Annotated in this window: 107 protein-coding genes, 1 tRNA gene and 4 pseudogenes (2 of these 112 running past the window's edge); 47 read left to right on the top strand and 65 right to left on the bottom strand. The window is 60.5% G+C overall.

Annotated elements, in window-relative coordinates:
• Window positions 1–74, bottom strand: partial view of a LysE family translocator gene (locus ACKLNA_RS13045; RefSeq protein WP_039766147.1) — the start only. The gene continues 589 nt to the left of window position 1, outside the view; 74 of the gene's 663 nt are visible here — the first part of the coding sequence; the start codon lies at window positions 72–74; its stop codon lies beyond the left edge, outside the window.
• Window positions 75–213: 139 nt separating this feature from the next.
• Here ACKLNA_RS13045 and alaC point away from each other — a divergent pair, with 139 nt between their 5' ends.
• Entirely contained in the window at window positions 214–1,422 is a 1,209-nt protein-coding gene (alaC, locus tag ACKLNA_RS13040) for an alanine transaminase (RefSeq protein ID WP_114885004.1), read from the top strand.
• A gap of 63 nt (window positions 1,423–1,485) precedes the next feature.
• On the opposite strand, the gene ACKLNA_RS13035 is transcribed toward alaC, so the two are convergent.
• Window positions 1,486–2,838, bottom strand: a complete 1,353-nt coding sequence (locus ACKLNA_RS13035) for a GntP family permease (RefSeq protein WP_119427898.1) — start codon at window positions 2,836–2,838, stop codon at window positions 1,486–1,488.
• A gap of 82 nt (window positions 2,839–2,920) precedes the next feature.
• Entirely contained in the window at window positions 2,921–3,454 is a 534-nt protein-coding gene (locus tag ACKLNA_RS13030; protein WP_085730316.1) for a gluconokinase, read from the bottom strand.
• 216 nt (window positions 3,455–3,670) lie between these two features.
• On the opposite strand from ACKLNA_RS13030, the gene ACKLNA_RS13025 reads away from it, so the two are divergent.
• Window positions 3,671–4,702 (top strand): LacI family DNA-binding transcriptional regulator, encoded by a 1,032-nt coding sequence (locus tag ACKLNA_RS13025; RefSeq protein WP_065259320.1) that lies wholly within the window; start codon window positions 3,671–3,673, stop codon window positions 4,700–4,702.
• 1 nt (window position 4,703) lies between these two features.
• On the opposite strand, the gene ACKLNA_RS13020 is transcribed toward ACKLNA_RS13025, so the two are convergent.
• Entirely contained in the window at window positions 4,704–5,576 is an 873-nt protein-coding gene (locus tag ACKLNA_RS13020) for a LysR family transcriptional regulator (protein WP_408986078.1), read from the bottom strand.
• A gap of 121 nt (window positions 5,577–5,697) precedes the next feature.
• Here ACKLNA_RS13020 and ACKLNA_RS13015 point away from each other — a divergent pair, with 121 nt between their 5' ends.
• The 3 genes from ACKLNA_RS13015 to ACKLNA_RS13005 all read left to right on the top strand — a co-directional run bounded on the left by ACKLNA_RS13015 (window position 5,698) and on the right by ACKLNA_RS13005 (window position 8,406).
• On the top strand, window positions 5,698–6,138 hold the full coding sequence (locus ACKLNA_RS13015; RefSeq protein ID WP_408986077.1) for a PACE efflux transporter: 441 nt from the start codon (window positions 5,698–5,700) through the stop codon (window positions 6,136–6,138).
• Between the two features lie 125 nt (window positions 6,139–6,263).
• Window positions 6,264–7,688 carry an MFS transporter gene (locus tag ACKLNA_RS13010; protein WP_408986076.1) on the top strand — a complete coding sequence of 475 codons (1,425 nt, stop codon included), beginning with the start codon at window positions 6,264–6,266 and terminating at the stop codon, window positions 7,686–7,688.
• Between the two features lie 151 nt (window positions 7,689–7,839).
• A complete protein-coding gene (locus ACKLNA_RS13005) occupies window positions 7,840–8,406 on the top strand; it encodes a hypothetical protein (protein ID WP_408986075.1) in 567 nt (188 codons plus the stop codon).
• Window positions 8,407–8,466: 60 nt separating this feature from the next.
• Here ACKLNA_RS13005 and ACKLNA_RS13000 read toward each other — a convergent pair.
• From ACKLNA_RS13000 to ACKLNA_RS12975, 6 genes and pseudogenes are all read right to left on the bottom strand, one after another.
• Window positions 8,467–8,895, bottom strand: a pseudogene (locus ACKLNA_RS13000) (methyl-accepting chemotaxis protein); the annotation flags it as partial.
• Window positions 8,896–9,015: 120 nt separating this feature from the next.
• Window positions 9,016–9,786: pseudogene (locus tag ACKLNA_RS12995) on the bottom strand (PAS domain-containing protein); the annotation flags it as partial.
• A gap of 518 nt (window positions 9,787–10,304) precedes the next feature.
• Window positions 10,305–11,318: an ABC transporter substrate-binding protein gene (locus ACKLNA_RS12990; RefSeq protein WP_408986074.1), complete on the bottom strand. Its 1,014-nt coding sequence runs from the start codon at window positions 11,316–11,318 to the stop codon at window positions 10,305–10,307.
• Window positions 11,315–11,860 (bottom strand): sigma-70 family RNA polymerase sigma factor, encoded by a 546-nt coding sequence (locus ACKLNA_RS12985; RefSeq protein ID WP_408986073.1) that lies wholly within the window; start codon window positions 11,858–11,860, stop codon window positions 11,315–11,317. Before ACKLNA_RS12985 ends, ACKLNA_RS12990 begins: the two co-directional genes overlap by 4 nt.
• Window positions 11,861–11,987: 127 nt before the next feature.
• Window positions 11,988–12,779 (bottom strand): phosphate/phosphite/phosphonate ABC transporter substrate-binding protein, encoded by a 792-nt coding sequence (locus ACKLNA_RS12980; protein ID WP_408986072.1) that lies wholly within the window; start codon window positions 12,777–12,779, stop codon window positions 11,988–11,990.
• Between the two features lie 7 nt (window positions 12,780–12,786).
• Window positions 12,787–13,728, bottom strand: coding sequence for a fatty acid desaturase (locus ACKLNA_RS12975; RefSeq protein ID WP_408986071.1), 942 nt, complete (start codon window positions 13,726–13,728; stop codon window positions 12,787–12,789).
• Window positions 13,729–14,054: 326 nt separating this feature from the next.
• Here ACKLNA_RS12975 and ACKLNA_RS12970 point away from each other — a divergent pair, with 326 nt between their 5' ends.
• The gene (locus ACKLNA_RS12970; protein WP_408986070.1) at window positions 14,055–14,474 is read left to right on the top strand and encodes a GNAT family N-acetyltransferase; all 420 of its coding nucleotides are present in this window, start codon (window positions 14,055–14,057) and stop codon (window positions 14,472–14,474) included.
• Here the strand turns inward: ACKLNA_RS12970 and def are convergent, their stop codons facing one another.
• The 3 genes from def to ACKLNA_RS12955 all read right to left on the bottom strand — a co-directional run bounded on the left by def (window position 14,475) and on the right by ACKLNA_RS12955 (window position 16,335).
• The gene (gene def, locus ACKLNA_RS12965; protein ID WP_408986069.1) at window positions 14,475–15,014 is read right to left on the bottom strand and encodes a peptide deformylase; all 540 of its coding nucleotides are present in this window, start codon (window positions 15,012–15,014) and stop codon (window positions 14,475–14,477) included.
• A gap of 2 nt (window positions 15,015–15,016) precedes the next feature.
• A complete protein-coding gene (locus ACKLNA_RS12960; RefSeq protein WP_085709666.1) occupies window positions 15,017–15,967 on the bottom strand; it encodes a YihY/virulence factor BrkB family protein in 951 nt (316 codons plus the stop codon).
• 176 nt (window positions 15,968–16,143) lie between these two features.
• The gene (locus ACKLNA_RS12955) at window positions 16,144–16,335 is read right to left on the bottom strand and encodes a CsbD family protein (protein ID WP_248742534.1); all 192 of its coding nucleotides are present in this window, start codon (window positions 16,333–16,335) and stop codon (window positions 16,144–16,146) included.
• Between the two features lie 198 nt (window positions 16,336–16,533).
• On the opposite strand from ACKLNA_RS12955, the gene ACKLNA_RS12950 reads away from it, so the two are divergent.
• Window positions 16,534–16,911: a hypothetical protein gene (locus ACKLNA_RS12950; protein ID WP_007951149.1), complete on the top strand. Its 378-nt coding sequence runs from the start codon at window positions 16,534–16,536 to the stop codon at window positions 16,909–16,911.
• A gap of 49 nt (window positions 16,912–16,960) precedes the next feature.
• Here ACKLNA_RS12950 and fadD1 read toward each other — a convergent pair whose 3' ends face one another.
• Entirely contained in the window at window positions 16,961–18,658 is a 1,698-nt protein-coding gene (gene fadD1, locus ACKLNA_RS12945) for a long-chain-fatty-acid--CoA ligase FadD1 (protein ID WP_114885024.1), read from the bottom strand.
• A 359-nt stretch (window positions 18,659–19,017) separates the two neighbouring features.
• The gene (fadD2, locus tag ACKLNA_RS12940) at window positions 19,018–20,706 is read right to left on the bottom strand and encodes a long-chain-fatty-acid--CoA ligase FadD2 (protein WP_085709664.1); all 1,689 of its coding nucleotides are present in this window, start codon (window positions 20,704–20,706) and stop codon (window positions 19,018–19,020) included.
• Between the two features lie 249 nt (window positions 20,707–20,955).
• Here fadD2 and ACKLNA_RS12935 point away from each other — a divergent pair, with 249 nt between their 5' ends.
• Window positions 20,956–21,900, top strand: coding sequence for a lysophospholipase (locus ACKLNA_RS12935; protein ID WP_408986068.1), 945 nt, complete (start codon window positions 20,956–20,958; stop codon window positions 21,898–21,900).
• Between the two features lie 42 nt (window positions 21,901–21,942).
• Window positions 21,943–22,413 (top strand): MaoC family dehydratase, encoded by a 471-nt coding sequence (locus ACKLNA_RS12930; protein ID WP_003227420.1) that lies wholly within the window; start codon window positions 21,943–21,945, stop codon window positions 22,411–22,413.
• A gap of 58 nt (window positions 22,414–22,471) precedes the next feature.
• Here the strand turns inward: ACKLNA_RS12930 and ACKLNA_RS12925 are convergent, their stop codons facing one another.
• Window positions 22,472–22,939 carry a PA2169 family four-helix-bundle protein gene (locus tag ACKLNA_RS12925; RefSeq protein ID WP_085709662.1) on the bottom strand — a complete coding sequence of 156 codons (468 nt, stop codon included), beginning with the start codon at window positions 22,937–22,939 and terminating at the stop codon, window positions 22,472–22,474.
• A gap of 205 nt (window positions 22,940–23,144) precedes the next feature.
• On the opposite strand from ACKLNA_RS12925, the gene ACKLNA_RS12920 reads away from it, so the two are divergent.
• Window positions 23,145–23,381 carry a DUF3820 family protein gene (locus tag ACKLNA_RS12920; RefSeq protein WP_003213031.1) on the top strand — a complete coding sequence of 79 codons (237 nt, stop codon included), beginning with the start codon at window positions 23,145–23,147 and terminating at the stop codon, window positions 23,379–23,381.
• 24 nt (window positions 23,382–23,405) lie between these two features.
• Window positions 23,406–24,587, top strand: coding sequence for an aminotransferase class V-fold PLP-dependent enzyme (locus tag ACKLNA_RS12915; protein WP_408986067.1), 1,182 nt, complete (start codon window positions 23,406–23,408; stop codon window positions 24,585–24,587).
• Here ACKLNA_RS12915 and ACKLNA_RS12910 read toward each other — a convergent pair.
• The 4 genes from ACKLNA_RS12910 to zwf form a co-directional block, all read right to left on the bottom strand.
• Entirely contained in the window at window positions 24,584–25,300 is a 717-nt protein-coding gene (locus ACKLNA_RS12910) for an intradiol ring-cleavage dioxygenase (protein ID WP_408986066.1), read from the bottom strand. The two genes, ACKLNA_RS12915 and ACKLNA_RS12910, sit on opposite strands and share 4 nt — an antisense overlap.
• 172 nt (window positions 25,301–25,472) lie before the next feature.
• Window positions 25,473–26,138 (bottom strand): bifunctional 4-hydroxy-2-oxoglutarate aldolase/2-dehydro-3-deoxy-phosphogluconate aldolase, encoded by a 666-nt coding sequence (locus ACKLNA_RS12905; RefSeq protein WP_011335602.1) that lies wholly within the window; start codon window positions 26,136–26,138, stop codon window positions 25,473–25,475.
• Window positions 26,139–26,155: 17 nt separating this feature from the next.
• Window positions 26,156–26,869, bottom strand: coding sequence for a 6-phosphogluconolactonase (gene pgl / locus ACKLNA_RS12900; protein WP_408986065.1), 714 nt, complete (start codon window positions 26,867–26,869; stop codon window positions 26,156–26,158).
• Window positions 26,856–28,322 carry a glucose-6-phosphate dehydrogenase gene (gene zwf / locus ACKLNA_RS12895; RefSeq protein ID WP_408986064.1) on the bottom strand — a complete coding sequence of 489 codons (1,467 nt, stop codon included), beginning with the start codon at window positions 28,320–28,322 and terminating at the stop codon, window positions 26,856–26,858. The genes pgl and zwf overlap by 14 nt, the downstream gene beginning before the upstream one ends.
• Window positions 28,323–28,549: 227 nt before the next feature.
• Here zwf and ACKLNA_RS12890 point away from each other — a divergent pair, with 227 nt between their 5' ends.
• Window positions 28,550–29,410, top strand: coding sequence for a MurR/RpiR family transcriptional regulator (locus ACKLNA_RS12890; RefSeq protein ID WP_169842436.1), 861 nt, complete (start codon window positions 28,550–28,552; stop codon window positions 29,408–29,410).
• A 41-nt stretch (window positions 29,411–29,451) separates the two neighbouring features.
• On the opposite strand, the gene ACKLNA_RS12885 is transcribed toward ACKLNA_RS12890, so the two are convergent.
• The 11 genes from ACKLNA_RS12885 to edd form a co-directional block, all read right to left on the bottom strand.
• The gene (locus tag ACKLNA_RS12885; protein ID WP_119427879.1) at window positions 29,452–30,306 is read right to left on the bottom strand and encodes a D-hexose-6-phosphate mutarotase; all 855 of its coding nucleotides are present in this window, start codon (window positions 30,304–30,306) and stop codon (window positions 29,452–29,454) included.
• Between the two features lie 116 nt (window positions 30,307–30,422).
• Window positions 30,423–31,772, bottom strand: coding sequence for a carbohydrate porin (locus tag ACKLNA_RS12880; RefSeq protein ID WP_085709656.1), 1,350 nt, complete (start codon window positions 31,770–31,772; stop codon window positions 30,423–30,425).
• A gap of 102 nt (window positions 31,773–31,874) precedes the next feature.
• A complete protein-coding gene (locus tag ACKLNA_RS12875) occupies window positions 31,875–33,035 on the bottom strand; it encodes an ABC transporter ATP-binding protein (protein ID WP_085709655.1) in 1,161 nt (386 codons plus the stop codon).
• 2 nt (window positions 33,036–33,037) lie between these two features.
• Window positions 33,038–33,883, bottom strand: a complete 846-nt coding sequence (locus tag ACKLNA_RS12870; protein WP_085709654.1) for a carbohydrate ABC transporter permease — start codon at window positions 33,881–33,883, stop codon at window positions 33,038–33,040.
• Window positions 33,876–34,784 (bottom strand): carbohydrate ABC transporter permease, encoded by a 909-nt coding sequence (locus tag ACKLNA_RS12865; protein WP_408986063.1) that lies wholly within the window; start codon window positions 34,782–34,784, stop codon window positions 33,876–33,878. Before ACKLNA_RS12865 ends, ACKLNA_RS12870 begins: the two co-directional genes overlap by 8 nt.
• Window positions 34,785–34,877: 93 nt before the next feature.
• A complete protein-coding gene (locus ACKLNA_RS12860) occupies window positions 34,878–36,179 on the bottom strand; it encodes an ABC transporter substrate-binding protein (RefSeq protein ID WP_085709652.1) in 1,302 nt (433 codons plus the stop codon).
• 118 nt (window positions 36,180–36,297) lie between these two features.
• Window positions 36,298–37,557: an AGE family epimerase/isomerase gene (locus tag ACKLNA_RS12855; protein ID WP_408986062.1), complete on the bottom strand. Its 1,260-nt coding sequence runs from the start codon at window positions 37,555–37,557 to the stop codon at window positions 36,298–36,300.
• Between the two features lie 309 nt (window positions 37,558–37,866).
• Window positions 37,867–39,294, bottom strand: a complete 1,428-nt coding sequence (locus ACKLNA_RS12850) for an ATP-binding protein (RefSeq protein WP_162803532.1) — start codon at window positions 39,292–39,294, stop codon at window positions 37,867–37,869.
• A 31-nt stretch (window positions 39,295–39,325) separates the two neighbouring features.
• Window positions 39,326–40,057 carry a response regulator gene (locus ACKLNA_RS12845; RefSeq protein ID WP_025112821.1) on the bottom strand — a complete coding sequence of 244 codons (732 nt, stop codon included), beginning with the start codon at window positions 40,055–40,057 and terminating at the stop codon, window positions 39,326–39,328.
• 79 nt (window positions 40,058–40,136) lie between these two features.
• Window positions 40,137–41,093 (bottom strand): glucokinase, encoded by a 957-nt coding sequence (locus tag ACKLNA_RS12840; RefSeq protein WP_408986061.1) that lies wholly within the window; start codon window positions 41,091–41,093, stop codon window positions 40,137–40,139.
• Window positions 41,090–42,916, bottom strand: coding sequence for a phosphogluconate dehydratase (edd, locus tag ACKLNA_RS12835; protein ID WP_011335614.1), 1,827 nt, complete (start codon window positions 42,914–42,916; stop codon window positions 41,090–41,092). Before edd ends, ACKLNA_RS12840 begins: the two co-directional genes overlap by 4 nt.
• Before the next feature lie 221 nt (window positions 42,917–43,137).
• Between edd and gap the strand changes: the two genes are divergently transcribed.
• The 9 genes and pseudogenes from gap (at window position 43,138) to ACKLNA_RS12790 (ending at window position 53,500) form a co-directional block, all read left to right on the top strand.
• Window positions 43,138–44,139: a type I glyceraldehyde-3-phosphate dehydrogenase gene (gap, locus tag ACKLNA_RS12830; RefSeq protein WP_085709648.1), complete on the top strand. Its 1,002-nt coding sequence runs from the start codon at window positions 43,138–43,140 to the stop codon at window positions 44,137–44,139.
• Between the two features lie 119 nt (window positions 44,140–44,258).
• Window positions 44,259–44,777: an RNA polymerase sigma factor gene (locus tag ACKLNA_RS12825; protein ID WP_408986060.1), complete on the top strand. Its 519-nt coding sequence runs from the start codon at window positions 44,259–44,261 to the stop codon at window positions 44,775–44,777.
• 124 nt (window positions 44,778–44,901) lie between these two features.
• Window positions 44,902–45,867 (top strand): FecR family protein, encoded by a 966-nt coding sequence (locus ACKLNA_RS12820; RefSeq protein ID WP_408986059.1) that lies wholly within the window; start codon window positions 44,902–44,904, stop codon window positions 45,865–45,867.
• Window positions 45,868–45,988: 121 nt separating this feature from the next.
• The gene (locus tag ACKLNA_RS12815; protein WP_408986058.1) at window positions 45,989–48,574 is read left to right on the top strand and encodes a TonB-dependent receptor; all 2,586 of its coding nucleotides are present in this window, start codon (window positions 45,989–45,991) and stop codon (window positions 48,572–48,574) included.
• 108 nt (window positions 48,575–48,682) lie between these two features.
• Window positions 48,683–49,279, top strand: a complete 597-nt coding sequence (locus ACKLNA_RS12810; protein WP_085709644.1) for a biliverdin-producing heme oxygenase — start codon at window positions 48,683–48,685, stop codon at window positions 49,277–49,279.
• 104 nt (window positions 49,280–49,383) lie between these two features.
• The gene (locus tag ACKLNA_RS12805) at window positions 49,384–49,779 is read left to right on the top strand and encodes a YbaN family protein (RefSeq protein WP_085709643.1); all 396 of its coding nucleotides are present in this window, start codon (window positions 49,384–49,386) and stop codon (window positions 49,777–49,779) included.
• A 102-nt stretch (window positions 49,780–49,881) separates the two neighbouring features.
• A pseudogene (locus tag ACKLNA_RS12800) lies at window positions 49,882–51,240 on the top strand (HAMP domain-containing protein); the annotation flags it as partial.
• A 102-nt stretch (window positions 51,241–51,342) separates the two neighbouring features.
• The gene (locus tag ACKLNA_RS12795; RefSeq protein ID WP_371320921.1) at window positions 51,343–52,098 is read left to right on the top strand and encodes a methyl-accepting chemotaxis protein; all 756 of its coding nucleotides are present in this window, start codon (window positions 51,343–51,345) and stop codon (window positions 52,096–52,098) included.
• Between the two features lie 55 nt (window positions 52,099–52,153).
• A complete protein-coding gene (locus ACKLNA_RS12790; protein WP_408986057.1) occupies window positions 52,154–53,500 on the top strand; it encodes a CoA transferase in 1,347 nt (448 codons plus the stop codon).
• A 133-nt stretch (window positions 53,501–53,633) separates the two neighbouring features.
• Here ACKLNA_RS12790 and ACKLNA_RS12785 read toward each other — a convergent pair whose 3' ends face one another.
• Both ACKLNA_RS12785 and arcD (ACKLNA_RS12780) read right to left on the bottom strand, forming a co-directional pair.
• The gene (locus ACKLNA_RS12785) at window positions 53,634–54,485 is read right to left on the bottom strand and encodes a DNA-3-methyladenine glycosylase family protein (RefSeq protein WP_408986056.1); all 852 of its coding nucleotides are present in this window, start codon (window positions 54,483–54,485) and stop codon (window positions 53,634–53,636) included.
• Window positions 54,482–55,909: an arginine-ornithine antiporter gene (arcD, locus tag ACKLNA_RS12780; RefSeq protein WP_408986055.1), complete on the bottom strand. Its 1,428-nt coding sequence runs from the start codon at window positions 55,907–55,909 to the stop codon at window positions 54,482–54,484. The genes ACKLNA_RS12785 and arcD (ACKLNA_RS12780) overlap by 4 nt, the downstream gene beginning before the upstream one ends.
• 437 nt (window positions 55,910–56,346) lie before the next feature.
• Between arcD (ACKLNA_RS12780) and arcD (ACKLNA_RS12775) the strand changes: the two genes are divergently transcribed.
• From arcD (ACKLNA_RS12775) to ACKLNA_RS12720, 12 genes are all read left to right on the top strand, one after another.
• Window positions 56,347–57,774, top strand: a complete 1,428-nt coding sequence (arcD, locus tag ACKLNA_RS12775) for an arginine-ornithine antiporter (RefSeq protein ID WP_408986054.1) — start codon at window positions 56,347–56,349, stop codon at window positions 57,772–57,774.
• Window positions 57,775–57,808: 34 nt separating this feature from the next.
• Window positions 57,809–59,065, top strand: a complete 1,257-nt coding sequence (arcA, locus tag ACKLNA_RS12770) for an arginine deiminase (protein ID WP_085709638.1) — start codon at window positions 57,809–57,811, stop codon at window positions 59,063–59,065.
• A 174-nt stretch (window positions 59,066–59,239) separates the two neighbouring features.
• Complete coding sequence (locus ACKLNA_RS12765; RefSeq protein ID WP_025126828.1) at window positions 59,240–60,250, top strand: ornithine carbamoyltransferase; 1,011 nt, start codon at window positions 59,240–59,242, stop codon at window positions 60,248–60,250.
• A 73-nt stretch (window positions 60,251–60,323) separates the two neighbouring features.
• Window positions 60,324–61,253, top strand: coding sequence for a carbamate kinase (gene arcC / locus ACKLNA_RS12760; protein ID WP_248739185.1), 930 nt, complete (start codon window positions 60,324–60,326; stop codon window positions 61,251–61,253).
• Window positions 61,254–61,317: 64 nt separating this feature from the next.
• On the top strand, window positions 61,318–61,680 hold the full coding sequence (locus ACKLNA_RS12755) for a DUF5064 family protein (RefSeq protein WP_408986053.1): 363 nt from the start codon (window positions 61,318–61,320) through the stop codon (window positions 61,678–61,680).
• 209 nt (window positions 61,681–61,889) lie between these two features.
• Window positions 61,890–63,398, top strand: coding sequence for a sigma-54-dependent transcriptional regulator (locus ACKLNA_RS12750; RefSeq protein ID WP_114885058.1), 1,509 nt, complete (start codon window positions 61,890–61,892; stop codon window positions 63,396–63,398).
• 304 nt (window positions 63,399–63,702) lie between these two features.
• Window positions 63,703–64,086, top strand: coding sequence for a glycine cleavage system protein GcvH (gcvH, locus tag ACKLNA_RS12745; protein ID WP_119427862.1), 384 nt, complete (start codon window positions 63,703–63,705; stop codon window positions 64,084–64,086).
• A gap of 10 nt (window positions 64,087–64,096) precedes the next feature.
• Window positions 64,097–66,949: an aminomethyl-transferring glycine dehydrogenase gene (gcvP, locus tag ACKLNA_RS12740; RefSeq protein WP_408986052.1), complete on the top strand. Its 2,853-nt coding sequence runs from the start codon at window positions 64,097–64,099 to the stop codon at window positions 66,947–66,949.
• A 75-nt stretch (window positions 66,950–67,024) separates the two neighbouring features.
• A complete protein-coding gene (locus ACKLNA_RS12735) occupies window positions 67,025–68,401 on the top strand; it encodes an L-serine ammonia-lyase (protein WP_085730271.1) in 1,377 nt (458 codons plus the stop codon).
• Window positions 68,402–68,452: 51 nt separating this feature from the next.
• A complete protein-coding gene (gene gcvT, locus ACKLNA_RS12730) occupies window positions 68,453–69,577 on the top strand; it encodes a glycine cleavage system aminomethyltransferase GcvT (RefSeq protein ID WP_248739187.1) in 1,125 nt (374 codons plus the stop codon).
• Window positions 69,578–69,981: 404 nt separating this feature from the next.
• The gene (locus ACKLNA_RS12725) at window positions 69,982–70,194 is read left to right on the top strand and encodes a cold-shock protein (protein WP_007951194.1); all 213 of its coding nucleotides are present in this window, start codon (window positions 69,982–69,984) and stop codon (window positions 70,192–70,194) included.
• Window positions 70,195–70,291: 97 nt separating this feature from the next.
• A complete protein-coding gene (locus tag ACKLNA_RS12720; RefSeq protein WP_085730269.1) occupies window positions 70,292–70,780 on the top strand; it encodes an RDD family protein in 489 nt (162 codons plus the stop codon).
• A gap of 58 nt (window positions 70,781–70,838) precedes the next feature.
• On the opposite strand, the gene nadA is transcribed toward ACKLNA_RS12720, so the two are convergent.
• From nadA to ACKLNA_RS12625, 19 genes are all read right to left on the bottom strand, one after another.
• On the bottom strand, window positions 70,839–71,897 hold the full coding sequence (gene nadA / locus ACKLNA_RS12715) for a quinolinate synthase NadA (RefSeq protein ID WP_039766022.1): 1,059 nt from the start codon (window positions 71,895–71,897) through the stop codon (window positions 70,839–70,841).
• 270 nt (window positions 71,898–72,167) lie between these two features.
• Window positions 72,168–72,243: transfer RNA gene (locus ACKLNA_RS12710), tRNA-Lys, on the bottom strand.
• 63 nt (window positions 72,244–72,306) lie between these two features.
• The gene (gene queC / locus ACKLNA_RS12705) at window positions 72,307–72,999 is read right to left on the bottom strand and encodes a 7-cyano-7-deazaguanine synthase QueC (RefSeq protein WP_265813433.1); all 693 of its coding nucleotides are present in this window, start codon (window positions 72,997–72,999) and stop codon (window positions 72,307–72,309) included.
• 1 nt (window position 73,000) lies between these two features.
• Window positions 73,001–73,648, bottom strand: coding sequence for a 7-carboxy-7-deazaguanine synthase QueE (queE, locus tag ACKLNA_RS12700; RefSeq protein ID WP_408986051.1), 648 nt, complete (start codon window positions 73,646–73,648; stop codon window positions 73,001–73,003).
• 165 nt (window positions 73,649–73,813) lie between these two features.
• Window positions 73,814–74,647 (bottom strand): tol-pal system protein YbgF, encoded by an 834-nt coding sequence (gene ybgF, locus ACKLNA_RS12695; protein ID WP_114885069.1) that lies wholly within the window; start codon window positions 74,645–74,647, stop codon window positions 73,814–73,816.
• A gap of 6 nt (window positions 74,648–74,653) precedes the next feature.
• Window positions 74,654–75,151, bottom strand: a complete 498-nt coding sequence (gene pal, locus ACKLNA_RS12690) for a peptidoglycan-associated lipoprotein Pal (RefSeq protein ID WP_003178634.1) — start codon at window positions 75,149–75,151, stop codon at window positions 74,654–74,656.
• 52 nt (window positions 75,152–75,203) lie between these two features.
• Window positions 75,204–76,484 carry a Tol-Pal system beta propeller repeat protein TolB gene (gene tolB / locus ACKLNA_RS12685; protein WP_408986127.1) on the bottom strand — a complete coding sequence of 427 codons (1,281 nt, stop codon included), beginning with the start codon at window positions 76,482–76,484 and terminating at the stop codon, window positions 75,204–75,206.
• A 17-nt stretch (window positions 76,485–76,501) separates the two neighbouring features.
• A complete protein-coding gene (gene tolA / locus ACKLNA_RS12680) occupies window positions 76,502–77,581 on the bottom strand; it encodes a cell envelope integrity protein TolA (RefSeq protein WP_085709625.1) in 1,080 nt (359 codons plus the stop codon).
• Window positions 77,581–78,033, bottom strand: a complete 453-nt coding sequence (gene tolR, locus ACKLNA_RS12675; RefSeq protein ID WP_162803534.1) for a protein TolR — start codon at window positions 78,031–78,033, stop codon at window positions 77,581–77,583. Before tolR ends, tolA begins: the two co-directional genes overlap by 1 nt.
• A gap of 23 nt (window positions 78,034–78,056) precedes the next feature.
• On the bottom strand, window positions 78,057–78,752 hold the full coding sequence (tolQ, locus tag ACKLNA_RS12670) for a protein TolQ (RefSeq protein WP_007912733.1): 696 nt from the start codon (window positions 78,750–78,752) through the stop codon (window positions 78,057–78,059).
• Entirely contained in the window at window positions 78,742–79,209 is a 468-nt protein-coding gene (gene ybgC / locus ACKLNA_RS12665; protein ID WP_085709624.1) for a tol-pal system-associated acyl-CoA thioesterase, read from the bottom strand. The genes tolQ and ybgC overlap by 11 nt, the downstream gene beginning before the upstream one ends.
• Before the next feature lie 127 nt (window positions 79,210–79,336).
• Entirely contained in the window at window positions 79,337–80,398 is a 1,062-nt protein-coding gene (gene ruvB, locus ACKLNA_RS12660; RefSeq protein ID WP_085709623.1) for a Holliday junction branch migration DNA helicase RuvB, read from the bottom strand.
• Complete coding sequence (gene ruvA, locus ACKLNA_RS12655) at window positions 80,399–81,007, bottom strand: Holliday junction branch migration protein RuvA (RefSeq protein WP_007951205.1); 609 nt, start codon at window positions 81,005–81,007, stop codon at window positions 80,399–80,401.
• 114 nt (window positions 81,008–81,121) lie between these two features.
• On the bottom strand, window positions 81,122–81,646 hold the full coding sequence (gene ruvC / locus ACKLNA_RS12650) for a crossover junction endodeoxyribonuclease RuvC (protein ID WP_408986050.1): 525 nt from the start codon (window positions 81,644–81,646) through the stop codon (window positions 81,122–81,124).
• Between the two features lie 101 nt (window positions 81,647–81,747).
• Window positions 81,748–82,494, bottom strand: a complete 747-nt coding sequence (locus tag ACKLNA_RS12645; RefSeq protein ID WP_085709622.1) for a YebC/PmpR family DNA-binding transcriptional regulator — start codon at window positions 82,492–82,494, stop codon at window positions 81,748–81,750.
• A 128-nt stretch (window positions 82,495–82,622) separates the two neighbouring features.
• A complete protein-coding gene (aspS, locus tag ACKLNA_RS12640; RefSeq protein ID WP_085709621.1) occupies window positions 82,623–84,398 on the bottom strand; it encodes an aspartate--tRNA ligase in 1,776 nt (591 codons plus the stop codon).
• A gap of 108 nt (window positions 84,399–84,506) precedes the next feature.
• A complete protein-coding gene (locus ACKLNA_RS12635) occupies window positions 84,507–84,728 on the bottom strand; it encodes an FmdB family zinc ribbon protein (protein ID WP_065258528.1) in 222 nt (73 codons plus the stop codon).
• Between the two features lie 113 nt (window positions 84,729–84,841).
• A complete protein-coding gene (locus ACKLNA_RS12630; protein ID WP_248742554.1) occupies window positions 84,842–85,186 on the bottom strand; it encodes a ribbon-helix-helix domain-containing protein in 345 nt (114 codons plus the stop codon).
• 241 nt (window positions 85,187–85,427) lie between these two features.
• Window positions 85,428–85,898 carry a Dps family protein gene (locus ACKLNA_RS12625; protein WP_039766007.1) on the bottom strand — a complete coding sequence of 157 codons (471 nt, stop codon included), beginning with the start codon at window positions 85,896–85,898 and terminating at the stop codon, window positions 85,428–85,430.
• A 308-nt stretch (window positions 85,899–86,206) separates the two neighbouring features.
• On the opposite strand from ACKLNA_RS12625, the gene ACKLNA_RS12620 reads away from it, so the two are divergent.
• Complete coding sequence (locus ACKLNA_RS12620) at window positions 86,207–86,809, top strand: cold-shock protein (RefSeq protein WP_114885073.1); 603 nt, start codon at window positions 86,207–86,209, stop codon at window positions 86,807–86,809.
• Between the two features lie 70 nt (window positions 86,810–86,879).
• Here the strand turns inward: ACKLNA_RS12620 and ACKLNA_RS12615 are convergent, their stop codons facing one another.
• Both ACKLNA_RS12615 and ACKLNA_RS12610 read right to left on the bottom strand, forming a co-directional pair.
• Window positions 86,880–87,086, bottom strand: coding sequence for a SlyX family protein (locus ACKLNA_RS12615; RefSeq protein WP_248742555.1), 207 nt, complete (start codon window positions 87,084–87,086; stop codon window positions 86,880–86,882).
• Window positions 87,087–87,088: 2 nt separating this feature from the next.
• Window positions 87,089–87,514: an HIT domain-containing protein gene (locus ACKLNA_RS12610; protein ID WP_085709617.1), complete on the bottom strand. Its 426-nt coding sequence runs from the start codon at window positions 87,512–87,514 to the stop codon at window positions 87,089–87,091.
• Between the two features lie 878 nt (window positions 87,515–88,392).
• Here ACKLNA_RS12610 and ACKLNA_RS12605 point away from each other — a divergent pair.
• On the top strand, window positions 88,393–89,739 hold the full coding sequence (locus tag ACKLNA_RS12605; RefSeq protein WP_408986049.1) for an OprD family porin: 1,347 nt from the start codon (window positions 88,393–88,395) through the stop codon (window positions 89,737–89,739).
• 121 nt (window positions 89,740–89,860) lie between these two features.
• Here ACKLNA_RS12605 and ACKLNA_RS12600 read toward each other — a convergent pair whose 3' ends face one another.
• Both ACKLNA_RS12600 and ACKLNA_RS12595 read right to left on the bottom strand, forming a co-directional pair.
• A complete protein-coding gene (locus ACKLNA_RS12600; RefSeq protein WP_007951217.1) occupies window positions 89,861–90,700 on the bottom strand; it encodes a mechanosensitive ion channel family protein in 840 nt (279 codons plus the stop codon).
• A gap of 138 nt (window positions 90,701–90,838) precedes the next feature.
• Window positions 90,839–91,324 (bottom strand): YajQ family cyclic di-GMP-binding protein, encoded by a 486-nt coding sequence (locus ACKLNA_RS12595; protein ID WP_011335651.1) that lies wholly within the window; start codon window positions 91,322–91,324, stop codon window positions 90,839–90,841.
• Between the two features lie 140 nt (window positions 91,325–91,464).
• On the opposite strand from ACKLNA_RS12595, the gene ACKLNA_RS12590 reads away from it, so the two are divergent.
• The 3 genes from ACKLNA_RS12590 to ACKLNA_RS12580 are packed head-to-tail and all read left to right on the top strand — an operon-like array spanning window position 91,465 to window position 95,052.
• Complete coding sequence (locus ACKLNA_RS12590; RefSeq protein WP_408986048.1) at window positions 91,465–92,382, top strand: putative 2-dehydropantoate 2-reductase; 918 nt, start codon at window positions 91,465–91,467, stop codon at window positions 92,380–92,382.
• A 45-nt stretch (window positions 92,383–92,427) separates the two neighbouring features.
• On the top strand, window positions 92,428–94,464 hold the full coding sequence (locus tag ACKLNA_RS12585) for an ATP-binding protein (RefSeq protein WP_114885079.1): 2,037 nt from the start codon (window positions 92,428–92,430) through the stop codon (window positions 94,462–94,464).
• A gap of 3 nt (window positions 94,465–94,467) precedes the next feature.
• Entirely contained in the window at window positions 94,468–95,052 is a 585-nt protein-coding gene (locus ACKLNA_RS12580; RefSeq protein WP_408986047.1) for a cob(I)yrinic acid a,c-diamide adenosyltransferase, read from the top strand.
• A 137-nt stretch (window positions 95,053–95,189) separates the two neighbouring features.
• Here the strand turns inward: ACKLNA_RS12580 and ACKLNA_RS12575 are convergent, their stop codons facing one another.
• From ACKLNA_RS12575 to secA, 4 genes are all read right to left on the bottom strand, one after another.
• Complete coding sequence (locus tag ACKLNA_RS12575; RefSeq protein ID WP_408986046.1) at window positions 95,190–96,134, bottom strand: Nudix family hydrolase; 945 nt, start codon at window positions 96,132–96,134, stop codon at window positions 95,190–95,192.
• Complete coding sequence (locus ACKLNA_RS12570) at window positions 96,131–96,763, bottom strand: glutathione S-transferase family protein (protein ID WP_408986045.1); 633 nt, start codon at window positions 96,761–96,763, stop codon at window positions 96,131–96,133. Before ACKLNA_RS12570 ends, ACKLNA_RS12575 begins: the two co-directional genes overlap by 4 nt.
• Window positions 96,764–96,825: 62 nt before the next feature.
• Window positions 96,826–98,043, bottom strand: a complete 1,218-nt coding sequence (gene argJ, locus ACKLNA_RS12565; protein WP_408986044.1) for a bifunctional glutamate N-acetyltransferase/amino-acid acetyltransferase ArgJ — start codon at window positions 98,041–98,043, stop codon at window positions 96,826–96,828.
• A gap of 122 nt (window positions 98,044–98,165) precedes the next feature.
• A complete protein-coding gene (gene secA, locus ACKLNA_RS12560; RefSeq protein WP_408986043.1) occupies window positions 98,166–100,904 on the bottom strand; it encodes a preprotein translocase subunit SecA in 2,739 nt (912 codons plus the stop codon).
• A 307-nt stretch (window positions 100,905–101,211) separates the two neighbouring features.
• Here secA and ACKLNA_RS12555 point away from each other — a divergent pair, with 307 nt between their 5' ends.
• Entirely contained in the window at window positions 101,212–101,667 is a 456-nt protein-coding gene (locus tag ACKLNA_RS12555) for a DUF721 domain-containing protein (protein WP_408986042.1), read from the top strand.
• Between the two features lie 22 nt (window positions 101,668–101,689).
• Here ACKLNA_RS12555 and ACKLNA_RS12550 read toward each other — a convergent pair whose 3' ends face one another.
• Window positions 101,690–103,177, bottom strand: a complete 1,488-nt coding sequence (locus ACKLNA_RS12550; protein ID WP_408986041.1) for a helicase HerA-like domain-containing protein — start codon at window positions 103,175–103,177, stop codon at window positions 101,690–101,692.
• A 188-nt stretch (window positions 103,178–103,365) separates the two neighbouring features.
• Between ACKLNA_RS12550 and ACKLNA_RS12545 the strand changes: the two are divergent.
• The 3 genes and pseudogenes from ACKLNA_RS12545 to ACKLNA_RS12535 all read left to right on the top strand — a co-directional run.
• Window positions 103,366–104,397, top strand: a pseudogene (locus tag ACKLNA_RS12545) (cache domain-containing protein); the annotation flags it as partial.
• 93 nt (window positions 104,398–104,490) lie between these two features.
• The gene (locus ACKLNA_RS12540; RefSeq protein WP_408986126.1) at window positions 104,491–105,255 is read left to right on the top strand and encodes a methyl-accepting chemotaxis protein; all 765 of its coding nucleotides are present in this window, start codon (window positions 104,491–104,493) and stop codon (window positions 105,253–105,255) included.
• 188 nt (window positions 105,256–105,443) lie between these two features.
• Window positions 105,444–106,439 carry a YbhN family protein gene (locus ACKLNA_RS12535; RefSeq protein ID WP_408986040.1) on the top strand — a complete coding sequence of 332 codons (996 nt, stop codon included), beginning with the start codon at window positions 105,444–105,446 and terminating at the stop codon, window positions 106,437–106,439.
• Here the strand turns inward: ACKLNA_RS12535 and ACKLNA_RS12530 are convergent.
• Window positions 106,408–106,602, bottom strand: a complete 195-nt coding sequence (locus tag ACKLNA_RS12530) for a hypothetical protein (protein WP_408986039.1) — start codon at window positions 106,600–106,602, stop codon at window positions 106,408–106,410. The two genes, ACKLNA_RS12535 and ACKLNA_RS12530, sit on opposite strands and share 32 nt — an antisense overlap.
• Window positions 106,603–106,686: 84 nt before the next feature.
• Window positions 106,687–107,535, bottom strand: a complete 849-nt coding sequence (purU, locus tag ACKLNA_RS12525; protein WP_007912774.1) for a formyltetrahydrofolate deformylase — start codon at window positions 107,533–107,535, stop codon at window positions 106,687–106,689.
• A 337-nt stretch (window positions 107,536–107,872) separates the two neighbouring features.
• On the opposite strand from purU, the gene mvaT reads away from it, so the two are divergent.
• Entirely contained in the window at window positions 107,873–108,250 is a 378-nt protein-coding gene (gene mvaT / locus ACKLNA_RS12520; protein WP_046054737.1) for a histone-like nucleoid-structuring protein MvaT, read from the top strand.
• 101 nt (window positions 108,251–108,351) lie between these two features.
• Here mvaT and sbcB read toward each other — a convergent pair whose 3' ends face one another.
• On the bottom strand, window positions 108,352–109,782 hold the full coding sequence (gene sbcB, locus ACKLNA_RS12515; RefSeq protein ID WP_408986038.1) for an exodeoxyribonuclease I: 1,431 nt from the start codon (window positions 109,780–109,782) through the stop codon (window positions 108,352–108,354).
• Entirely contained in the window at window positions 109,779–109,964 is a 186-nt protein-coding gene (locus ACKLNA_RS12510; protein WP_408986037.1) for a hypothetical protein, read from the bottom strand. Before ACKLNA_RS12510 ends, sbcB begins: the two co-directional genes overlap by 4 nt.
• On the opposite strand from ACKLNA_RS12510, the gene ACKLNA_RS12505 reads away from it, so the two are divergent.
• The 4 genes in view from ACKLNA_RS12505 to ACKLNA_RS12490 are tightly spaced (each overlapping or abutting the next) and all read left to right on the top strand, a layout consistent with a single transcriptional unit that may run on beyond the window.
• A complete protein-coding gene (locus ACKLNA_RS12505; protein WP_408986036.1) occupies window positions 109,963–110,688 on the top strand; it encodes an RDD family protein in 726 nt (241 codons plus the stop codon). The genes ACKLNA_RS12510 and ACKLNA_RS12505 overlap by 2 nt on opposite strands.
• Window positions 110,685–111,662, top strand: a complete 978-nt coding sequence (locus ACKLNA_RS12500; protein ID WP_408986035.1) for a stage II sporulation protein M — start codon at window positions 110,685–110,687, stop codon at window positions 111,660–111,662. Before ACKLNA_RS12505 ends, ACKLNA_RS12500 begins: the two co-directional genes overlap by 4 nt.
• A complete protein-coding gene (locus tag ACKLNA_RS12495) occupies window positions 111,649–113,193 on the top strand; it encodes a DUF4129 domain-containing protein (RefSeq protein WP_408986034.1) in 1,545 nt (514 codons plus the stop codon). The genes ACKLNA_RS12500 and ACKLNA_RS12495 overlap by 14 nt, the downstream gene beginning before the upstream one ends.
• Window positions 113,190–113,369, top strand: partial view of a DUF4350 domain-containing protein gene (locus ACKLNA_RS12490; protein WP_408986033.1) — the start only. 984 nt of this gene lie beyond the right edge of the window; 180 of the gene's 1,164 nt are visible here — the first part of the coding sequence; the start codon lies at window positions 113,190–113,192; its stop codon lies off the right edge, out of view. The genes ACKLNA_RS12495 and ACKLNA_RS12490 overlap by 4 nt, the downstream gene beginning before the upstream one ends.

The following is a 113,369-nucleotide window of genomic DNA, read 5'->3' as shown; positions in this document are numbered from 1 at the left end:
ATCATCGCGATGTTGGCCACGCCGATGTCCAGGCACAGCGAAAGGCTCAGCAAGAAGCCGCTGGTGAATTCCATTGACCGTTTTCCTTGGGAAAAAATTGTTGTCGTGCACGCTGGACAGTCTGCCATCGCTGCCCTTATCTTCCGCCACAGGTCACCGCAGTGACCAGCGTCGCTCGGACGGTTCCGGGCGCTTACGTTATCCGAGGCAACAATGGCTGAACAAGGTTCGCCGCGCCGCTTTGCGCGCATAGATCGACTCCCCCCTTACGTTTTCAACATCACTGCCGAGCTGAAGATGGCCGCCCGACGTCGTGGCGAAGACATCATCGACTTGAGCATGGGCAACCCCGACGGCGCCACGCCGCCGCACATCGTTGAAAAACTGGTGCAGGTTGCACAACGCGAAGACACCCACGGTTACTCCACGTCCAAGGGCATTCCGCGCCTGCGCCGGGCGATTTCCAACTGGTACAAGGACCGCTACGAGGTCGACATCGACCCGGAAAGCGAAGCCATCGTCACCATCGGTTCCAAGGAAGGCCTGGCGCACCTGATGCTGGCGACCCTGGATCAGGGCGATACCGTACTGGTGCCGAACCCGAGTTACCCGATTCACATCTACGGTGCCGTGATTGCCGGCGCCCAGGTGCGGTCGGTGCCGCTGGTGCCGGGCGTGGACTTCTTCGATGAGCTGGAACGGGCGATTCGCGGCTCGATCCCGAAACCGAAGATGATGATCCTCGGCTTCCCGTCCAACCCCACCGCGCAGTGCGTGGAGCTGGATTTCTTCGAACGGGTGATCGCCCTCGCCAAACAGTACGACGTGCTGGTGGTGCACGACCTGGCCTATGCCGACATCGTCTACGACGGCTGGAAAGCCCCGTCGATCATGCAGGTGCCGGGCGCCAAGGACATCGCGGTGGAGTTTTTCACCCTGTCCAAGAGCTACAACATGGCGGGCTGGCGCATCGGTTTCATGGTCGGCAACCCGGAGCTGGTCAGCGCCCTGGCGCGGATCAAGAGCTACCACGACTACGGCACTTTCACCCCGCTGCAGGTGGCCGCGATTGCTGCGCTGGAAGGCGATCAGCAATGCGTGCGCGACATCGCCGAGCAGTATCGTCAGCGCCGCAACGTGCTGGTCAAAGGCCTGCACGAACTGGGCTGGATGGTCGAAAACCCGAAAGCCTCGATGTACGTCTGGGCGAAGATTCCCGAAGCCTACGCGCACCTCGGTTCGCTGGAATTCGCCAAGAAGCTGCTGGCCGAGGCCAAGGTCTGCGTCTCGCCGGGTGTCGGCTTTGGTGAGTACGGCGACGATCACGTGCGCTTCGCGCTGATCGAAAACCAGGACCGGATTCGCCAGGCGGTCCGCGGGATTCGCGGGATGTTCCGGGCGGATGGCCTGGGCACCAAGTAACTCGCGAACTGCACCCACAAAAAAACCGCATCGCTGCGGTTTTTTTGTGTCTTGCGTTCGAGGTTAAACGAACAGCGACAGCAACAGAATGAAGCCCAGGCCAACCACCGACAGGATGGTTTCCATCGCGGTCCAGGTCTTGAAGGTCTCGGCCACGGTCATGTTGAAGTACTGCTTCACCAGCCAGAAACCGGCGTCGTTGACGTGGGACAGGATCAGGGAACCGGCACCGGTGGCCAGCACCAGCAGCTCACGGTTCACGCCCGGGATCATCCCGACTACCGGCACTACAATGCCTGCGCCAGTAATGGTCGCCACGGTGGCCGAACCGGTCGCGATGCGGATCACCGCCGCCACCAGCCATGCCAGCAGGATCGGCGAGATCTGCGCGCTGACCGCCATGTGGCCGATCACGTCGCCCACGCCGCTGGTCACCAGCATCTGCTTGAAGCCACCGCCGGCACCGATGATCAGGATGATCGCGGCGGTAGGCGCCAGGCTCGCATCCAGCCACTTGAGCATCTGCTGGGAACCGATGCCCTGCTTATGGCCGAAGGTGTAAAGCGACAGCAGCAACGCCAGCAGCAGTGCCGAGATCGGGTGACCGATCATGTCCATCCAGGTGCGGAAGAAATGACCGTCCGGCAGCGCCACGTCGGCGAAGGTTTTCAGCAGCATCAGGAACACCGGCAGCAGCACGGTGACCAGGGTGATGCCGAAGCTTGGCAGTTTGGTCGAATCGGTTTCACGGGCCAGTTGATCGACCAGTTCCTGATTCGGCGTGCCCGGAATGTGCTTGGCGATGAACGTACCGAAGATCGGACCGGCAATGATGGCGGTCGGCAGCGCGACGATCAGACCGTAGAGAATGGTCTTGCCGATATCGGCACCGAACACGCCGATGGCCAGCAGCGGGCCCGGGTGCGGTGGCACCAGACCGTGCACGGCGGACAGGCCGGCGAGCAGCGGGATACCGATCTTGATGATCGACACACCGGTGCGGCGAGCAACGATGAACACCAGCGGAATCAGCAATACAAAGCCGATTTCGAAGAACAGCGGAATGCCCACCAGGAACGCGGCGAACATCATGGCCCACTGGACTTTGTCCTTGCCGAAGGCGCGGATCAGGGTCTGGGCGATCTGATCGGCACCGCCGGATTCGGCCATCATCTTGCCGAGCATGGTGCCCAGCGCGAGGATGATGCCGACGAAACCGAGCACGCCACCGAAGCCGTCCTGGAACGCCTTGATGATGGTGCCGATCGGCATGCCGGACGTCAGGCCGAGGAACGCGGCGGCGATGGTCAGGGCAATGAAGGGGTGAATCTTGAACTTGGTGATCAGGACGATAAGCCCGATCACCGTGACTACTGCATCAAGCAGCAGGTAGGCGTCATGGGACATGCCAAACATTGGGGGTGTCTCCTGGTTTGTTGTTGTTATTAAAGCGGGTTAATCAGAAGTCGAAAGGACAGCGCTGTCTTCACAATCACACTCATACCGCCTGTTTCAGGCCATGGGCCTGCCACCAGACGTGGGCTTGCGACGCGAGTTCTTCAACGCTGTGGATCGAAGCGTTCAGGGCCAGGGTCAACGGCTCGCCTACCGGCGATTCGAGGGTGGCGAACTGGCTTTCGATCAGCGTCGCCGGCATGAAATGGCCCGGGCGATGGGACACGCGGTCGGCAGCAACTTCCGGCGTCAATTCGAGGAACACGAAGCCCAGGCCCGGCAAGGCGCTGCGCAGACGTTCGCGGTAAATGTGCTTGAGGGCCGAGCAGGTCAGCACCGGGCGTTCGCCCAGAGCGTCAACACGACGCAGCTCATCGCACAGGCTGTCGAGCCAGCCGGCACGGTCTTCGTCGTTCAGGGGGATCCCCGCGCTCATCTTTTCGATGTTCGCGGCCGGATGGAAAGTATCGCCTTCAATGGCAGTGGCGCCGCTCAATTGGCACAGGGCCTCGCTGACGCACGTCTTGCCGCAACCGGCAACGCCCATGATGACCAGGGCGGTGATGGGATGATTCATGTAACACCTCAGCGCGCAGACAGCGCTACCTTTGCTAGCTATGACTCTAGTGCACAGGCAGAAGTTGCCGACGCCTTCTTGTCGTTTTTTTGGGTTGCAGCAGGTTTTGTCCCAACGCCAAAAAGCGAGGATCAGGCAGGACCTCGCTCACGCATTTGCAGCTGCATAAGGACAGCGCTACCTTAGTGCCTTGATTTTTGTTTGGCAAGCCGCCCGATGACCACCCCTAAAAACGATAAAAACACCCGCACCACCGGCCGTCCCACCCTCAATGAAGTCGCCCGGCTGGCCGGCGTCAGTCCGATTACCGCCTCGCGCGCCTTGCGCGGGGTCAGCACCGTCGCCACCGAACTGGTGGAAAAAGTCCAGAAAGCCGCGCTGGAACTCAACTACGTGGTCAACCCCGCCGCCCGCGCCCTGGCCTCGGCCCAGAGCCATTCGGTGGTGGTGCTGGTGCCTTCGCTGGCCAACCTGTTGTTCATCGATACCCTGGAAGCCATTCATCGGGTGCTCACGCCCAAGGGCTTCGAAGTGCTGATCGGCAACTTCCACTATTCCCGCGATGAAGAAGAAAACCTGCTGCGCAACTACATGGCCTATCAGCCACGCGGCCTTCTGCTGACCGGCTTCGACCGCACCGAAACCTCACGGCGGATGATCGAGGCCAGCAACATTCCCTGTGTGTACATGATGGAACTGGACAGCGCCGCCGGGGTGAACTGCGTCGGATTCTCCCAGCTCAGCGCCGGGGAAACCGCCGCCGAGCATTTGCTGTCCCGTGGCCGCAAGCGCCTGGCGTACATCGGCGCGCAGCTCGATCAGCGCACCCTGCTGCGCGGTGAAGGCTTCCGTAAAGCACTGCAGAAGGCCGGCCGCTACGACCCGGATCTGGAAGTGCTGACCCCGCGTTCATCCTCCGTAGGCCTGGGCGGCGAGCTGTTCCTGCAACTGCTGGCGGCACATCCGGACGTCGATGCGATCTTCTTCGGCAACGACGACCTGGCTCAGGGCGCCCTGCTCGAAGCGCTGCGCAACGGGATCCGGATCCCCGAGCAAGTGGCGATCCTCGGCTTCAATGACCTGCCGATGTCGGAGCACATGGTGCCGCGCCTGAGCAGCATCAACACCCCGCGCGAGGCCATCGGCCGGCGTGCGGCGGAACAGATGCTGACCCTGATGGCCGGCAACAGCGTGGCGCGTCCGGTGGAGGACATGGGCTTCGAACTGAAAATCCGCGAAAGCACCTGACTCAACCGCCCAGCAACTCCACAAGAGCCAGCGCGCCCTTCTGCAACGGCTGGCTCTTGAGCCATACCGCGTGCACCGGCAGCACCAGGCCGTTTTCGATGTTGCGGAAATTCAGCCGTTTCAATCGTCCGCTATCGAGCCACGGCTGCACCACCGACAGCGGAAAATTGCCCCAGCCCAACCCCGCCTCGACCATTTCCAGCGCCATCTCCAGGCTGTCGGTGCGCCAGTGGGATTCGGCCACCAGCGGCCGGGTTTCGCTGATCGGCAAGTCGCGGCTGCCGACGACGATCTGCCGCACATGCACCAGATCCTCGAGAAACAGATCCTGCCCCTGCAACAGCGGACTGTCCGCTGCCAGCGTGGCGATCATCCGTTCACTGCCGACAAACTGAAAGCGCTCCAGCACGTTCACGCTCAACCCGGCGAACGCCAGGCACACGCTGACCCGGCCGCTGTGGAGCATCGCCAGCACATCGTCCTGCGGCGCGGTCAGCACTTCTATATCGAGCAGCGGATGACGCTCGCTGATCTCCTTGATCGCCGCCAGTAACCGTCGGCGATCGATATCCGTCGCCACGCCGATCGACAACTTGCTCTCCAGCCCCAACGACAGCTGCACCGCATGCACCTGCAATTGCTTGAGCTGATCGGCGATCAATCGCGCATGGGGCACCAGCGACAGCGCCATTGCCGTGGGTTGCGGTTCGCGGTGGCTCCGGTCGAACAACGGATAGCCGAGTTCGGCCTCCAGATTGCCGATGGCCATGCTCACCGCCGACGGGACTTTGCCCAACGCCCTGGCAGCAGCAGAAAACGAGCCGCGTTCGATTACGGCGAGAAACAGTTCGATGCTTTCGCTGTTGAAATTCACTTCATACACCTATCAATAAAACTGAAAGCTTCTGACTTTTTCTGTCATCACCATTGAAGCTATCTTTCGTCGCCTTCGCCAGCCCCGTTGGCCACAAGTCGCAAGAAAGAGGCAATTCCCCATGCAAGGCGTCAAACGCAAACTGGTCTATGTATCGCTCTATGAAGTGATCGGCATGACCTTCTCGGCCCTCGGCCTGGCCCTGTTGTCCGGCACTTCGCCCGGCAGCACCGGCCCGTTGGCGGTGATCATCACCACCATCGCCGTGACCTGGAACTTCATCTACACCTCGCTGTTCGAGCGCTGGGAAAGCCGTCAGGTCTCGCGCACCCGCACGGTCAAACGGCGCATCGCCCACGCCGTCGGGTTCCAACTGACACTGATCGTGTTCCTGATTCCGCTGATTGCCTGGTGGATGAATATCAGTCTGGCGCAGGCCTTCCTGCTGGATCTCGCGCTGATCGTGTTCATCCCCTGCTACACCTTCGCCTTCAACTGGCTGTTCGATAAGGTGTTCGGTTTGCCGGCCTCGGCGCTGCCGGATCCTGCACCCGCAGCATGAATCGCTGATTGGTAAGCGGATATTGCAAGAAATCGGCGGTTTTCCTGCTTAAGCCGCCGATATAAACAATCCTTGATTTCCGATAGCAGGCTAAGCTTTTCCATCATAAAAAAATGGATCGGCCCATGACTGCACACGCCCCCGCCACCTCGCAACGCGACGGCATCGACCCGATACGCGCCGCACAGATTTCCGCCCGCATCGACCGCCTCCCGGCAGTCGCCACGATCTGGCGGCTGGTGGCGCTGCTGTCGATCGGTGGTTTCTTCGAACTCTACGACCTGTTCCAGACGGCCTACATCAGCCCCGGCCTGATCCGCGACGGCATCTTCGCCACCGGCAATCAGGGCGTGTTCGGTTTCTCCGATCAGGCCGCGTTCGCCTCGGCAACCTTCCTAGGCCTATTTCTCGGCGCCAGCCTGCTCAGTCCGTTGGCGGATCGTTTCGGGCGACGGGCGATCTTCACCTTCGCGCTGGTCTGGTACACCGTGGCCACGGTGCTGATGGGCGTGCAGAGTTCGGCGCTGGGGATCATCTGCATGCGTTTTCTGGTGGGCATCGGCCTCGGCATCGAGCTGGTGACCATCGACGCCTACCTCTCGGAACTGGTGCCCAAACGCATGCGCAGTTCGGCGTTTGCCTTCGCGTTTTTCGTGCAGTTCCTGTCGGTGCCGGCGGTGGCATTGATGTCGTGGTGGCTGGTGCCGCAGGCGCCGTTCGGGGTGTCCGGCTGGCGTTGGGTGGTGTTGGCCAGTGCGGTGTTTGCATTGTTCATCTGGTGGCTGCGCAAGCGTTTGCCGGAGTCGCCGCGCTGGCTGGCCCAGCATGGCCGTTTCGATGAGGCGAACCGGATTCTCGATGGCATCGAGGCGCGCTGCGAGAAGGATCACCGTCAACCACTGGACGCACCGGAAGCCGTGGCAGTGGATGTCGAAGGCAAGGGCCGTTTTGCTGATATCTGGCAACCGCCCTACCGTCGTCGGGCATTGATGCTGATCGTCTTCCACATCTTCCAGGCCATCGGCTTCTTCGGGTTCGGCAACTGGCTGCCGGCGTTACTCTCCGGTCAGGGCGTCAGCGTCACTCACAGCCTGATGTACGCGTTCATCATCACCCTCGCCTACCCGCTCGGGCCGCTGCTGTTCGTCAAATTCGCCAACCGCTTCGAGAACAAGTGGCAGATCGTCGGCTCGGCCCTGGGCGCCATGACTTTCGGCACCTTGTTCGCGTTGCAGACCAGCGCTTTCGGCCTGATCTTCTGCGGGGTGATGATCACCTTCTGCAACGCTTGGCTGAGCTTCAGTTATCACTCCTATCAAAGCGAACTGTTCCCCACCAACATCCGCGCCCGGGCGGTGGGGTTCTGCTATTCGTTCAGTCGTTTGTCGACGGTGTTCAGCAGCCTGTTGATCGGTCTGTTCCTCGACCACTTCGGCACGCCAGGCGTGTTGGCGTTCATCGTCGCCAGCATGCTGATCGTGATGCTGACCATCGGCTATTTCGGTCCCCGCACCCGCAATCTGGCGCTGGAAAACATCGCCCATCGTTGACGGGCAACGGTCATCTTCTGCCGCCGGACGGCAAAGGATGACCGCTACCAGAACTCCTATAGCCTCAATCTGTTGAGTTTATAGGGTCTAGCCTTCAGGCACGGTAATTGCTGCTCAACCGCCGACAGCAATTACCACAAGGTCCTCCATCATGTTGGTCAGCTCGAAACAAGCGGATCTGATTCATCTGCCCAAGCGCATCACCGATGACGCAACCGCCACGGCGGCGGCCGGCCTGCAAGGCGGGCTCCACGGCGCCATGCTGCAAACCCTGCAAAACCAGGCCCAGGCGCAAACCGCCGAAGCCACCAATCAGGTGCAAAGTTCGGCCACGCAACTCGCCACCCAGCAGGTCAACGAAGCCACGCGCATCAGCGACAACGTCGACGAGGCGTTCGCCAAGACGCGTGTAAACCTGCAAGCGACCGATGCCACGTCGACCAAGACCGCCGGCACCTCCGCCACGGACGAATTCAAGGACTACATGAGCAAGTCGCCGGAACAGCGCCTGCGCGACAGTATCCTGAAGGAAATGGGTCTGACCGAGGACGACATCAAAGCCATGCCGCCGGAGAAACAACTGGCCATCGGCAAAGAGATCGCCGATCGCCTGCAGGACAAGATGAAGCTGGCCGAAGCCGAGAAGCAGAACAAGCAGGACGCCAATTCGGTGAAGCTCAGTGACCAGTCGGCCGACAAGTTCCTCGCCTCGCTCTAACGAACGGCGCAATGAAAAAAGGATCCCCACGGGGATCCTTTTTTTTCAGCCGTGAAACCGTCAGTTCAACTGCAACGTCTCGTTGAACTGACTGATCGCATCCACCACATGCCGCGAGCCCTGCTGAATCTCGCGGATCGCGTCCCCCGCCTCGTTCGCCAGTTCCACCCCGAGCCCGGTGCGGCTCAGACTCGACTGCATGCTCGACACCGCACTCAATGACAACTCGTGGTTCTTGCGCACCACATCGACAATCTCCAGGGTCGCCTGACTGGTCCGCGCCGCGAGGCTGCGCACCTCATCCGCCACCACCGCAAAACCACGTCCGTGCTCACCCGCCCGCGCCGCTTCGATGGCCGCGTTGAGCGCCAGCAGGTTGGTCTGGTCGGCAATTCCGCGAATGGTCTGGACGATGGTGCCGATGATGTCCGACTGCTTGCTGACCGCATCGATGCTCAGCGCCGCTTCGTTGAGGTCGCGGGAAATGTCCTGAATGATCTGCACCGTTTGCTGCACGACCTGTGAGCCTTTTTGCGCGCAGGCGTCGTTTTGTACCGAGGTGCTGTGGGCCGATTCCGCAGCGGTCTGCAAGGTCGTCATCTGATGGGTGATGTCGCTGGCGAACTTCACCACTTTGTACAAGCGGCCCTTGGCGTCGAACAACGGGTTGTACGAGGCTTCGAGGTAAACGGTTTGTCCGGACTTGTTCTTGCGCTCGAAGCGGTGCGAGTGATATTCGCCGCGATTGAGCGAGGCCCAGAACGCCTTGTATTGCGCCGACTCGGCTTCGGCACGGTGACAGAACAGACTGTGGTGATGGCCGACGATTTCGTTGAGCGAGTACTGCATGGTCTTGAGGAAGTTGTCGTTGGCCGAGATCACATTGCCTTCCGGGGTGAACTCGATCACCGCCATCGAACGGCTGATGGCGGCGAGCATGCTTTCCTCTTCTTTTTCCTTGTTTACTCGCGCGGTAATGTCCGACGCCACTTTGATCACACTTCGAACCTGTTTGTCCGGGCCGTACACGGGCATGTAACTCGCTTCCAGCCAGATCTCCTGACCACGCTTGTTCAGGCGCAGGAATGTCCCGCTGAGCGGTTCGCCTCGGGCCAGATCACGCCACAACTTGGCGTATTCCTCGCTACGGTAAAACTCTTCTTCACAAAAGATCCGGTGATGTTTGCCCCGTACTTCCTCGGCACTGTAGCCCATGGTCTTGCAGAAGTTGTCATTGGCATCCAGCACGATGCCGTCGGGGGTGAATTCGATCATTGCCATCGAACGGCTGATCGCCTCCAGCTTGGCATTGGCTTCGGTCAGGGCACAACTGAAGCGTTCGATTTCCTGCAGGTCAGCCTTGTGATGTAGGTTGAACATGTCTCTATCACCTTGAGCGCGGTCTTTTGATTTGATGAAAGTTCAGGTCTTTCAGAATCCACCACTACGTTCCACAGAACAGGCACACGCATTCCTCCACGGGAGGAAGTTGTCAGGTGATAAACGATGATTAATCAAAGAGTCCATGCAGCGACGCTCTAATCAAGACATCCTTCTCTTGATAGCCCGCGAACGGGCCATTCCTAACGTGTAGAAGAACTTCCATTTAAAAAACATGCTCCTTGCCGGTTAAGTGTCGGTGCCTTGGGTTGCGCACTCTGGCAGCTTTGTTCTCGGCTAACCGATTGCCGTCGAGGCGCTTTGGATGGCGGTCGACATAGTTAGTTACGTGTGAGCATAGACAGCGCAAAGCCTTGCGCAAGGCCACTAGTCGGCCAGTACCACGGCGAGATTGGGCAAAAAACAGACAAGAATCGGTTCAGCGGGCGGGATGTTTGTTGCCATTGCGACCGACTCGCAATGGCAACTTTTGAAACGACACAATAATCGGAAAAGAACTACAGACTTGCGCTGACTTTATTCGCCACTTCACCCGGTACCCACGGTTTCCAGACTTGCGGCTGGTCACGCAGAAACGCTTCGGCCACCTGGCGTGGCTGCTGGCGCTTTTCGCTCATCCCGGCCAGGGTCTGGTTCAGCAGATCGATCGGCAAATCGACTTTCTCAAAGAACGTCACCAGTTCCGGGTACTGCGCCTTGAACGGTGCAGACACGCCAATCGCCAGGCTTGCCGGCATCGAACGGGTGCCTTTCGGGTTGGGGTTGTTGGCGTCGGCCAGGGTTTTCCAGGCTTCGGCGTCGAACGGCGGCTCCTCCAGCTTCACCAGTTTGAAGCGACCGAGCAGCGGCGTCGGCGAACAGTAGTAGAACAGCACCGGCTTGCCGCGCTTGATCGACGACGCCACCTCGGCATCCAGCGCCGCGCCGGAACCGGTGCGGAAGTTGACGAAGCTGTCGTTCAACGCATAGGCCTTGAGCTTCTGGCTGTTGACGATTTCCGAGGTCCAGCCGGTCGGGCTGTTGAGGAAGCGCCCGCGGCTCGGATCTTCCGGATCCTTGAACACATCCTTGTAGCGCGGCAGGTCGGCCACGGATTTCAGCTCCGGCGCCAGCGGTTTGATCCCACGCTCGGGGTCGCCCTTGATCACGTACTCCGGCACCCACCAGCCTTCGGTGGCGCCCTTCACCGTATCACCGAGGCCGAATACCTTGCCTTCGGCAGCGGCCTTGACCCACGCCGGACTGCGTCCGGCCCACTCTTCGCCGATCACTTGAATGTCGTTTTTTGCCAGCGCCGCTTCGAGGCTGACGGTGCTGCCCGGCAGTGTGTCGGTCGGGTAGCCGTAGCCTTTTTCGACGATCAGGCGCAGCACTTCGGTGATGAAACTGCCGCTTTCCCAGGTGATGTCACCGAAGTGGATCGGCGCTTTTGATTCCGCAGCGACAACGTGGCCGGCCGTCAGGGTCAGGGCCAGCAGCGAACTGCCGAGCAGGGTTTTGATCGATCTCATGCGGACCTCTTGTTCTGGGAGGAAATCAGGGTTTGGTTGGCGCTGTGGCGGTTGCACAGGGCCTGGGAACGGGTCATGTACATGCTCACCGAACGCTGGGAGATACCCAGTTCGGCGGCGATTTGCGGGTAGGTCAGGCCATCGATGCGCGCCAGCAGAAAGGTCGAGCGCACCTTGCCCGGCAGGCGCTGGAGCGACCGGTCCAGATGCTTGAGGCTCTGCGACAGGTCGGCGAGTTCTTCGGGAGATGGCCCGTGATTGAGGTCACTCTGCTGCAGTTGTTGCAGATGCCGACGCTCCAGATCACCCCGCCGCCAGAGTTCATACAGCAGGCGTTGGGCGATGGTGGTAAGCAAGGCGCGGGGTTCGCGGATGGCGGTCAGGCCCGGTGCTTCGAGCAGTTGCGCGAAGGTTTCGGCGGCAATGTCTTCGGCGCTGGCTGCATCATTCGATTGCCGGCGCAGGCGTGCGCACAACCACTGGTAATGGTCGCGAAACAACGTGTTCACATGATTGCGATGGGATGGGTCGGCGCCGGACATGGGGGCTCCTTGGTCAAGGGTCGCTGAATGTCCGGTCGTCCGGTGGCGCGATCCTAGCAAGGTGCCTTATGCGTTAAAAATACTTAAAAAGAATTTTTATATTCCATTAGTGAATTAATCGAGGCCGCTAGCGCAAGGGGCCATAACCCAGCTCTTCGGCCTCGCGCTGGTAATCCAGCAGGACGAGATAATCGCTTTCGCTGGCTGGCAGGACTTCGGGCAAACCGAGGACACGGGCCACATCCGGCAAGTCTTGCAGGCTGCGGTTCATGGCCCGGCGCAGTTGCTCGATCTGCCGGTCCGTCGTGCCGGCAGCGGTGATGAAGGGCAAGGTCGGGCTGAACGCACTGCGCGACACCACCCGCAAGCCGCTGACCTCTTCAGCAGCGTGCTGCGCCAGGTACGCAAAGGTCACGCTATCGATGGCCGCCAGATCAGCAAGGTCTTCGCGCAACCAGCGCAGACTCTCGCGATGACCGCCACTGAGGTCGACCGAAGCGAAAAACCGCCCGTCCCGCTGCAACGTTGCCAGGCGCTGGCGCAACAGGTTCATGCCGCTGTTGGAGTCTTCGCTGTTGATCACCCCGCGACTGTCGAAGAACTCCGCCAGACTGCGGCGCGGATCATCGGTGCGGGCAAGGATCAGGCTGCAATGATTGCCGGCCGTGGCGTCCGGCAATTCGTAGAGCGGACGGCCGGCAAGCCTGACCTGCCCGCGCAACGCGGTTATCAGCGGATAGCCGCAGGTCTGGGTCAGCAGCAACTGCGGCGACAGCCAGAGTTCCGGCAGCGACAAGCCTTCGGCACTGAGCCGCGAATGGCCCAGGTGATCGAGAATCCGCGCCAGCCACTGTTCGTTCGCCGCGCGGATCGGCTCGGGGGCGATGTACATCAACAGCTCTGCGTAACCTGATGTCATGGTGGCCTCAAATGAATGGATGCTGCGGGCTGTCGATCGGCTTGATGCCGTGCCGACGCCACAATTGCCCATAGCCCTGCACCAGAAATCCGCCGCTGCGTTCGATCCATTGCTCCCGGCGCATGCGGTAGGCCTTGGGCAAGTCGTACCACGCCAGCTTCGGCAAATCGTGGTGCACCAGATGGAAATTCAGGTTCAGGAACAGCCAGCGCCACGGCCATCCGGCTTCGTTGAGCACCGTGCGTTGCTCCGGTTGTGTGTGCGGCCGGTGTTCATAGTAAGAGCGGACCATCGCAATCGACAGCGCAGGGATGCTGATCAGCAGCAGGTAATGCCAGACCGGCAATTCGCTGTAGCGGTCGATGAACACCAGCATCAGCACAGTCAGGGCACCGTGGGTCAGCCACATCAGCCAGGCCTGGCGTTCACCGTTTTTCAGGCGTTGCAGTTCTTCACCGGCCAGCGCCAGCAACGCCAGCGGCGCGCCGAGGATGAATCGGCCGAGCACGGTCTTGTTCAGCCAGTGCAGGCTGCGTTCGAACAGCGAACTGCCCTGCCAGCGTTCGGCGCTCAGGTAGCGGCTTTCGGGGTCGAGGCCAGGGATCGTCAGGTCTTCGTCGCGATGGTGCCGCAGATGGCTGTCGCGATAGAGGGTGTACGGATACCACACAGCGAACGGCGCATAGCCGAGGACTTTGTTGACGAAGATCCAGCGCGTCGGATGACCGTGAAGCAATTCGTGCTGCACCGACAGCCAGAGCACCAGCAACGGAATCAGCAGCAACGTGGTCCACCAGAGGCCGAGCCATTCGCTGCCCAGCACAATCGCGAACCAACCGCCGTACACGCCGATCAGCAGCAGCCAGGTCGGCCAGTCGGTGCGGGCGGTGAAGCGTTGACGCAGGGTTTCGATCTGTTGGCGATGGGCATCGTCGAAATAGTGGGGCATGGCGTGGCTCGGAACGAAGGTCTGTTCGTTCTGTGCAACACCAGCGGGAAATCTTGCAGATTATTTTTTGCAGAGAAGAAAGGAGCCCGAAAAGCGGGCTCCCGAGGAACGGTATCAATGGCCAAAAATGTCGACTTTTTTCGCCCTTTTCTCATGGCGCTTCTCGATGGCGGTCTTGGCCGGTTTCTTCTTCGCGGCTTTCTTCGAATCCATACCTTTGGACATGATGCGTACTCCACTCAGAGGGGATGTGAGATCAGGTATACACCTATCCCGGCGAGTACGTTGTTTTATAATCCGCGACTTTTGCACCGGCAGTCCGATTCATGACCGACACCCGCTACAGCCAGCTCGACGACCTGTCCTGGCCCTTGATGAACAAGTTCTACCGCCAGCATCAATCGTCAATGAAAGCGGTGCGCGAGGCGCAATTGTGGGTGGCGCGGCGCGAGGAAATCGTGGCTGCGCTGTGCCTGCGGCCGGTGTTCGGCGGGCATTGGCTGACCGGGTTGTTCGTTGATCCGGCCTGTCGCGAACAAGGCATTGCCGCGCAGTTGATCGCGGCGGCGGTGAAAGATGTGGAGGCGCCGGTGTGGCTGTTCTGCCACCCGGACCTGCGTGAATTCTACGAGCGACGCGGCTTCACCTTCGACCCCGCCCTGCCCCAGGCCATGGCCGAGCGCCTGAGCCGTTATGCGCGGAGCAAGCCGATGATTGCCATGGAGCTGGCGCCGCGCACTGGCTGATCAATCGTCAGCGTTGGGATCGAGATCCGGGAACATCACTTCGGTAAAACCGAACTTGCTGAAATCGGTGATGCGCGACGGGTACAGGCGCCCGATCAGGTGATCGCATTCATGCTGCACCACCCGCGCATGGAACCCCGAAGCCACACGTACGATCGGTTGCCCTTTGGGGTCGACGCCTTCGTAGCGGATCTGCTGATAACGATCCACCGCGCCGCGCAGGCCGGGCACCGACAGGCAGCCTTCGAAGCCCTCTTCCATCAGCGGGCTGAGCGGCGTGATCAGCGGGTTGATCAGGATCGTCTGCGGCACGGCTTCGGCGTCCGGGTAACGCTCGCTGTGCTCGAAGCCGAAGATCACCAGTTGCAGGTCGACGCCGATCTGCGGCGCGGCCAAGCCGACACCGCCGACGCATTCCATGGTCTGGAACATGTCGTCGATCAGTTGCCACAACTCCGGGCTGTCGAGCATCTCGGCGGGCACCGGCGGGGCAATGCGCAGCAGGCGCTCGTCGCCCATCTTCAGGATTTCACGGATCATGATCAGGCTTCGTCTGTGTTCGGTTTGAGCGACTGATCGCGCCCCAGGCCGGAAACGTGTTGTTTGGGATGTTCATCGAGTTCGCCGGGGACTTTCTCGCCCGGGTCCTTGCCCTCGCTGGACATGTGTTCGATCACCGCATTCATCTCCGCCCCCAGCAACAGCACCGCGGCGGAAATGTAGAAATACAGCAACAGCACGATGATCGCACCGATGCTGCCATACATGGCGTTGTAGTTGGCGAACGTCTTGACGTAGAACGCAAACCCCAGGGACGCGACAATCCACACCACCACCGCCAGCACCGAGCCCGGGGTAATGAAACGGAACTCCTGTTTGACGTCGGGCATCACGTAGTAGATCAACGCGACGGCGACCATCATCAGGATCACGATCACCGGCCAGCGGGCGATGGTCCACACCGTGACGATGAAATCTTCCAGCCCGAACTGCCCGGCAATCCAGCCCATCACCTGCGGCCCCAGCACCATGAGTGCGGCAGCGGCCAGCAGCATGCCGGCGATGCCGACGGTGTAGAAAATCGACAGCGGGAAGCGCTTCCAGATCGGCCGGCCCTCGACCACGTCGTAGGCAGCGTTCATCGCGCTCATCATCAGGCGCACGCCGGCGGACGCGGTGTACAGAGCGATGACGATACCCACGGAAAGCAGGCCGCCCTTGGATTGCTGCAACTGGTCGATCACCGGGTTGACCTGCTCCAGCGCCTGGGGCGGCAACACCAGCTCCGATTGCAGGCGCAGCCAGGAGAAGAAGTCCGGCAGGTGCAGGAAACCGATCAGGGCAATCAGGAACAGAATGAACGGGAACAACGAGAACAGCATCTGGTAGGCCAGTGCCGAGGCATAGGTCGACATCTCGTCTTCCATGAACTCGGTGACGGTACGCACGATGACCCGGTGCAGGGGCAGGCCTTTCATGTCGGGGAAAATCATTCGCGTCTCCTTTCGCCGCAAAACAGGTTGAAGTCGTGGCGACTCAGGGGCCGTTTTCTCTCATCAAAGTAGCCTACTTGGCGACTCTGAAACACTGTGATCCGTGACTGCATGTGAACGACACACAAAAACGGCCATCCTTGGATGGCCGCTTCGGTGTTTCGTTCAAGGCTGGATCAAGCCTTGTCGACGCCTTTCTTGATCGCGTCCTTGGCTTTGCCCACCGCTTGCTGGGCCTCGCCTTTCTTCTCTTGCAGTTTGCCTTCGGCTTGCAGCTTGGTGTTGTCGGTGGCTTTACCGACGCCTTGCTTGATGTTGCCGACCGCTTCGTTGGCCATGCCTTTTACTTTATCGCCTGTGCTACTCATGGTGTTTCTCCTTGGTGCATTGAAGGGGAAAAGTCAGTACGTAATGATTGACTGACCCGGTTTGCGCCAAGTTTCATTTATTTTCAGGGCTTCATTTCGTCGCGGCGTGCAGGTTGCGCTTTATGTTTGCGAGCGTAGCCCCGAGAATGCCCACCATAAGGGCGCCAGGCGCCACAGAACCGATCCCGCAGGAATGTTATGAAACTCGATAAAAAGCAGGCCATCGCCCGTCGCAACCAGGAACTGGGCGGTGCCGTGCTCGGCACCAACAACTGCCACTTCGCCGAATTGAACCGCAACCGCAACATCTGGTGGTTCGACTTGCCGGTGTCGCGTCTGGCCATCGGTCAGTACGAGTGGATTCACCTGTTGATGCACACCCCGGCCACCGACGAACTGCTGCACCTGAAAGTGCCGACCGTGTTCCTGCGCGAGAAACTCGAAGGCCTGGTGATCCGCAACGAAGGCAAGCGCAAGGCAGCCCTGAGCCTGGAACTGAGCGCCGACAAGGACTCGTACCTGCAGGACATGCGCCCGGCGGGGACCAATGTGAACTTTGCGCCGTTCCGCCAGTAAGCGATTCCTGCTTCAACAAAAAGCCCCGCATCTGCGGGGCTTTTTGGTTTTAGGCGGCGCTCTTGGCCTTGATCTTCTTCAGTTCTTCGTCGCGCAGTTCGCGGCGCAGGATCTTGCCGACGTTGGTGGTCGGCAGCGCATCGCGGAACTCTACCGAGCGCGGCACCTTGTAGCCGGTGACGTTGGCGCGCATGTGCTCCATCACCGTTTCCTTGGTCAGCGTGACGCCTGGCTTGGCGACGATGAAGATCTTGATCGCTTCGCCCGACTTCTCGTCCGGAATGCCGATGGCCGCGCACTGCAACACGCCCGGCAGGGTCGCCAGCACGTCTTCCAGCTCGTTCGGATACACGTTGAAACCGGAGACCAAGATCATGTCCTTCTTGCGATCAACAATGCGCATGTAGCCGTCCGGCTGGATCACCGCGATGTCGCCGGTTTTCAGCCAGCCTTCGCTGTCGAGCATCTCGTCGGTGGCTTCCTGCCGCTGCCAGTAGCCTTTCATCACTTGCGGCCCCTTGACGCACAGCTCGCCGATTTCGCCCAGCGGCTGCTCGACACCGGCGTCGTCGATGACTTTGCACAGGGTCGACGGCACCGGAATGCCAATGGTGCCGATCTGGATGTTCTGGATCGGGTTGACCGTTGCCACCGGGCTGGTTTCGGTCATGCCGTAGCCTTCGCAGATCGGGCAACCGGTGACCGCCTTCCAGCGCTCGGCGGCGGCCAGTTGCAGGGCCATGCCGCCGGACAGGGTGACTTTCAGTGCCGAGAAATCCAGCTTGCGGAAACCTTCGTTGTTGCACAGGGCCACGAACAGCGTGTTGAGGCCGACGAAACCGCTGAACTTCCACTTCGACAGTTCCTTGACCATCGCCGGCAGGTCGCGCGGGTTGCTGATCAGGATGTTGTGGTTGCCGATCAGCATCATCGCCATGCAATGAAAGGTGAACGCATAAATGTGGTACAGCGGCAGCGGGGTGATCAGGATTTCGCAACCTTCATTGAGGTTGGAGCCCATCAGCGCCTTGCACTGCAGCATGTTGGCGACGAGGTTGCGATGGGTGAGCATCGCGCCCTTGGCCACGCCGGTGGTGCCGCCGGTGTATTGCAGCACGGCGACGTCGCCGCTGTTCGGGTTGGCTTCGGCGACCGGCTGGCCCTGGCCCTTGCTCAGCACGTCGTTGAACTTGACGGCTTTGGGCAAGTGATAGGCCGGAACCATTTTCTTCACGTACTTGATGACGCTGTTGATCAGCAGACGCTTGAGCGGCGGCAGCAGGTCGGCGACTTCGGTGACGATGACATGTTTGACGCCGGTTTTCGGCACCACGGCTTCGGCCAGGTGCGCCATGTTCGCCAGGCACACCAGCGCCTTGGCACCGGAGTCATTGAACTGGTGTTCCATTTCCCGCGCGGTGTACAGCGGGTTGGTATTGACCACGATCAGCCCGGCACGGATGGCACCGAAGACGGCGACCGGGTACTGCAACACGTTGGGCAGTTGCACGGCGATTCGATCACCGGGCTGCAAATCGGTATGCTGTTGCAGATAAGCGGCAAACGCACCGGACAATTCGTACAGTTCACCGTAGGTGATGGTCTTGCCCAGGTTGCTGAACGCCGGTTTGTCGGCGAAGCGTTGGCAGGATTGCTTCAACACTGCCTGAATATTCGGGTACTCGTCTGGATTGATGTCGGCAGCAATTCCAGCGGGGTACTTATCCTTCCAAAAGTCTTCGATCATGGAAGCCCACTCCTCAGCAACGCGAATTCAGCACCGCATTTGATGCGATTATTATTGGTGTTTGTTTATTGGTGAGTCTGGCTTTTTACAAGGCCGAGAAGTCACAAAGCGCGCCGAGAGTAGCAGCTTTGCCAAGGGTCGACTAGAGCCAAAAGCGGCCCCCACAGTCATTTTCATGACTCAAGAACTACTGGCAGTCATTTTAGAGCAAAAATCCTATAACACCCTGAAAGTCCCGGTTTTCGGGGTCTTGAAACAAAAAATCGCGAGCAGGCTCGCTCCCACAGGATCATCGATAACCCTGTGGGAGCGAGCTTGTTCCGGGCGGCGATCCGACGATTGCGCGAAGCGCAGTTCTTTTAGGCGATATCGCGTAACTCTCTGCGCAGGATTTTCCCGACAGGCGTCATCGGCAACGACTCACGCAGCACGATGTGTTTCGGCACCTTGTACGCCGTGAAATTCTCTTTGCAGTAAGCCTTCAGCTCTTCCAGGCTGACCCCGGTTTCCCGCGCCACCACAAACAGCTTCACCGCTTCCCCGGAACGCTCGTCCGGCACACCGATCACCGCACAGTTGGCGACTTTCGGATGGGCCATCACCACGTCTTCGATTTCGTTCGGGTACACGTTGAAACCGGAGACGATGATCATGTCTTTCTTGCGGTCGACGATGCGCACAAAACCGTCCGGGTCGATCACCGCAATGTCGCCGGACTTGAACCAGCCCTCGGCATCCAGCACCTCGGCGGTGGCCTCGGGTTTCTGCCAGTAGCCCTTCATGATCTGCGGGCCCTTGATGCACAGTTCGCCGCGCTCGCCCAAAGGTTGTTCGACACCGTCGTCATTGATGACTTTCAATCGGGTGCCCGGCACCGGCAGGCCGACCGTACCGATCCGCGACAGCTCGCCGTACGGGTTGGTGCAGGCCACCGGCGAGGTTTCGGTCAGGCCGTAGCCTTCGGTGATGCGGCAACCGGTGAGTTGCTCCCAGCGCTCGGCAGTGGCCTTGACCAGCGCGGTGCCGCCGGAGTTGGTGAGTTTGAGCGTGGAGAAATCCAGGGTCTTGAAGTCCGGATGATCCATCAGCGCGACGAACAGGGTGTTGAGCCCCAGCAGTGCCGAGAATTTCCAGTTCTTCAGCTCCTTGATGAAGCCACCGATGTCCCGCGGATTGGTAATCAGCACGTTGTGATTGCCGGACACCATCATGCACATGCAATTCGCGGTGAAGGCATAGATGTGGTACAGCGGCAGCGGCGCGATCATCACTTCCTGACCTTCGCGCAACAACGGCTGACCGTCGCTGCCGAACTGGCCGAGACAGGCGCGCACCTGTTGCATGTTGGCCACCAGATTGCCGTGGGTGAGCATCGCCCCCTTGGCCAGGCCGGTGGTGCCACCGGTGTATTGCAGCACGGCGATGTCGTCCAGGCCGACCTTCAGCGGCTTGATGCCCAGGCCCCGGCCCATGCGCAGCGCGCTCTTGAAGGAAATCGCCTGGGGCAGCGAATACGCCGGGACCATTTTCTTCACTTTGCTGACCACGGTGTTGACCAGCCAGCCCTTGGCGGTGGGCATCAGGTCGCCCATCTTCGCTTCGATCAGATACTGGATGTCAGTGTCCGGCAGCACTTCCTGGACTTTCTGGCCGAACATGTTCAGATACACCAGCGCCCGTGCACCGGAGTCCTTGAACTGGTGGCGCATCTCCCGCGCGGTGTACAGCGGGTTGGTGTTGACCACGATCAGCCCGGCGCGCAAGGCACCGAACACGGCAATCGGATAATGCAGGACGTTGGGCATCTGCACCGCGATGCGATCCCCCGGCGCCAGATCAGTGTGGGCTTGCAGGTAACCGGCGAACGCGGCGCTCTGGCGCTCGAGTTCGGCGTAGGTCAGGGTCACGCCCATGTTGCTGAACGCCGGGCGATCAGCGAATTTCTTGCAGGAACGCTCGAACACCTCGATCACCGACTTGAATTCACCCACGTCGATGTCCAGGGGTACGCCCGCCGGGCGTTTGTCATTCCAGAAATCAGGTTGCATTGTTCTTGTCCTCTTTACCTGAGCCGATCCGGGGCCGCTTCGCTGTCATTTTTCTCTTGTCCTTGAAAAAGCCGAAAGCAAAAAGCGGGGCTTCACGGACACTAGCAGCTATGGTCATTCAGGCAAATATGGGCAGCGTCCTCATTGATCGTGTGAATCTTCCTGCCGTGGCGTGAGCTGATCGGACGCGCTATACAATGCAATCTCTGCAATTCCCTGCAACAAAAGCATGCCGCAAAAGGAATCGCCATGATCCACGACACTTTCTGGCTGGACGCGAGTGACCGCAGCCGCCTCTTCGTCAACCAGTGGCTGCCGAACGCGCCGCTGAAGGCGGTGATTCTGCTGGCCCACGGCATGGCCGAGCACAGCGGCCGGTACGCGCGACTGGCCGAATCGTTCTGCGCCGAAGGCTACGGTGTGTATGCGCCCGATCAGCGCGGCCATGGCAAAACTGCCGATCATGGGACGCTCGGGCATTTCGCCGACGACGATGGCTGGTGCAAGGTGGTCGGTGATCTCGCGAGCCTCAACCAGTTCCTCGGCCAGCGTCATCCGGGCGTGCCGATCGTGCTGCTCGGGCACAGCATGGGCAGCTACATCGCGCAGGCTTATTTACTGCATCACAGCGCCAGCCTGCACGGCGCGATTCTCAGCGGCTCGAATTTCCAGCCGGTGGCGCTGTACCGCGCGGCCCGGCAGATCGCCCGGTTCGAAAAACTGCGCCAGGGCGCCAAGGGACGCAGTGCGCTGATCGAATGGCTGTCGTTCGGCTCGTTCAACAATAAATTCAAACCGGCACGCACCGCGTTTGACTGGCTGAGTCGCGATCCGGCCGAAGTCGACAAGTACGCCTCCGATCCGCTGTGCGGCTTTCGCTGCACCAACCAGCTATGGATCGACCTGCTCGGCGGGTTGCAGCAAATCAGCAAAGCGTCCAATCTCGCCCAGATCGACCCGGGCTTGCCGCTGCTGGTGATTGGCGGCGAATGTGATCCGGTGAGTGAAGGCAAGCGTCTGACTGATCTGGCCAATGCCTTGCGCTCGGCCGGCAGCCAGAACCTGCAACTGAAGATCTACCCGCAGGCCCGGCACGAATTGTTCAATGAGACCAACCGCGACGAAGTGACCGCCGATGTGCTGGCCTGGATCGACCAGGCGCTGAGCCATCCCCGTCCGCACCGCAGCGAATAATTTTTTGTGGATTCATTTAATCCGTCACAGGAATCAAGACCGATGACCCAGGTTACCAACATCCCTTACGAAGCCCTCGAAGTCGGCCAGACCGCCAGCTACAGCAAGACCGTCGAAGAGCGCGACATTCAGCTGTTCGCCGCGATGTCCGGCGATCACAACCCGGTGCACCTGGACGCCGAGTTCGCCGCCGCCAGCATGTTCAAGGAACGCATTGCCCACGGCATGTTCAGCGGCGCGCTGATCAGTGCGGCCGTAGCTTGCGAGCTGCCTGGGCCGGGCACCATTTATATCGGTCAGCAGATGAGCTTCCAGAAGCCGGTGAAGATCGGCGACACCCTGACCGTGCGCCTGGAAATCCTCGAGAAACTGCCGAAATTCCGCGTACGTATCGCCACTCGTGTATTCAACCAGCGCGATGAATTGGTGGTGGATGGCGAGGCCGAGATCCTGGCGCCACGCAAGCAACAGACCGTTACCCTGCCGACCTTGCCGGCCATCAGCATCGGCTGATTGTCCTCGACATAAAAAACGCCAGACTAGCTGGCGTTTTTTTGTGGGCGTTGATCGCTTACGAGCGGGCACGCGCCTGATTGCGCAGCGCTTTCACCTGATCATGATTGCGTTGCACGCCGTGGTACTGGCGCTCAACCAGATCACGAATGCCGACCAGGTTGTGCTTGTTGATCTTCTCGATCGCTTCACGATAAGCCTTCAGGGCGTGGTCTTCACCGCGCTCGGCTTCGTTGAGCACTGCCTCTTCGTCCTTGCCGGTGAACATGGCTTTGACGTCGACCCAGCGACGATGCAGGTCACCGCTGACGCTGGTGGAGGTTTCCGGATCGCCGCCCATCGAGCGCACGGTCGCCTGCAACTCGGCTGCAGCCGTAGCGCAGTCGGCGGAGCGTTTCACGAACAGGGTTTTCAGTTCCGGGTGCTTGATGTCTTCAGCGCAGGTCTTGAACCCTTCCTGACCGTCCTTGCTGGTTTCGATCAGGTCGTTGAGGACGGAGATGGCTTCTTTATTCATGTCAGTCATTTTTCAATTCCTTGCGTGGGTGAAAGATGCAAGGAGTGTTGCAGTGCTCGTGCCAGCTTTCGCGAAAGAATTTAATTGTTATTTTTCAATAAGTTATAAATAAAACAGAAATCTGTATGCCTGTTATTTGCATGATCTGTCATTTGGCCTGCATGCAGAATGCCTGTATTTTCCAAAGTGTTTTCAAAGCCAGACGATTTCAACAATGAACCCCGAAAAACTCGAACTGCTGATCACCCGCGAAATGCCCTTCGGCAAGTACAAGGGACGGATCATTGCCGACCTTCCCGGCCCGTACTTGAACTGGTTCGCCCGGGAAGGTTTCCCCCACGGCGAACTCGGCGGCCTGCTGGCGCTGATGCAGGAAATCGATCACAACGGCCTGTCGGAGCTGCTGGAACCGCTGCGCGCCAAACATGGCAAACCCGCCCCGCGCCACTGAGGCGCATCCTGATCCGAGTCGACCATGCCCGATAACACCCGCCGCGCCCGAGACGAAGCCTTCTGGCAAACCTTCGCCGACCGTTACGACCGCCATCCCGGCCCCGTGAACCTGGAAAACGGCTACTTCGGACGCATGTCGCGCACCGTGGTCGAGGACTACCAGCGCCATATCGAACAGATCAACAACAGCAACTCGATCTATGTGCGCCAACGCTTCGAACAGCACGACAGCCTCGACATCCGCGCGCAACTGGCCGAGCTGATCGGCGTGCGCGCGCAAAGCATCGCTTTCACCCAGAACGCTACCGCCGGCCTGCAGTCGCTGATCCGCAACTACAACCGTCTCGAGCCTGGCGATCAGGTGCTGATCTGCGATCTGGAATACGACACGGTCAAGGGCGCGATGCGCTGGCTGGCCCGCCATCGCGGGGTCGAGGTGATCGAGATCGAACACACGCACCCGGCCAGCTTCGACAGCCTGCTGGCGACTTACCGCGAAGCCTTCATTCGCTATCCAAAGCTCAAGCTGATGGCGCTGACCCACGTTACCCACCGCACCGGACTGGTGATGCCCGTGCAGGCGATCGCTGCGCTGGCCAGGGAGCATGGCGTCGATATCATCCTCGACGGCGCCCACGCCCTCGGCCAGATGGAGTTCGATCTGGAAGCACTGGGCATCGCCTTCGCCGGGTACAACCTGCACAAATGGATCGGCTCGCCGCTGACCCTGGGCTTTCTGTATATCGCTCCGCAGCGTCTGGCCGACATCGATCCGGACATGGGCGAGATGCATTTCCCGCTCAACGACATTCGCTCGCGCACGCCCTACAGCACGCCGAACATTCCGGCGCTGATGACCCTGCCACTGGTGTTCGAAGAGCACCGTGCGCTCGGTGGCGCAGCGGCCAAGGGTGCACGGGTGAACTACCTGCGCAACCTGTGGGTCAGCGCCGTGCGCAACCTGCCGGGCATCGAGGTCACCACCCCGGACGATCCGCGTCTGTATTGCGGCATCACCTCGATGCGCTTTACCCGGCATGCCGACCAGCAGGCGATGGTCGAACGCCTGCTCAACGACTACAACCTGTTCACCGTGGTGCGCAACGGCGCGGCCTGCGGGCCGTGCATCCGCATCACGCCGTCGTTGACCACGACGGCGGCGGAGATTCAGTCGCTGGTTCTGGCGCTGAATGAACTGCGTTAAACCGTGTACTTGTCGAAATCCTCGGGCTTGATCTGCGACGACACCGCAAAGGTGTCGATGCCGATCGTGAGGTGGCCGAAGTAACCGTCCTCGTAGGAGTCACGGCCAATCGGCCACACGGTCAGGGTCGAAGCCTCCCCGCCCATGCTGGCGTAATAGACATCGTTGGCATTGCATACCGGCTGCGAGCCGCGCCCGCGATACGCCTTGGCGTTGAGCACACTGCGGGAAACCACCTCCGGAAAATACAGTTGCCCGACCCAGGCCACATTGCGCTCATCGAGGTACTCGTTGCCGGCGACGATGCGCACCGCCACGTGAATGTGCAGGGCACGCCCGGCATAAAACCCCGGATAGATCGTGGTGAAACGCACCCTGCCTTTGTGATCGCTGAACTGACCACCGCGCAGGTAGGTGTCGTCATCGGTTCGCGGGATCGAGCCGATGTCTTCAACGTCGACTTCCAGATCCGGGTTTACCCGACTCCAGCCGGAGTAGGCGCCACGTGCGTTGCAGTGCCAGATATCCACCAGCGCACCGCTGACCGGCTCGGCGGTCATGGCATCGACGATGGTCAGGCGCAACAGCAAAGGCAGGCCCTCGGCGCCTTCGCTGATGTTGCGCCGCAGCAGTTTGGGATTGCGAAAATAGGGCCCGGCGACTTGCTCGGGGGCCAGTTGATAAACCGGTGGCGCTGAAGGCTGGTTATCCATGACGCGTTCTCTCTTCCATAAGATGAACGCAGGTTAACGCCACACGCCAAGCCGGGTGCGGTAACTATGTATCTCGAGATAACGAAGGTTTTTGCAGGCAAAAAAAAACGGTGCACCGACCAAGCGCACCGTTAAAGCCGTAGAACACACAACGAAGTGTCGGGTGAAGCGATCAGTCCAGCAGCGCCAAAGCCTCGGCAGTGCATTCCTGAATGCGGGCCCAGTCGCCGTTCTTGATCCACTCTGGATCAAGCATCCAGCTACCGCCCACGCACATGACGTTTTTCAGCGCCATGTAGCTCTTGATGTTGGCAGGGCCCACGCCGCCGGTCGGGCAGAATTTCACTTCGCCGAACGGGCCGCCGAGGGCCTTGATCGCCGCCACGCCACCGCTGACTTCAGCCGGGAACAGCTTGAAGCGACGATAACCCAGGCCATAGCCTTCCATGATGCCGGAGGCGTTGCTGATGCCCGGCAGCAGCGGGATCGGGCTTTCGACGCTGGCTTCCAGCAGGTCACGGGTGATGCCCGGGGTGACAATGAATTGCGAACCGGCCGCTTCGGCCGCAGCCAGCATGTTGCGGTCGAGTACGGTGCCGGCACCGGTCACCAGCTCCGGACGCTGTTCGCGCAGGATCTGGATCGCCTTGAGGCCGAACTGTGAACGCAGGGTCACTTCCAGCGCGGTCAGACCACCGGCGGCCAGGGCGTCGGCCAGCGGCAGCACGTCCTGTTCACGGGCGATGGTGATCACCGGCAGGATCCGCGCCTTGGCGCAGAGGCTGTCGATCAGGGCAACTTTGTCCGCCATGGAAACGGTCGGGGATGGGGTTGTCATAGCGGCTGTTCCTTGGCTCATGGGCACCAGTAAATCTCTAACGTAGGTTGCAGAAACGCGCGAACCGGCATGGCGGCGACGTCGTTGGATGCCAGTGCGGCATTCAGGGTGGTCAGTTTCGACTGACCGGAAATCGACAGAATCTTGTGCTTCGCCGAAGCCAGCAGCGCCCGGCTCATGGTCAGGCGTTGACGCGGCACGCTCGGCGCCAGCATCGGCCAGCAACGACGGGTGCCATCGGCTTGCAGGGCTTCAGCCAGGTTCGGGCTGTCCGGGAACAGCGACGCGGTGTGACCGTCATCACCCATGCCCAGCACCAGCACATCGATGGCCGGCAATTCAGCAAGCAAGCGGTCAGCGTTTTCAGCAGCCTGCTCGACGTTGGCCGCCGCGCTGTAAAGGCTGAGGAACTGCGCCTTGGCCGCCGGGCCCTTGAGCAGATACTGCTTGAGCAAACCAGCGTTGCTGTCGGCGTGTTCGACCGGCACCCAGCGCTCGTCGGCCAGGGTCACGACGACCTTCGACCAGTCCAGCTCCTGCTTGGCCAGGTGCTGGAAAAACGCCACCGGGCTGCGACCACCGGACACCACCAGCACCGCGTTGCCGCGCGCCGCCAGTGCGTCACTCAACTGCTTGGCGACATTCAGCGCCAGGCCTTCGGCAAGCAGCACCGGGCTCTTGTATTCATGGGCATTCACGCCCGCCGGCAGTTTCACATCAGATATCGCCATACCACGACCTCCCGTCCCGCGTGATCAATGCAATGGAACTCATCGGCCCCCACGACCCGGCCGCATACGGCTTGGGCGCGTCACCGGATTTTTTCCACCCGGCGATCAACTGGTCACACCATTTCCACGCGGCTTCGATTTCATCTTTACGGACAAACAGGTTCTGATTGCCGTTCATCACTTCCAGCAACAACCGCTCGTAGGCGTCGGGGATCCGCGCGCTGCGCCAGGTGTCGGAGAAATTCAGTTGCAACGGGCCGCTGCGCAACTGCATGCCCTTGTCCAGGCCTTGATCCTTGGTCATCACCCGCAGGGAAATGCCTTCGTCCGGTTGCAGGCGGATGATCAGTTTGTTGCTGATCTGCAGGCGCTGCTCCGGGGCGAAGATGTAGTGCGACGGTTCCTTGAAGTGGATGACGATCTGCGACAGCTTCTGCGGCATGCGCTTGCCGGTACGCAGGTAGAACGGCACGCCGGCCCAGCGCCAGTTGCGGATGTCGGCACGCAGGGCGACGAAGGTTTCGGTGTCGCTCTGGGTGTTGGAATTCGGTTCTTCGAGGTAACCCGGTACGGATTTGCCTTCGCTGTGGCCGGCAATGTACTGACCGCGCACTACCTGAGTGGTCAGGCCTTCCGGGCTGATCGGCGCCAGGGCCTTGAGCACTTTTACTTTTTCGTCGCGGATGCTGTCGGCGGACAGGTCGGCCGGCGGGTCCATGGCGATCAGGCAAAGCAGTTGCAGCAGGTGGTTCTGGATCATGTCGCGCAGCTGGCCGGCCTTGTCGAAATAGCCCCAGCGGCCTTCGATGCCGACCTTCTCGGCCACGGTGATTTCCACGTGGGAGATGTAATGCTGGTTCCACTGGGTTTCGAACAGGCTGTTGGCAAAACGCAGGGCGATCAGGTTCTGAACAGTCTCTTTGCCCAGGTAATGGTCGATGCGGTAGGTGCGGTTCTCCGGGAAGAACTGCGCCACGGCGTCGTTGACCTTGCGCGAGGATTCGAGGTCCGAGCCGATCGGTTTTTCCAGCACCACGCGGGTGTTTTCGGCCAGACCGACTTTCGCCAGGTTCTCGCAGATCGCGCCGTACACCGCCGCCGGGGTGGCGAAGTAGGCAATCATGCGCTGCTGGGTGCCCGCCAGTTCAGCCAGCGCCGCGTAATCTTCAGCCTTGAGGAAGTCGACGTGCAGGTAGGTCAGGCGCGCCAGAAAGCGCTCGGCCACGGCCTCGCCCAGTTCCTTGCCCACATAGCGACGCAGTTCGGCGGCAATGAATGCCATGTGCTGCTGCTCGGTGCCTTCTTCACGGGCCAGCGCGATAATACGCGTGTCCTCGTGCAGCAGGCCGGCGCCATCCAGGTGATAAAGGGCAGGAAACAGCTTGCGCAGGGCCAGATCGCCCAGGGCGCCGAACAAGGCGAAGGTGCACGGTTCAACCGTAATCGAAGGCATGATGTTTGTTCTTTTATCAAGTTAAGCTACAAATACCTTTTTTCAAGGCATCACTCAAGGGAAAATGTAGTAATAACCACAACATTTTCGCAAAATACAGATTCCGAGTGGTGGTCGGTCGGAGCCATCAGTAGGATAGGCCACCGTCACGGGCCACATCAAAGGCCCAATTTGCATAGCCGCGCGCTTATCGGCGCCGGTGAATCTAGGAAATCCATATGGACCGCGTGCGAAATTTACTGGAACAGATCCAGAGTCGCCTTGAAGAGCTGAACAAGGCCGAACGCAAAGTCGCCGAAGTGATCCTGCTCAACCCGCAGCAGGCTACCCGCTTCAGCATCGCCGCCCTCGCCCAGGCCGCTTCGGTCAGTGAACCGACGGTCAACCGTTTCTGCCGTTCGTTCGGCGTCAGCGGCTATCCCGAACTCAAGCTGCAACTGGCCCAGAGCCTGGCCAGCGGCGCGGCTTACGTCAGCCGCGCAGTAGAGGCCGACGACAATCCCGAGGCCTACACCCAGAAGATTTTCGGCAGCGCCATCGCCTCGCTGGACAGCGCTTGCCAGGCGCTGGACCCGAACCTGATCAGCCGCGCCGTCGACCTGTTGATCCAGGCCCGGCAGATCCACTTCTTCGGCCTCGGCGCCTCGGCTCCGGTGGCACTGGACGCGCAGCACAAGTTCTTCCGCTTCAACCTGGCCGTCACAGCCCACGCCGATGTGCTGATGCAACGAATGATTGCTTCGGTGGCGCACACCGGCGAATTGTTCGTGATCATTTCCTACACCGGTCGCACCCGCGAGCTGGTGGAAGTGGCGCGCATCGCCCGGGAGAACGGCGCTTCGGTACTGGGCCTGACCGCCGAGAACTCGCCACTGGCCAAGGCCAGTACCCTGAGCCTGAACATTCCGCTGCCGGAAGACACCGACATCTATATGCCGATGACCTCGCGGATCATTCAGTTGACGGTGCTGGATGTGCTGGCGACGGGGATGACTTTGCGTCGCGGGGTGGATTTCCAGCCGCATCTGCGCAAGATCAAAGAGAGCTTGAATGCGAGCCGGTATCCGGTGGGTGACGAGTTCAACTAGTTCGCGCTGATTGCTCCCACGCTAGCGCGTGGGAGCAATGACTAAGCAGCAGCCCAAGCCTGCAAACTCAAATGCGCCTTCTCCCCCGGCGCCAGATGCAGGCTGTCCGTCCCGCCCGCCGCCGCTTCAACACAGACAAATTCCGAGATCTCATCCCATGTCACGCCCAGCAACGGCCGCGCGCCCGGGTGCCAGACCACTGTGTCCGCGCTGTCACCGGTATCTATGCACAACTCGCGCTGCCAGGCGTGATCCTTGAGCTGCAATTCGCCGTCGTGCTGGAACACGCGCTGACAGCCGCCATCAACCCGCAGCTCACCTTCCTGCTGACAGACTTCACGGTTCAACTGGTCGTAACCCTGCGCCCCTTCGAGCCCAGACAGCGCTATCTCACTCACATCGCCAATACGCCAGTAAGCGTGCAAAGCCTGGCTCAGCTGGCATGGCATGTCGTCCTGATGCTCGGTGCTCAGGCGTAATTCCATGCGTTCGCCCAAGTGCGCGTGCAGGTCCACCTGCCAGTCGCACAGCTGTAATTGCCAATGCAGGCGTACGCCGTCATCGGCGGTGCTGCTGTCGAGCAGTTTCCAGTCCAGCAGTCGCGCCCAGCCGTGGGACGGCCACGCGTTTTCGCTCGGATGGCGGCCATACCACGGCCAGCAAACCGGCACGCCGCCTCGGATTGCGCCGACGTGCGGCCACTTCGCCGCGCACCACAACCACGGCTTTTGTCCGCGCGGCTGAAAGTGCAGCAACTGCGCACCCTGACGACTGAACACCGCCTGACACAGCGGATGGTCGATCACCAGCACATCGCGCATCTGATAGCGCTCCCAGGCGAACACCGGTCGTTCACGCAAGGATTTGAAGAAGCGTTGCAGCGGATGCTCATGCATGGGCCACGGTTCCAGATTCAACTTTCATGGGCTGCGACACCCCTTTCCAAAAAAAAGCGGACAGCCTGGGCCGTCCGCAAATATGCGCACATAGAGAGGAGCTTATCGCAGACGCGTTAGAACGTAGACTGAATTTTCAGGCCAGCGACCAAAGCGTTGTCCACTTGATCCACACCACCCGGGTGAGTGATGTATTGCAGGTTCGGACGCACAGTCAGCCAGTTGGTGACGTGGAAGCCGTAGTTGATCTCGTAGTTGTATTCGGTCTCGCGAATCGGCGAGAACACCGGATTGTCGTAGTCCGAAACGCCGTTGGAGGCGTTCAGCAGCTCGGCGTTTTTCTTCACGTCGTCGTTGACGTGGATACGCGCCGCACCGATGCCGACGTCATCCTTCGGACGGGCGTCGAACGGGCCTTTGTAGACAAACATCACCGACTGGTAGTTGTCGATGAAGTTGGTGTCCTTGTCGTGGAACGTGGCGTTGGCCGCGATGTTCAGACCACGGGAAGCGTCGCCGTTGTGGCTGGTGAGTTGCTGTTGCGCAACGAACCAGTAGCCGTGCTTGCTGCTGTGGGTGCGGTAGGCGTTGCCGGTGGTTGCAGCGTCGTTGCCGTTGATGTCTTCGCGGACATCTGCGGCATCAGCCGTGCTCTTGTAGTAACCGACGCGGTATTCGCCCGGCAGGCTGTTGACCTTCGGCGACCAGACCAGCTCGACCGGCAGCACGGTACCGGCGGTGCCGCTGCCGCTGAGCTTGAAGCCGTTGCCGTGTTCCAGCTGCGACGGGTTCTGGTTGTACGCGCCGATCTGCGCGTAGAGCTCGTCGTTGATGTTGTACTTCACGCGGATCGCGGCCTGGCTGACGGGCCAGTTGTACCAGATGTTGGTCGCCCAGTTACCGACTTGCGAGCCGCAGAACGCCAGGTTCTGGAATTCGCACGGGAAGGTGTTGAAGTCTTCGCCTTCACCGAAATAACCGGCCTTGACGTCGAGTTTGTTGTCGAAGAACTGGTGCTGAATCCACAGTTGGGTCAGACGCACCATGTGGCCACGACCGTAGACTTCCTGCGAGGAAGACAGGGTGCCGGCACGCGGGTCGCCAACGCGGTCGTTGGAAATGTTCTGACCGTTACGGTTGGTCAGCTGGATCTTGGCCTGAGTGTTGTCCCAGCCCCAGAGTTTTTGCAGGTCCAGCGCCACGCCCAGACCGAACTGGTCGCTGTAGCGGCCGGTCTTGTCGTCGTTGTAGCCGCCATGCAGGTTGGCGCCCATTTCCCCGACGTAGTCAGCCTTGATGTCGATGCCTTGCTCGATCAGCTTGGTCCGCTCACCACCCCAGTCGCCCGTCATCCACTTGGAATCGGAGCTGAATGCATCGGCGGCCATGGCATTGCCGGCCATGACCAATGCGGCCGCGGCTGACACTTGGCAGATCAACCGGGCATTGACGTGTTTCTTTTTCATCCCTACATCCTCGTCTTTATTGTTATTAACTGTTTTTTTCCAACGCGGTTTACATCCCCTGCAGAAATGAGCCTGTTGCAGGCTCATCCCCACATTGATTTCTTACCGACCCTTGAACTGAGCGACATTGGCGCTGTGCGCTTCGGTCTTCGGCAGACCCGCCACACCCAGGCGCTCGCCGCTCTTGGCGTCGAACAACAGCACTTTCGACGGATCGAATTGCAGGGTCAGGGTTTCGCCCACCTGCGGCGCCACGTCCGGCGCCAGTCGGCAGCAGACCTTGGTGTCGTTGAGGTTGACGAACACCAGGGTGTCCGGACCGGTCGGTTCGGTGACCTGCACTTCAGCCTTGATGCTCGGCAGGCCGTTGCCCTCGCCGTTGGCCAGCGCGATCTGCTCCGGACGCAGGCCGAGGATCACTTCGCGGTCTTCGAGACCGGCGTCCTGCATCGCCATCGGCAGCTCGCAACGGGCCTGGCCACTGTCGAGCAGCGCCACCAGACGGCCGTCCTTGCGTTGCAGGCGCAGCGGGATGAAGTTCATCGGCGGCGAACCGATGAAGCTCGCCACGAACAGGTTGGCCGGGTCGTTGTAGATCTCTTTCGGCGTACCGAACTGCTGGATGATGCCGTCCTTCATCACCGCCACCTTGTCGCCCAGGGTCATCGCTTCGATCTGGTCGTGGGTCACGTAGACCGTGGTGGTTTTCAGGCGCTGGTGCATCAGTTTCATTTCGGTGCGCATCTCGACGCGCAGCTTGGCGTCGAGGTTGGACAGCGGTTCGTCGAACAGATAAATCTTCGGCCGACGCGCCAGTGCACGACCCATGGCGACACGCTGTTGCTGACCACCGGAGAGCTGGCCCGGCTTGCGATTGAGCAGGTGCTCGATCTGCAGCAGCTTGGCGACGCGGGCGACTTCTTCGTCGATGGCCGACTGGCTCATCTTTCGGATCTTCAGACCGAACTCGATGTTCTCGCGCACGCTCATGGTCGGGTACAGCGCGTAGGACTGGAACACCATGGCGATGTCGCGATCTTTCGGGCTCATGCCGCTGACGTCCTGGTCACCGATCATGATCGCGCCGCCGGTGATGGTTTCCAGGCCGGCGATGCAGTTCATCAGGGTCGACTTGCCGCAGCCCGACGGCCCGACAAGGATCAGGAACTCACCGTCCTTGATCGACAGTTCGATGTTCTTCAGGGTGTCCGGCAGGCCGGCACCGTAAGTCTTGTTTACATTGCGAAGTTCGAGCGTAGCCATGATTACCCCTTGACTGCGCCGGCCGTCAGCCCGCGCACGAAATACTTGCCTGCGACCACATAGACCAGCAGGGTCGGCAGCCCGGCGATCATCGCCGCCGCCATGTCCACGTTGTATTCCTTGGCCCCGGTGCTGGTGTTGACCAGGTTGTTCAGCGCCACCGTGATCGGTTGCGAATCACCGCTGGAGAACACCACGCCGAACAGGAAGTCGTTCCAGATCTGGGTGAACTGCCAGATCAGGCAGACCATGATGATCGGGGTGGACATCGGCAGGATGATCCGGCGGAAGATCGTGAAGAACCCGGCACCGTCCAGGCGTGCGGCCTTGATCAGCGCATCCGGAATGCTCACGTAGTAGTTACGGAAAAACAGCGTGGTGAACGCCAGGCCGTAGACCACGTGCACGAACACCAGGCCGGTGGTGGTGCTCGCCAGGCCCATCTTGCCGAGGGTGAACGACGCCGGCAGCAGCACGGTCTGGAACGGCAGGAAGCAGCCGAACAGCAACAGGCCGAAGAACAGCTGCGAGCCCTTGAAGCGCCAGAACGACAGCACATAACCGTTCAACGCACCGATGGCGGTGGAGATGATCACGGCCGGAACGGTGATCTTGATCGAGTTCCAGAAGTAGCCGTCAACGGTGGCCCAGGCTTTCACCCAGCCGATGCCGCTGACCACGGTCGGCCAGCTCAGCAGGTTGCCGGTGGAGATGTCTTCCGGGGTCTTGAAGCTGGTCAGCAGCATGACCACCAGCGGCACCAGATACAGCAGGACCGCGAGGATCAGCACCGCGTAGATCGCGATGCGGCTCAGGCTGATGGCCGGTTTGGAGGCGAGACTAGTCATGACGCTTGGTCCTCAGCTCGGAGTACAGGTAAGGCACGATGATCGCGAGGATCGCACCGAGCATAAGAATCGCACTGGCCGACCCCATGCCCATCTGCCCACGGCTGAACGTGAACGAGTACATGAACATCGCCGGCAGGTCGGAGGAATAACCCGGGCCGCCGGCCGTCATGGCCGCTACCAGGTCGAAGCTCTTGATCGCGATGTGCGCCAGGATCATCACCGCACTGAAGAACACCGGACGCAGGCTTGGCAGCACCACTTTCCAGTAGATGCGCGGCATGCTCGCGCCGTCGATCTGGGCGGCACGGATGATCGATTGATCAACGCCACGCAGACCGGCGAGAAACATCGCCATGATGAAGCCCGAAGCTTGCCAGACCGCCGCGATCACCAGGCAATACACCACGCGATCCGGGTCGATCAGCCAGTCGAGACGGAAGCCTTCCCAGCCCCAGTCCCGCAGCAATTTGTCCAGGCCCATGCCCGGGTTGAGCAGCCATTTCCACGCAGTACCGGTAACGATCATCGAGAGCGCCATCGGATAGAGGTAAATGGTGCGGATGAAGCCTTCGCGACGGATTTTCTGGTCGAGGAAAATCGCCAGCGTCACGCCGATCACCAGAGTGATCGCGATGAACATGCCGCCGAACACGGCCAGGTTCTTGCTCGCCACCCACCAGCGGTCGTTGTCGAACAGCCGCGCGTATTGCGCCAGGCCTGCCCACTTGTAGTTCGGCAGGAAGGTCGACGTGGTGAACGACAGGACAAACGTCCAGAAGATATAGCCATAGAAGCCCACCAGAACGATGAACATGCTCGGCGCCAGCACCAGTTTCGGTAGCCAGCGCTGCAATGCGTCGAACGGCGAGGCCTTGCTGAACACAGCAACAGAACTCATGGGAAGATCCAGTAAAAAAGATGAAGGACCGCTGCAAGCTCCCAGCCTCAAGCCGATGCGCGACTTGAAGCTGGCAGCTGCTCTACGCCGGTGTTACTTGGCAGCCTTGACGGCGGTGCCGAGCTTCTTCGCAGCGTCGGCCGGGTCGGCTTTCGGGTCGTTGATGAAGTTGGTCACGACATCGAAGAACGCACCCTGTACGGCCAGCGTGGTCGCCATGTTGTGCGCCATGCTCGGCTGCAGGCCGCCGGTCTTGGCGTCTGCCAGGAAGTCCTTGGCAGCGGTCTGGGCGCACGAGTCGAAACCGTACTTGCCCATGTCGGCGAGCATGTCGTTACGCACCGGGATCGAGCCCTTGTTGATGCTGAAGACTTTCTGGAAGTTTTCACCCAGCACGACTTTGGCGATGTCCTGCTGACCGGCCGCAGTGCCCGCGTCCTTCTGCTTGAACACGGCCAGCGAGTCGATGTTGTAGGTGAACGCCTTGTCGGTGCCCGGGAAGGCTACGCACTCGTAATCCTTGCCGGCGACTTTCTTGGCGGCGGTCCATTCGGACTTGGCCCAGTCACCCATGATCTGCATGCCGGCCTTGCCGTTGATGACCTTGGCCGCTTCCAGGTTCCAGTCCTGGCCTTTGCCGTCGACGTCCATGTAGGTCGCGACTTTCTTCAGCTCGGTCAGGGCCTTGACCATTTCCGGGCCGGTCAGGGCAGCGTTGTCCAGGTCGACCAGGGCTTTCTTGTAGCCATCAACGCCCATCACCGACAGCACCACCGCTTCGAACACGGTGCTGTCCTGCCAAGGCTGACCGCCGTGGGCCAGCGGGATGAAGCCCGCAGCCTTCAGCTTGTCGCCGGCGGCGTAGAATTCTTCGAGGGTGGTCGGGGCTTTGGCGATACCGGCTTTCTTGAAGACTTCCGGGTTGATCCACAGCCAGTTCACCCGGTGAATGTTCACCGGCACGGCCACGTAATCACCGTCGTACTTCACGGTATCGGAGACTTTCTTGTCGAGCAGGCTGTCCCACTTCTCGGACTTGGAAACGTCCTTCAGCACGTCGGTGTCGAGCAGACCGGTGGACGCCCATTCCTGGATGTCCGGGCCTTTGATCTGGGCAACGCCCGGCGGGTTGCCGGCGACGGCACGGCTTTTCAGCACGGTCATGGCAGTCGCACCGCCACCACCGGCGACAGCGCCGTCTTTCCAGGTGAAACCGTCTTTTTCCACTTGTGCCTTGAGCACATCGACGGCGGCTTTTTCGCCACCGGACGTCCACCAATGCACGACTTCCACCGAACCTTTGGATTCGGCAGCGGAAACACTCAGGGGCAGCACAGCGAGCGGGAACAGGGAGGCGACAGAAATGACAGTAGCGAGGCGAGAAATCGCATTCATCTGAGATGTACCTTTCTTGTTGTTATGCATGCAAGTCTGGTGCTTGCGCTGCACACGAGTTTAAACAGGACGTTTCCCCTCGCAGGTAACGAAGGGACGCGCAAATGTCACCGCATGGTTACACAGGAACGGGCCGGGACAACTGTGCCAGCGCAGTCGCCATGCTCGGCGCCAGCGGCAGACGCGGGATCAGCACCGCCTGCCAGGCGTGATACAGATCCGGTTTGCCCGCCCAGATATCGGCACTTGGACGGTTCTGCGGATCGAGTTCGTGATGCCAACTGCCGTCGCAGCGGTCGATGAAATTCGCTTCGCAGAATTCCCAGAATAGCCGGTACCAGGATTCGTACTGCGCGTCGCCGGTGCGTTTGAGCAACGCACTGGCGGCGGCGCTGGCCTCGGCATGCGTCCAGTGCAGGCGATGGCGCACCACGGCCTTGTTGTCCCAGTCGAGGGTGTAGACGATGCCCGGGGCGCCATCGACGTCCCAGCCATGCCGGCAGTTGTTCTCGAACAGCTTTTGCGCATCGGTGGCCAGCCAGCCCGGCGTGAGCATGCCGGCCTGGACCCGCGCCGCTTCGAGGTGCAGGAGCAGGCGCGCCCACTCGAAACCGTGGCCCGGTGTGGTGCCGTAGGGACGGAAGCCGTCGGCGGGATTGTCTTGGTTGTATTCGCGCAGCGGTTGCCAGTCGCGATCGAAATGCTCGATTACCAGATAATCGTTGGCAGCGGCGTGACCGTGAATCACCCGCTCGACGATGCGTTGTGCACGCACCAGCCAGCGCGGGTCTTCGGTGACATCGGCCAGCGCGAGGAACGCTTCAGTGGCGTGCATGTTGCTGTTGGCGCCGCGATAGGCTTCCTCTTCGCGCCAGTCGCGGTGGAAGAATTCGCGCAGGGCGCCCTCTTCTTCGCTCCAGAAATAGGTGTCGATGATGTCGATGGCGTCATCCAGCAACGCCTGCGCGCCGGGGCGCTGGGCGACCACAGCGGAACTGGCCGCGAGGGCCACAAAAGCATGCAGATAAGCGTTCTTGCCGGTGTTGCCGTCGCGGTGTTCGGCGACGGCAAACCAGCCACCGTGCAGCGCATCACGCAACGGACCACGCAGGGCCGCAATGCCGTGATCGACCAGTTCGGCAAACCCCGGCAGGCCCTGGATGTGGGCCATGGCGAAGCTGTGGGTCATGCGCGCGGTGTTCATGGTTTCGGCTTGCGCACCGGCCTGGAGTTGGCCGCGCTCATCGAGATTGCCAAAGCCTTCGGGCAATCGTGAAGCCTTGGCAAATTCCAGTAGGCGCAGGCCTTCGTCGGCGAGCCATTGCTGGTGGGCAGGGGCGTTCAGCCAACTGCTGAAGCCCGGATTGAAGTGATCCATGGGTGGCCTTTTTTGTTGTTATGACTGCGGGCAGTCTAAACAACGGGCCGGGGTTGGCTTGTAACGAAGGGGGCAGGTTTTGTCACAGCCCCGTGACAAAAAGCGAGCCCTCATCGGAACGCCGCCCGCCCAGCCCTCTCCCGGTGGGAGAGGGAGCCGAATGGGGAATATTGAAGAATTTCACCGACCTGAACGATTTGCTTTGAATCCATAATCGACTCGGATTTTCAGGTCGATGCATAACGCCGGACACCTCGGTCGGTCCCCTCTCCCTCCGGGAGAGGGTTAGGGTGAGGGCAAGCTTTTGACTCAATCCGCCGAACGCGGCAATTGCAGGGTCACGCGCAACCCGCCTTCACGCAGATTCTGCAACGTCACTTCACCGCCATGACTATGGGCAATGTTGCGCGCGATCCCCAACCCGAGTCCATACCCCTGCTGCTGCCCCGCCAAGCGGAAGTGCGGCTCGAACACCTGCTCCAGCCGCTGCTCCGGCACGCCCGGCCCTTCGTCGTCGACATGCAGCACGAACGCACTCTCGTCGTCATCGATATGCAGATGGGCGTTCTGCCCATACTTCAGCGCATTGTCGATCAGGTTGCCGATGCAGCGCTTGAGCGCCAGCGGCTTGCCCGGATACGCCGCCAGCGCTCGTCCTTGCTGGGTCACGCGGCCATTGCCGTTGGGCGCCAGATACGGTTCCACCAGACAGTCGAGCACATGGTTCAGATCCACCGGCTCGATGTTTTCGTGGATGTCTGTGTCTTTCACGCATTGCAGCGCACCTTTGACCAGCAGTTCCAGCTCATCCAGATCACGGCCGAACTTGGTTTGCAGCTGTTCGTCTTCCAGCAGTTCGACCCGCAGACGCAGACGGGTGATCGGCGTGCGCAGATCATGGGAAATCGCGCTGAACAACTGGCTGCGCTCGGTCAGGTAACGGCTGATGCGCTCGCGCATGGTGTTGAAGGCGCGGCCCACTTCCACCACTTCGCTGCCGCCGCCCTCGGCCACCGGCTCGACGTCGGCGCCCAGCGACAAGTCCCGCGCCGCCCGCGCCAGACGCTTGAGCGGCCGGCTCTGCCAGTGCACCAGCAGCCCGATGAACAGCAACAGAAATCCGCTGGTGAACACGATGAACCACACCTGCTGGGTCGGCAGGCCCTGCTCTTCAAGACTGGTGTAGGGCTCGGGCAACAGCGAGGCGATGTACAGCCATTCACCGGGCGCCAACTGGATCTGGGTCACCAGCACCGGCGGATTCACCGGCTCAAGGGTCAGCGCGTAATGCGCCCAGGAGCGTGGCAACTCGTCGAGTTTCAACCCGGCGTTGAAGATACGCAGGTCATCGGGGCTGACGAAGGTCACCAGAATATCGGTGTCCTGGCCCAACGACTGGCGCAGCACTTCGTCCACCGCCTGAAGCACCGCCGCTTTGCGCGGGGTGACCGGCAACACTTCCATGCCCAGCGGTTTGTCATTCAGCGTCACCACAAATCGGGTGCCGCCCATGCTGCGCAACTGATCGAGTACCAACGGCCGATAAGCCACCGGCAGCGAGCGGAAATAGCTGACGCTGGCGGTCATCGAATGGGCGAGGCTGCGGGCGCTGGTGACCAGGCCTTCGAGCTGGGTCGCGCGCAATTGGGAAACCCAGATCACGCTGGACAGCGTCTGGGCGAACAACACCGCGAGCAACGTCAGCAGCAACATCCGCCCGAGCAGCGAACGGGGCATCGGCACTTTGCGCGCGGTGTTGCGCAGGAACTCAGTGACCATTGCCGGCAACCACATTGGCTGCCAGTTGGTAGCCGCTACCACGCACGGTGCGGATCAGCCGTGGCGGTTTTTCGGTGTCGCGCAGACGCTGGCGCAAGCGGCTGACAGCCATGTCGACGATACGATCGAGGGGCATCAGATCGCGGCCACGGGTGGCATTGCCGATGGTGTCGCGGTCGAGGATTTCCTGGGGGTGATCGAGGAACAATTTCAGCAAAGCGAAGTCGGCGCCGGACAGAATCACTTCCTCGCCGTCGGTGTGAAACAGCCGATGGCTGACCATGTCCAGCCGCCATTCGTCGAAGGCCAGCACTTCGCTGCCGCTACGCTCCTGACCGAACTGGGCACGGCGCAGCAGGGCCTTGATTCGCGCTTGCAATTCGCGGGGGCTGAAAGGTTTGCCGAGGTAGTCGTCGGCGCCCAGTTCCAGACCGATCACCCGATCGGCCTCGTCGGAACTGGCGGTGAGCATGATGATCGGCACCTGGGCCTGACGCGGATGCTGGCGCACCCAGCGGCACAGGCTGAAGCCGTCTTCATCGGGCAGCATCACATCAAGGATCACCAGATCGCTCGGCGCCTCGTTCAGCGCCTGGCGGAAACTGGCGCCGTCGGCCGTGGCCCGTACCTGAAAACCCGCACGGGTCAGGTAGGTTTCCAGCAACTCGCGTATCTCCTGGTCGTCATCGACCAACAAAATCGACTTGTTGACTGAACTCACTTCGAAGGCATCCTTATTGTTGGAATTGGGCGGATTATGCCTGATGTGCCGATGGTTCCCACGCTCTGCGTGGGAATGATCATTTACCGGATTGTTCGAGCGCCACTCCTGCACCGACCAGACCCGAGTACGGCGCGGTTACCAGCCACACCGGAATCCCCTTGAAGTAATCGCTCATGCAGCCCTTGTCGGCGAAGCTGCGGGCGAAACCGCTTTCGAGGAAGAAATCGGCAAAGCGCGGAATCACGCCGCCAACGATGTACACCCCGCCACGACCGCCGGTGGTCAGCACGTTGTTGCCGGCCACACGACCGAGCCAGCAGCAGAACTGCTCCAGCACTTCCAGGGCAATCGGGTCACCGGCAAGGCCGGCTGCAGTGATCGCTTCCGGCGTGTCGAGTTTCGGCTCATGGCCATCCACCGCGCAGATCGCCCGGTAGACCCGAGGCAAGCCGCCGCCGCTCAACGCGGTTTCCGCGCTGACGTGGCCGATCTCGTTGTGGATGTGTTGCCAGAGCTGGGTTTCACGCGGGCTGCTCAGCGGCAGATCGACGTGACCGCCCTCCCCCGGCAACGCGGCAAATCGGCCTTCGCCCAGATCGAGCAAAGTGCCGACGCCCAGACCAGTGCCCGGACCGATCACCACCGCCGGACGCAACGGTTCCGGTTCGCCTTCGCAGACCACACGGAATTCGCCGGGTTGCAAACGGGTCATGCCCAGTGCCATGGCCGAGAAGTCATTGATCAGCAACAACTGCTCGACCTGCAGCGCCTGGCAGAACGCCTTGCGGCTCAGGCGCCAGTGGTTGTTAGTGAACTTGAATTCATCGCCGCTCACGGGACCTGCCACCGACAGGCACACCGAACCGATGGCGCCCGGCGCCAGGCCGAGCCCGCTCAGGTAGAGGCTGATCGCCTCTTCCGGGCTGGCATGGTCGGCCGTGGCCAGCACCTGCACCGATTCGAGCTGCTGATCTTTCCACAACGCGAACCGCGCGTTGGTGCCTCCGATGTCACCGACCAAAGCCAGTTTCAATTAAGCGTCTCCAGGGCAGAAGTGAAGGCGCTGGCGCCCTGCTCTGCCGAGCTGAAGGCCAAACGCATGAAGCCAAACAGTTCGCGGCCGCTGCCGATGTTGTTGCCCAACAGGCCTTTGGCGGGTTCGCGCGCTGCGAATTCGGCGGCGTCCACCTTGAGTTCCAGGGTGCCTTTGACGCCATCGACGCGGATGATATCGCCCTCTTGCACGCGAGCCAAAGCGCCGCCGACATAAGCTTCGGGGCTGACGTGAATCGCCGCCGGGATTTTCCCCGAGGCGCCGGACATGCGCCCGTCAGTCACCAGCGCGACCTTGAAGCCGCGATCCTGCAGCACGCCGAGGAACGGTGTCATCTTGTGCAGTTCCGGCATGCCGTTGGAACGCGGGCCCTGGAAGCGCATCACCGCGACGAAATCCTTCTCCAGCAAACCGGCCTTGAAAGCGTCCGCCAAGTCCTGTTGATCCTGGAACACCATGGCCGGTGCTTCGACGATCTGGTTTTCCAGCGCCACGGCGGACACCTTCATCACGCCACGACCGAGGTTGCCTTCCATCACCCGCAAGCCGCCCTCTGCCGAGAACGCACGGGCCACCGGACGCAGGATGTTTTCGTCGAGGCTTTCGGTCGGGCCTTCGCGCCACACCAGTTTGCCGTTATCGAGGAACGGCTCCTTGGTGTACTGGCTCAGGCCGTGGCCGAGCACGGTGTTGACGTCTTCGTGCAGAAGACCGGCTTCCAGCAGTTCGCGGATCAGGAACGACATGCCGCCCGCCGCCTGGAAGTGGTTGATGTCAGCCTTGCCGTTCGGATAGACGTGGCTCAGGGTCGGCACGACTTCGGAGAGGTCGGCCATGTCCTGCCAGGTCAGTTGAATGCCCGCCGCCATGGCGATGGCCGGCATGTGCAGGGTGTGGTTGGTCGAGCCGCCGGTGGCGTGCAGCGCGACGATCGAGTTGACCAGCGCCTTCTCGTCGACGATTTCGCCGATCGGCAGGAAGTTGCCGTTCTGTTTGGTCAGGCGCGTGACCTGATGCGCGGCTTCGCGGGTCAGGGCCTCGCGCAGCGGCGTGTTCGGGTTGACGAAAGAAGCGCCCGGCAAGTGCAGGCCCATGACTTCCATCAGCAGCTGGTTGGTGTTGGCGGTGCCGTAGAAGGTGCAGGTGCCCGGGCTGTGGTAGGACTTCATTTCCGATTCCAGCAGCTCTTCGCGGGTCGCCTTGCCTTCGGCGTATTTCTGCCGCACGTCGGCTTTTTCCTTGTTGGAAATCCCCGAGACCATCGGCCCGCCCGGTACGAAGATCGTCGGCAGGTGACCGAAACGCAGCGAGCCCATCATCAGGCCCGGCACGATCTTGTCGCAGATGCCGAGCATCAGCGCGCCGTCGAACATGTTGTGGGACAGCGCCACCGCCGTCGACATCGCGATCACTTCGCGGCTCGGAAGACTCAGTTCCATGCCCGGCTCGCCCTGGGTCACGCCGTCGCACATGGCAGGCGTACCGCCGGCGAACTGGCCGACCGAGCCGATTTCGCGCAAGGCGTTCTTGATCTGTTCCGGGAAGACTTCGTACGGCTGGTGCGCCGAAAGCATGTCGTTATACGACGAAACAATGGCGATGTTCGCCGAGTTCATCATCCGCAGGCTGTGCTTGTCTTCGCTGCCGCACCCGGCCACGCCGTGGGCGAAGTTGGCGCATTGCAGCTTGCCGCGCATCGGCCCGTCGGTTGCGGCGCCGCGAATGAGCGCAAGGTAAGCCTGACGCGTGGCGCGGCTGCGGGCGATAAGCCGTTCGGTGACCTCAAGAACGCGGGGATGCATGTGTAGAACTCCAGGCTAACGGATGTGGCGACCTGATTGTCTATGCTGACCAAAGCGCCCGCACGCGTGGGATGACGGGCGGTTTCCTTGACCATTCGGACCAGTTGATTCAGGTCACTCGTTGTAGATAAAACAAAATATTGCCACTAAAAAGGCTTGTTTTCTATTTTTATGCGAATAATCTTGTAATTCCAACAACAAAACGACGGCGGCGCTGTTCAATGACTCTTCGAATCGCAATCAATGGTTTTGGCCGCATCGGCCGTAATGTCCTGCGCGCACTGTATACCCAAGGCTATCGACAGGATTTGCAGATCGTCGCCATCAACGATCTGGGCGACAGCGCGATCAATGCGCACTTGCTCAAATACGATACCGTTCATGGCACGTTCGATGCCGAAGTTGCGCATGACAACGAGAGTCTGACCGTCAACGGTGACCGTATTTCGGTCAGCGCCATCCGCAACCCTGCCGAACTGCCGTGGGCTGCGGAAAAGATTGATGTGGTATTCGAATGCACCGGTCTGTTCACCGACCGGGCCAAAGCCGCCGCGCATATTACTGCCGGTGCGCGCAAAGTCATCATCTCGGCCCCGGCCAAGGGCGCCGATGCCACTGTCGTTTATGGCGTGAACCACGACATTCTGCGCCAGTCGCACCAGATCATTTCCAACGCCTCGTGCACCACCAACTGCCTGGCCCCGGTGGCCCAGGTGCTGCACCGCGAACTGGGCATCGAAAGCGGTCTGATGACCACGATTCACGCCTACACCAACGACCAGAACCTGACCGACGTCTACCACACCGACCCGTACCGCGCCCGCTCCGCCACGCAGAACATGATCCCGAGCAAGACCGGCGCCGCCGAAGCCGTGGGCCTGGTGCTGCCGGAACTGGCGGGCAAGCTGACCGGCATGGCCGTGCGCGTGCCGGTGATCAATGTGTCGCTGGTTGACCTGACCGTGCAGTTGAAGCGCGAAGCCTCGGCCGATGAAGTGAACGCACTGATGAAAGCGGCGAGCCAGCACTCGAAAATCCTCGGCTACAACACCCTGCCGCTGGTATCGAGCGACTTCAACCACAATCCGCTGTCGTCGATCTTCGACGCCAACCACACCAAATCCAGTGGCAAACTGCTGAAAGTGCTGGCCTGGTACGACAACGAGTGGGGCTTCTCCAACCGCATGCTCGATAACTGCCTGGCGCTGTGCAACGCGGAATAAAACCGCTGCCGCCGATTTGAAGGCGGGTAGTGGCTTTACCAACCTTTGACAAATCAACACTTGACCACTCGGGCGGATGATAAGCATTATCATTCGCTCGAAATGGATCAGGTCCTCCCGTGAGTCAGTCGCAGTTCAATCACGTTTTCCTCGCCCAGCGCACTTCATTGCTGCGAACGCTGGAACGCATGGTCAACAACCACAGCACCGCCGAAGACCTGTTGCAGGAAACCTACCTGCGCGTCACGCGGGCGCTGAGCGAACGGGCCATCGATCACCTTGAACCCTTTGTCTTCCAGACCGCGCGCAACCTGGCGCTGGATCACTTGCGCGCGCGCAAGATTCATTCGCGGACCATGGTCGACGACGTACCACAGGACGTGGTGCACAGCGTCGCCGCCCCCGCCAGCAGCGCCGAAGACGCCGCCCACGCCGAACAATTGCTGGAGCGCTTGAACGTGAGCCTCGGTGAACTCAGCCCCCGACAGCAGCAAATCTTCATCCTCAGCCGCCTGCACGGACACAGCTATCAGGAAATCGCCGAAGAACTCAACGTTTCCCTCAGCACGGTGCAGAAAGAACTCAAACTGATCATGACCATTTGCATCGGTGTCGCCGAGCGCTTGAATGGCGACTGATGCTGTAGGTTTTTTCTCTAAGTGTCAGGATCGACTGCACTGATCATCGGCCTTTGTTACCCTTGCCCGACTTTTACGCTTCACTAAAAAAACAGCCGTGCACAGACACTGCCGAGGAAACACCGTGACGGACACCCACCGCCCTCCTTTGCCCGACACGGCGCAGGACGCCGCCAACGCAATGGACCAGGCTCTGGACTGGCTCATCGTGCTCGGTAGCCCGGACGAGGAGCAAACCCGGCAGTTTCATGCCTGGCTGGCGGCCGATCCGTTGAACGCCCAGGCATTCGCCAAGGCCCAGGCGATCTGGGACGGCCCGCAAATCGCCCAGTGCGCGCAAGACCTCGCGGCCAGACCGAAGAAAGCCACCGTCCTCACACGCCTGCGCCCGCACTGGAAACCGCTGGCCACCGCTGCGGTGCTTATTCTCGGCCTGTTCAGTTTCAGCAACCTGCCGATGCGTCTGCAGGCCGATCACCTGACCGTGGTCGGCGAGCGTCAGCGCCTTCAGCTTGAGGACGGCTCAAAAGTCCTGCTCAACACCAACTCCGCCTTTTCCAGCACGATCAATGATCGCCAACGAGTTGCGCGCCTGTATCAGGGCGAAGCGTTTTTCGAGATCCCGGCCGGCCGCAGCCAGCCGCTGGAAATCGACGCCGGGCCGGTGAAGGCCAGCGTGCGCGACACCGCGTTCGCCGTGCGTTACCTGGACGGTGTGGCTCAGGTGCGTGTGCAGCGTGGCGATGTCGATCTGCGTGCCACCCGTGACGATGCCCGCGTGCGGCTGTCCGCCGGGGAAAGCATCCGCATCGGCCCCAATGGTTTCGACCGCCCGGCCAAGGTCGACGCCGCCACCGATCTGGCGTGGGTACAGGGTCGGTTGATCTTCGAGAACTGTCCGCTGAACCAGGTGCTGGCGGAACTGCGCCGCTACTACCCGGGCTTCATCATCAACACCAACGAGCAGTTGGCCGACGTCGCCGTCACCGGCAATTACCGCCTCGACCAGCCGCTTGACGTGGTGCGTTCGCTCGCTCACATCACCTCGGCCAAGCTTCAGGAATTTCCGGCGCTGGTGATTCTGAACTAAATGAGAATTATTTTTACTCGATAGCCAAGGTTAGTACGTCTCGTTATAGCCAATGCAATTGATTCGTAACACGCCGAATCAATTACACCTATAAAGATTCGTGCGACACGGAGCGCTATCGATGTCCTCTCGCCTTACCCGCCATACTTCCTCCCCCTCCCGCGTACTGTCGCTGCTGACCGCCGCCATCCTGATGGCCGGCACTGCACCACTGATGGCTGCCACCGAACAACCGGCACGCAACATGGGCGATTACTCGTTCGCCATCGGCCAGCAACCGCTGGTGTCGGCGCTCAACGCGTTCACCGCCGTCACCGGCTGGCAGGTCGGCTTGCCGGCGGAATTGGGTAAAGGCGTATCGTCGCCGGGCGTGCGCGGTTCGCTGCCACCGGAAAAAGCCCTGGAACGCCTGTTGGTGGGGACCAACCTGAGCTTCCGCAAAATCAGCAACAACAACGTCGTGCTGGAAAAACGCAGCAACAACGGCGCACTCAACCTCGACCAGGTGACCATCAGCGCCACCCGTCAGGAACAGTCGGTCAACAGCGTACCGGCCACCGTCACCGTGCAGACCCGTCAGGACCTGGACCGCAACAACGTCAACACCATCAAGGATCTGGTGCGCTACGAGCCGGGCGTGTCCGTCGGTGGCGCCGGTCAGCGCGGCGGCATCAGCGGCTACAACATTCGCGGCATCGACGGTGACCGCATCCTGACTCAAGTGGATGGTGTCGAAGTGCCGGACGGCTTCTTCAACGGCCCGTACGCCAAGACCCAGCGCAATTACGTTGACCCGGAAATCGTCAAACGCGTGGAAATCCTTCGCGGTCCGGCCTCGGTGCTGTACGGCAGCAACGCCATCGGCGGCGCGGTCAGCTACTACACCCTCGACCCGGATGACATCATCAAGCCAGGCAAAGACGTCGGCGCCCGCCTGAAGACCGGCTACAGTTCCGCCGACGATAGCTGGTTGAAATCCGCCACCGTCGCCGGACGCGCCGACCAGTTCGACGGCTTGCTGCACTACAGCCAGCGTGACGGTCATGAAACCGATTCCTACGGCAGCAACAACGGCACCGGCCTGGAGCGCACCGCCGCCAACCCGGAAGACGTGAAAGCCTCCAACGTGCTGGCCAAGATCGGCTGGAACTACAACGAAGGTTCGCGTCTGGGCCTGACCTACGAAAAGTACAAGGATGATCGCGACACCGATCAGAAAAGCGCCTACGGCGGCCCGTACTTCAACGGCGCCCCGACCATTCCGAACAGCGTGCTGCCCGGCGGCATGTACCAGTGGCGTACCGGCAACGACACCGTCACCCGTGAGCGTTTCGGCCTGGAACACAGCTTCGAGTTGAACAGCCTGCTGGCCGATAACGTGAAGTGGAGCCTCAACCACCAGACCGCCAAGACCGACCAGAGCACCGAAGAGTTCTACTACCCGATGACCCGTAAAGTGCTGCGTACCCGCGACACGATCTACGAGGAAAAACAATGGGTGTTCGATGCGCAACTGGACAAGGCATTCGCCATCGGTGACACCGATCATGTGCTGACCTACGGCACCACGATCAAACAGCAGAAAGTCACCGGTTCACGCAGCGGCGACGGCAAGTGCCTGGCAGTCGGTCGCGGCTGCACCGCCATCGGCGCCACCAGTGCGGCCGATGTGCTGAAGAAGTCCAGCGACTTCCCGGACCCGACCATCAACACCTACAGCCTGTTCGCCCAGGATCAGATCAGCTGGAACAAATGGACCTTCCTGCCAGGCCTGCGCTACGACTACACCCAGCTCAAGCCGCACATCACCCAGGAATTCCTCAACACCGTGGCCGCCGACGGCAAAGGCACGGTCAGCGACGAAAACAAGACCTGGCATAAAGTCTCGCCGAAATTCGGCCTGACCTACGCCCTGACCGACAACTACACCTGGTACGGCCAGTACGCCGAAGGCTTCCGCACCCCGACCGCGAAAGCACTGTACGGTCGCTTCGAGAACAGCACCACCGGCTACAACGTGGCGCCGAACCCGAACCTGGAACCGGAAAAAAGCAAAAGCTATGAAACCGGTCTGCGCGGCAACTTCGAACAAGGCTCGTTCGACGTGGCGGTGTTCTATAACAAGTACCGCGACTTCATCAACGAAGACGCCGTCACCCCGGGCTACAACGAGCTGACCTTCCAGACCAACAACATCAAGCACGCCACCATCAAGGGTGCCGAAGTCAAAGGTCGTCTGAACCTCGATTCGTTCGGCGCGCCGCAAGGCCTGTACACCCAGGGTTCGATTGCCTACGCCTACGGTCGCAACAACGACACCGGCGAGCCGCTCAACAGCGTCAACCCGCTGACCGGCGTGTTCGGTCTCGGTTATGACCAGGACAACTACGGCGGCCTGCTGAGCTGGACCGTGGTCAAGAAGAAGGATCGCGTCGACGACAGCAACTTCAAGTCGCCGGACGGCGTCAGCAGCCAGTTCAAGTCGCCGGGCTTCGGCATGCTCGACCTGACCGGGTTCTACAAAGTCACCGACGACGTCACCGTCAGCGGCGGCGTCTACAACCTGACCGACAAGAAGTACTGGCTGTGGGATGACGTGCGCGGTTACGACAGTGTCGGCGAAGCCGCCGTGCTGAGCCCGGCCAACCTCGACCGCCTGACCCAGCCGGGTCGCAACTTCGCGATCAATCTGGTCTGGGATATCTGATCCGGATGACCTCACGGTGCGTGCATTGTCGCGCCGTGAGGTTTTTTTACTGTCCGACGCTTGTCCGTTCGTCTCGTTATCAAGCGCCTCTTTCATCAAGGACATCTCATGAGCACTCCGGAAAAAGCCCTGCGTTCGCAACGCCTGAACCAGATCACCCACGAGCCGCACAGCAAGCTCGATGCGCTGGTGAAGGCCCATGCGCCGTTCGAGACCCGCGCCAATTTCGCCCGCTTCGTGGTCGCGCAGTACCTGTTCCAGTCGGAACTGGTCTCGCTGTACAACGATGCCGAACTGACCGCGATCGTCCCTGATCTGCCGGCCCGCTGCCGCGCCGAAGCGGCCAAGGCCGACCTTGCGGACCTCGACACCGAAGTGCCTGCGCCAGTGGCCGGTGCGGTGAAAAACCCGAGCAAGGCCCGCGCCCTGGGCTGGATCTTCGTGTCCGAGGGCTCCAAGCTCGGCGCGGCGTTCCTGATCAAACGCGCCGTCGCGCTGGAACTGAGCGAAACCTTCGGCGCCCGTCATCTGGGCGAGCCTGAAGGCGGTCGCGCCGAAGGCTGGAAGAGCTTCGTGCGTACCCTTGATTCACTGCAATTCAGCGCCGAAGAAGAAGCCGAAGTGGAGCAAGGTGCGATCGACGCGTTCAACCGTTTCACCGTGCTGCTGGAACAGGCTTACGCCACGGAAGCCGAACCGGCCTGATCCCAAGCCCGACACAAAACCCTGGGGGAGCTGGAAAACCAGCTTCCACATGGGAATGCCGCCAGCCTGTAGAATCCCCGTTTCGCCTCACGCACTTCGAGCCCATGCCCCAACCCGCCTCCTCCCGACTCGCCCGCCTGCTGTTCGGCCTGCTCGCCTATGTCAGCCTCGGCATCGGCCTGATCGCCATCGTCGTGCCCGGCCTGCCGACCACCGAATTCATCCTGCTCGCCGCCTGGGCCGCGACCCGCAGTTCGCCGCGCCTGAGTGCCTGGCTGGAAAACCATCGGCTGTTCGGTCCGATCCTGAGCAACTGGCGCAACGGCAAGATCATCGCCCGCAAAGCCAAGGTCAGCGCCACCGTCAGCATGCTGCTGTGCGCCACCCTGATGCTGGTGGTGCTCGATCACGGCTGGCCGGTTTACCTGGCGATTGCCGGCATGACCCTGGGCAACTTGTGGATCTGGTCTCGACCGGAATCGCTGCCGAAGATTTCCTGATTTTCCCCTTCTTTTCAGGGCTTTTGCCCGCGCAAACGTTTTGCCGTGACCGTTCGTCGGCATGCGCCTCATGCACCCTCGCCCCGCGCCGATGAGCATTGAATGGCGCTGAATGGATTTGGCGAACCGGGCAATTCCGTGCCCCGTAGCCAACAGTTCATTCATTCGCGAGAACACCCCATGTTCGACTCCCTGTCCATTCGCCTGAAAATCGTCCTGCTGTCCGGGCTGTGCCTGCTCGGCGTGGTTGCGCTGATCGTCGGCATCAACATCTACCAGACCAACCAGAACGACGAACTGGTCAGCGACTCGAGCAGCAAAATGCTCACCGCCAGCGTGCAGAACCTGCTGCAGGCCAAGGCGGCCGAACAGGCGGTGCAGGTGCAGAAAACCTTCGGCGAGAGCCTGCTGGTGATCACCGCACTGGCCGACCAGATCAAGGACATGCGCGTCATGGCCACCAAGCGTTCGCTGGACGCCGGGGCCTTGCGTGAAGAATTGAACCTGAGCCTGAAAACCGCGTTCGAGCGCAACAGCAAGGTGCTGGGTATCTGGCTGGCCTTCGAACCCAACGGCCTGGACGGCAAGGACAGCGAGTTCGTCAATGACGCCGCGCGCCAGTCCAACGAAGTCGGGCGCTTCGCCACCTACTGGAGCCGCGCCGCGGGATCTGCGCTGAACACGATCATGGTCGAAGAAGACATGACCAAGACCACCCTCAGCGTCAGCGGCACGCCTTACAACAGCTGGTACACCTGCCCTCGCGACAACAAGCGCACCTGCCTGCTCGACCCGTACGCCGACACCGTGGGCACCAAGGAAATGCTCATGACCACCATTTCCGTGCCGTTGCTGGTGGACGGCAAGGCCATCGGCGTGGTCGGCATCGACATCGCCCTCGACGCCCTGCAAGCGGCGGCCGTGGGTTCCCAGCGCGAACTGTTCAACGGTGCCGGGCACATGTTGATTGTCTCCGGCAGCGGCGTGCTCGGCGCCTACAGCACCGACGCGACCAAGGTCGGCAAAAGCATCGCCGAAACCCTGGGCGCCGAAGGCAAGGACATCCTGCAACTGCTGAGCGCCGGCACACCGAAGATTCTCGAACAGGGCGACCTGATCCGCGCCGTGTACCCGGTCGATCCGATCGGCAACTCCCGGGCCTGGGGCGTGGTCATCGACCTGCCGAAACAAGTGCTGCTGGCCGACTCGGTCAAGCTGCAAGCGGTGCTCGATGACGCTCAGCAAACCGGCGTGATGACCGCGTTGGCGGTGGCCGTGATCGCCGGCCTGATCGGCCTGGTGCTGATCTGGCTCACCGCCTCGGGCGTGACCCGGCCGATCAACAGCGTCGCCGAGATGCTGAAGAACATCGCCAGCGGCGAAGGCGATCTGACCCAGCGCCTGAACTACACCAAGAAGGATGAACTGGGCGAACTGGTGAACTGGTTCAACCGCTTCCTCGACAAGCTGCAGCCGACCATCGCCCAGATCAAACAAAGCATCACCGAAGCCCGTGGCACCGCCGATCAGTCGTCGGAAATCGCCCGCCAGACCAGCGAAGGCATGCAGGTGCAGTTCCGCGAAATCGATCAGGTGGCCACCGCGTCCAACGAAATGAGCGCCACCGCCCACGACGTCGCCAACAGCGCCTCGAACGCGGCCAACGCGGCGAAAGGCGCCGACCAGTCGGCCAAGGACGGGATGTCGATCATCGAGCGCAGCACCCGCGACATCAACCAACTGGCCGACGAAGTCAGCAAAGCGGTGACCGAGGTTGAAGAACTGGCGGTCAACAGCGAGCAGATCGGTTCGGTGCTGGAAGTGATCCGCAGCATTGCCGAACAGACCAACCTGCTGGCGCTGAACGCCGCGATCGAAGCAGCCCGTGCCGGTGAAAGCGGTCGTGGTTTCGCGGTGGTGGCCGACGAAGTGCGTAACCTGGCCAAGCGCACGCAGGATTCGGTGGAAGAAATCCGCGTGGTCATCGAACGCATCCAGACCGGCACCCGTGGCGTGGTCGCGACCATGCATTCGAGCCAGACCCAGGCTCACAACAACGCCGGGCAGATCCGCCAGGCCGTGGACGCGCTCGGCAAGATCAGCGACGCGGTCACCGTCATCAGTGACATGAACCTGCAGATCGCCAGCGCCGCCGAACAGCAGAGTGCGGTGGCCGAAGAGGTCAATCGCAATGTCTCGGCCATTCGTACCGTCACCGAAACCCTGACCGAACAGGCCACCGAATCGGCGGCGATCAGCAGCCAGTTGAATGCCCTGGCCAGTCAGCAGATGAAATTGATGGATCAGTTCCGCGTCTGACCTCCCCCCGATCGTCATCTGTTCTATGATCAGGCCCTCTCCCGGAGGGCCTTCGATGACTGATCTGCTCACGTCCATTCAAGCCGCACTTGGCTTGTCCCGCACGCCGATTCCGTTCACCGCCGAGGGCGCCCTACCCTCGGCGTTTGCCGTCACCGACCTTGCCTGCGCGAGCATTGCCGCGGCCGGGCAAGCCGTCGCCGAACTTCTTCAGCAACAAACCGGCGACTCGCCCACCGTAGAAGTCGACCGCCGACTGGCCTCGTTCTGGTTCGCCACGTCGCTTCGACCGATCGGCTGGGAAGTGCCGCCGCTATGGGATCCGGTGGCCGGCGACTACGCGACCCGAGACGGCTGGATCCGCCTGCACACCAACGCCCCGCATCATCGCGCCGCCGCTGAAAGCGTGCTGGGTGCGTGTGCCGACCGTGCGGCCATGGCAGCGAAAGTCGCGCAATGGGCCAGTGCCGATCTGGAGCGAGCGGTGGTCGAGGCCAAGGGTTGTGCTGCCGAAATGCGCAGTTGGGAACAGTGGCAGAAACATCCCCAAGGGTTGGCGGTGAATGCCGAACCCCTGGTGAGTTTCAGTGATGAGAAAGAAGAAAGTCATCAGCCCTGGCAAGGCTCGGTGGCGCAGCCATTGGCCGGGCTCAAGGTGCTCGATCTGACCCGCGTGCTCGCCGGCCCGACCGCCAGCCGCTTTCTCGCGGGGCTGGGCGCCAATGTCCTGCGCATCGACCCGCCGACCTGGAACGAACCCGGCGTAGTGCCGGAAGTCACCCTCGGCAAACGCTGTGCGCGGCTGGATCTGCATCAACCGGCAGATCGTGCAGTGTTCGAAGGTTTGCTCAAGGATGCGGACATTCTGCTGCACGGCTATCGCGCCGATGCGCTTGAACACCTCGGTTTCGGCGCCGAACGTCGCCGACAACTGGCACCGGGGCTGATCGATGTCTGCCTCAACGCCTACGGCTGGAGCGGCCCGTGGCAGAACCGTCGGGGCTTCGACAGTCTGGTGCAGATGAGCAGCGGGATTGCCGAGGCGGGACAGCGCTGGAAGCAGGCGGACAAACCGACGCCGTTGCCGGTGCAGGCGCTGGATCATGCGACGGGGTATCTGATGGCGGCGAGTGTGATCCGGTTGCTGGCCGAGAGGCTGCGCAGTGGTCGAGGTGGGTCCGCGCGATTGTCGCTGGCGCGGACGGCGAAGTTGTTGATTGAGCATGGGCCGGGGACGGACGAAGTGCTGCGTCCGGAAGATGCAAAAGATCAGAGCTTGCAAATGGAGCAGACGCCCTGGGGGCCGGCGCATCGGCTGCAAGCGCCTTTGAAGATCAGCGGGACGCCATTGCAGTGGGCATTGCCGGCCACCGAGTTGGGTTCACATCAACCGCAGTGGTGACCTTTCCACCGCTTTCGCGAGCAAGCTCGCTCCCACAGTGGATCGGGGACGCCACATTCCTGGACTGATCGCCAATCCTTGTGGGAGCGAGCTTGCTCGCGAAGAGGCCAGAACTTACAAACCAGAATCAGGGTCAATCCGCACGACTCAAGGATGTCCACAACACCTGCGCCGCATAACCGCGAAACGGTCGCCAGGCCTCGGCGCGGGCAGACAATTCCCGCGCCGTCATCCGCTCCCCTTCCAGCACCTCCAGTGCTCGCAGCAACCCCACATCCCCGGTCGGGAACCCGTCCATGTCCCGCAACTGCCGCAGGGCAATGTATTGCGCCGTCCAGTCGCCAATACCGTGAAGCGCCAGCAACCGCGCCGTTCCTGATTCAAACAGCAGCGGATCATCCAGCGACGCCTGCGCCACCCCGGACAAGGTGCGCCCGCGACTTTTCGGCATGCCCAGCGTCGCCAGATCGGCGCTCGCCAAAACGGCTGCCCGAGGAAAGACGTGAGTCAGTCCGGGCACCGATGAACGCAACGGCTCGCCATACTGCGCCAGCAGTTTCCCCGCCAGCCGGATCGCCCCGACCACGGTAATCTGCTGCCCCAGCACCGCCCGAAACGCCAGTTCCAGACCGTCCCACGCCCCCGGCACCCGCAATCCCGGACGCTCGGCAATCAACCGCGCAAGCAGCGGATCTGCCTTCAAATGCCGCTGCATCGTCGGCAGATCCGCATCCAGATCGAACAGCCGACGCAGGCGCATAATGATCTCGGGAACCGCTGAAGGATCGGGGAAATCCAGCTCGACCTCCAGCGCATCGCCGTCACCGGGCCAGACCGAAACCGTGCCGTGAACGCCGTTCAACCCGATGCTGCGCGAATACACAGCATCGGCCACGGTCTCCATCCCGACCACCGCCCGCGCGGCGAGAAACCCGAGCATCGCCGGCCAGTCGTAGGGCCCCTGGTATTCGAGCCGCAGCCTCACAGTGACAGCAAGCCGCTGTACAAGCCGTAGGCCGCGAGCCCGGCCCCGGCGATCACGCAGGTGAAAATCCCCTTTTCGATGGTGGTGAACAGCGGCTCACCCTGCTCATGCTTGGCCTTGGCGAACAGGATCACCCCCGGGGCATACAGCAGCGCCGACAACAGCAGGTATTTCACCCCGCCGGCGTACAGCAACCACACGGCATAGCACAGAGCGATGCCGCCGATCAGCAAGTCCTTGGTACGTTCGGCCGAGGCATGTTCGTAGGTTTCGCCGCGCCCGCTCAACAGCACCGCATAGGCCGCCGACCACAGGTACGGCACCAGAATCATCGACGAGGCGAGGTAGATCAGGCTGGTGTAGGTGCCGGCGGAAAACAGCGTGATCAACAGAAAAATCTGGATCATCACGTTGGTCAGCCACAGCGCATTGACCGGCACGTGGTTGGCGTTTTCCTTTTTCAGGAATGCCGGCATGGTCTTGTCCTTGGCGGTGGCGAAGAGGATTTCGGCGCACAGCAGCGCCCATGACAACAATGCGCCGAGCAACGAAATCGCCAGACCGATGCTGATCGCCAGCGCGCCCCACGGCCCGACGATGTGTTCCAGCACCGCCGCCAGCGAAGGGTTCTGCAGGGTCGCCAGTTCCGGCTGGCTCATGATCCCCAGCGACAGCACGTTGACCAGCACCAGCAGCGCCAGCACGCCGATGAAACCGATCACCGTGGCCCGGCCGACATCCGAACGTTTCTCGGCCCGCGCCGAATACACGCTGGCGCCTTCGATACCGATGAACACGAACACGGTGACCAGCATCATGTTGCGCACCTGATCCATCACCCCGCCGAAGTTCGGGTTGCTGCGGCCCCAGATGTCGCGGGTAAACACGTCAGCCTTGAACGCCACGGCAGCGATGACGATGAACATGATCAGCGGCACGATCTTGGCCACGGTGGTCAGCTGGTTGATGAACGCCGCCTCCTTGATCCCGCGCATCACCAGAAAATGCACGGCCCACAGCAGCACCGAGGCGCAACCGATGGCAATCGGCGTGTTGCCCTGGCCGAACACCGGAAAGAAGTAGCCGAGGGTGCTGAACAACAGCACGAAATACCCGACGTTGCCCAGCCAGGCACTGATCCAGTAACCCCAGGCGGAGGAGAAACCCATGTAGTCGCCAAACCCGGCCTTGGCATAGGCATAGACGCCGGAATCCAGCTCCGGCTTGCGGTTGGCCAGGGTCTGGAACACGAACGCCAGGGTCAGCATGCCGATGGCGGTGATTCCCCAGCCGATCAGGATGGCGCCGGCATCGGCTCGCGCCGCCATGTTCTGCGGCAAGGAGAAAATCCCCCCGCCAATCATCGAACCCACCACCAGGGCGATCAGCGCGCCAAGGCGCAGCTTTTGCGTCGGTTGCGACATACAAATCTCCTTGAAAGATGTGGTGAGGTTTTATTTGTAACAACTATTAACTAAACGGCTAACAGTCGAAGACGTTTATCAGGTAATGCCAACAAACACCCACTTATATATAGCGGATGACGCTAACGCCTAGCACGTTAAGTCAGTTTTGTGCGCCGATCCTAATAAATCAATTCTGTACTGAAAACAGATGTGAAAAATTTGCCAAAACCCGAAAAGCAACTAGCGTGATAACTCGAAAGTAATAGGATCCATTCCCAATCAAATCGACCAAAGGCCTCTGGGACGGGCCTTCCAGACAGTAGCCTTATGCCTGCAGCGGTTTCATAAGTCATTCATTAACAATGGAATGTGGCCATGCACTGATCTATGTCAGCTGTTTGAACAGTCAACAGAACTACGCTGTGAACTCTTCTCTCCTGCAATGGAGTCATGCAATGTCTGAAGCTCCCGGAAAACTACGACTAGGTGCACTGGTTGCCCTGGTAGTCGGATCAATGATCGGTGGCGGGATATTCTCTTTGCCACAAAACATGGCCGCCAGCGCCGACGTCGGTGCGGTACTGATCGGGTGGGCCATCACCGCCGTCGGCATGCTCACCCTCGCTTTCGTCTTTCAAACCCTCGCCAATCGCAAACCTGACCTGGACGGCGGCGTGTACGCCTACGCCAAGGCCGGGTTTGGCGACTACATGGGTTTCTCGTCCGCCTGGGGCTACTGGATCAGTGCCTGGCTGGGCAACGTCGGTTACTTCGTTCTGCTGTTCAGTACCCTTGGCTACTTCTTTCCGATTTTCGGTGAAGGCAACACCGTTGCCGCCGTGATTGGTGCCTCGGTGCTGCTGTGGGCCGTGCACTTTCTGGTGCTGCGCGGGATCAAGGAAGCGGCGTTCATCAACCTCGTGACCACCGTCGCCAAGGTCGTGCCGCTGCTGCTGTTCGTCCTGATCGCGATTTTCGCCTTCAAACTGGACATCTTCACCGCCGACATCTGGGGTGTGAAAAACCCGGATCTGGGCAGCGTGATGAACCAGGTGCGCAACATGATGCTGGTCACCGTGTGGGTGTTCATCGGCATCGAAGGCGCAAGCATCTTCTCGGCCCGGGCGGAAAAACGTTCGGATGTGGGTAAAGCCACCGTGATCGGTTTCATCACCGTGCTGCTGTTCCTGGTGCTGGTGAACGTGCTGTCGCTGGGGATCATGACCCAACCGGAACTGGCCAAATTGCAGAACCCGTCGATGGCCGCCGTGCTGGAGCATGTGGTCGGTCACTGGGGCGCGGTGCTGATCAGCGTCGGCCTGATCATCTCGCTGCTCGGGGCACTGCTGTCGTGGGTGCTGCTGTGTGCGGAGATCATGTTCGCCGCCGCCAAGGACCACACCATGCCGGAGTTCCTGCGCAAGGAGAACGCCAACCATGTGCCGGTCAACGCCCTGTGGCTGACCAACGCGATGGTCCAGCTGTTCCTGGTCATCACCCTGTTCTCGGCCAGCACTTACCTGTCGCTGATCTACCTCGCCACTTCGATGATTCTGGTGCCGTACCTGTGGTCGGCGGCCTACGCCCTGCTGCTGGCGGTGCGTGGCGAAAGCTACGAAGGCTTCGCGGCCGAACGCCGCAAGGATCTGATCATCGGCGGTATCGCCCTGATCTACGCGGTCTGGCTGCTCTACGCCGGCGGCGTGAAGTACCTGCTGCTCTCGGCCCTGCTCTATGCGCCCGGCGCGATCCTGTTCGCCAAGGCCAAGCTCGAACTCAAACAACCGATTTTCACCAACGTCGAGAAGCTGATTTTCGCCGCGGTGGTCGTGGGTGCCCTGGTGGCGGCCTACGGTCTCTACGACGGCTTCCTGACTCTGTAATTGCCAAACGTTTTATCTCTGGAGGATCACTGAAATGACCACGGAAAAAGTTAAGTACGGCGTCCATTCCGAAGCCGGCAAACTGCGCAAAGTCATGGTTTGTTCCCCAGGTCTGGCCCACCAGCGGCTGACCCCGAGCAACTGCGACGAACTGCTGTTCGACGATGTGATCTGGGTCAATCAGGCCAAGCGCGACCACTTCGACTTCGTCACCAAGATGCGCGAGCGCGGGATCGAAGTGCTGGAAATGCACAACCTGCTGACCGACATCGTCGGCAACCCCGAAGCACTGAAATGGATTCTGGATCGCAAGATCACCCCGGACACCGTCGGTGTCGGCCTGACCAACGAAGTGCGCAGCTGGCTCGAAGGCCTGGAACCACGCAAGCTCGCCGAGTTCCTGATCGGCGGCGTGGCCGGCGAGGATCTGCCGGACAGCGAAGGCGCCAGCGTGATCAAGATGTACCGCGACTACCTGGGCCACTCCAGCTTCCTGCTCGACCCGCTGCCCAACACCCAGTTCACCCGCGACACCACTTGCTGGATCTACGGCGGTGTGACCCTCAACCCGATGTACTGGCCAGCCCGTCGTCAGGAAACCCTGCTGACCACCGCCATCTATAAATTCCACCCTGACTTCACCGGTGCCGACTTCGAAGTCTGGTACGGCGACCCGGACAAGGACCACGGCAAGGCCACCCTCGAGGGCGGCGACGTGATGCCGATCGGCAATGGCGTGGTGTTGATCGGCATGGGCGAGCGCACTTCGCGCCAGGCCATCGGCCAACTGGCGCAATCGCTGTTCGCCAAGGGCGCGGTGGAAAAAGTCGTGGTTGCCGGCCTGCCGAAATCCCGCGCGGCGATGCACCTGGACACCGTGTTCAGCTTCTGCGACCGCGACCTGGTCACGATCTTCCCGGAAGTGGTCAAGGAAATCGTGCCGTTCATCATTCGTCCTGACGAAAGCAAACCTTACGGTCTGGACGTACGACGGGAGAACAAAACGTTCCTCGAAGTCGTGGCCAACTCGCTGAACCTGCCGAACCTGCGCGTCGTGGAAACCGGCGGCAACAGCTTCGCCGCCGAACGCGAGCAATGGGATGACGGCAACAACGTGGTGGCCGTGGAACCGGGCGTGGTCATCGGCTACGACCGCAACACCTACACCAACACCCTGCTGCGCAAGGCAGGCGTGGAAGTCATCACCATCAGCGCCGGCGAACTGGGCCGTGGCCGTGGCGGTGGCCACTGCATGACCTGCCCGATCATCCGCGACCCGATCGACTACTAACTTTTTGACTTAAAACGACCCGGCGCTGTGAAAGCGTAGCGAGCGAAGGAAAGACAAGGCAAAAACAGGCGAGGAAGCGGAGTTTACTGGCTGTAAATGAGCATTCCGAGCCTGTTTTTAACGCAGTATTTCCGAGCGCAGTAGCTTTCACAGTGTCGGGCAAGGAGATCCATCATGGCTTTCAACATCCACAACCGTAACCTGCTCAGCCTGGAACACCACACCCCACGTGAGCTGCGTTACCTGCTCGACCTGTCCCGCGACCTGAAACGCGCCAAGTACACCGGCACCGAGCAGCAACACCTGAAGGGCAACAACATCGCCCTGATCTTCGAAAAAACCTCGACCCGTACCCGCTGCGCGTTCGAAGTCGCCGCCTATGACCAGGGCGCCAACGTCACCTACATCGACCCGAATTCCTCGCAGATCGGCCATAAGGAAAGCATGAAGGACACAGCTCGCGTGCTGGGTCGCATGTACGACGCCATCGAGTACCGTGGCTTCAAGCAGGAAATCGTCGAAGAGCTGGCCAAGTTCGCCGGCGTACCGGTGTTCAACGGCCTGACCGATGAATATCACCCGACCCAGATGATCGCCGACGTACTGACCATGCGTGAGCACGCCGACAAGCCGATCCACGAGATCAGCTACGCCTACCTGGGCGATGCGCGCAACAACATGGGCAACTCGCTGCTGCTGGTCGGCGCCAAACTCGGCATGGACGTGCGCATCTGCGCGCCGAAAGCCCTGTGGCCCCACGATGATCTGGTACAGCGCTGCAAAAAATATGCGGAAGAAAGCGGTGCCCGCATCACCCTGACCGAAGACCCGAAAGCCGCCGTGAAAGGCGTGGACTTCATCCACACCGACGTCTGGGTATCGATGGGTGAACCGGTTGAAGCCTGGGCCGAGCGCATCGAGCAACTGCTGCCGTATCAGGTCAACGCACAACTGATGAAAGCTACCGGCAACCCGCGCACCAAGTTCATGCACTGCCTGCCGGCGTTCCACAACAGCGATACCAAGGTCGGCAAACAGATCGCCGAACAGTATCCGCACCTGGCCAACGGCATCGAAGTGACCGACGACGTGTTCGAGTCGCCGGCCTGCATCGCCTTCGAGCAAGCGGAAAACCGCATGCACACCATCAAGGCGATTCTGGTATCGACCCTGGCTGATCTGTAAGCGTTGCCCCTGACCTGCGGGTGCCGCCGAAGGCTGCCCCCGCAGGCTCACCGAATTCTGAAAGGACTGCATTATGCGTATCGTCGTAGCTCTGGGCGGTAACGCCCTGCTCCGCCGTGGCGAGCCGATGACCGCTGACAACCAGCGCGCCAACATCCGCATCGCCACCGAGCAAATCGCCAAGATCCACCCCGGCAATCAACTGGTCATCGCCCACGGCAATGGCCCGCAAGTCGGCCTGCTGTCGTTGCAGGGCCTCTCCTATAAACCCGATGAGGCCTACCCTCTGGACGTGCTCGGTGCCGAAACCGAAGGCATGATCGGCTACATCATCGAACAGGAACTGGGCAATCTGCTGGACTTCGAAGTCCCGTTCGCCACCCTGCTCACCCAGGTCGAAGTCGATCCCAAGGATCCGGCTTTCAAGGACCCGACCAAATTCATCGGCCCGGTCTATGCCAAAGAAGAAGCCGAGCGCCTGGCCAAAGAGAAAGGCTGGGTGGTCAAGGCCGACGGTGACAAATACCGTCGTGTGGTGGCCAGCCCGAAACCCAAGCGCATCTTCGAGATCCGCCCGATCAAGTGGCTGCTGGACAAGGGCAGCATCGTGATCTGCGCCGGCGGTGGCGGCATCCCGACCATGTACGACGAGAAGCGCAACCTCAAAGGCATTGAGGCGGTCATCGACAAAGACCTGTGCTCGTCGCTGCTCGCCGAACAGCTGGAAGCGGACTTGCTGGTAATCGCCACCGACGTCAACGCGGCGTACATCGACTTCAAAAAACCCACCGAGAAAGCCATCGCCCAGGCCCACCCGGACGAGCTCGAACGTCTGGGCTTCGCCGCCGGTTCCATGGGGCCGAAGGTGCAGGCAGCTTGCGAATTTGCACGCCATACTGGCAAGGTCGCGGTGATCGGTTCGCTGGCGGACATCGAAGCCATCGTCCAGGGCACCGCCGGTACGCGGGTGAGCACCTCGAAACCCGGCATCACCTACCGATAAAAAAGAAACACTGGGGCAGACTCCAGGTCTGCCCTTCTCCCATGCCTTGAAAGGAGAGAACACCATGGCCCAGTTCGAACCCGGTCATTTGCACATCGAGCGGCACGCGTTGACCAAAGATGATGTCAACTACAACATCCGCCTCGAATACGAGGTGTCGCAGGATCCGCAAAAAGGCAAAGGGATACAGTTCCGGCTGGTTGGAAGCATCCAGGGCAAAGAGGTCAACGAACCGTTCTTTCTGCCCAAGGAAGAGGCCTACAACTTCGCGCGCAACGTGACGCAGATTGCCGAAAAGTACGGCATCCCCAAGAGCCACAGCCAGATCGGCTCGGTGCACAAGCATTACGATTTGATGTTTGAAGACATTCGTATGCAGTTGAATATGAAATCCGGGGATCCGGTCAATCCCGAGCATTTCGAGTAACCCGAACTCACCGCATACCCCCTGTGGGAGCGAGCTTGCTCGCGAAAGCGCTCTGTCAGTCCATATCTTCATTGCTGATACACCGCATTCGCGAGCAAGCTCGCTCCCACAAGGGTATGTAGCCAGCGGAAGAACGCGTCCGGTTTCACCATTTCCCCGCCCCAAGGCATACTTGCCCCCCTCCGCACTCCAGAACCCAGAACCACCCCATGCGTATCCACGTCAGTTTCATCGACCGCGTCGGCATCACCCAGGAAGTCCTGGCGATTCTCGGTGGACGCAATCTCAATCTGGATGCGGTGGAAATGGTCCCCCCCAACGTCTACATCGACGCCCCGACCCTCAGCCCGCAAGTGCTCGAAGAACTGAAAGACGCGCTGTTTCGGGTGCGCGGCGTGGAAGCCGTGGTGGTGGTCGACATCCTCCCCGGCCAGCGCCGGCACTTGCAGCTCGACGCGTTGCTCGCGGCGATGACCGACCCGGTGCTGGCCCTCGACAGCGCCGGCAAGGTGCTGCTGGCCAACCCGGCGCTGATCGCCTTGTACGGTCGCGAGCCGGCGGGCGAAAGCGTCTCGGAGCTGTTCAACGATCCGGGCCTGCTCGAAACCTTGCTCGAACAGGGCTTCCGTCTGCCACTGCGGGAAATCACCGTCAACGGCCAGACCCTGTTGCTGGACGCCACGCCGATCACCGACGCCGGCGCCCTGCTGACCCTGTATCAGCCGAACCGCATCGGCGAACAACTCTCGGCGCTGCACCACGACCATGCCGAAGGTTTCGATGCGCTGCTCGGCGAGTCGCCGCCGATCCGCACGCTCAAGGCCCGGGCGCAACGGGTGGCGGCCCTCGATGCACCGCTGCTGATCCAGGGCGAAACCGGCACCGGCAAGGAACTGGTGGCCCGCGCCTGTCACGCCATCAGCGCCCGGCACAACGCACCGTTTCTGGCGCTGAACTGCGCGGCCCTGCCGGAGAACCTCGCCGAGAGCGAACTGTTCGGCTATGCCCCCGGCGCCTTCACCGGCGCACAACGGGGCGGCAAACCGGGGCTGATGGAACTGGCCAACCAGGGCACGGTGTTTCTCGACGAGATCGGCGAGATGTCGCCGTACTTGCAGGCCAAGCTGCTGCGATTCCTCAACGACGGCAGCTTCCGTCGGGTGGGCGGCGATCGCGAAGTCAAAGTCGATGTGCGGATCCTCAGCGCGACCCACCGCGACCTGGAAAAAATGGTCAGCGAAGGCCTGTTCCGCGAAGACCTGTTCTACCGCCTCAACGTGCTCAACGTCGAAGTGCCGCCGTTGCGCGAACGCGGTCAGGATATTCTGTTGCTGGCCCGCTACTTCATGCAGCAGGCCTGCGCGCAGATCCAGCGCCCGGTCTGCCGCCTCGCCCCGGGCACTTACCCGGCGCTGCTCGGCAACCGCTGGCCGGGCAACGTGCGGCAATTGCAGAACGTGATTTTCCGCGCCGCCGCCATCTGCGAAAGCAGCCTGGTGGACATCGGCGACCTCGACATCGCCGGCACCTCGGTGGCGCGGCAGACCGACACCGACGTCGACAGTCTGGAAGAAGCGGTGGAAGCCTTCGAGAAATCGCTGCTGGAAAAACTCTACGTCAGCTACCCCTCGACCCGCCAACTGGCCGGCCGCCTGCAGACTTCGCACACGGCAATTGCCCATCGGCTGCGCAAGTACGGGATTCCGGGAAAAGCCTGACCCCGCCAAAAGCGACCTCCATCTGTACTGAAAGCGCTACAGCGGAACGATATCGCTACACACCCCTCCGATCACCGCTGTGCAAGGCTTTGATCCGCTTCAGCTTTTTTCTTCGCCCCGAGCTGTAGCGATTTCGCTACACACCCCACCCTCAAAGCCCATCGACAAAATATCAACTCATTGATTTATAACGATATTTTTACGTTGGCCGCGTTCTTGCTAAGTAACCGTTCATAAAATCAGGGCATTACCGCCCAAGTAATCCACCGCGTCCACCAGACGAGTCTGGCCCCTAGGAGATTCCATGAGCGAGTTGCGTTTTACTGAAGATCACGAATGGCTGCGCGCCGAAGCCGATGGTTCTGTCACCGTTGGCATCACCGCTTTCGCGCAGAACGCTTTGGGCGACGTGGTGTTCGTGCAACTGCCTGAACTGCAGGCTTACGAGAAAGGCGCTGAAGCCGCCACCGTGGAATCGGTCAAGGCCGCGAGCGGCGTTTACATGCCACTGGATGGTGAAGTGCTGGCAGTGAACCCCGCGCTGGAGGATGCCCCTGAACTGGTCAACGAAGATCCGCTGGGCGAAGGCTGGTTTTTCCGCTTCAAGCCAGCCGACGCTTCCGCCGTCGCCAAGCTGCTGGATCAGGACGCCTACGACCGTCTGATCAAAGCCCAAGCCGAAGCCTGAGGAACCTGACATGACCCAAGTAAATCTCGGCACCGCCAACGAATTCATCGCCCGTCACATCGGCCCGCGCGCCGGTGACGAGCAGGCCATGCTCAACAGCCTCGGCTTCGACTCGCTCGAAGCCCTGAGCGCCAGCGTCATCCCGGAAAGCATCAAGGGCACCAGCGTGCTCGGTCTGGACGACGGCCTGAGCGAAGCCGATGCCCTGGCAATGATCAAAGGCATCGCCGGCAAGAACCAGCTGTTCAAGACCTACATCGGCCAGGGCTACTACAATTGCCACACGCCGTCGCCGATCCTGCGCAACCTGCTGGAAAACCCGGCCTGGTACACCGCTTACACCCCGTACCAGCCGGAAATTTCCCAGGGCCGTCTCGAAGCGCTGCTGAACTTCCAGACCCTGATCAGCGACCTCACCGGCCTGCCGATCGCCAACGCTTCCCTGCTCGACGAAGCCACCGCCGCTGCCGAAGCCATGACCTTCTGCAAACGTCTGAGCAAGAACAAGGGCAGCCACCAGTTCTTCGCCTCGATCCACAGCCACCCGCAAACCCTCGACGTGCTGCGCACCCGTGCCGAGCCGCTGGGCATTGAAGTGGTGGTCGGCGACGAGCGTGAACTGACTGACGTGACGCCGTTCTTCGGCGCGCTGCTGCAATACCCGGCGAGCAACGGTGATGTGTTCGACTACCGCGAACTGACCGAGCGCTTCCACGCCGCCAACGCACTGGTGGCCGTGGCCGCCGACCTGCTGGCCCTGACCCTGCTGACCCCGCCGGGAGAATTCGGCGCGGACGTGGCCATCGGCAGCGCCCAGCGTTTCGGCGTTCCGCTGGGCTTCGGTGGCCCGCACGCGGCTTACTTCTCCACCAAAGATGCGTTCAAGCGCGACATGCCGGGCCGTCTGGTCGGCGTCTCGGTTGACCGCTTCGGCAAGCCGGCCCTGCGTCTGGCGATGCAGACCCGCGAGCAACACATCCGCCGCGAGAAAGCCACGTCGAACATCTGCACCGCGCAAGTGCTGCTGGCCAACATCGCCAGCATGTACGCCGTGTACCACGGTCCGAAAGGTCTGACCCGGATTGCCAACCGCGTGCATCACCTGACCGCGATCCTGGCCAAGGGCCTGAGCGCACTGGGCGTGACCGTCGAGCAAACCAGCTTCTTCGACACCCTGACCCTGGCCACCGGCGCGCAAACTGCCGCGCTGCATGACAAGGCTCGTGCCCAACAGATCAACCTGCGTGTGATCGATGCCCAGCGTCTGGGCCTGTCGGTCGACGAAACCACCACCCAGGCCGATATCGAAACCCTGTGGGGCCTGTTCGCCGACGGCAAGGCTTTGCCTGATTTCGCCGCCCTCGCCGCTGCCGTGCAAAGCACGATTCCAGCCGCGCTGGTACGTCAGTCGCCAATCCTCAGCCACCCGGTGTTCAACCGTTATCACTCGGAAACCGAGCTGATGCGCTACCTGCGCAAACTGGCGGACAAGGACCTGGCACTGGATCGCACCATGATCCCGCTGGGCTCGTGCACCATGAAGCTCAACGCTGCCAGCGAAATGATCCCGGTGACCTGGGCCGAGTTCGGCGCCCTGCACCCGTTCGCCCCGGCCGAGCAAAGTGCCGGTTACCAGCAACTGACCGACGAACTGGAAGCGATGCTCTGCGCCGCCACCGGTTACGACGCAATCTCGCTGCAACCGAACGCCGGTTCCCAGGGTGAATACGCAGGTCTGCTGGCGATCCGTGCCTACCACCAGAGCCGTGGCGAAGACCGTCGCGACATCTGCCTGATCCCGTCGTCCGCCCACGGCACCAACCCGGCCACCGCCAACATGGCCGGCATGCGTGTGGTCGTGACCGCCTGCGACGCCCGTGGCAACGTGGACATCGAAGACCTGCGCGCCAAGGCCATCGAGCACCGCGAACACCTCGCCGCGCTGATGATCACCTACCCGTCGACCCACGGCGTGTTCGAAGAAGGCATCCGCGAAATCTGCGGCATCATTCATGACAACGGCGGCCAGGTGTACATCGACGGCGCCAACATGAACGCGATGGTCGGCCTCTGCGCCCCGGGCAAGTTCGGCGGCGACGTCTCGCACCTGAACCTGCACAAGACCTTCTGCATTCCGCACGGCGGTGGCGGCCCGGGCGTCGGCCCGATCGGCGTGAAATCGCACCTGACTCCGTTCCTGCCGGGCCACGGCCACATGGAACGCAAGGAAGGCGCGGTCTGCGCGGCGCCGTTCGGCAGCGCGAGCATTCTGCCGATCACCTGGATGTACATTCGCATGATGGGTGGCGCAGGTCTGAAGCGCGCTTCGCAGCTGGCGATCCTCAATGCCAACTACATTTCCCGTCGCCTGGAAGAGCACTATCCAGTGCTGTACACCGGCAGCAATGGTCTGGTGGCGCACGAGTGCATTCTGGATCTGCGTCCGTTGAAAGACAGCAGCGGCATCAGCGTCGATGACGTCGCCAAGCGCCTGATCGACTTCGGCTTCCACGCCCCAACCATGTCGTTCCCGGTGGCCGGCACGCTGATGATCGAGCCGACCGAAAGTGAATCCAAGGAAGAACTGGACCGCTTCTGTGACGCCATGATCCGCATCCGCGAAGAAATCCGCGCAGTGGAAAACGGCACCCTGGACAAGGACGACAACCCGCTGAAGAACGCTCCGCACACCGCCGCAGAGCTGGTCGGCGAGTGGACTCACCCATACAGCCGCGAACAAGCGGTGTACCCGGTGGCGTCGTTGATCGAAGGCAAGTACTGGCCGCCGGTCGGTCGTGTCGACAACGTGTTCGGCGACCGCAACCTGGTCTGCGCCTGCCCGTCGATCGAAAGCTACGCTTGACCTGTGAGGGGGCGGGGTCGCCCGCCCCTTTCATGCGTGCCTGATGTGCCTATAACAAGAAACCGGAGAACAACCATGTCGTTAAGCGTGTTCGACCTGTTCAAGATTGGCATCGGCCCCTCCAGTTCCCACACCGTCGGCCCGATGCGCGCAGCCGCGCGCTTCGTCGAAGGCCTGCGCCGGGAAAACCTGTTGTCGGCCACCACCAGCGTCAGGGTCGAGTTGTATGGATCCCTCGGCGCCACCGGCAAGGGTCACGGCAGCGACAAGGCTGTGCTACTGGGCCTGGAAGGTGAACACCCGGATACCGTGGATACTGAAACCGTCGCCGCACGTCTCACGCAGATTCGCGGCAGCGGGCGTTTGAACCTGCTCGGTGAACACAGCATCGCGTTCAACGAGAAAGAACACCTGGCAATGATCCGCAAGCCGTTGGCCTATCACCCCAACGGCATGATCTTCCGTGCCTTCGATGCGGCGGGATTGCAGATCCGCAGCCGCGAGTACTACTCGGTCGGCGGCGGTTTTGTGGTCGACGAAGATGCGGCCGGTGCCGACCGTATCGTCGAAGACGCCACACCGCTGACCTTCCCGTTCAAAAGTGCCAAGGACTTGCTCGGTCACTGCGCCACCTATGGTCTGTCGATCAGTCAGGTGATGTTGACCAACGAAAGTGCCTGGCGCCCGGAAGCGGAAACCCGCGCCGGCCTGCTGAAAATCTGGCAAGTGATGCAGGACTGCGTGGCTGCCGGCTGTCGCAACGAAGGCATTCTGCCGGGTGGCCTGAAGGTCAAACGGCGAGCGGCGGCACTGCACCGGCAACTGTGCAAGAACCCGGAATCGTCGCTGCGCGATCCGTTGTCGGTGCTGGACTGGGTCAACCTCTACGCCCTCGCCGTCAACGAAGAAAACGCCAACGGCGGGCGCGTGGTCACGGCACCGACCAACGGCGCGGCAGGGATCATTCCGGCCGTGTTGCATTACTACATGCGCTTCATTCCCGGTGCGAACGATGACGGCGTGGTGCGTTTTCTGCTGACCGCGGCGGCCATCGGCATTCTGTACAAGGAAAACGCCTCGATTTCCGGTGCCGAAGTCGGCTGTCAGGGCGAGGTCGGCGTGGCCTGTTCGATGGCGGCCGGTGCGTTGTGCGAAGTGCTCGGAGGCAGCGTTCAACAAGTGGAAAACGCCGCTGAAATCGGCATGGAACACAACCTCGGCCTGACCTGCGATCCGATTGGCGGGCTGGTGCAGGTGCCGTGCATCGAGCGCAACGCCATGGGCTCGGTCAAGGCGATCAACGCCGTGCGCATGGCCATGCGCGGCGACGGGCAGCACTTCGTCTCCCTCGACAAGGTCATCCGCACCATGCGCCAGACCGGCGCCGACATGAAAAGCAAATACAAGGAGACCGCCCGCGGCGGTCTGGCGGTCAACATTATCGAGTGTTAATTAGCCCCCTCTCCCGCCGGGAGAGGGTTGGTGTGAATCAAGGAGTCACGCATGTCCACCGAACAACTGTCGAAAACCCCGCTGCACGCTCTGCACATCGAACTCGGCGCCCGCATGGTGCCATTCGCCGGCTACGACATGCCCGTGCAATACCCGCTGGGCGTGATGAAAGAACACCAGCACACCCGTGAGCAGGCCGGGCTGTTCGATGTCTCGCACATGGGCCAGATCCGCCTGACCGGCGCCAATGCCGCCAAAGCCCTGGAAACCCTGGTGCCGGTGGACATCATCGACCTGCCGGTTGGCATGCAGCGCTACGCGATGTTCACCAACGAAACCGGTGGCATCCTCGATGACCTGATGGTCGCCAATCTCGGCAACGACGAACTGTTCCTGGTGGTCAACGCCGCGTGCAAGGATCAGGACCTGGCGCATCTGCAAAAACACATTGGCGATCAGTGCACCATTACCGAGCTGTTCGAAGCCCGCGCCCTGCTCGCGCTGCAAGGTCCGGCGGCCGTAACCGTACTGGCACGCCTGGCGCCGGAAGTGGCGAAGATGACTTTCATGCAGTTCGCCCGCGTGACGCTGCTGGGTGTGGATTGCTTCGTCAGCCGCTCGGGCTACACCGGTGAAGACGGTTTCGAAATCTCCGTACCGGCAGCCGATGCGGAAAAACTCGCCCGCGCCCTGCTGGCCGAACCGGAAGTCGCCGCCATTGGCCTCGGTGCCCGGGATTCGCTGCGTCTGGAAGCCGGTCTGTGCCTGTACGGCCACGACATGAACACCGACACCACACCAATCGAAGCCAGCCTGTTGTGGGCAATCTCCAAGCCACGCCGTGCCGATGGTGCGCGGGCCGGCGGCTTCCCGGGGGCAGAACAGGTTTTCGGCCAGCAGCAGAACGGTGTCGCACGCAAACGCGTCGGCCTGCTGCCGCAGGAGCGCACGCCGGTCCGGGAAGGTGCAGAGATCGTCAACGAAGCCGGCGAAATCATCGGCAGCGTGTGCAGCGGCGGTTTCGGCCCGACCCTGGGCGGGCCATTGGCGATGGGTTACCTCGACAGCGCTTATGTCGCACTGGACACGCCAGTCTGGGCCATCGTTCGTGGGAAAAAGGTGCAAATGCTTGTAAGCAAAATGCCATTCGTTCCACAACGCTACTATCGTGGTTGATTGACTGTTTCTATAAGTAACGCGATTGCGTTATGCGTGCACTAATGTGTAACGCAATCGCCATAAAACAGTGCACTTCCCTTACATTCGATTCGAATATGAACTTGGCTTATAACGTTCGAAAACAATTGAACAAGCTAATCGTATAAGCCCGACTAGTGGACTGACTAACAGCCGGCAAGCACAGGAAAACCGGGGCCTTCACGGGGCTTGTTTTTCCTCCTGTAGTTGGCGTAGAGTTTGTCCACTGTGTTTGCATGGGTCAGCTTGGAATCGTGACCTGGGCAGTAGCCTACAAGTTAGCTACATCCCGTTCGACGTCTTCTTACTCTCCTGCAACCAGCCCCAGTACTCTTTCATGAGGAAGAGACTGTCATCAATTTTTGCGTCAAAGGAAATAAGAAATGTCCACACGTCAGAGCGGTACCGTCAAGTGGTTTAACGACGAGAAAGGTTTTGGTTTTATCACTCCAGAAAGCGGTCCGGATCTGTTCGTGCATTTCCGCGCTATTCAGGGCAACGGCTTCAAGAGCCTGAAAGAAGGCCAGAAAGTGACCTTCGTTGCCGTGCAAGGCCAGAAAGGCATGCAGGCTGATGAAGTCATCGCTGAAGCCTGATTTTCTGTAACGAAAAAGCCCCTGATATTGATATCAGGGGCTTTTTTGTGCGCGCGAATCCGTAAAATGGCGCTTCACTTTCCGTCCAGAGGCTGCCATGTCGAAACACCTGCTCCTTCCCCAGGGCGACTTTCCTGCCGTCGGTCTCGGCCGTCGCCTGGCAGCGATGTTCTACGATTTTCTGCTGTGCACCGCCCTGCTGATCGTCACCGGCTTCATCTATAAGCTGATCCAGGCCGCAATCATCGGCGAAGAACGTCTGCGCGCAATGACCGACGCCGGCAAACTGGACGGCGACCCGCTGTATTCCACCGTGCTGCTGCTGGTGCTGTTCGGCTTCTTCGCCAAGTTCTGGACTCACGCCGGCCAGACTCTGGGCATGCAGGTCTGGGGCATCCGCGTACAGAACGCCGATGGCACCGCGATCAGCCTGTGGCAGGCGCTACTGCGGTTCATGGTGTCGATCGCGTCGTGGCTATGCCTCGGCGTGGGGTTCTTCTGGTCGCTGTTCGACAAGCGCAAGCGCGCCTGGCATGACATCTACTCGGACACGCAACTGGTGCGGATCCCGAAAAAAGCCAAATAATCCTGCAGATGCAAAAACGCCCCGATCAGATCGGGGCGTTTTTGTATGCGGCTCAAGGTCAGGCGTTGCCTGCCAGTTTCATCCGCGCAGCCTGAGTGAAGTCGAGCATGCGCTTGAGCGGGCGGATCGCCTGGGGAATCAGCGCCGGGTCGACGAAGATCTCGTTCGAGCCCTCCTTCAGGCACTTCAGCGTGCGCTCAAGGGTGTTCATCGCCATCCACGGGCAATGTGCGCAACTGCGGCACGCCGCACCGTTACCGGCCGTTGGTGCCTCGATGAAGACCTTGTCCGGGCACAGCTGCTGCATCTTGTAGAAGATGCCACGGTCAGTGGCCACGATCAGGGTCTTGTTCGGCAGCGATTGCGCGGCAGCGATCAACTGACTGGTGGAACCGACGGCATCCGCCAGCTCGATCACCGACGTCGGCGATTCCGGGTGCACCAGAATGGCCGCGTCCGGATACAGCGCCTTCATGTCTTCCAGCTGCTTGGACTTGAACTCTTCGTGAACGATGCAGGCACCGTCCCAGAGCAGCATGTCGGCGCCGGTCTGACGTTGAATGTAGGTGCCCAGGTGCTTGTCCGGACCCCAGATGATGGTCTCGCCGTTATCCATCAGGCTTTCGACGATCTCCAGCGCGCAACTCGATGTCACCACCCAGTCGGCCCGGGCTTTGACCGCGGCCGAGGTGTTGGCGTACACCACTACGGTGCGCTCGGGATGCTGATCGCAGAACGCCGAGAACTCATCCACCGGACAACCCAGATCCAGCGAGCAGGTCGCCTCCAGGGTCGGCATCAGTACGCGCTTTTCCGGATTGAGAATCTTCGCGGTTTCACCCATGAATTTCACGCCGGCGACCACCACGGTCTTGGCCGGGTGAGCGTTGCCGAAGCGGGCCATTTCCAGCGAGTCGGAAACGCAACCACCGGTTTCTTCGGCGAGAGCCTGAATGATCGGATCGCAATAAAAGTGGGCAACCAGCACCGCGTCCTGAGCCTTGAGCTCGGCGGCGATGGCGGAACGGTAATAAGCCTCTTCCTCGGCCGTCAGCGGCTTGGGCTGCTTGGCGTCGAGGTGGGCTTGTACCAGAAGGCGTTCGGAAATCTGCGTCATGTTCGCAAGACCTGCAGGCGCATTCGCGCGAAAGTCGAGTATACACCCGGCTCCGGACCGCTTGAGGGTACCGCCGGGAGAGTGAGTTTTATCAGGCACGGACAGCGTTGAAGCTGCGCAAGGCTACAGAATATCCCGATGATGCAAAAGATGATTCTGACCTGTGTCAGCGCAACAGGTGCCAAAAGGAGTGACGCCAAATCGCAGGCAAAAAAAAACCCGGAAATCCTCACTTTCGTGGGCCTTCCGGATTTTCTAAACCGCCAAATATGGTGGGTCGTGTGGGATTCGAACCTACGACCAATTGGTTAAAAGCCAACTGCTCTACCAACTGAGCTAACGACCCGCTGTGTGGTGGCGCGTATAATACTGATTTTTAAGGACTATTCAACACCTAATTTGAAAAAAATCAAAAATAAGGTGTCGGGTCGCTGATTCCGGCCGCTGCAAAGCCTTCCGCACGCAGTCGGCAGCTGTCGCATTTGCCGCAGGCACGGCCGTTATCGTCCGCCTGATAGCAGGAAACCGTCAGCCCGTAATCAACACCCAGCTTCACGCCAGTCTGAACGATCTGTGCCTTGCTCAGGTTCTGCAGCGGCGCCTGGATGCGGAAACCATTGCCTTCCACACCGGCCTTGGTCGCCAGGTTGGCCATACGCTCGAACGACTCGATGAACTCGGGACGGCAGTCCGGGTAACCGGAGTAATCCACCGCGTTGACGCCGATAAAGATGTCACGGGCGCCGAGTACTTCAGCCCAGCCCAATGCCAGCGACAGGAAGACCGTATTGCGCGCCGGCACGTAAGTGACCGGAATGCCCTCGCCCAGTTCTTCAGGGATATCGATGCTGGTGTCGGTCAGGGCCGAACCGCCCATGCCATTCAGGTTCAGGCCAATGACCTTGTGTTCGACCACGCCCAGATCGCGGGCAACGCGAGCAGCGGCGTGCAATTCAGCGTGGGAGCGTTGACCGTAATCGAAGCTCATGGTGTAGCAGGCATAGCCTTCAGCGCGAGCCATTGCCACCACGGTGGCCGAGTCCAGTCCACCCGATAGCAGGATTACCGCACGTTTTTCGTTGGTGTTCAGTTGTTCAGTCATCTCAGCGCCCCGGCTCATCATTCCATAGATATTTATGCAGCTGCAGTTGCAACCGCACTGGCAGGTTATCCGCCACCACCCAGTCCGCCAGATCCCTTGCGTTCAGGTCATGGTGACTTGGAGAAAACAGGACTTCGCCGGCACGCCGGTCAAGCCCGTACTGGATCAGTTTGGATACCGCCCAGTCATAGTCGTCCCGCGAGCAGATGACAAACTTCACCTGATCGTTGGGCGTCAGCAATTCGATGTTTTCGTAACGGTTGCGATGGGCTTCTTTCGAATCGGGCGTCTTCAGATCGACAACCCGACTGACCCGCGGATCAACCGCTGAAATGTCGAGGGCGCCGCTGGTTTCCAGCGAGACTTCGTAGCCGGCATCGCACAATTGCTTGAGCAAAGGGATGGCATTGGGCTGTGCCAGCGGCTCTCCGCCAGTGACACAAACGTAGCGCGGGCGAAACCCGGCCACCTGCTCGTGGATGTCGTCGAGTGTACGAATGGTGCCGCCGCTGAACGCGTAGGCACTGTCGCAGTATTGGCAACGCAACGGGCAACCGGTCAGGCGCACAAAAACAGTGGGCAGCCCGGCAGTCCGCGTTTCCCCCTGCAACGAGTAGAAAACTTCGGTGATTCTCAATGTGTCTTGCATAGTCGCCACGGGCGTAACAGCTAAACAGGCTGTCCGCCTCCGTCAGGCACTTCAGGTAACCCCGCCAACGCGTAGATCACCAGAAGCGTGTTTCATAAAAGGGCGTGAATTCTAACGAAAAAACCCGCGACAAGCGCGGGTTTCTTCCAAACGGGTCAAACACACTTACATGCGTTGCAGATCGCGTTGGGCCAACTGGGCAGCGGAGGTACCCGGATATTGGGACACCACTTGTTGCAGAATGCCTTTGACCTTGTCGGTGTGACCGAGGCGGCGCTCTACGTCAGCCAGCTTGTACAGCGAATCCGGCACTTTGGCATGCTTGGGATACAGCTGCGAAACCTTGGCAAAAGCCTGACCTGCACCTTGCAGATCGCCTTTGGCCAGGTTCACTTCACCCAACCAGTACTGGGCATTGCCCGCGTATTGGCTGTTCGGGTATTTACGCAGGAAAGCGGCGAAAGCCTGGCTGGCCTTGTCGAAATCCTTGGCCTTGATCAGGTCGAAGGCTGCATCGTAATACAGCTTTTCCTTGGCCGGATCAGCCGGTTCGCCACTCGCGGCAGGTGCCTGGGCAGCAGCCCCGGCTCCAGCAGCAGCTCCGGCAGCAGCACTTGCATCGCCACCGGCAGAAGAATTCTCGGGAGTCGCGGCAGGTGCAGCACCGGATCCTATGCGCCGATCAAGATCCTGGTATCGCTCCAGGGATTCCTGCTTCATGCGCGCAACCTGATTCTGCAGTTCTTCGATCACGCCCTGCTGGCGCGATATCTGATCCTGCATTTGTTGCAGTTGGTTGAACAGCATGCCTTGTGCCGAGGCAGGGGCCGAAGCCGCTCCCCCGGCATAGGCGCCGTTCGTACCGTAACCTGCAGGCGGATAACTGCTCCCGCTATTGTTATAACCGGAGTTGTCATCGACCACAGGAACCGCAGCCCACGCCGCAAGCGGCGCGAGGCTGAGAGCCAGAACAGTTACAGCACGACGGCACGTTCGCATATCGAATTACTTACGCAGTTCGACGCGACGGTTTTGAGCCCAGGACTGCTCGTCGTTGCCGGTAGCAACTGGACGCTCTTCGCCGTAGGAAACCAGTTCCAGCTGAGCTGGGGAAACACCTTGCAGTACCAGGTAGCGCTGAACGGCTTTCGCACGACGCTCGCCCAGTGCCATGTTGTACTCACGAGTACCACGTTCGTCGGTGTTGCCTTCCAGAACAACGCGAGCGCCGTTTGCTTTCAGGTCTTTGGCGTGAACGTCCAGAGCGCGCATGGCTTCTGGCTTCAGGTCCGAGCTGTCGTATTCGAAGTAGAAGGTGGTGATTGCGCGCAGAGCAGCTTCTTCGCTCAGGGAACCGTCAACTGCACCAGTGTTTGCGCCGTAACCAGCGTTTGGATCAACAGCGCCTTCACCGGCGTTGTCGCCGCCTTTGGACGAGCAACCTACAGCTACAGCCATGGCCAGAGCCAGCGCAGCAAATTTACCAAACTTCAGCATTTCCATCGTGAAACTCCTAATGAACCCCAGTGTGTTAAGTAAAACGTAAAGCGCCGCGTCAGTTCAGGTAAGGGGACCAGGACGGTTCTCTGACTTCGCCTTGAGCGGTAGGAAGCGGGAGCCTCACGCGTCCATTAATGGACACGAGCATCAAGACTCCCCGGCCCTGCTGGCGGGTGGCGTAGATTACCATGGTGCCGTTGGGCGCAACAGTAGGCGACTCGTCCAGAGTGCTATCAGTGAGGATTTTTACACTTCCGCGCTGCAAATCCTGAGCCGCTACTTTGAAATTGGTGAAACCGTCCTGACGATGGATCATCACCAGGGTCTTTTCATCAGCCGACAACTTCGGGTTGGCGTTGTAGTTGCCCACGAACGTCACGCGCTCGGCACCACCGCCATTGGCGCTGGTCTTGTAGATCTGCGGCTTGCCGCCACGGTCGGAAGTGAAGTAGATGGTCGAGCCATCCTTGCCCCAGTACGGTTCGGTGTTGATGCCAGGACCGGCAGTCACTCGGGTGATCTGGCGCGAACCGAGGTTCATCACGTAGATGTCCGGATTACCGTCTTTTGACAGCACGAACGCCAGGCGATTGCCATCCGGCGACCAGGCCGGAGCGCCGTTCAGGCCTTCAAAGTTTGTGATCTGCTCACGGCGACCGGTGTCGATGTTCTGCATGAAGATCCGCGGACGCTTCTGTTCGAACGACACATAGGCGATACGCTTGCCATCCGGTGCGAAACGCGGCGACAGGATAGGCTCGCGCGATTGCAGCAGGGTCACGGCACGGGCACCGTCGTAGTCCGAGCGCTGCAGCGTGTAGCGGGTGTTCTTCTCGGAGAAGCGCTCAGCTGTCACATACAACAGACGGGTCGAAAACGCGCCCTTGATACCGGTCAGTTTTTCGAACGACTGGTCAGAGATGTAGTGCGCCATGTCACGCAGCTGTTCAGTCGTACCGGAAACACTGCCATCCGCGACTTTCTGTTCGGTGGCGACGTTGAACAACGCCCACTGCACCTGCAGGCGGCCGCCCGCTGGCACGATGCTGCCGACCATCATGTACTGGGCGCCTACCGCCTTCCAGTCACGGAAGATGATTTCGCTCGGCTGGCTTGGCTGGCTGATCATATTCTGTTTTGGAATCGGCGAGTAATAACCCGAGTTCCGCAGGTCGTTGCCAATGATTTCAGCCATGTCATCCGGCAGGACGGCACCGCCCTGGAAACCGAACGGTACGACGGCGATCGGGGTCGCCCGATCGCTGCCGCTGGTGACCAGAATGTTCTTTTCATCCGCCATCGCGATCCCTGCCATGCAGCAGATCACGACCAGCATTCCTCGAAGAAGGTTTCTCACAAGGCTAGATCCTCAGGTGTGAATGTCATCTTGAATGAACGATACGGAGCGAAATCGCTCGGCTTCATTCCCTGCATTTCCGTCAAACGTCCAATATTCTTGACCGCCGCCACTGCCGAAGCATCGAACGGACCGTCGCCACTGGACTTGGCCACGCTGACCGTAGTCACCGTACCGTCCGGCAACATGCCGATCTGCAGTACAACCGTCATGCCTTTGCGTGCCGAAGGAGGACGTGCCCAACCTTCCGCTGCCCGCGCACGAATCAAGTCATCGAAGCTGCCTGCGGTTTCGTCACCACGTTCATCCGCCAAAGCCTGCTGACGTTCGGTCTTGTCGGACAGCAGGTCGGCCAGAGCCTGGGCCTTCTTGTCCTCGACCGACTTGCGTGCCGCGTCCTGCGCTTTCTTTTTCGCAGCATCGGCAGCAGCTTTCTTCTTGGCTTCATCGGCGACTTTCTTCTTCGCCTCTTCAGCCTCGGCTTTCTTCTTGGCGTCTTCGGCGGCTTTCTTCTTCGCGTCTTCGACGATTTTCTTCTTGGCTTCTTCAGCGGCCTCTTTCTTGGCCTCTTCTTCAGCAGCCTTCTTGGCTTCTTCTTCAGCTTTCTTCTTGGCTATATCAGCCAATTGTTTCTCTTCTGCCTTCTTGGCTTCGGCGGCTTTCTTCGCGTCTTCAGCTTTCTTGGCCTCGTCGGCCTTCTTCGCCTGCTCCGCTTTCTTCGCCTCATCGGCCTTCTTGGCTTCCTCGGCCTTTTGAGCCGCTTCTTCTTTCTTTTGTTCCGCAGCCTTCACCGCTTCCTGCTCGACCTTTTTCTGCTCCATCTGCTCGACTTCGGTCTGGCGCGCGGCGGATTTCTTCGCCTCACCCGCAATCTTCTGATTGGTCTGGGTGGTTGCCTGACTTTTCGATTTCAGCTGGTAAAGGGTCGCCTGGACAATCGGCTTGGCCGGCGGCAGCTCCGGTGTCATGGCGAAACTGACGAACAGCATGCCGAACACCAGCACGTGCAAGCCAATCGCCCAGACACTGGGCCAGAAGTAGCTTTCCGAGGCGGACGGCTCTCGCTGTTGCTGCATCAGGGGGCCTCGGTGATCAAGCCAACATTACCGACCCCGGCTTTCTGCAACCCGCCCATGGCGCCCATGACGGAGCCATAATCGACGGACTTGTCGCCACGGATGAAGACCTGGGTACGCTTGCCGCCTTCAGTGCCGGCGCGGATGATCTTGGTCACCGCGTCAGTCATCTGTGGCAGGGTCATGGCCCGGTCCTGTTGCTTCTCGGTGTCGACTTCGCTGCCAAGGTTCCAGTAGTAGGTCTTGTCAGCCTTGATCGAAATGGTCAGCACCTGGGTGTTGTTGTCCTGCGGCAAGGCTTCGCTGGAAACCTTGGGCAGATCCACTTTCACGCCCTGATTGAGCATCGGCGCAGTCACCATGAAGATGACCAGCAGCACCAGCATCACGTCGATGTAAGGCACTACGTTCATCTCGGCGACCGGCTTGCGCTTGTGTCGGGCTCGAGTGATTAAAGCCATCGGGAAATACCTGCTTATTCTTCGCTGGTGTGCACTTTGCGGTGCAGGATCGCCTGGAATTCATCGGCGAAGGTGTAGTAGCGGCTCAGCAAGGTTTCGCTGCGGGCAGAGAAACGGTTGTAAGCGATAACGGCCGGGATCGCGGCGAACAGGCCGATCGCGGTGGCGATCAGGGCTTCGGCGATGCCTGGAGCCACAGTGGCCAGAGTGGCCTGTTGTGCGCTGGCCAGACCGCGGAAGGAGTTCATGATCCCCCAGACGGTACCGAACAGACCGATGTACGGGCTGACCGAACCTACGGTGGCGAGGAATGGCAGGCTCTGCTCGAGTTTTTCTTCCTCGCGGGAGATGGCAACACGCATGGCACGGGCCACGCCTTCCATCACTGCTTCAGGATCGACACCCGGCTGCTGGCGCAGACGCGAGAACTCCTTGAAACCGGCACGGAAGATCTGCTCGACGCCCGAATCCGGATCCGGGTTGCTGCCGGCCTGACGATAGAGTTTGGACAGATCGATACCCGACCAGAAGCGCTCCTCGAAGCTCTCCAGGGCACGTCGACCGGCGCGCAGCAGATTGCTGCGCTGAAAGATCATGATCCATGAGGTCACCGATGCGGCTACCAGGGTCAACATTACCAACTGCACCACGATGCTGGCATTGCTGACCAGGCTCCACATGGAGGAATGGTCGACGACGTTAGCTTCCACGCTTTATCTCCTGCTTCAAGTGTGTACCCGTGCCGACCGCGTCGGCGAAAGCCGCACGCAAGTCTTCGGGAAGGGCCCGGGGTTTCAAACTGTTAGTGCGCACACAGGCCACCAGAAACTGCCCCTCACAGAGCAGCACATTATCCGTTGCCCGCCTGACCTGCTGTCGAAAGCGCAGGCTGGCACGGTTCAATTCGATTACATCAGCGCTTACCAGCAGCTCGTCGTCCAGTCGCGCCGGCGCGTGATAACGCGCTTCGCTGGAGTGCACGACGAACAACAGGTCCTCCCCTGCCAGCGCCGACTGGGCAAAGCCCAGCTCCCGGAGCCGCTCGGTTCGAGCCCGTTCCATAAACTTGAGGTAATTAACGTAATACACGATGCCGCCCGCATCGGTGTCCTCGTAATAAACGCGACAACGATGTGCGAACGGCTCAAGCCCGTTTTGCGCGCGCATACTCTAGTGCTTACTCCTCGGGTTGCCAATCCGGCCAGGCAACTGTTTTTCATAGTTCGAAGGCTTTACCGCAAAAGTACCGTCCTGAGACAGTACAAACGCTGAATAAATCGCCAATAAATGTGTATCAATCGTCCACGGCATCGAGAAACTCGTCTGCCACGGGCATTTCGCCCATTCGTGACGGAATGTTTAAACCAAAATGCAGATACGCGTGCCGGGTCACCACCCTGCCCCGCGGCGTACGCATGATGTAGCCCTGCTGAATCAGATACGGCTCCAGAACGTCTTCGATGGTGTGGCGCTCTTCACTGATCGCGGCCGCCAGGCTGTCGATGCCAACGGGCCCGCCATCGAACTTCTCGATCATGGTCAACAGCAATCGCCGGTCCTGATGATCGAAGCCATGTTCATCGACATCCAGCAGATTCAGTGCCAGGTCGGCAACGGATTTGGTGATATGCCCCTTGGCCCGGACTTCAGCGAAATCCCGCACCCGGCGCAACAGTCGGTTGGCGATTCGCGGAGTGCCACGGGCACGACGGGCAATCTCGAAAGAGCCTTCCGGGTCCAGCGGCAGGCCGAGAATGTTCGCCGAACGACTGACAATCGTCGCCAGGTCGGCGGTGCTGTAGAACTCGAGACGCTGGACAATACCGAAACGGTCGCGCAACGGATTGGTCAACATCCCCGCCCGTGTAGTCGCGCCAACGAGGGTGAACGGCGGCAGATCGAGCTTGATCGAACGCGCCGCCGGCCCCTCACCGATCATGATGTCGAGCTGGAAGTCTTCCATCGCCGGGTACAGCACTTCTTCGACGATCGGCGACAGACGATGGATTTCATCGATGAACAACACATCGTGGGGTTCAAGGTTGGTCAACAGCGCGGCCAGATCCCCCGGCCGCTCGAGCACCGGGCCTGATGTGCTCTTGATCGACACGCCCATTTCCTGGGCAATGATGTTGGCCAGGGTGGTCTTGCCCAGCCCCGGCGGGCCGAAGATCAGGGTGTGGTCGAGGGATTCGCTACGGCCACGGGCGGCCTGGATAAACAGTTCCATCTGCTCGCGAACGGTCGGCTGGCCAATGTATTCGGCCAGACTGACGGGACGTATCGCCCGATCCTGGACTTCTTCGCGCTCACGCGGACTGTGCGTGGCGGCGATCAGACGATCAGCTTCAATCACTTAAATCATTCCCTTCAGGGCGCGTCGGATCATGTCTTCACTGCTCAAGCCTTTCTCCTTGATCGCGGAAATCGCCTTGCTCGCTTCCTGTGGCTTGTAGCCCAGGGAAATCAGCGCGCTGACCGCGTCGTTCTCGGCGGTGTTGACCGGTGCCGGGCCGTCCGGCTGGTTCGGTACCAGCGCAAACATGGCCGGCGAGGTTTCCCATGCCTTGAAGCGGTCCTTGAGTTCGACCAGCAGACGCTCGGCGGTTTTCTTGCCCACACCCGGCACTTTGGTCAGCGCCGAGGTGTCCTGAGACTGCACGCAACGGATCAGCTCATCGACTTCCAGGCTCGACATCAAGGCCAGGGCCAGTTTCGGACCCACACCATTGAGACGGATCAACTCGCGAAAAAAGTCTCGCTCACGCTTGCCAGCGAAACCATAGAGTAACTGCGCGTCTTCGCGTACGACCAAATGGGTGTGCAAGGTCAGCGGTTCACCGACCGACGGCAGGCGATACAGGGTGGTCATGGGCACTTCCAGCTCATACCCGAGGCCGTTTACATCCAGAATCAGGTGCGGCGGCTGTTTTTCAGCGAGGGTGCCGCGCAAGCGTCCAATCACGTTTCAGATCCTTGAGCGTTGGCCAGCCGTGGGCTGGCGACAAAACGGAATACGGATTCGGGCCGACGACCCAGGCACAAAATCCGTATACCGGAAAAATGATTGCTGATGCTATCAGAGACGCAGGCGCCCGCCACGACTGCGTGCGGTTCCCAGACCGTGAGGCAACAGGCTGGAACGTGTATGCGCATGGCAAATGGCAATGGCCAAGGCGTCCGAGGCATCGATTTGTGGCTTGCTGGTCAGTTTGAGCATGTGCATGACCATCATCTGCACCTGTTCCTTATTGGCTGCACCGGTGCCAACCACGGCCTGCTTGACCTGGGTTGCCGTGTACTCGGCAATTTCCAGACTCTCTTCGGCCCCCGCAACGATCGCGGCCCCACGGGCCTGCCCGAGCTTCAGCGCCGAATCGGCGTTTTTCGCCATGAACACCTTTTCGATGCCCATGGTCACCGGACCGTAGGTCTGGATGATTTCCCGCACGCCGCGATAGACGATCTGCAGACGCTCATGCAACTCGCCGGCGCCGGTACGAATGCAGCCGGAAGCCACGTAGACACAATCACGCCCGGTATCGCGTACCACGCCATATCCGGTGATGCGCGAACCGGGGTCGATACCAAGAATTAAAGTCATAAGCCTGCAGATTCGAAAAAACACAAAAACAAATGTGGGAGATTCCATGTTCGAGATGAACCCTCAAACCTGGAATCTCCCACATTGAAGCCTAGCCGTTATCAGCCGAGCTGAGCCGCCACGTCTTCCGGAATGTCGGCATTGGAATAGACGTTCTGCACGTCATCCAGATCCTCGAGCATGTCGATCAGCTTGAGCACCTTCTCCGCACCTTCCAGATCCAGTTCGGCGCTGGTGGTCGGCTGCATGACGATTTCCGCGTCATCACCCTTGAAACCGGCCGCTTCCAGCGCGTTTCGCACGGCGTAGAAACTGGTGAACGAGGTGAACACGTCGATCGAGCCGTCCTCATGAGTGACCACGTCGTCGGCATCGGCTTCCAGCGCCGCTTCGGTCAGCGCATCTTCGTCGACACCCGGGGCGAAGCTGATCTGGCCCTTGCGTTCGAACAGGTAGGCCACCGAACCGTCGGTACCGAGGTTGCCGCCACATTTGCTGAACGCATGGCGCACGGCTGCGGCGGTACGGTTGCGGTTGTCGGTCATGCACTCGACCATCACCGCCACGCCACCCGGGCCGTAACCTTCGTAGGTCAGCTCTTCAACGTTGTCCGCTTCGGTCGCGCCAGCACCACGGGCCACCGCACGATCGATGATGTCGCGACTCATGTTGGCGCCCAGAGCCTTGTCCAGGGCCAGACGCAGACGCGGGTTGGAACCCGGATCGCCACCGCCCTGACGGGCCGCAACGGTCAGTTCACGGATCCACTTGGTGAAGATCTTGCCTCGTTTGGCATCCTGACGTTCTTTGCGGTGCTTGATGTTCGCCCACTTGGAATGACCTGCCATATCTCGCTCCGAATTCTCTTTGAAACGTTGCCCGCCGCGCACATCGCACAGCCAGCAAACAAAAAATCTCGACCTGCTCTCTATAGAAAGAAAAAAGGCGCATCCGAAGATGCGCCTTCAGGCCCGTCTTACTCAGCCTTTGGTGTTTCGCGCAAACGAATGTGCAGTTCGCGCAGTGCCTTGGCATCCACGACACCCGGCGCCTGCGTCATCACGTCGGCAGCACTCTGGGTTTTCGGGAAGGCGATCACTTCACGGATCGACTGGGCACCGGTCATCAGCATCACCAGACGGTCCAGACCGAAGGCCAGACCACCGTGCGGCGGCGCACCGTACTTCAGCGCATCGAGCAGGAAGCCGAACTTCTCTTCCTGTTCCGCTTCGTTGATGCCCAGCAGACGGAATACCGCTTGCTGCATCTCTTTGCGGTGGATACGGATCGAACCGCCACCCAGCTCGGTGCCGTTCAGAACCATGTCATAGGCACGGGACAGCGCACCAGCCGGGTTGGCTTCGAGCTCTTCCGGGGTGCACTTCGGCGCGGTGAACGGGTGGTGCAGAGCGGAGAAGCTGCCGTCGTCGTTCTCTTCGAACATCGGGAAGTCGACGACCCACATCGGTGCCCATTCACAGGTCAGCAGCTTCAGGTCGTGACCGAGCTTGATACGCAGCGCGCCCAGGGCTTCGCTGACGATCTTGGCCTTGTCGGCGCCGAAGAACACGATGTCGCCGTCGACTGCACCGACGCGATCGAGGATCACGTTCAGGTTGGCTTCCGGGATGTTTTTCACGATCGGCGATTGCAGACCTTCAACACCGGCAGCACGCTCGTTGACCTTGATGTACGCCAGGCCCTTGGCACCGTAGATGCCGACGAACTTGGTGTAGTCGTCGATCTGCTTGCGCGGCATGCTCGCCCCGCCTGGAACGCGCAGTGCGGCGATACGGCATTTCGGGTCGTTGGCCGGGCCGCTGAACACCTTGAAATCGACTTCTTTCAGCTGATCGGCTACGTCGACCAGTTCCAGCGGGTTACGCAGGTCCGGCTTGTCGGAACCGTAACGGCGCATGGCTTCTTCGAAAGTCATGTGCGGGAATTCACCGAATTCCAGATCCAGCACTTCCTTGAACAGGTTGCGGATCATGCCTTCGGTCAGGCCCATGATGTCTTTTTCGTCGAGGAAGCTGGTCTCGATGTCGATCTGAGTGAACTCAGGCTGACGGTCGGCACGCAGGTCTTCGTCGCGGAAGCACTTGGCGATCTGGTAGTAACGGTCGAAGCCGGCGACCATCAGCAGTTGCTTGAACAGCTGAGGCGATTGCGGCAGTGCGAAGAACGAACCGGCGTGAGTACGGCTCGGTACGAGGTAGTCACGCGCGCCTTCCGGAGTAGCGCGGGTCAGGATCGGCGTTTCCACGTCGAGGAAGCCGTTCTCGTCGAGGTAGCGACGGATGCTGGTGGTCATGCGCGAACGCAGACGCAGCTTCTCGGCCATTTCCGGACGACGCAGGTCGAGGAAGCGATAGCGCAAGCGGGTTTCTTCACCGACGTCGGAGAACTCGTTCAGCGGGAACGGCGGGGTTTCCGACTCGTTCAGCACTTCCAGTTCGTAGCCCAGGACTTCGATCATGCCCGACGCCATGTTGGCGTTGGTGGCACCGGCCGGACGCAGACGCACCTTGCCGGTGATCTTCACGACGTATTCGCTGCGCACGCGATCGGCGGCGGCGAAGCTCTCGGCGCGATCCGGATCGAAGACCACCTGGGCCAGACCGTCACGATCACGGATATCGAGGAAAATCACCCCGCCGTGGTCGCGGCGACGGTGAACCCATCCGCAAAGGGTAATTTCCTGGCCTTCCAGGCTTTCGTTCAGTTGGCCGCAATAATGGCTGCGCATCATGGTAGTGGTTTCGCTTCTCGTAATTCGAAATTCGGTGGAGATCCGCCGCACTCAAGCTCTGTGCGACCGGTGGATGCTCGCGCGTGTCGTAAGACCTGGGCCTGAACCCTAGTCAGATTTGTCGCCACCGGCCAGATTCTTCTTCGCGCCGGTCTTGAAATCGGTTTCGTACCAACCGCTGCCGCTGAGGCGAAAGCCTGGCATGGACAGCTGTTTCCTGAGCTCTGGTGCCTGACAGGCAGGGCAATCGACCAGCGGTGCATCACTGATCTTTTGAATGGCTTCCAACTGATGACCACAGGAAGCACATTGGTAATCGTACATCGGCATGGAGTTGTCTCGGCGATCAGATTGCCAGCTCCCGCAGGGCGGTGTGGCGAAAGAGCGGGATTATATCCATTAAATGCGGCCTGTGCAGCCGGAAGACTGCACGGGCCGCCCGGTCACTGGCAACCCCCGACGGTCACCGGGGCATCCCGCAGGCCGTGCACGACACACACCACCCGCACCAGACCGCTGAAGTTCTTCACCCCCCCGTGACGCAAGTGCACCTCGCGATCGACACGGGACAGCAAGGTGCCGACCGAACAGCAATTATCCTCGGCCATACGGCCCAGAATATTCCAGTAGACCTGCTCCAGCCGCATGCAGGTCGCAAACCCGTTCAAGCGCACCGACCGGGCCAAGGGCCGGATCAATGCCATGTCGAACTCTTCAAGAAACGGCGCCACGGCCCTGTCCTGCCGCGAGCCGATGATGATTCCACTTCGCCTGTCTCCAACTTCCATATCGTTGACACTCCTTTGCCATCTCTGCTTGTTGCCAAGGCAACATCCTGTGACCTCATTAAAAGCGCAGGGACAAAGACATGGCCAGACGACTTTTTGACCGTCCTCGTAGGATAAGCCAACAGAAAAGGGAGGATCATGGACCAGCGAAGTGCTTTCCTCGCATCCTACAAGCGCGAGTGCTTTTTCCTCGCCAGGACGGGCGCACGGCCTACAATTCGTGGCCGTGCGCCACGGGCGATCAGGCTTCGAGCAGCGCCCTGAGCATCCACGCGGTTTTCTCGTGGACTTGCATGCGCTGAGTCAGAAGATCAGCCGTCGGCTCGTCACTGACCTTATCCAGCAGCGGGAAAATCCCCCGCGCCGTGCGAGTGACCGCTTCCTGGCCTTCGACCAGTTGTTTGATCATGTCTTCGGCACTCGGCACGCCCACCTCTTCTTTAATAGAGGAAAGACGCGCGTAAGTCGCATAGGCACCCGGCGCAGGGAAACCCAGGGCGCGGATGCGTTCGGCGATCGAATCCACGGCCAGCGCCAGTTCGTTGTATTGCTCCTCGAACATCAGGTGCAGGGTCCGGAACATTGGCCCGGTGACGTTCCAGTGGAAGTTGTGGGTCTTCAGATAGAGCACGTAGGTGTCCGACAGCAGACGCGACAGCCCTTCGACGATGGATTTGCGGTCTTCTTCACTGATACCGATATCGATTGCCATGCTTACCCCCTAACGGCGATTGAATTCATCCAGCAGGTGTCGGTTCACTGTAGCAAGGCCTCCCTCCCATGGCAGCCCCCGTATCGACCCGATAGAGGCGACAAATCGCCCCACGCATGCCGCTGGCCGGCGTGATTTGAGTAGCCGCAGGCTTTGCTGTTAAATAGGCAGTGTGTCGCTATGCCCTGTTTTCCGGGCGTTGCGCATAGGCTGATGCCGGGCACGTGTCCAACGCCTCTTATTGTTTCGAAGCGAACCGTGCGCCTTCAGCTCTTCCTTGTGAGCCGTCATAACGTGAGTCAATAAAAATGTTGAAAATCGTCCACCTGCTAATGGGCGCAGCGGCGTTGCTGCTGTCGTTCATACCCAGCTTGAAATCCGAAGCCGTTCCTTACCTGCAACAACCCGATGCACTTTACCTGGCCTTTTTCGGCCTGCTGAACCTGGTCATTGCCCCGGTGATCCCTTACTGGAACAAAGGCCCGCGCCAGCATCTGCAAAATCTGGTCAGCGCACTGCTGGTGCTGACCGTCGTCCTGCAAACCCTGACCCTGATCGCGCCGATGCCCGTCATCGCCGGCCAGCCAGCCGTGCTGTTCAGCCTGGTGATCGCCCTGGTCGCCGTGGTCCTGCACCTGGCCGTCAGCTTCTACAAATCCTCACCGGCCGCCGCCGCGCAAAGCTACGACATGAGCAACCGCGATACCGGCACCGTCAAGTGGTTCAACACCTCCAAGGGCTTCGGCTTTATCTCCCGGGATTCCGGCGATGATATTTTCGTGCACTTTCGCGCCATCCGTGGCGAAGGCCACCGCGTCCTGGTCGAAGGCCAGCGCGTGGAGTTCTCGGTAATGAACCGTGACAAAGGCCTGCAAGCCGAAGACGTGATCGCCGCCCTGCCGCGTCGCTGATCCAGAACGAAAAAACCGCGAACAGCCTGGCTGCTCGCGGTTTTTTATTGCCCTTGCGAAATACGCAAACTCAGTAGTGCGGCGGCGGTGCGTCTTCCTCAAAGGACCCGAACTGGCCGACCATTTCTTCCTGGCGCTTGAGCAGCGCGGCCATCTGCAATTGCAGACGCTCCACGACTCGCTGCTGCTCCACCAGCACATCGTTCAACGCCTGAATGGTGTCGTCCTGAAATGCCAGGCGACTTTCCAGTTCGGTAACGCGTTGTTCCAGGCTCATGATCAGCCCTCCAGAAACTTGAAATCTTCGTCCAGCACCAGGCGCAGACGCTCGCGGATCGCGGCCACTTGCTCGGCGCTGTAAGGTTTGGCCGGGTGCTTGCCCCAGACCGGAGCCGGCCACGCGGCGTCATCACGTTTGCGCACGATCACATGCATGTGCATCTGGCTGACGACGTTACCCAGGGTGGCAACGTTCATCTTGTCGGCATCGAACGAGTCCTTGAGCACCTCCGCCAAGGCCGTGGTTTCCTGCCACAGACGCTGCTGATCGGCGACATCCAATTGAAACAACTCGCTGATATCGTCGCGACGAGGCACCAGGATGAACCACGGGTAGTTGGCGTCGTTGGACAGCAGCAACCGGCAGAGCGGGAAGTCGCCGATGGTCAGCGTGTCCTGTTGAAGGCGTGAATCTAAAGCAAACACTGGGTGTACTCCCGGCTGGTCGACAATATTCAGCTTAGTGGGCCTGCCCGGTGGACGGCGCACTAAACGACAGGACGGCAGCATACCTTCGAATGCCCTGCCCTTCACGATGAAGCGGCGCCCCGCCATGGAACATTTCCGGCGATCACGCACCAGCACGAGCCCTACCGTGCCAGGCAACACGCCGAAATGACCGTGAGTCACTACCGCGTTCAGGGTCATGACAGGACTCAAGTGTTTGAATTCAGTACAGCCGGAAAAAATTTTTGCACCAAAACCGTACAGCGGGTCTACGCTCAATGGCTCGGGCATCCGCCAAATACTCACTGACAGGGTGAACCGGTAACGTTTTTGGTTGTCATGCGCAAAATCGAGCGAGGCAACACCAAGCGAGGAAGCGCGTCAACCCTGATCAAAAAGGGGCGCGCGAGCCCGCATTTACAAGGTTTTTACAGCCACAAGCGGGGCTCGGGAAAAATAACCGCATCAATTTTGCGGTTTGTGCACGCTTGTTGCATTCGTACTCATATGGGCTATGAGCCCGCCACGGGAAGTGGTGGTTCAAACCCCGAAAAAAACAGTGGCAGGGTTGCCCGATGGAGATTCAAGTGTTTTGCCAGGGACTCTTTTTTACCGATGCAAAAAGGCCCAGAAACAGCGATAAAGCTGTCAGTCCGGCTGCATGGGTACTGTGAATTTGCGACATCAACCAAGCCATTTGCGACAGCGTCGTAAAGAACATGAAAGGTTGTATGCGCAAGTATCGCCAACATTGTCGGCGTGATATAAGTTTGCGCCGACACAAAAAGAAAGAGCCGCCCAGATAATAAAACAGGTGGGACGGCAGTACTCTTCTAAAACCAAAGGAGCAAATCACGATGCGCGTGATGAAGTGGAGCATGATCGCACTGGCCGTTACAGCAGCCAGTACTCAGTTGGCTACGGCCGCACCGTTTGTTAGTGACCAGTCTGAAGCCAAAGGCTTTGTTGAAGACGCCAAACTGACCGAGACGTTGAAGAACTACTACTTCAACCGCGACAACAAGAACGGCGGCCACGACCAGAAAGACTGGACCCAGGGCTTCCTCGGCAACTTCACTTCCGGTTACACCCAAGGCACCGTAGGCGTCGGTATCGATGCATTCGGTTACCTGGCGGTCAAACTGGATGGCGGTGACGGCACCACCGGCACAGGCAACATGAGCCGCAGCAATACCGTCAAAGCCAACGGTTATGCCCATGATGTTGATGAAAGCCAAGGCAAGGCCGGCGCAGCCATCAAATTCCGCATCTCCAAAACCGAGCTGAAAATCGGCGACCAGCAGCCAACCACTGCTCCAGTGTTCGCTATCGGTGGTTCCCGTATCCTTCCGCAAACTGCCAGTGGCTTCCAGCTGCAGAGCAGCGAAGTCAAAGACCTCGATCTCGAAGCCGGTCACTTCTACTCGGCTACCAGCCAGGACAAGAACGCTCGTGATGGCGGCCTTTACGCCACCTACGCCGGCGTCGAAGCCAAGAACATCGACTACTTCGGTGGCAAATACGGCATCACTGACAACCTGACTGCATCGCTGTACGGCGCCAAGCTGCAAGACATCTGGAACCAGTACTACGCGAACGTGAACCTCACTACTCCATTCGGTGGTGACACTTCGCTGAACACCGACTTCAACATCTACCGCACCACCGATACCGGTAGCGCGAAAGCCGGTGACATCAGCAACACCGCATTCTCCCTGGCAACTGCCCTGTCGTTCCTGAAGGCACACACCTTCACCCTGGCCTTCCAGAAGGTCAACGGCGACACCCCGTTCGACTACATCGGCGTGGGCAAGAACAACCGTGGTGGCGACTCGATCTTCCTCGCCAACTCCATCCAGTACTCCGACTTTAACGGTGCAGGCGAGAAATCCCTGCAAGCCCGCTACGACCTGAAAATGGCCGAGTATGGCGTGCCTGGTCTGAGCTTCATGGTTCGTTACGTTAAAGGCTGGGATATCGACGGTACCCACACTCCAGCGGGTAGCGCTTACGCCGGCCTCTACGGTGAAGATGGCAAACACCACGAAACCAACTTTGAAGCCAAATATGTGGTTCAAAGCGGTCCGGCAAAAGACCTGTCCTTCCGTATTCGTCAAGCATGGCACGTTGCTAACGCTGATGAAGGCGAAGGCGACGTTAAAGAGTTCCGTCTGATCACCGAGTACCCACTGAACATCCTGTAATCGTCAGTGGTTAGTTTGGTTGAATGAAAAAGGCCCATCTTCGGATGGGCCTTTTTTTATTGCCTGTTGCGTGTAATACATGCCTGACCGATAAGTCAGGCAATTAATTAGCAACCTATCATTAAACCGCCGATTCCTGAACCACACGAATCACTCGTTGTGGAAACGGAATATCAATACCGGCTGTTTTCAAACGATCGCGGGACTGTTCGTTAAACATGAACATCACATCCCAGTAGTCTGCCGTCTTGACCCAGACACGCAACGAAACAGTGATCGAACTATCACCCAGCGTCGAAATGACAGCCTGTGGCGCCGGATCCTGCAGAACGCGATCATCTTTAGCCAGATCCAGCAGCACCTGACGGGCCTTTTGCAGATCGGCTTCGTAATCGACACCCACATCGAACACAACCTTGCGGGTTGGCTGACGGTTGGTGTTGGTGATGATGCCATTCGACAGATTGCCGTTCGGTACGATGATGGTCTTGTTGTCGCCGGTACGCAGTACGGTGTGGAAAATCTGGATGCTGTCGACAGTACCTGCCACGCCCTGCGCTTCGATCCAGTCACCGATACGGAACGGACGGAACAGCAGAATCAGCACGCCACCGGCGAAGTTCGCCAGGCTGCCCTGCAACGCCAGACCGATGGCCAGGCCGGCCGCACCGATCGCCGCGACGAACGAAGTGGTCTCGACACCGATCATCGACGCCACGCTGACGATCAACAGCACCTTGAGAATGATGTTGGCCAGGCTGCTGATGAAACCCTGCAGCGCCAGGTCGGCATTGCGCAGAGCCAGAAGACCACCGAGTTTTTGCGTGACCTTGTTGATCAGCCACCAGCCGATCGCCAGGGTAATCACCGCCAGCAGCACACGGCTGCCGTATTCCATGATCATCGGAATCCACGCCTGGGACGCCTTGACCAGGTTGTCTACCTCAGCATTCAAATCCATCTTTTATCTCCTGATTGCCGGCTTCCCGGGCTGAAAAAATCAGCGGCAGAACGATCGGGCCTGTGGGGGCTCAATCGTTTCTGCCGCTGCTTGGGCCTCGGACGCTGAAAACGCCGAGAGGTTCCCGACTCGGATGGCTCAGTCGCGGAAGTTGTTGAATTGCAGTGGCATGCCGAATTCCTTGGCACGCAGGGCAGCGATGGCTTCCTGCAGATCGTCACGCTTCTTGCCGGTGACACGTACCTGCTCGCCCTGAATGGCAGCCTGCACCTTGAGCTTGGCTTCCTTGATGTGGCCGACGATCTTCTTCGCCAGTTCCTTGTCGATGCCTTCCTTCAGAACGGCGTCCTGCTTCATCAGCTTGCCCGAGGCGAAAGAGTCTTTGACCTCGAGGCACTGCACGTCAATCTTGCGCTTGACCAGGGCCAGCTTGAGGATCTCGATCATCGCTTCCAGCTGGAAATCGGCTTCAGCGGTCAGGTGGACGGTCAGGTCCTTTTCCTTGTATTCGAAGCTGCCCTTGCCTTTCAGGTCATAACGACGATCGAGTTCCTTCACGGCGTTCTCGACCGCGTTGGTGAGTTCGTGTTTGTCCAGTTCGGATACCACGTCGAACGACGGCATGTAATCTCTCCAATAAAAAGGCGCGCTCGTTCAGGACGCGGCGCGCTTGGCTTGCGGTTAAAATCGGGCTCATTATAACGGGTCTTTTCCCACCGACACGGCGAGCCTTGCATGCCTGTACCTTACCGAGTGAAAAACTGATGTCCACCCCCTGGCACATCCTCGGCGTCGGAAGTCTCGGCACCCTCTGGGCCACGCGTCTGGCCCGGGCCGGATTGCCGGTCCGGCTGATCCTGCGCGATATCGATCGCTTGCATGACTATGCGACGGCAGGAGGCCTGACGCTGGTGGAACAAGGCGTGGCCAGCAGTTATGCCATCCCCGGCGAAACCCCGGACAGTCCCGGACCGATTCGTCGCCTGCTGGTGGCGTGCAAGGCTTACGATGCCGAGAGCGCCGTGGCCGGTGTCGCTCATCGTCTGGCGCCGGACGCAGAGCTGATTCTTCTGCAAAACGGCCTCGGCAGCCAGGAAGCGGTCGCCGCACAAGTCCCGCAGGCCCGCTGCATCAGCGCCTCCAGCACCGAAGGCGCGTTTCGCGACGGCGACTGGCGCGTGGTCTTTGCCGGCCACGGTTACACCTGGCTCGGTGATGCCGGCCATCCCGTGGCACCGGTCTGGCTGGATGATCTTGAAGCGGCAAAGATTCCTCATGAATGGAGTGCGGACATCCTCACCCGACTGTGGCGAAAACTGGCGCTCAACTGTGCGATCAATCCCCTGACGGTGTTGCACGACTGCCGTAACGGCGGATTGCAGGAACATCATTGTGAAGTCGCCACCCTGTGCGCCGAACTGACCGAGCTGCTGGAGCGTTGCGGCCAGCCTGCGGCGGCAGACAACCTGCAACAGGAAGTCGAACGGGTGATTTCGGCCACCGCCGCCAATTTCTCCTCCATGTATCAGGACGTGGCCAGCAAGCGCCGCACCGAAATCAGCTATCTATTGGGCCATGCCTGCAAGGTTGCTCAGCGGCACCAGCTCAACCTGCCGCATCTGAAACAATTGCAGCAACGGCTGAAAGCCCATCTGCACAGTCTCGGATTGCCCGTGGACTGAGCAGCGGCTACGCTGCCCACTTGTTCCTTTGTTGCGATAAGCCCGATGCCATTGCGCCAGCGCCTCGAAAACCTGCCGGTCGGCCAGAAACTGCTGGCCGCCCTGCTGGTGCTGTTGACCACCGTGTTACTGGTCGCCAACCTGACTTTCATCAGCGCCGCCTATTACATTTCCCAGGAAAGCATGGCGCCCCAGGCGCTGCAGACCATTGGCCGACTGGTGGCGAACCCGAGCCTGATCGCCGAAGCCCTGCAATCACCGCAGAGCGCCGAACGCCTGCTCAAGGAGCTCGACAGCTACTCGCCGCTGCGGGCCGCCGCACTGTACGACGGCAAGGGCGACCGCATCGCTCAGGTGCAACGCGGCGACAAGCTCAATCTGCCGGAGCGCTACCGGCACATCGAAGCCTGGCAACTCACCGAGTTTCGCAGCAATCAACTGATCACCCTGCCCCGCCCCGGCACGGCGCCGGGTCATCTGCTGCTGGTGGCCAGCAGCGAACTGCCGATGGCGTTCTACACCGGTACCCTGACGGCGAGTCTGGGGATCCTGATTTTCAGCGTGCTGTTGTGGCTGGTGATTGCCCGGCAGATCAAGCGCCTGATCACCCGGCCGATCCACGAGCTCGAAGAACTGTCCCGCCAGGTCACCCGTGAGGAAAACTACGCCCTGCGCGCCTCGCGCGGCAACCACGACGAGATCGGCAGTCTGGCCGAGGCCTTCAACACCATGCTTTCACGCATCGAGGCCCGGGAGCAGCAGCTCAAGCGCGCCCGCGATGACTCGCAAGCCGCCTACGATCAGGCTCAGGGGCTGGCCGAAGAAACCCGCCACACCAACCGCAAGCTGGAGCTGGAAGTCCAGGTGCGCAGCAAGATCGAGAAGAAACTCACGGGCTTCCAGAACTACCTCAACAGCATCATCGACTCCATGCCCTCGGCGCTGATCGCCCTCGATGAGCAGCTCTACGTCACGCAATGGAACCAGGAAGCCAGCGCCCTCTCGGGCACACGGCTGGACGAAGCACTGAATCAACCGATCTTCCTCGCGTTCGAACCGCTCAAACCGTTCCTGCCGCAACTCAAGCAGACCGTCGAACAACACACCGTGGCGAAAATCGAGCGGGTGACCTGGTTCAAGGACGACGAACCAAAACATTACGCCCTGACGTTCTACCCGCTGATGGGCGGTGCCGGACGTGGCGTGGTGATCCGGATCGACGACATCACCCAGCGTCTCTCGCTGGAAGACATGATGGTGCAGTCGGAAAAAATGCTCTCGGTCGGCGGCCTCGCGGCCGGCATGGCCCACGAGATCAACAACCCGCTGGGGGCGATCCTGCACAACGTGCAGAACATTCGCCGGCGTCTTTCGCCCGACCTGCCGAAAAACCTCGAGCAAGCCGAACAACTGGGCATCGAATTGGATACCGTGAACCGCTACCTGCAAGGCCGGGAAGTCCCGCAACTGCTCGACGGCATCCAGCAGGCCGGGGCCAGGGCGGCAAAAATCGTTACCCATATGCTCAGTTTCAGCCGCCGCAGCACCCGACAGATGGCCCCGTGCGATCTCCCGGCGCTGATCGATCAGGCCGTGGAAATCGCCGGCAATGACTTCGACCTGGCCATCGGCTTCGACTTCAAGGGGCAGGCGATCATCCGTCAGTTCGACCCGGCGCTGGGACCGGTTCCGGGCACCGCCAACGAGCTGGAGCAAGTGCTGCTCAACCTGCTGAAAAACGCTGCCCAGGCAATCCATTTGCGCGAAGACGACAGCGAGCCGGGGCGGATTATTCTGCGCACGAAGCTCAATCCGCCGTGGGCCGAGATTCAGGTCGAGGACAACGGCATCGGCATGAGCGAGAACGTGCGCAAACGCACCTTCGAGCCGTTCTTCACCACCAAGGAAATCGGCCAGGGCACGGGGCTCGGGCTGTCGGTGTCGTACTTCATCATCACCAACAATCACAAAGGGCAGATGGAAGTGCAGTCGGCACCGGGGCAAGGCACCTGCTTCACCCTGCGCCTGCCGCTCGCGCAACCGGCACCCATTGCCGCCGAAACCAATCAACTACCGAGGTAAACCATGGGCTTTCGCTTGTCGAAGATCTACACCCGCACCGGCGACAAAGGCGAAACCGGCCTCGGCGATGGTCGCCGCGTCCCCAAGGATCATCCGCGCATCGAGGCCATTGGCGAGGTCGACACCCTGAACAGCCAGGTCGGCGTGCTGCTGGCCGGGTTGATTGCCGAACGCGAAAACTGCCCCGGGCTTAATGAGTTGATCGACGTGCTGGCGCCCTGCCAACACCGCTTGTTCGATCTCGGTGGCGAACTGGCGATGCCGGAATATCAGGCGCTGAACGCGGCAGAAATCGAACGGCTAGAAGCCGCCATCGATGTCTGGAACGAGGAGTTGGGGCCGCTGGAGAACTTCATTCTGCCCGGCGGTTCGATGCTGATTGCCCAGGCCCACGTCTGCCGCAGCCTGGCGCGCAGTGCCGAGCGGCGTTGTCAGCATTTGAATGCGATCGAACCATTGGCCGGGGTTGGCCTGGCTTATATCAATCGCTTGTCGGATTTGTTGTTTGTGGCGGCGAGGTTGATTGCGCGGCGTCAGGGCATTGCAGAAATCCTGTGGCAACCGGCGGCGAAGCCCACAGAAAAGTAGCGCCTGACAAGCCGCCTTCGTCGGAACGCCGCCCGGAGCAAGCTCGCTCCCACAGTTGACCGAGTTCCGACAGACAGAATGCGGTCGAATGTGGGAGCGAGCTTGCTCGCGATGAGGCCGGCAGAATCAACAAAAACTCAGGTCTGTGGCCAGAACGCCCGAATCCCCGCCACGCCCTGAGCCCCGGCATTCCACGCTTTCTCGCGCTCGGCCGGGCCGACTCCGCCCAACAGGAACACCGGCTTGCTGAAGCCTTCGATCAGTGTCGAAGCCTGCTCCCAGCCCAACGGCTGTGCATCCGGGTGAGTCAGGGTCGGCTGCACCGGCGACAGGGTGACGAAATCCACGCCCATTTGCTCGGCCAGCGCCAGCTCTTCTGCATTGTGGCAGGACGCCGCCAGCCAGCGCTCCGCCGGTAGCGGGCGTCCCGCCGCCGCGTACTTGCGCAACTGTGCCGAGGTGATGTGCCAACCGGCGGACGGGAAGTCCCCCAGCCACTCGAACGGGCCCTTGATCATCAACTGCGCCTTGCCGGCACACAGGCCGACCGCATCCACCGCCAGATCGCGATATTTCGGGTCATAACCGTTGGGCGCACGCAGCTGGATCAGCTTGATGCCGCCGGCAATTGCTTTCTGAATGCCGCGCAACAAGGCCGGAGCTTCCAGGTCTTCCGGGGTGATCAGGTATTCAGCAGGCAGACGCGCCGCCGCGACGATCGGCTGGTTGGCCGCCGGGAACTCGTAATTCGTCAGTTCCTTCGCCGAGACCCAGGCCAATGGCTGGCCTTCGGCGCCGTGGGGTTCGCCGGTGAAGCTCGAGACTTCCCAGACATCCAGCAACACCTGCTTGTCCGGGTAATCGTGGCGCACCTTGATCAGCGGGCGGGCAGCGTCGACGACAATGCCCAGTTCTTCGTGCAGCTCACGGGCCAGCGCGGTCTGCACCGACTCGTCGGCTTCGACCTTGCCACCGGGAAATTCCCAGAGGCCGCCCTGATGCTGAGTATCGGCCCGGCGGGCGATGAGGATTTTGCCGCTGTCGTCACGAATGACGGCAGCGGCGACATGTACACGTTTCACGACTGCAATTCCTCCAGTCCGGCCTTTTGCCAGGCCTTGAAGGCCGGCCATTGGTAGACGGTTTCAACATAGGCTTCATCTTCGGCCGGCAACTTCACCTGATAGGTACGCAGACGCACGGCAATCGGTGCAAAGAACGCATCGGCCAGCGACACGCGACCAAACAGGAACGGTCCGGCCTCGGTCGCTGCCGCACGGCATTCAGCCCACAGCGCGAGCATACGCTCGACATCGACCTTCACCTCTGGCGGCACCGGGTTGAGCGGTGCGTCGTGGCTCAGGTTGAACGGCATGTGATTGCGCATGGCGAAGAAGCCGCTGTGCATCTGCGCGCAGGCAGAACGCGCCTGGGCGCGGGCCGTAATATCGGTCGGCCAGAGCTGTTCGGATGGAAACTGTTCGGCCAGGTATTCAGCAATCGCCAGGGAATCGGCGATGGTGCCCCGTGCGGTGGTCAGCAGCGGCACCTTGCCGGTGGGCGAATGCTTGAGCAGGCGCTCGCGGGTGTCGGGCTTGCCGAGCTTGATCAGTTCTTCGGTGTAAGGTGCGCCGGTCAGTTCAAGCGCCAGTGCCGCGCGCAGGGACCAGGAGGAAAGCAGTTTGTCGCCGATGATCAGGTGAAGGCTCATGTTCGGGTCCTTTCATGGGACAGAAGAAAAGGAGGTCCGCCGACCTCCCTCTTCGGCAGGGATCAGGTGCGGTATTCGGCGTTGATCTTCACGTACTCGTGGGACAGGTCGGTGGTCCAGATGGTTTCGCTGCAATCGCCACGACCCAGCTCGATACGGATGGTGATTTCTTCCTGCTGCATCACCGCCGAGCCCTGGGCTTCGGTGTAGGTCGCGGCGCGGGCACCACGGCTGGCGATGCACACTTCGCCGAGGAACACGTCGATCTTGCTCACGTCCAGATCCGGCACGCCGGCACGGCCTACAGCGGCGAGGATGCGACCCCAGTTCGGGTCGGAGGCGAACAGTGCCGTCTTGATCAGCGGCGAGTGGGCCACGGTGTAGCCGACGTCCAGGCATTCCTGGTGAGTGCCGCCGCCATTGACTTCAACGGTCACGAACTTGGTCGCGCCTTCGCCGTCACGCACGATGGCCTGGGCCACGTCCATGCACACTTCGAACACGGCCTGTTTCAGCTTGGTGAACAGCTCGCCTTCGGCGCGGGTGATTTCCGGCAGCGCAGCCTTGCCGGTGGCGATCAGCATGCAGCAGTCGTTGGTCGAAGTGTCGCCGTCGATGGTGATGCGGTTGAACGACTTGTTGGCACCGTCCAGCATCAGATTGTGCAGCACGTCGCGGGAGACTTTGGCGTCGGTGGCGATGTAGCCGAGCATGGTCGCCATGTTCGGACGGATCATGCCCGCGCCCTTGCTGATGCCGGTGACGGTGATGGTCACGCCGTCATGCTGGAACTGGCGGCTCGCACCCTTGGGCAAGGTGTCGGTGGTCATGATGCCGGTGGCGGCGGCTTCCCAGTTGTTTTCCGACAGATCGTCAAGCGCGGCCTGCAAGGCGCCTTCGATCTTCTCGACCGGCAGCGGCTCGCCGATCACACCGGTCGAGTACGGCAGGATCTGGCTGGCATCAACGCCGGTCAATTCGGCCAGCTTCGCGGTGGTGCGCTCGGCGGCAGCCAGGCCCGGTTCGCCGGTGCCGGCGTTGGCATTGCCGGTGTTGGTCAGCAGGTAGCGCACAGCGTTCTGCACGCGCTTCTTGGCCAGGATCACCGGCGCTGCACAGAAAGCGTTCAACGTGAACACGCCCGCCACGGTCGAACCTTCGACACAACGCATCACGACGACATCCTTGCGCCCGGGGCGCTTGATGCCGGCCGAAGCGATACCGAGTTCAAAACCGGCAACCGGGTGCAACGTTGGCAAAGGACCAAGACCAACAGCCATGAATGCGCTCCTTACTCAATGATGTCAGCACCGCCCAGCGTAGTGGCGGTGGTGTAAATGGCAAAACGCCGCGACGGCTGGTGCCGGTCGCGGCGCGGGTATTTCAGCGATTGAAACGGGGTTTACTGGATCTGCCCGTGGCAATGCTTGAATTTCTTGCCCGAACCGCAGTAGCACAGTTCGTTGCGGCCCAGCTTCTGCTCGTTGCGAACCGGTGCGGTGGCCAGGGCCACATCGACCTCTTCACCGACCAGAGCTTCCGGCTGCTCCAGACCCGGGGCTTCGGCGTGTTCGAACTGCATGCGAGCGGCCAGTGCCTCGGCTTCCTGACGCAGACGCGCCTCTTCCTCGGCCGGATCTTCGCGGCGAACCTGAACGTGCGACAGCACACGGATCGAGTCGCGCTTGATCGAATCCAGCAGCTCGGAGAACAGCGTAAAGGACTCGCGCTTGTATTCCTGCTTCGGGTTCTTCTGCGCATAACCACGCAGGTGGATGCCGTGACGCAGGTGATCCATGGTCGACAGGTGGTCTTTCCACAGGTCGTCCAGCACGCGCAGCACAATTTGTTTCTCGAAGGAGCGCAGTGCGTCGGCACCGGCCTGGTCTTCTTTCTCGCTGTACGCGGCGATCAGCTCGTTCATCAGCTTCTCGCGCAGGGTTTCTTCGTACAGGTGATCGTCTTCGTCGAGCCATTGCTGGATCGGCAGCTTCACGCCGAAGTCGCTGGCAATCGCGGCTTCCAGACCGGCCACGTCCCATTGCTCAGGCAGCGATTGTGGCGGAATGTGCGCGCTGACGGTGGCGTTCAGGACGTCCTGACGGAAGTCAGCGATGGTTTCACCGATGTTGTCTGCGGCCAGCAACGTGTTGCGCATGTGATAGATCACTTTACGCTGCTCGTTGTTGACGTCGTCGAACTCCAGCAGTTGTTTACGGATGTCGAAGTTGCGACCTTCAACCTTGCGCTGCGCTTTCTCGATAGCGTTGGTCACCATGCGGTGCTCGATCGCTTCGCCAGGCTGCATGCCCAGGGCCTTCATGAAGTTCTTCACCCGGTCGGAGGCGAAGATACGCATCAGGCTGTCTTCCAGCGACAGGTAGAAGCGGCTGGAACCGGCGTCGCCCTGACGGCCGGCACGGCCACGCAGCTGGTTGTCGATACGACGGGATTCGTGACGCTCGGACGCGATCACCTGCAGACCGCCGGACTCCAGCACTTGCTGGTGACGCTTCTGCCAGTCGGCCTTGATCTGGGCGATCTGCTCAGGGGTCGGGTTTTCCAGCGACGCGACTTCAACTTCCCAGTTGCCGCCCAACAGGATGTCGGTACCACGACCGGCCATGTTGGTGGCGATGGTCAGGGCGCCCGGACGACCGGCCTGTGCGATGATTTCAGCTTCTTTTTCGTGGAACTTGGCGTTCAGAACCTTGTGTTCGATGCCTTCCTTCACGAGCAATGCGGACATGTGCTCGGAAGTTTCGATGGTCGCAGTACCCACCAGCACCGGACGGCCGGCCGCCATGCTTTCCTTGATGTCGTTGACGATCGCCGCGTATTTCTCTTCGGCGGTCAGGAACACCAGGTCGTTGTAGTCCTTACGGGCCAACGGCTTGTTGGTCGGGATCACGATGACCGGCAGGTTGTAGATCTGGTGGAATTCAAACGCTTCGGTGTCCGCAGTACCGGTCATGCCGGACAGTTTTTCGTACAGACGGAAGTAGTTCTGGAACGTGGTCGAGGCCAGGGTCTGGCTTTCGGCCTGGATGTTCAGGTTTTCCTTGGCTTCGATGGCCTGGTGCAGGCCTTCGGACAGACGACGACCCGGCATGGTACGACCGGTGTGTTCATCGACCAGTACGACCTGACCGTCCTGCACGATGTATTCGACGTTGCGGTTGAACAGTTTGTGCGCACGCAGGCCGGCATAGACGTGAGTCAGCAGGCTCAGGTTGTGCGCCGAGTACAGGCTCTCGCCCTCGGCCAGCAGACCGATGCTGGTCAACTGGTCTTCGATGAACTGGTGACCGGCTTCGTTGAGTTCGACCTGACGGGTCTTCTCGTCGACGGTGAAGTGACCTTCCTGGGTGACTTCGCCTTCGACTTCTTCAACGTGCAGCTTGAGTTTCGGGATCAGCTTGTTGATCTCGATGTACAGCTTGGAGCTGTCCTCGGCCTGACCGGAAATGATCAGCGGGGTACGCGCTTCGTCGATGAGGATGGAGTCGACTTCGTCGATCACGGCAAAGTTGAGTTCGCGCTGGAATTTCTCTTCCATGCTGAACGCCATGTTGTCGCGCAGGTAGTCGAACCCGAATTCGTTGTTGGTGCCGTAAGTGATGTCGGCGGCGTAGGCGGCGCGCTTCTCTTCCGGCGGCTGGAACGGCGTCACGATGCCGACGGTCAGGCCGAGGAATTCGTACAGCGGACGCATCCAGTTGGCGTCACGGCGGGCCAGGTAGTCGTTCACGGTCACAACGTGCACGCCCTTGCCGGACAGTGCGTTGAGGTAAACGCCCAGGGTACCCACCAGGGTCTTGCCTTCACCGGTACGCATTTCGGCGATCCGGCCTTCATGCAGCGTCATGCCGCCGATCAGCTGGACGTCGAAGTGGCGCATGCCCATGACGCGCTTGCCGGCTTCGCGGGCGACCGCAAAGGCTTCCGGCAACAGCTTGTCGAGGGTCTCCCCCTTGGCAATGCGGTCCTTGAACTCTGCGGTCTTGGCGCGCAGTTGATCGTCCGAGAGGGCGACCATCTTCTCTTCGAAGGCATTGACGAGCTGCACCGTCTTGAGCATGCGTTTGACTTCACGCTCGTTCTTGCTTCCAAAAAGTTTCTTTAACAAAGGCGCAAACATATCGGCAGGATCTTCCACACTAAAGGGATGGAGGGCGGCCCCGTGAGTCGCCCGTGCAGCCCTCATGGCCGCATGCGAACGAGCATTCTACCCGGAAACGGTGGTGAGGAAAGTGGCGATATTCCACGATGCTGGCACTGCGCTTTGACGGGGCTCACTTAAAATAGGGGCGTTTTGCTCAACTTCAAGCCGTTGGCGGCAGAAGTTAGTCGTTGATTTAATGGGCAAAGCAGGGACAAAAGCAATGGGCGAGTGAAATGGGGCCCATCTGCTACCATGGCGCCTTTGCAACTTCAGGTGTTGGATCATGGCATTTCGCCCTCTTACAGCCAGAGCGCCCGCCGTTCTGCTACGCGAAGCCAGGCCGTTGAAAGCCATCCTCGGCCATGCTCAACGCCTGGCCCATCTGCAGCGTCTGCTCGACAGCCAGCTGCAACCCGCCGCCCGCGAGCACTGCCATGTAGCCAAGTGGCGCGAAGGCGAACTGTCGCTGGTGGTCACCGATGGTCATTGGGCCACGCGCCTGCGCTATCAGCAAAAACGCCTGCTGCGACAATTGCAGATGTTCGACGAGTTCGCCGGTCTGACGCGGATCAAGTTCTCGGTGCGACCACCTGTCACTCAGCCAAGAGCAGCCGGGCACACGATGGATCTGTCGACGGATGCCGCAGCGACCATTCAATCCACCGCCGACGGGATCAGCGATCCGAGCCTGCGGGCGGCGCTGGAGCGTCTGGCAGCGCACGCCAAGGCCAAATCCTGACCCTGGCGCGCCTGCCCAGGTCCTAGCGGCGCTTGCTGCCACCAAGCAACGACCCCATCAATCCCCGCACCAACTGCCGGCCCAACTGGTTCGCCGCCTGACGCATCGCCGATTTCAACGCCTGCCCCGCCGCCGTTCCGAGAAATTCTCCGGCCTTGTCCGCTAGGCTCGGCTCTTCTGGCGCCGGTTTGCCAGGTATCGCCTCGGCTTCAGGCCCCAGGTTCTTGCGCCCGGTGAGGATTTCATAAGCCGACTCGCGGTCGATCGGCTTGTCATAACGCCCCTTGAACGGCGACCCGGCAATCAGCATCGTGCGTTCGGTCTCGGTCAACGGCCCGATCCGCGACTGCGGCGGCGCCACCAGCACACGCTGGACCATTTCCGGCGTGCCTTTTTCCTGCAAGGTGCCGACCAGCGCCTCGCCAATCCCGAGTTCGGTCAACACCGACAACGTATCGAACGCCGGATTCGGCCGGAAACCGTCCGCCACCGCCCGCAGGGATTTCTGCTCCTTGGCGGTGAACGCCCGCAGACCGTGCTGCACGCGCAACCCGAGTTGCGCCAGCACGTTGTCCGGCAGATCGCCCGGCGATTGAGTGACGAAATACACTCCGACGCCCTTGGAGCGGATCAGCCGCACCACTTGTTCCAGACGTTCCTGCAAGGCCTTGGGCGTATCGCCGAACAACAAGTGCGCTTCGTCGAAGAACAGCGCCAGCAGCGGTTTGTCGGCATCGCCCCGCTCCGGCAGTTGCTCGAACAGCTCGGCGAGCAACCAGAGCAGGAATGTCGCATAGACCTTCGGCGCTTCATGCACCAGACGACTGGCATCCAGCAAATGAATGCGCCCGCGACCGTCGGCGGCCGATTGCAGGATGTCTTCCAGTTGCAGTGCCGGCTCGCCGAACAAAGCTTCGGCACCCTGCTGTTCGAGGATGGCCAGACGCCGCAACAGCGCCTGGCTGGAACCGGTGGTGAACAGCGCCGCATCTTCGCCGAGCAACTGCGGGTTGTCCTTGAGGTGATTGAGCAGTGCTTTCAGGTCTTTCAGATCCAGCAGCAACAGCCCTTCACGGTCCGCGACCTTGAACGCCGCGTACAGCGCCGATTGCTGGCTGTCGGTCAGTTCCAGCAACGCACCGATCAATAACGGCCCCATTTCACTCAGGGTGGTACGCAACGGATGACCGGACTCGCCGTGAATGTCCCACAAGGTCACGGGATAGGCCTGAGGTTTGTAGTTGAGCCACGGCATGCCGGCGATACGCTCGGCGACCTTGCCCTGAGGATTGCCGGCAGCGCCAAGACCGCACAGGTCACCCTTGATGTCGGCGGCGAACACCGCGACCCCGGCGTCACTGAAGGCTTCGGCCAGACGCTGCAAAGTGACGGTCTTGCCGGTGCCGGTCGCGCCGGCCACCAGTCCGTGACGGTTGGCCAGGCGCATCGCCTGGGCGATCGGTTGCCCGGCGAGATCGGCGCCGATAACGAGTTGCGAGGAGTCAGGCATTTGGTCACCCAATAGTTAATCTTTGTCGAGCATGGCCGATAGAGAGGAGTGAGAGACCCGATCAAAAGTCCGGTCTGAGATTTCCCTAAGGAGAGACGGAAATATCAGTGAGCTTTCACCCCTGCCCATTTTGCGCGCCTTTATAAAAGCACGCCCTGGACATTAAGACCTTAGCGGAACCCCAAGCCATGAACAAAAATCTACGCTTCAGCCATAAAATCTTGCTTGCCGCCGCCCTCATCGTCATTGCCGCCTTCGCCTCGTTCACGCTGTACAACGACTGGCTGCAGCGCAATGCAATCCGCGACGACCTGAACAACTACCTCAACGAGATGGGCGAGGTCACTGCCGACAACATCCAGACCTGGCTCAGCGGGCGCATCCTGCTGATCGAGAACGCGGCACAGAACATTGCGATCAACCCCGAGCCGTCCGCCGTCGCCAGCCTGCTGGAACAGAAAGCCCTGACGTCGACCTTCATGGCGTCCTACCTCGGCGACGCCACCGGGCACTTCACCATCCGTCCGGATGCGAAGATGCCGGACGGTTTCGATCCGCGGGTCCGCCCTTGGTATAAAGGTGCCGAAAGCAGCAGCACCTCGACCCTGACCGAGCCGTACATCGACGCGGCCACCGGCCAGACCATCATTTCCATCGCCACCGCCGCGAAAAAGGCCGGCCAGAGCGTCGGCGTGGTGGGTGGCGACCTGAGCCTGCAGACCCTGATCGACACCCTCAGCGCCCGGGACTTCTCCGGCATGGGCTACGCGTTCCTGGTCAGCGCCGACGGCAAGATCCTGGTGCACCCGGACAAGGCCCTGGTGATGAAATCGCTCAAGGAAGCCTATCCGCAGGACACCCCGCGCATCAGCAGCGACTTCAGTGAAATCACTGTCGACGGCAAAACCCGCATCGTCACCTTCGCCCCGATCAAAGGCCTGCCGTCGGTGAACTGGTACATCGGCCTGTCCGTGGACAAGGACAAAGCCTTCTCGATGCTCAGCCAGTTCCGCACCTCGGCGGTGATTGCGACCGTGATTGCCGTGGCCATCATCATCGCCCTGCTCGGCATGCTGATCCGCATCCTGATTCAGCCGCTGCACGTCATGACCCGCGCCATGGAAGACATCGCCGACGGCGAAGGCGACCTGACCAAGCGTCTGACCATTCAGAACCAGGACGAATTCGGCGTGCTGGGCACGGCATTCAACCGCTTTGTCGAGCGGATTCACGGTTCGATCCGCGAAGTGTCGTCCGCCACCGGGCAAGTCAACGAAGTCGCCCTGCGTGTGGTCGCGGCCTCGAACTCGTCAATGTTCAACTCTGACCAGCAAGCCTCGCGCACCAACAGCGTGGCCGCCGCGATCAATCAGCTCGGTGCCGCCGCTCAGGAAATCGCCCGCAACGCCGCACAGGCCTCGACCCAGGCCAGTGACGCCCGTGGTCTGGCCGAAGACGGCCAGCAAGTGGTGGATCGCAGCATCAAGGCGATGAATCAACTGTCGAGCATGCTCAGCGCATCCAGCAGCAACATCGAATCGCTGAACAGCAAGACCGTGAACATCGGCCAGATTCTGGAAGTGATCACCAGCATTTCCCAGCAGACCAACCTGCTGGCGCTCAACGCCGCCATCGAAGCTGCGCGGGCCGGTGAAGCCGGTCGCGGTTTTGCCGTGGTGGCAGACGAAGTGCGCAACCTCGCCCACCGCACCCAGGAATCGGCGCAGCAGGTGCAGACCATGATCGAGGAGCTGCAAGTCGGCGCCCGCGAATCCGTCAGCACCATGAGCGACAGCCAGCGCCACAGCCAGGACAGCGTGGAAATCGCCAACCTCGCCGGCGAGCGCCTGAACAGCGTGACCCAGCGTATCGGCGAAATCGACGGGATGAACCAGTCGGTGGCCACCGCGACCGAGGAACAGACCGCCGTGGTCGAGTCGATCAACGTCGATATCACCGAGATCAATACGCTGAACCAGGAAGGCGTCGAGAACCTGCAGGCGACCTTGCGTGCCTGTTCCGATCTTGAGCAACAGGCTTCGCGTTTGAAGCAACTGGTCGGCAGCTTCCGCATTTAAACCCCTCCCCCGAATGTCTTCGCGGGTCAGTCCGCGAAGACATCTCACCTCCCGCAAACCTCCCCCACCGCACATCCCGACCGAACATCTATTCTGGAGTAAGGTCAACACGGGACATCAACGAGCGAAGGGGCGTTCACTGTGCATATCGCTGAAACCACGCTGACGCGCCAACAGGGACATAGCACATGAATCGCGGCATTCTGTTGCTGATCGGTCTGCTGGCCGCCGTGCTGATCCCTTCGTTATTGGGCGGCGGGGAAACCTGGACGCGGTTGCAAGCCTTTCCTCTGCACTGGCTGTCGATCCTGCTGGCCATGGTTTTGCTGTGCTGGGGCATCAATACCTTGCGCCTGCGTCTGCTGCTCGGCGATCAGCGTGAACGGGTCACACCGCTGAAGAGCCTTGGCGTGGTCATGGCCGCCGAATTCGCCTGGTGCGCCACGCCCGGCGGCACCGGCGGGCCGTTGACGATCATGGCGCTGCTGGCACGCAGCGGCGTGCGTCCGGCCCGGGGCAGCGCAGTGTTTGCAATGGATCAGTTGAGCGACTTGCTGTTCTTTCTGTGTGCGTTGGGCGGGATTCTGATTTATGCCTTGTTCCAGCATCTGAGCGACCGGATGGAATGGCTGCTGATTGTCAGCGCCATTTCGTTGTTTGGCGGGCTGTTCGGTTGTGTGCTGGTGGCGCGTTATCACCGGATGCTGATTCGCTGGAGTGGCCGGCTGCTGGCGCGCATGAACGTGCAACCCGCCACGCGATGGCGCTGGGCGCGCAAGCTGCTGCATTTTCTTGCGGCGTTCACCGATGCTCTGAAACTGCCGCGACAAACGCTGTTCAAGGTGTTTGCCCTGACCTGCGTGCATTGGTCGCTGCGTTACAGCGTGCTGTATCTGGCGCTGCGTGGGCTGGGGGCGGACGTGCAGTGGGCCTGGACGTTTCTGATTCAGATGCTTTCGCTGGGGGCGGGACAATTCAGCCTGTTGCCGGGCGGGGCCGGGGCGGCGGAATTGACGTCGGCGGCGCTGCTGGCGCCCATGGTGGGGGCGTCGACCGCTGCGGCGGCGATCCTGATCTGGCGGGCGATGACGTTTTACTTCTACCTGCTGGTCGGCGGGCCGATTTTTCTGCTGATGCTCGGGCGTCCGCTGCTCAGGAAGCTGATGAAGGTACGGCAGGCTTGACGTCGTCGGGTTTATCTTCGTTGATCTGCTCCCACAACGCGGCGGCGTCGGGGAAGTCCGTGCCATCCTCCGGGCTCAGGTCATCCGGGTCATAGCGGCTCAGACAGCCCTCGCCCAAAGTGGCGGGCGCTCTGGAGGTGGCTTTGTCCAGTGGATCGCTCATGGGCGTTTTCTCCGGGACAGAAACAAAAAAGGGCCTGAAGCGATTGAACGCCCAGGCCCTTGGTTTTTCAACCGAAAGGTTCGATTAGAACACCACGGTCTTGTTGCCGTGCACCAGCACGCGGTCTTCCAGGTGATAACGCAGGCCACGGGCCAGCACCATCTTCTCGACGTCACGGCCGAAACGCACCATGTCTTCGATGCTGTCGCTGTGGCTGACGCGCACCACGTCCTGCTCGATGATCGGGCCGGCATCCAGCTCTTCGGTCACGTAGTGGCAAGTTGCGCCGATCAGCTTCACGCCGCGCAATGACGCCTGGTGATACGGCTTGGCGCCGACGAACGAAGGCAGGAAGCTGTGGTGAATGTTGATGACCTTGTGCGCGTATTCGCGGCACATGTCCGGCGGCAGGATCTGCATGTAGCGCGCCAGCACCACCACTTCGGCGTCGTGCTGCTTGACCAGGCGCGACACTTCGTCGAAGGCCGGTTGCTTGTCCTGCGGATTGACCGGGACGTGGTAATAAGGAATGCCGTGCCACTCGACCATGCTGCGCAGGTCGTCGTGGTTGGAAATCACGCAGGAGATCTCGCAATCGAGTTCATCGCTGTGCCAGCGGTGCAGCAGATCGGCCAGGCAGTGGGACTCACGGCTGGCCATCAGCACCACGCGTTTTTTCTGCTCGGTGTCGGTGATGCGCCAGTCCATCGAGAACTCTTCGGCGATGGGTGCAAATTTCTCGCGCAACACCTCGATACCGAAAGGCAGGGAATCGGCACGGATTTCGTGACGCATGAAGAACCAGCCGACCTGATTGTCCGAGTGGTGGCTCGCTTCGGTGATCCAGCCATTGTGGGCCGCCAGAAAGTTACTGACTTTGGCAACGATGCCAACGCGGTCCGGGCAAGAAATCACCAGCCGAAAAGTGCGCATGAGGGGGAAACTCCAGAACTTCGCAAAGGCGGACATTCTAGCGACTACGCCGCAAAACTGCAGTATCGATGAGCCTTGAGCCCCGCCAGGCCTCGCCGCAGCTTTTTTGACGCAGGCAATCGTCAGGATGATGGCGCGGCAATAGCCCTGCACCAATCGGTCTCTGTGAATATCTGTGAAGACTGCATCACAATATTTAACTGAATATTCAATTCAGGGCTTTTCAACGTAACTAATCCAAATAAAAAGCCCGGTTAAATGTTTACTTGATGAAACAGCCTGACTATTATTGCCGCACTGTCCCCTGCCATCGCGCACTCCCAATAAGGTAGTAATCATGTCCTTGATCAACGAATATCGTGCCACCGAAGAAGCCATCAAAGAGCTGCAAGCCCGTTTGAAGAACCTGTCGCAAGACGACAAACTGCAAGCCGAGCTGGAATTCGAAGGCAAACTGCGCACCCTGATGGGCGAATACTCCAAGTCCCTGCGTGACATCATCGCGCTGCTGGATCCAGAGTCCAAAACCAAGGCCCCACGTGGCGGCGCAGTAAAAACTACCGGCACCAAGCGTGCACGCAAAGTTAAACAATACAAAAACCCGCACAACGGCGAAGTCATCGAAACCAAAGGTGGCAACCACAAGACTCTGAAAGAGTGGAAAGCCAAGTGGGGCGGTGACGTGGTTGAAGGCTGGGCTACCCTGCTGGGCTAAGCCGCAACCCTTGTCGCAGACTCGTCCGCGACACAAAAAAAACGCCAGCATCCGCTGGCGTTTTTTTATGCCCGTCGTTCAGGCAACGGACATGTTCGATTTCAAAGATTCAAACGTTTGCGCAATGCCTGGACATAACTCTGCCATTCAACCAGCACCTCGCGCTGTAATGGCGTGGCACTAAGCAACCATTGCTCCACGGCCTCTGTAAAAGATTGCAAGGTATTAGGCGCACCCCATTCAGGCTCGGACAAGCGCTGCCGACAAAAGATTTGCCAGCGTTCTTGCTCTTCGAAATTCAACGTATCCGGAAAGTTACGTGCGCGATATCGAAACAACAATTCAGGCAAACGTTCGTCATCGAACGGCCATTGCTCTCGCGCCAATTGCGCAGGATCCACCGTCCTCACTTGCTCACATAAACGACGATCACGATCACCGATAAATCCGTCGTACAACTGTTGTTCGGGATCTTCACTCGGGGTGAAATCTTCGCTGGCATAAATCGCCGCGACTTTATCTTTCCAAACTTGTTGCGCGTCACTTAGTCGCAATGCGCGGGCCTGATACAGCGCCATGTCCAGACCCAGACGCTGCTGATCTTCAGCCCTCAACACCGACAACGGCGCCACCACCGGGCACTTGTTGATGTGGATGAGCTTGAGCGGCACCGGCAATTCGCCTTCGGCCAGATCATCACGACGGGTATACAGGCGCTGGCGCAAGGTCTGCGCATCCAGATCGAGCAAGCCCTGTGGATCGAGATGCAGATCACAGACGATCAACGCGTTCTTGTTGCGCGGATGCCAGGCCAACGGCAGCACCACACCGACATAACTGCGCGCCGCCGAGAAACGGCCGGAAATGTGCACCATCGGCTGCAACAGACGAATCTGGTCCATGACCTTCTGCTTGCTGCGCAGCTGGAACAGCCAGTCATACAACTTGGGCTGCTTCTCGCGGATCAATCGGGCCAGGGCGATGGTGGCGCGCACGTCCGACAGCGCCTCGTGGGCATTGCCGTGATCGATGCCATTGGCGGCAGTCAGGCGTTCGAGCTTGAGCGTGACCTTGCCTTCGTCATCGGTGGGCCAGACCAGTCCGTCGGGACGCAACGCATAAGCGGTGCGCACCACATCGATCAGATCCCAGCGGCTGTTGCCGCCCTGCCATTCGCGGGCGTAGGGATCGAAAAAGTTGCGGTACAGGCTGTAACGAGTCATCTCGTCATCGAAACGCAAGGTGTTGTACCCCGCGCCGCAGGTGCCGGGAGCCGCGAGCTGGGCGTGGACCCGGGTCATGAAGTTGGCTTCGCTCAAACCTTGTTCGGCAAGGCGGCTCGGGGTGATGCCGGTGATTGCGCAGGCCGCCGGGTGCGGCAGGATGTCTTCGCTGGGCTGGCAGTAAAGATTGACCGGTTCGTCGATTTCGTTGAGATCGTGGTCGGTGCGAATCCCGGCCACCTGCAACGGTCGGTCGCATCGCGGATTGATGCCGGTGGTTTCGTAGTCGTACCAGAAGATGGAAGTCACGGGCGGTTCCTGAACTGAAGATCGGCAAAGTCTAGGCGTTCGACCGCCGTCGCGGCCAGCACCGCATCATTCAGGCACATTTGGTTGAACGATGTGTATGACATAGTTATGTCGTTTTCCCCCGAGAGACTGCTAGCATCGGATTCACTCGCATCCCGATCCGGCAACATCAGGTAGCCCATGCTCGAGACCACAGCACCGCCAAGGAAAGCAACGCTGGCCCCGCCGCTGGACACACGGCATCAAGTCGAAACGCCAGAAGGCATCGACCTGCCGCTGCGTCCCGCCGGCCTGATGGTGCGTGCCGTGGCGTTCACCATCGATCTGGTTTTGCGCGGGTTGATCATGGGGCTGCTGTTCATGTTGCTGGCGCTGCTCGGCAAGCTCGGCATCGGCCTGGGATCGCTGCTGCTGTTTGCGGTGAGCTGGTGGTACATGGTGCTGTTCGAAGTGCTGCGTCAGGGCCGTTCGCCGGGCAAGCAATGGATGGGCCTGCGGGTGGTGCACGACGATGGCACGCCGGTCGGCTGGTCGGCCTCCTTGCTGCGCAATCTGCTGCGTTTCGTCGACCTGATGCCGTTCGGCTATTTCCTTGGCGCCATCAGTTGCCTGCAACACCCGACCTTCAAACGCCTCGGCGACATCGCTGCCGGCACGCTGGTGATCTACAGCGAGCGCCCGCTCAAGCGCCCGCAATTGCCCGATGCGGAACCCCGCCGCTCGCCGATCCCGCTGACCCTGACTGAACAACGCGCCCTGCTCGCCTTCGCCGAACGCCAGGGTGAGCTGTCGCCCGCGCGGGTCAATGAACTCGCTGCACTGCTGGCCCAGCCACTGCACATCAGCGCACCGAAAGCCGTCGGTGAACTCAACGGCATCGCCCGTGGCCTGCTGGGGCCGACATGAAGCAAAGCCTTTTCGAAACCCGTCACAAGGCCGAATGGGAGCGCTTCACCCTCGCCCTCGAACGCCTGGAGCGCGGCAAGGACACTTCGCAGGTGGCTGAATTTCCCAAGGCCTACCGGCGACTCTGCCAGCATCTGGCCCTGGCGCAGGAACGTGGTTACAGCAGTTTTCTCGTCGACTCGTTGCAACAGTTGGTGCTGCGCGGTCATCAACAGCTTTACCGTCACCGCAGCCAGCTCGGCGCTAACGTGCTGGGTTTCATCCTGGCCGGATTTCCACGGCTGGTACGCGCCGAATGGCGCTTCGTACTGGCCGCCGGGCTGCTGTTCTTCGGCAGCCTGATTGGTTTCGGATTACTGGTGTACCTGTTCCCGGAGCTGGTCTACAACCTGATCCCCGCCGATCAGGTGCGCGAAATGCAGAGCATGTACGACCCCGCCGCCGGCCACCTCGGGCGCTCGGCCGAACGAGCGGCGAGCGAAGACTGGGTGATGTTCGGCTACTACATCATGCACAACATCGGCATTGCCTTTCAGACCTTCGCCAGCGGCTTGCTGCTGGGGGTGGGCAGCGCGTTCTTCCTGTTCTACAACGGTTTGATCATCGGCACCGTGGCCGGGCACCTGAGTGAAATCGGCTACGGCCAGACCTTCTGGTCGTTCGTGATCGGGCACGGTGCTTTCGAACTCACCGCCATTGCCTTGGCCGGGGCGGCGGGGTTGAAACTGGGATGGGCGTTGATCGCTCCGGGACGTCTTACGCGCGGTGAGGCCTTGAGACATGCCGCGCGCCAGAGTGTTTTGCTGATCTGCGGGGTAATGCTGTTCCTGTTGATCGCCGCGTTTATCGAGGCGTACTGGTCGTCACGCACCGGGGTCACGCCGCAGACCAAATATCTGGTCGGTGCGAGCCTCTGGCTCTGCGTGGTGACGTATCTGCTGTTCGCTGGAAGGACCCGCCATGCGCCTGAGTGACGCCACCGTGGTGATCCGCCCGCGCAATACCTGGGAAGCCATGGACCTGGGCGTGCGCATGAGCCAGCAGCACCGGCGTCTGTTGATGACCAGTTGGGCCATCGTCACCCTGCCGCTGTTCGTGGTGCTGAGCCTGTTGCTGTGGGATTCGCCGTCGCTCGCGGTGTTCATCTTCTGGTGGCTGAAACCGGCGTACGAACGCTTGCCGCTGTACATCCTCTCCAAAGCCCTGTTCGGCGAAACGCCAACGCTGAAACAGGCGTTACGCCAATGGCCAAAACTGCTCAAACCGCAGTTGCTGGCGAGCCTGACCTGGCGACGCCTGAGCTTCAGTCGCAGTTTCCTGATGCCGGTGGTGCAGCTCGAAGGCCTGGGCGGTCTTGCACGCCAGCAGCGTTTGCGGGTACTGCTGCAACGCAATGCCGGCGCGGCTCAGTGGCTGACGATCATCGGCGTCCATCTGGAAACAGCGCTGTGGATCGGCCTGATGGTGTTGTTCTACCTGCTTTTGCCGCAACAGGTCGAAACCGATTGGGACTGGCAAAGCCTGATCTTCGCCGCCGACCACCAATGGCGCTGGCTCGAGCACCTGACCAATGCCTTCTACGCACTGATACTGGTGATCTGGGAACCGATCTACGTCGCCTGTGGTTTCAGCCTCTATCTAAACCGGCGCACCGTGCTCGAAGCGTGGGATATCGAACTGGTGTTCCGCCGCCTGCGCCAACGCCTGAACAGCAGTGCACTCGGTTTGCTGCTGGTGGTCTGTCTGCTGTTGCCGGGAGTGCCTTCGGTATGGGCCGCCGACCCTGCCACCGCCCCGGATGCGCCCCGGCTCCTGAATCAGCCACTGACCAGTCAGGCATCCCGCGACAGCATCAAGGCCTTGCTGGAACAACCGCCGTTCAAGAACAAGGAAACCGTCACCCGTTATCGCTTTGGCGAAGACCCCGCCACCACCGAAAAAACCAAGGACAGCAAAGCCCCACAATGGCTGAAAACCCTGCTGGGCTGGCTCAATGGTCAACACCTCGACGGGCTGGCCAAGGCCATTGAAGTATTGCTGTGGGCCATGGTGATCGGAACGCTCGGCTGGCTGATCTGGCGCTATCGCGAGTTTTTGCAAACGTTCGTCAGCCGTCGCCAGCGATTGCCCGAACGGATAAAACGCCCCGTGCCACAGCAAGCCTTCGGCCTCGACCTGAGCCGGGAAACCCTGCCCGACGACATCGCCGCCAGCGCCGAACAGCTCTGGCAGACCCAGCCCCGTGCGGCGCTCGGCCTGCTGTATCGGGCGCTGCTCAGCCACCTGCTGCACGACTTCAACCTGACCCTGAAACCGGCCGATACCGAGAGAGAAGTACTGGCGCGGATCGAACATTTGCAGCGTCCCGACCTGCTCGCCTACAGCCGTCATCTCACCGGCCACTGGCAGAACATGGCCTATGGGCACCGCGTACCGGCGGCGCACCTGCAACAGGAATTGTGCGATGGCTGGCGGTCACTGTTCGGCAAGGGAGCTGCCCGTTGAACCGGCGCGCACTCTGGCTGACCGGCGCACTGATCGTCGCCCTGTTAGGTGCACTGGGCGTTTATCTGTACCTCAAGGCCACGCCTTACCAGGCCGTGGTCGATCACGGCCCTTCCCCCGCCGCGCAAGCCAATCCTTATCTGGCGGCGGAGATGTTTCTGCGCAGTCACGGGATA

The organism is Pseudomonas sp. UV AK001 (assembly GCF_046097675.1).
Lineage (GTDB): Bacteria > Pseudomonadota > Gammaproteobacteria > Pseudomonadales > Pseudomonadaceae > Aquipseudomonas > Aquipseudomonas kribbensis.
Note: the sequence above shows the minus strand (reverse complement) of the source record. Positions and strands in the feature narration are given on the sequence as shown.

Excerpts from the sequence above, each read along its gene's own strand:
- ACKLNA_RS12590 (WP_408986048.1), top strand. The coding sequence starts at position 91,465 with ATGTCCACCCCCTGGCACATCCTCGGCGTCGGAAGTCTCGGCACCCTC.
- ACKLNA_RS12755 (WP_408986053.1), top strand. The coding sequence starts at position 61,318 with ATGGCCCAGTTCGAACCCGGTCATTTGCACATCGAGCGGCACGCGTTG.
- argJ (WP_408986044.1), bottom strand. The coding sequence starts at position 98,043 with ATGGCTGTTGGTCTTGGTCCTTTGCCAACGTTGCACCCGGTTGCCGGT.
- alaC (WP_114885004.1), top strand. The coding sequence starts at position 214 with ATGGCTGAACAAGGTTCGCCGCGCCGCTTTGCGCGCATAGATCGACTC.
- ACKLNA_RS12735 (WP_085730271.1), top strand. The coding sequence starts at position 67,025 with ATGTCGTTAAGCGTGTTCGACCTGTTCAAGATTGGCATCGGCCCCTCC.
- queC (WP_265813433.1), bottom strand. The coding sequence starts at position 72,999 with ATGACTGAACAACTGAACACCAACGAAAAACGTGCGGTAATCCTGCTA.
- mvaT (WP_046054737.1), top strand. The coding sequence starts at position 107,873 with ATGTCCTTGATCAACGAATATCGTGCCACCGAAGAAGCCATCAAAGAG.
- ACKLNA_RS13005 (WP_408986075.1), top strand. The coding sequence starts at position 7,840 with ATGTTGGTCAGCTCGAAACAAGCGGATCTGATTCATCTGCCCAAGCGC.
- ACKLNA_RS13015 (WP_408986077.1), top strand. The coding sequence starts at position 5,698 with ATGCAAGGCGTCAAACGCAAACTGGTCTATGTATCGCTCTATGAAGTG.
- ACKLNA_RS12530 (WP_408986039.1), bottom strand. The coding sequence starts at position 106,602 with ATGAGCGATCCACTGGACAAAGCCACCTCCAGAGCGCCCGCCACTTTG.
- tolB (WP_408986127.1), bottom strand. The coding sequence starts at position 76,484 with ATGCTGGTCGTGATCTGCTGCATGGCAGGGATCGCGATGGCGGATGAA.
- ACKLNA_RS12910 (WP_408986066.1), bottom strand. The coding sequence starts at position 25,300 with ATGGATAACCAGCCTTCAGCGCCACCGGTTTATCAACTGGCCCCCGAG.
- ACKLNA_RS12875 (WP_085709655.1), bottom strand. The coding sequence starts at position 33,035 with ATGGCTACGCTCGAACTTCGCAATGTAAACAAGACTTACGGTGCCGGC.
- ybgC (WP_085709624.1), bottom strand. The coding sequence starts at position 79,209 with ATGCGCGCGCAAAACGGGCTTGAGCCGTTCGCACATCGTTGTCGCGTT.
- ACKLNA_RS13025 (WP_065259320.1), top strand. The coding sequence starts at position 3,671 with ATGACCACCCCTAAAAACGATAAAAACACCCGCACCACCGGCCGTCCC.
- aspS (WP_085709621.1), bottom strand. The coding sequence starts at position 84,398 with ATGATGCGCAGCCATTATTGCGGCCAACTGAACGAAAGCCTGGAAGGC.
- ACKLNA_RS12615 (WP_248742555.1), bottom strand. The coding sequence starts at position 87,086 with ATGAGCCTGGAACAACGCGTTACCGAACTGGAAAGTCGCCTGGCATTT.
- pal (WP_003178634.1), bottom strand. The coding sequence starts at position 75,151 with ATGGAAATGCTGAAGTTTGGTAAATTTGCTGCGCTGGCTCTGGCCATG.
- ACKLNA_RS12500 (WP_408986035.1), top strand. The coding sequence starts at position 110,685 with ATGAAGCAAAGCCTTTTCGAAACCCGTCACAAGGCCGAATGGGAGCGC.
- ACKLNA_RS12790 (WP_408986057.1), top strand. The coding sequence starts at position 52,154 with ATGACTGATCTGCTCACGTCCATTCAAGCCGCACTTGGCTTGTCCCGC.
- ACKLNA_RS12920 (WP_003213031.1), top strand. The coding sequence starts at position 23,145 with ATGAACCCCGAAAAACTCGAACTGCTGATCACCCGCGAAATGCCCTTC.
- ACKLNA_RS12630 (WP_248742554.1), bottom strand. The coding sequence starts at position 85,186 with ATGGAAGTTGGAGACAGGCGAAGTGGAATCATCATCGGCTCGCGGCAG.
- ACKLNA_RS13030 (WP_085730316.1), bottom strand. The coding sequence starts at position 3,454 with ATGAATCATCCCATCACCGCCCTGGTCATCATGGGCGTTGCCGGTTGC.
- ACKLNA_RS12495 (WP_408986034.1), top strand. The coding sequence starts at position 111,649 with ATGCGCCTGAGTGACGCCACCGTGGTGATCCGCCCGCGCAATACCTGG.
- ACKLNA_RS12600 (WP_007951217.1), bottom strand. The coding sequence starts at position 90,700 with ATGGATTTGAATGCTGAGGTAGACAACCTGGTCAAGGCGTCCCAGGCG.
- ACKLNA_RS12750 (WP_114885058.1), top strand. The coding sequence starts at position 61,890 with ATGCGTATCCACGTCAGTTTCATCGACCGCGTCGGCATCACCCAGGAA.
- ACKLNA_RS13035 (WP_119427898.1), bottom strand. The coding sequence starts at position 2,838 with ATGTTTGGCATGTCCCATGACGCCTACCTGCTGCTTGATGCAGTAGTC.
- edd (WP_011335614.1), bottom strand. The coding sequence starts at position 42,916 with ATGCATCCCCGCGTTCTTGAGGTCACCGAACGGCTTATCGCCCGCAGC.
- ACKLNA_RS12540 (WP_408986126.1), top strand. The coding sequence starts at position 104,491 with ATGTTCAACTCTGACCAGCAAGCCTCGCGCACCAACAGCGTGGCCGCC.
- gcvP (WP_408986052.1), top strand. The coding sequence starts at position 64,097 with ATGACCCAAGTAAATCTCGGCACCGCCAACGAATTCATCGCCCGTCAC.
- ACKLNA_RS12815 (WP_408986058.1), top strand. The coding sequence starts at position 45,989 with ATGTCCTCTCGCCTTACCCGCCATACTTCCTCCCCCTCCCGCGTACTG.
- gap (WP_085709648.1), top strand. The coding sequence starts at position 43,138 with ATGACTCTTCGAATCGCAATCAATGGTTTTGGCCGCATCGGCCGTAAT.
- ACKLNA_RS12805 (WP_085709643.1), top strand. The coding sequence starts at position 49,384 with ATGCCCCAACCCGCCTCCTCCCGACTCGCCCGCCTGCTGTTCGGCCTG.
- queE (WP_408986051.1), bottom strand. The coding sequence starts at position 73,648 with ATGCAAGACACATTGAGAATCACCGAAGTTTTCTACTCGTTGCAGGGG.
- ACKLNA_RS12990 (WP_408986074.1), bottom strand. The coding sequence starts at position 11,318 with ATGAGATCGATCAAAACCCTGCTCGGCAGTTCGCTGCTGGCCCTGACC.
- ACKLNA_RS12955 (WP_248742534.1), bottom strand. The coding sequence starts at position 16,335 with ATGAGTAGCACAGGCGATAAAGTAAAAGGCATGGCCAACGAAGCGGTC.
- ACKLNA_RS12870 (WP_085709654.1), bottom strand. The coding sequence starts at position 33,883 with ATGACTAGTCTCGCCTCCAAACCGGCCATCAGCCTGAGCCGCATCGCG.
- ACKLNA_RS12975 (WP_408986071.1), bottom strand. The coding sequence starts at position 13,728 with ATGCCCCACTATTTCGACGATGCCCATCGCCAACAGATCGAAACCCTG.
- ACKLNA_RS12885 (WP_119427879.1), bottom strand. The coding sequence starts at position 30,306 with ATGCATGAGCATCCGCTGCAACGCTTCTTCAAATCCTTGCGTGAACGA.
- ACKLNA_RS12535 (WP_408986040.1), top strand. The coding sequence starts at position 105,444 with ATGAATCGCGGCATTCTGTTGCTGATCGGTCTGCTGGCCGCCGTGCTG.
- arcD (WP_408986055.1), bottom strand. The coding sequence starts at position 55,909 with ATGTCGCAACCGACGCAAAAGCTGCGCCTTGGCGCGCTGATCGCCCTG.
- ACKLNA_RS12765 (WP_025126828.1), top strand. The coding sequence starts at position 59,240 with ATGGCTTTCAACATCCACAACCGTAACCTGCTCAGCCTGGAACACCAC.
- ACKLNA_RS12585 (WP_114885079.1), top strand. The coding sequence starts at position 92,428 with ATGCCATTGCGCCAGCGCCTCGAAAACCTGCCGGTCGGCCAGAAACTG.
- ybgF (WP_114885069.1), bottom strand. The coding sequence starts at position 74,647 with ATGCGAACGTGCCGTCGTGCTGTAACTGTTCTGGCTCTCAGCCTCGCG.
- ACKLNA_RS13010 (WP_408986076.1), top strand. The coding sequence starts at position 6,264 with ATGACTGCACACGCCCCCGCCACCTCGCAACGCGACGGCATCGACCCG.
- ACKLNA_RS12915 (WP_408986067.1), top strand. The coding sequence starts at position 23,406 with ATGCCCGATAACACCCGCCGCGCCCGAGACGAAGCCTTCTGGCAAACC.
- arcD (WP_408986054.1), top strand. The coding sequence starts at position 56,347 with ATGTCTGAAGCTCCCGGAAAACTACGACTAGGTGCACTGGTTGCCCTG.
- ACKLNA_RS12725 (WP_007951194.1), top strand. The coding sequence starts at position 69,982 with ATGTCCACACGTCAGAGCGGTACCGTCAAGTGGTTTAACGACGAGAAA.
- ACKLNA_RS12505 (WP_408986036.1), top strand. The coding sequence starts at position 109,963 with ATGCTCGAGACCACAGCACCGCCAAGGAAAGCAACGCTGGCCCCGCCG.
- ACKLNA_RS12850 (WP_162803532.1), bottom strand. The coding sequence starts at position 39,294 with ATGCCCCGTTCGCTGCTCGGGCGGATGTTGCTGCTGACGTTGCTCGCG.
- ruvC (WP_408986050.1), bottom strand. The coding sequence starts at position 81,646 with ATGACTTTAATTCTTGGTATCGACCCCGGTTCGCGCATCACCGGATAT.
- ACKLNA_RS12550 (WP_408986041.1), bottom strand. The coding sequence starts at position 103,177 with ATGCCTGACTCCTCGCAACTCGTTATCGGCGCCGATCTCGCCGGGCAA.
- ACKLNA_RS12935 (WP_408986068.1), top strand. The coding sequence starts at position 20,956 with ATGATCCACGACACTTTCTGGCTGGACGCGAGTGACCGCAGCCGCCTC.
- ACKLNA_RS12635 (WP_065258528.1), bottom strand. The coding sequence starts at position 84,728 with ATGCCGATGTACGATTACCAATGTGCTTCCTGTGGTCATCAGTTGGAA.
- ACKLNA_RS12930 (WP_003227420.1), top strand. The coding sequence starts at position 21,943 with ATGACCCAGGTTACCAACATCCCTTACGAAGCCCTCGAAGTCGGCCAG.
- ACKLNA_RS12510 (WP_408986037.1), bottom strand. The coding sequence starts at position 109,964 with ATGGGCTACCTGATGTTGCCGGATCGGGATGCGAGTGAATCCGATGCT.
- ACKLNA_RS12880 (WP_085709656.1), bottom strand. The coding sequence starts at position 31,772 with ATGAAAAAGAAACACGTCAATGCCCGGTTGATCTGCCAAGTGTCAGCC.
- purU (WP_007912774.1), bottom strand. The coding sequence starts at position 107,535 with ATGCGCACTTTTCGGCTGGTGATTTCTTGCCCGGACCGCGTTGGCATC.
- ACKLNA_RS12595 (WP_011335651.1), bottom strand. The coding sequence starts at position 91,324 with ATGCCGTCGTTCGACGTGGTATCCGAACTGGACAAACACGAACTCACC.
- ACKLNA_RS12980 (WP_408986072.1), bottom strand. The coding sequence starts at position 12,779 with ATGACATCAGGTTACGCAGAGCTGTTGATGTACATCGCCCCCGAGCCG.
- ACKLNA_RS12645 (WP_085709622.1), bottom strand. The coding sequence starts at position 82,494 with ATGGCAGGTCATTCCAAGTGGGCGAACATCAAGCACCGCAAAGAACGT.
- pgl (WP_408986065.1), bottom strand. The coding sequence starts at position 26,869 with ATGGCGATATCTGATGTGAAACTGCCGGCGGGCGTGAATGCCCATGAA.
- ACKLNA_RS12970 (WP_408986070.1), top strand. The coding sequence starts at position 14,055 with ATGACCGACACCCGCTACAGCCAGCTCGACGACCTGTCCTGGCCCTTG.
- ACKLNA_RS12570 (WP_408986045.1), bottom strand. The coding sequence starts at position 96,763 with ATGAGCCTTCACCTGATCATCGGCGACAAACTGCTTTCCTCCTGGTCC.
- ACKLNA_RS12625 (WP_039766007.1), bottom strand. The coding sequence starts at position 85,898 with ATGGCAATCGATATCGGTATCAGTGAAGAAGACCGCAAATCCATCGTC.
- def (WP_408986069.1), bottom strand. The coding sequence starts at position 15,014 with ATGATCCGTGAAATCCTGAAGATGGGCGACGAGCGCCTGCTGCGCATT.
- nadA (WP_039766022.1), bottom strand. The coding sequence starts at position 71,897 with ATGACGCAGATTTCCGAACGCCTTCTGGTACAAGCCCACCTCGACGCC.
- ACKLNA_RS12960 (WP_085709666.1), bottom strand. The coding sequence starts at position 15,967 with ATGATTTTCCCCGACATGAAAGGCCTGCCCCTGCACCGGGTCATCGTG.
- ACKLNA_RS12860 (WP_085709652.1), bottom strand. The coding sequence starts at position 36,179 with ATGAATGCGATTTCTCGCCTCGCTACTGTCATTTCTGTCGCCTCCCTG.
- arcA (WP_085709638.1), top strand. The coding sequence starts at position 57,809 with ATGACCACGGAAAAAGTTAAGTACGGCGTCCATTCCGAAGCCGGCAAA.
- zwf (WP_408986064.1), bottom strand. The coding sequence starts at position 28,322 with ATGCCTTCGATTACGGTTGAACCGTGCACCTTCGCCTTGTTCGGCGCC.
- tolA (WP_085709625.1), bottom strand. The coding sequence starts at position 77,581 with ATGCAGCAACAGCGAGAGCCGTCCGCCTCGGAAAGCTACTTCTGGCCC.
- ACKLNA_RS12605 (WP_408986049.1), top strand. The coding sequence starts at position 88,393 with ATGCGCGTGATGAAGTGGAGCATGATCGCACTGGCCGTTACAGCAGCC.
- ACKLNA_RS12810 (WP_085709644.1), top strand. The coding sequence starts at position 48,683 with ATGAGCACTCCGGAAAAAGCCCTGCGTTCGCAACGCCTGAACCAGATC.
- ACKLNA_RS12855 (WP_408986062.1), bottom strand. The coding sequence starts at position 37,557 with ATGGATCACTTCAATCCGGGCTTCAGCAGTTGGCTGAACGCCCCTGCC.
- ACKLNA_RS12720 (WP_085730269.1), top strand. The coding sequence starts at position 70,292 with ATGTCGAAACACCTGCTCCTTCCCCAGGGCGACTTTCCTGCCGTCGGT.
- secA (WP_408986043.1), bottom strand. The coding sequence starts at position 100,904 with ATGTTTGCGCCTTTGTTAAAGAAACTTTTTGGAAGCAAGAACGAGCGT.
- gcvH (WP_119427862.1), top strand. The coding sequence starts at position 63,703 with ATGAGCGAGTTGCGTTTTACTGAAGATCACGAATGGCTGCGCGCCGAA.
- ACKLNA_RS12865 (WP_408986063.1), bottom strand. The coding sequence starts at position 34,784 with ATGAGTTCTGTTGCTGTGTTCAGCAAGGCCTCGCCGTTCGACGCATTG.
- ACKLNA_RS12905 (WP_011335602.1), bottom strand. The coding sequence starts at position 26,138 with ATGACAACCCCATCCCCGACCGTTTCCATGGCGGACAAAGTTGCCCTG.
- gcvT (WP_248739187.1), top strand. The coding sequence starts at position 68,453 with ATGTCCACCGAACAACTGTCGAAAACCCCGCTGCACGCTCTGCACATC.
- fadD1 (WP_114885024.1), bottom strand. The coding sequence starts at position 18,658 with ATGATCGAAGACTTTTGGAAGGATAAGTACCCCGCTGGAATTGCTGCC.
- ACKLNA_RS12925 (WP_085709662.1), bottom strand. The coding sequence starts at position 22,939 with ATGACTGACATGAATAAAGAAGCCATCTCCGTCCTCAACGACCTGATC.
- fadD2 (WP_085709664.1), bottom strand. The coding sequence starts at position 20,706 with ATGCAACCTGATTTCTGGAATGACAAACGCCCGGCGGGCGTACCCCTG.
- ACKLNA_RS12620 (WP_114885073.1), top strand. The coding sequence starts at position 86,207 with ATGTTGAAAATCGTCCACCTGCTAATGGGCGCAGCGGCGTTGCTGCTG.
- ACKLNA_RS12555 (WP_408986042.1), top strand. The coding sequence starts at position 101,212 with ATGGCATTTCGCCCTCTTACAGCCAGAGCGCCCGCCGTTCTGCTACGC.
- ACKLNA_RS12795 (WP_371320921.1), top strand. The coding sequence starts at position 51,343 with ATGCAGGTGCAGTTCCGCGAAATCGATCAGGTGGCCACCGCGTCCAAC.
- ACKLNA_RS12950 (WP_007951149.1), top strand. The coding sequence starts at position 16,534 with ATGAAACTCGATAAAAAGCAGGCCATCGCCCGTCGCAACCAGGAACTG.
- ACKLNA_RS12580 (WP_408986047.1), top strand. The coding sequence starts at position 94,468 with ATGGGCTTTCGCTTGTCGAAGATCTACACCCGCACCGGCGACAAAGGC.
- ACKLNA_RS12985 (WP_408986073.1), bottom strand. The coding sequence starts at position 11,860 with ATGTCCGGCGCCGACCCATCCCATCGCAATCATGTGAACACGTTGTTT.
- arcC (WP_248739185.1), top strand. The coding sequence starts at position 60,324 with ATGCGTATCGTCGTAGCTCTGGGCGGTAACGCCCTGCTCCGCCGTGGC.